Annotated in this window: 139 protein-coding genes (2 of these 139 running past the window's edge); 109 read left to right on the plus strand and 30 right to left on the minus strand. The window is 41.1% G+C overall.

Annotation, left to right across the window (positions count from 1 at the left end):
* From WC445_00905 to WC445_01160, 52 genes are all read left to right on the plus strand, one after another.
* On the plus strand, nt 1–913 hold the 3' portion of the coding sequence (locus WC445_00905) for a GspE/PulE family protein (protein ID MFA5128504.1). The gene continues 824 nt to the left of window position 1, outside the view; the window shows 913 of its 1,737 coding nt (coding positions 825–1,737); its start codon lies off the left edge, out of view; its stop codon occupies nt 911–913.
* Between the two features lie 30 nt (nt 914–943).
* The gene (locus WC445_00910) at nt 944–2,023 is read left to right on the plus strand and encodes a type II secretion system F family protein (protein ID MFA5128505.1); all 1,080 of its coding nucleotides are present in this window, start codon (nt 944–946) and stop codon (nt 2,021–2,023) included.
* Between the two features lie 172 nt (nt 2,024–2,195).
* The gene (locus tag WC445_00915) at nt 2,196–2,636 is read left to right on the plus strand and encodes a type II secretion system protein (GenBank protein ID MFA5128506.1); all 441 of its coding nucleotides are present in this window, start codon (nt 2,196–2,198) and stop codon (nt 2,634–2,636) included.
* 91 nt (nt 2,637–2,727) lie between these two features.
* Nucleotides 2,728–3,504 carry a prepilin peptidase gene (locus tag WC445_00920; protein MFA5128507.1) on the plus strand — a complete coding sequence of 259 codons (777 nt, stop codon included), beginning with the start codon at nt 2,728–2,730 and terminating at the stop codon, nt 3,502–3,504.
* A gap of 1 nt (nt 3,505) precedes the next feature.
* Nucleotides 3,506–4,021 carry a prepilin-type N-terminal cleavage/methylation domain-containing protein gene (locus WC445_00925; GenBank protein ID MFA5128508.1) on the plus strand — a complete coding sequence of 172 codons (516 nt, stop codon included), beginning with the start codon at nt 3,506–3,508 and terminating at the stop codon, nt 4,019–4,021.
* A 140-nt stretch (nt 4,022–4,161) separates the two neighbouring features.
* Nucleotides 4,162–4,779, plus strand: a complete 618-nt coding sequence (locus WC445_00930; GenBank protein ID MFA5128509.1) for a prepilin-type N-terminal cleavage/methylation domain-containing protein — start codon at nt 4,162–4,164, stop codon at nt 4,777–4,779.
* A gap of 9 nt (nt 4,780–4,788) precedes the next feature.
* Nucleotides 4,789–5,367 carry a prepilin-type N-terminal cleavage/methylation domain-containing protein gene (locus WC445_00935; protein ID MFA5128510.1) on the plus strand — a complete coding sequence of 193 codons (579 nt, stop codon included), beginning with the start codon at nt 4,789–4,791 and terminating at the stop codon, nt 5,365–5,367.
* Between the two features lie 13 nt (nt 5,368–5,380).
* The gene (locus WC445_00940; protein MFA5128511.1) at nt 5,381–6,268 is read left to right on the plus strand and encodes a hypothetical protein; all 888 of its coding nucleotides are present in this window, start codon (nt 5,381–5,383) and stop codon (nt 6,266–6,268) included.
* Nucleotides 6,269–6,270: 2 nt separating this feature from the next.
* Nucleotides 6,271–8,343 (plus strand): NAD-dependent DNA ligase LigA, encoded by a 2,073-nt coding sequence (gene ligA / locus WC445_00945; GenBank protein MFA5128512.1) that lies wholly within the window; start codon nt 6,271–6,273, stop codon nt 8,341–8,343.
* Between the two features lie 30 nt (nt 8,344–8,373).
* On the plus strand, nt 8,374–8,667 hold the full coding sequence (gatC, locus tag WC445_00950; GenBank protein ID MFA5128513.1) for an Asp-tRNA(Asn)/Glu-tRNA(Gln) amidotransferase subunit GatC: 294 nt from the start codon (nt 8,374–8,376) through the stop codon (nt 8,665–8,667).
* Nucleotides 8,668–8,694: 27 nt separating this feature from the next.
* A complete protein-coding gene (gatA, locus tag WC445_00955; GenBank protein ID MFA5128514.1) occupies nt 8,695–10,116 on the plus strand; it encodes an Asp-tRNA(Asn)/Glu-tRNA(Gln) amidotransferase subunit GatA in 1,422 nt (473 codons plus the stop codon).
* Nucleotides 10,117–10,122: 6 nt separating this feature from the next.
* On the plus strand, nt 10,123–10,716 hold the full coding sequence (locus tag WC445_00960) for a hypothetical protein (GenBank protein MFA5128515.1): 594 nt from the start codon (nt 10,123–10,125) through the stop codon (nt 10,714–10,716).
* A gap of 3 nt (nt 10,717–10,719) precedes the next feature.
* Nucleotides 10,720–11,175 carry a hypothetical protein gene (locus tag WC445_00965; GenBank protein MFA5128516.1) on the plus strand — a complete coding sequence of 152 codons (456 nt, stop codon included), beginning with the start codon at nt 10,720–10,722 and terminating at the stop codon, nt 11,173–11,175.
* Between the two features lie 27 nt (nt 11,176–11,202).
* On the plus strand, nt 11,203–12,033 hold the full coding sequence (locus WC445_00970; protein ID MFA5128517.1) for a carotenoid biosynthesis protein: 831 nt from the start codon (nt 11,203–11,205) through the stop codon (nt 12,031–12,033).
* A 218-nt stretch (nt 12,034–12,251) separates the two neighbouring features.
* Nucleotides 12,252–13,658, plus strand: coding sequence for a hypothetical protein (locus WC445_00975; protein MFA5128518.1), 1,407 nt, complete (start codon nt 12,252–12,254; stop codon nt 13,656–13,658).
* A 38-nt stretch (nt 13,659–13,696) separates the two neighbouring features.
* Nucleotides 13,697–15,817, plus strand: coding sequence for a type IV secretion system DNA-binding domain-containing protein (locus WC445_00980; protein ID MFA5128519.1), 2,121 nt, complete (start codon nt 13,697–13,699; stop codon nt 15,815–15,817).
* Between the two features lie 67 nt (nt 15,818–15,884).
* Entirely contained in the window at nt 15,885–16,430 is a 546-nt protein-coding gene (locus WC445_00985) for an epoxyqueuosine reductase QueH (GenBank protein ID MFA5128520.1), read from the plus strand.
* A gap of 60 nt (nt 16,431–16,490) precedes the next feature.
* On the plus strand, nt 16,491–16,796 hold the full coding sequence (locus WC445_00990; GenBank protein ID MFA5128521.1) for a hypothetical protein: 306 nt from the start codon (nt 16,491–16,493) through the stop codon (nt 16,794–16,796).
* Between the two features lie 68 nt (nt 16,797–16,864).
* Nucleotides 16,865–17,923 carry a tRNA 2-thiouridine(34) synthase MnmA gene (mnmA, locus tag WC445_00995; GenBank protein MFA5128522.1) on the plus strand — a complete coding sequence of 353 codons (1,059 nt, stop codon included), beginning with the start codon at nt 16,865–16,867 and terminating at the stop codon, nt 17,921–17,923.
* A 4-nt stretch (nt 17,924–17,927) separates the two neighbouring features.
* Nucleotides 17,928–19,877 (plus strand): alanine--tRNA ligase-related protein, encoded by a 1,950-nt coding sequence (locus tag WC445_01000; protein MFA5128523.1) that lies wholly within the window; start codon nt 17,928–17,930, stop codon nt 19,875–19,877.
* A 183-nt stretch (nt 19,878–20,060) separates the two neighbouring features.
* Nucleotides 20,061–20,285, plus strand: coding sequence for a translation initiation factor IF-1 (gene infA / locus WC445_01005; protein ID MFA5128524.1), 225 nt, complete (start codon nt 20,061–20,063; stop codon nt 20,283–20,285).
* Nucleotides 20,286–20,291: 6 nt separating this feature from the next.
* Nucleotides 20,292–20,405 carry a 50S ribosomal protein L36 gene (gene rpmJ, locus WC445_01010; protein MFA5128525.1) on the plus strand — a complete coding sequence of 38 codons (114 nt, stop codon included), beginning with the start codon at nt 20,292–20,294 and terminating at the stop codon, nt 20,403–20,405.
* Nucleotides 20,406–20,484: 79 nt separating this feature from the next.
* Nucleotides 20,485–20,877, plus strand: coding sequence for a 30S ribosomal protein S13 (gene rpsM / locus WC445_01015; protein MFA5128526.1), 393 nt, complete (start codon nt 20,485–20,487; stop codon nt 20,875–20,877).
* A gap of 30 nt (nt 20,878–20,907) precedes the next feature.
* Nucleotides 20,908–21,369 (plus strand): 30S ribosomal protein S11, encoded by a 462-nt coding sequence (gene rpsK, locus WC445_01020; protein MFA5128527.1) that lies wholly within the window; start codon nt 20,908–20,910, stop codon nt 21,367–21,369.
* Between the two features lie 8 nt (nt 21,370–21,377).
* A complete protein-coding gene (rpsD, locus tag WC445_01025; GenBank protein MFA5128528.1) occupies nt 21,378–22,007 on the plus strand; it encodes a 30S ribosomal protein S4 in 630 nt (209 codons plus the stop codon).
* Between the two features lie 27 nt (nt 22,008–22,034).
* A complete protein-coding gene (locus WC445_01030; GenBank protein MFA5128529.1) occupies nt 22,035–22,853 on the plus strand; it encodes a DNA-directed RNA polymerase subunit alpha in 819 nt (272 codons plus the stop codon).
* A 37-nt stretch (nt 22,854–22,890) separates the two neighbouring features.
* Nucleotides 22,891–23,241 (plus strand): 50S ribosomal protein L17, encoded by a 351-nt coding sequence (rplQ, locus tag WC445_01035; protein ID MFA5128530.1) that lies wholly within the window; start codon nt 22,891–22,893, stop codon nt 23,239–23,241.
* A 12-nt stretch (nt 23,242–23,253) separates the two neighbouring features.
* On the plus strand, nt 23,254–23,619 hold the full coding sequence (gene rplM, locus WC445_01040) for a 50S ribosomal protein L13 (GenBank protein MFA5128531.1): 366 nt from the start codon (nt 23,254–23,256) through the stop codon (nt 23,617–23,619).
* 105 nt (nt 23,620–23,724) lie between these two features.
* On the plus strand, nt 23,725–24,171 hold the full coding sequence (gene rpsI / locus WC445_01045) for a 30S ribosomal protein S9 (protein ID MFA5128532.1): 447 nt from the start codon (nt 23,725–23,727) through the stop codon (nt 24,169–24,171).
* Between the two features lie 211 nt (nt 24,172–24,382).
* Nucleotides 24,383–24,589 (plus strand): hypothetical protein, encoded by a 207-nt coding sequence (locus WC445_01050; protein MFA5128533.1) that lies wholly within the window; start codon nt 24,383–24,385, stop codon nt 24,587–24,589.
* Nucleotides 24,590–24,598: 9 nt separating this feature from the next.
* A complete protein-coding gene (locus WC445_01055; GenBank protein ID MFA5128534.1) occupies nt 24,599–24,901 on the plus strand; it encodes a VCBS domain-containing protein in 303 nt (100 codons plus the stop codon).
* A 50-nt stretch (nt 24,902–24,951) separates the two neighbouring features.
* Nucleotides 24,952–25,764 carry a hypothetical protein gene (locus tag WC445_01060; protein MFA5128535.1) on the plus strand — a complete coding sequence of 271 codons (813 nt, stop codon included), beginning with the start codon at nt 24,952–24,954 and terminating at the stop codon, nt 25,762–25,764.
* A 1-nt stretch (nt 25,765) separates the two neighbouring features.
* Nucleotides 25,766–26,044, plus strand: a complete 279-nt coding sequence (locus WC445_01065; protein ID MFA5128536.1) for a hypothetical protein — start codon at nt 25,766–25,768, stop codon at nt 26,042–26,044.
* 22 nt (nt 26,045–26,066) lie between these two features.
* Entirely contained in the window at nt 26,067–26,576 is a 510-nt protein-coding gene (locus tag WC445_01070) for a hypothetical protein (GenBank protein ID MFA5128537.1), read from the plus strand.
* A 4-nt stretch (nt 26,577–26,580) separates the two neighbouring features.
* Nucleotides 26,581–26,790, plus strand: coding sequence for a hypothetical protein (locus WC445_01075; GenBank protein MFA5128538.1), 210 nt, complete (start codon nt 26,581–26,583; stop codon nt 26,788–26,790).
* A 5-nt stretch (nt 26,791–26,795) separates the two neighbouring features.
* A complete protein-coding gene (locus WC445_01080; GenBank protein ID MFA5128539.1) occupies nt 26,796–27,212 on the plus strand; it encodes a hypothetical protein in 417 nt (138 codons plus the stop codon).
* A 22-nt stretch (nt 27,213–27,234) separates the two neighbouring features.
* Nucleotides 27,235–27,807: a 3'-5' exonuclease gene (locus WC445_01085; GenBank protein MFA5128540.1), complete on the plus strand. Its 573-nt coding sequence runs from the start codon at nt 27,235–27,237 to the stop codon at nt 27,805–27,807.
* A 206-nt stretch (nt 27,808–28,013) separates the two neighbouring features.
* Nucleotides 28,014–28,265 (plus strand): hypothetical protein, encoded by a 252-nt coding sequence (locus WC445_01090; protein ID MFA5128541.1) that lies wholly within the window; start codon nt 28,014–28,016, stop codon nt 28,263–28,265.
* A gap of 5 nt (nt 28,266–28,270) precedes the next feature.
* Nucleotides 28,271–28,522: a hypothetical protein gene (locus WC445_01095; GenBank protein MFA5128542.1), complete on the plus strand. Its 252-nt coding sequence runs from the start codon at nt 28,271–28,273 to the stop codon at nt 28,520–28,522.
* Between the two features lie 4 nt (nt 28,523–28,526).
* Complete coding sequence (locus tag WC445_01100; GenBank protein ID MFA5128543.1) at nt 28,527–28,667, plus strand: hypothetical protein; 141 nt, start codon at nt 28,527–28,529, stop codon at nt 28,665–28,667.
* A gap of 151 nt (nt 28,668–28,818) precedes the next feature.
* A complete protein-coding gene (locus WC445_01105; protein ID MFA5128544.1) occupies nt 28,819–29,250 on the plus strand; it encodes a hypothetical protein in 432 nt (143 codons plus the stop codon).
* 164 nt (nt 29,251–29,414) lie between these two features.
* A complete protein-coding gene (locus WC445_01110; protein ID MFA5128545.1) occupies nt 29,415–29,639 on the plus strand; it encodes a hypothetical protein in 225 nt (74 codons plus the stop codon).
* A 55-nt stretch (nt 29,640–29,694) separates the two neighbouring features.
* Nucleotides 29,695–29,853 carry a hypothetical protein gene (locus tag WC445_01115; protein MFA5128546.1) on the plus strand — a complete coding sequence of 53 codons (159 nt, stop codon included), beginning with the start codon at nt 29,695–29,697 and terminating at the stop codon, nt 29,851–29,853.
* Entirely contained in the window at nt 29,846–30,199 is a 354-nt protein-coding gene (locus WC445_01120) for a RusA family crossover junction endodeoxyribonuclease (protein MFA5128547.1), read from the plus strand. The genes WC445_01115 and WC445_01120 overlap by 8 nt, the downstream gene beginning before the upstream one ends.
* Entirely contained in the window at nt 30,180–30,458 is a 279-nt protein-coding gene (locus WC445_01125) for a hypothetical protein (GenBank protein MFA5128548.1), read from the plus strand. The genes WC445_01120 and WC445_01125 overlap by 20 nt, the downstream gene beginning before the upstream one ends.
* Nucleotides 30,427–31,650 carry a site-specific DNA-methyltransferase gene (locus WC445_01130; protein ID MFA5128549.1) on the plus strand — a complete coding sequence of 408 codons (1,224 nt, stop codon included), beginning with the start codon at nt 30,427–30,429 and terminating at the stop codon, nt 31,648–31,650. Before WC445_01125 ends, WC445_01130 begins: the two co-directional genes overlap by 32 nt.
* A gap of 32 nt (nt 31,651–31,682) precedes the next feature.
* Nucleotides 31,683–32,270: a hypothetical protein gene (locus tag WC445_01135; protein ID MFA5128550.1), complete on the plus strand. Its 588-nt coding sequence runs from the start codon at nt 31,683–31,685 to the stop codon at nt 32,268–32,270.
* A complete protein-coding gene (locus WC445_01140; protein ID MFA5128551.1) occupies nt 32,152–33,546 on the plus strand; it encodes a hypothetical protein in 1,395 nt (464 codons plus the stop codon). Before WC445_01135 ends, WC445_01140 begins: the two co-directional genes overlap by 119 nt.
* Complete coding sequence (locus WC445_01145) at nt 33,537–33,746, plus strand: hypothetical protein (protein MFA5128552.1); 210 nt, start codon at nt 33,537–33,539, stop codon at nt 33,744–33,746. The genes WC445_01140 and WC445_01145 overlap by 10 nt, the downstream gene beginning before the upstream one ends.
* A 174-nt stretch (nt 33,747–33,920) precedes the next feature.
* Nucleotides 33,921–36,065 carry a phage portal protein gene (locus WC445_01150; protein MFA5128553.1) on the plus strand — a complete coding sequence of 715 codons (2,145 nt, stop codon included), beginning with the start codon at nt 33,921–33,923 and terminating at the stop codon, nt 36,063–36,065.
* A gap of 15 nt (nt 36,066–36,080) precedes the next feature.
* Nucleotides 36,081–36,365, plus strand: a complete 285-nt coding sequence (locus WC445_01155) for a hypothetical protein (protein ID MFA5128554.1) — start codon at nt 36,081–36,083, stop codon at nt 36,363–36,365.
* Between the two features lie 25 nt (nt 36,366–36,390).
* A complete protein-coding gene (locus WC445_01160) occupies nt 36,391–37,833 on the plus strand; it encodes a hypothetical protein (protein MFA5128555.1) in 1,443 nt (480 codons plus the stop codon).
* Here WC445_01160 and WC445_01165 read toward each other — a convergent pair.
* Nucleotides 37,830–38,402 (minus strand): HNH endonuclease, encoded by a 573-nt coding sequence (locus WC445_01165; protein ID MFA5128556.1) that lies wholly within the window; start codon nt 38,400–38,402, stop codon nt 37,830–37,832. The genes WC445_01160 and WC445_01165 overlap by 4 nt on opposite strands.
* Before the next feature lie 87 nt (nt 38,403–38,489).
* Between WC445_01165 and WC445_01170 the strand changes: the two genes are divergently transcribed.
* From WC445_01170 to WC445_01245, 16 genes are all read left to right on the plus strand, one after another.
* Complete coding sequence (locus tag WC445_01170) at nt 38,490–38,699, plus strand: hypothetical protein (GenBank protein MFA5128557.1); 210 nt, start codon at nt 38,490–38,492, stop codon at nt 38,697–38,699.
* A 51-nt stretch (nt 38,700–38,750) separates the two neighbouring features.
* Nucleotides 38,751–38,933: a hypothetical protein gene (locus tag WC445_01175; protein ID MFA5128558.1), complete on the plus strand. Its 183-nt coding sequence runs from the start codon at nt 38,751–38,753 to the stop codon at nt 38,931–38,933.
* Nucleotide 38,934: 1 nt separating this feature from the next.
* Entirely contained in the window at nt 38,935–39,300 is a 366-nt protein-coding gene (locus WC445_01180; protein ID MFA5128559.1) for a hypothetical protein, read from the plus strand.
* Nucleotides 39,301–39,879: 579 nt separating this feature from the next.
* Nucleotides 39,880–40,245 carry a transglycosylase SLT domain-containing protein gene (locus WC445_01185; GenBank protein ID MFA5128560.1) on the plus strand — a complete coding sequence of 122 codons (366 nt, stop codon included), beginning with the start codon at nt 39,880–39,882 and terminating at the stop codon, nt 40,243–40,245.
* On the plus strand, nt 40,242–41,129 hold the full coding sequence (locus WC445_01190) for a hypothetical protein (protein ID MFA5128561.1): 888 nt from the start codon (nt 40,242–40,244) through the stop codon (nt 41,127–41,129). The genes WC445_01185 and WC445_01190 overlap by 4 nt, the downstream gene beginning before the upstream one ends.
* A 6-nt stretch (nt 41,130–41,135) precedes the next feature.
* Nucleotides 41,136–41,390 (plus strand): hypothetical protein, encoded by a 255-nt coding sequence (locus tag WC445_01195; protein ID MFA5128562.1) that lies wholly within the window; start codon nt 41,136–41,138, stop codon nt 41,388–41,390.
* A gap of 17 nt (nt 41,391–41,407) precedes the next feature.
* Nucleotides 41,408–42,691, plus strand: coding sequence for a hypothetical protein (locus WC445_01200; protein ID MFA5128563.1), 1,284 nt, complete (start codon nt 41,408–41,410; stop codon nt 42,689–42,691).
* Between the two features lie 25 nt (nt 42,692–42,716).
* Nucleotides 42,717–43,916: a phage major capsid protein gene (locus WC445_01205; protein ID MFA5128564.1), complete on the plus strand. Its 1,200-nt coding sequence runs from the start codon at nt 42,717–42,719 to the stop codon at nt 43,914–43,916.
* Nucleotides 43,917–43,994: 78 nt separating this feature from the next.
* Nucleotides 43,995–44,246: a hypothetical protein gene (locus tag WC445_01210; protein ID MFA5128565.1), complete on the plus strand. Its 252-nt coding sequence runs from the start codon at nt 43,995–43,997 to the stop codon at nt 44,244–44,246.
* A 12-nt stretch (nt 44,247–44,258) separates the two neighbouring features.
* Nucleotides 44,259–44,681, plus strand: a complete 423-nt coding sequence (locus WC445_01215; GenBank protein ID MFA5128566.1) for a hypothetical protein — start codon at nt 44,259–44,261, stop codon at nt 44,679–44,681.
* A gap of 114 nt (nt 44,682–44,795) precedes the next feature.
* On the plus strand, nt 44,796–45,425 hold the full coding sequence (locus WC445_01220; protein ID MFA5128567.1) for a phage head-tail connector protein: 630 nt from the start codon (nt 44,796–44,798) through the stop codon (nt 45,423–45,425).
* A gap of 3 nt (nt 45,426–45,428) precedes the next feature.
* Complete coding sequence (locus WC445_01225; protein MFA5128568.1) at nt 45,429–45,806, plus strand: NUMOD3 domain-containing DNA-binding protein; 378 nt, start codon at nt 45,429–45,431, stop codon at nt 45,804–45,806.
* On the plus strand, nt 45,799–46,170 hold the full coding sequence (locus tag WC445_01230) for an HK97 gp10 family phage protein (GenBank protein MFA5128569.1): 372 nt from the start codon (nt 45,799–45,801) through the stop codon (nt 46,168–46,170). Before WC445_01225 ends, WC445_01230 begins: the two co-directional genes overlap by 8 nt.
* A gap of 13 nt (nt 46,171–46,183) precedes the next feature.
* Complete coding sequence (locus WC445_01235; protein MFA5128570.1) at nt 46,184–46,615, plus strand: hypothetical protein; 432 nt, start codon at nt 46,184–46,186, stop codon at nt 46,613–46,615.
* 22 nt (nt 46,616–46,637) lie between these two features.
* The gene (locus tag WC445_01240) at nt 46,638–46,799 is read left to right on the plus strand and encodes a hypothetical protein (GenBank protein ID MFA5128571.1); all 162 of its coding nucleotides are present in this window, start codon (nt 46,638–46,640) and stop codon (nt 46,797–46,799) included.
* Between the two features lie 11 nt (nt 46,800–46,810).
* Nucleotides 46,811–47,785 carry a phage tail tube protein gene (locus WC445_01245; protein ID MFA5128572.1) on the plus strand — a complete coding sequence of 325 codons (975 nt, stop codon included), beginning with the start codon at nt 46,811–46,813 and terminating at the stop codon, nt 47,783–47,785.
* Nucleotides 47,786–47,836: 51 nt separating this feature from the next.
* Here WC445_01245 and WC445_01250 read toward each other — a convergent pair whose 3' ends face one another.
* Together WC445_01250 and WC445_01255 are read right to left on the minus strand one after the other, a co-directional pair.
* Nucleotides 47,837–48,043, minus strand: a complete 207-nt coding sequence (locus tag WC445_01250) for a YHYH domain-containing protein (protein ID MFA5128573.1) — start codon at nt 48,041–48,043, stop codon at nt 47,837–47,839.
* A 4-nt stretch (nt 48,044–48,047) separates the two neighbouring features.
* Nucleotides 48,048–48,263: a DUF350 domain-containing protein gene (locus WC445_01255; GenBank protein MFA5128574.1), complete on the minus strand. Its 216-nt coding sequence runs from the start codon at nt 48,261–48,263 to the stop codon at nt 48,048–48,050.
* Between the two features lie 31 nt (nt 48,264–48,294).
* Here WC445_01255 and WC445_01260 point away from each other — a divergent pair, with 31 nt between their 5' ends.
* Nucleotides 48,295–48,633, plus strand: coding sequence for a hypothetical protein (locus WC445_01260; protein ID MFA5128575.1), 339 nt, complete (start codon nt 48,295–48,297; stop codon nt 48,631–48,633).
* Nucleotides 48,634–48,686: 53 nt separating this feature from the next.
* Nucleotides 48,687–48,830 carry a hypothetical protein gene (locus WC445_01265; protein ID MFA5128576.1) on the plus strand — a complete coding sequence of 48 codons (144 nt, stop codon included), beginning with the start codon at nt 48,687–48,689 and terminating at the stop codon, nt 48,828–48,830.
* Here the strand turns inward: WC445_01265 and WC445_01270 are convergent.
* The gene (locus WC445_01270; protein MFA5128577.1) at nt 48,824–49,222 is read right to left on the minus strand and encodes a hypothetical protein; all 399 of its coding nucleotides are present in this window, start codon (nt 49,220–49,222) and stop codon (nt 48,824–48,826) included. The genes WC445_01265 and WC445_01270 overlap by 7 nt on opposite strands.
* Before the next feature lie 58 nt (nt 49,223–49,280).
* Between WC445_01270 and WC445_01275 the strand changes: the two genes are divergently transcribed.
* From WC445_01275 to WC445_01295, 5 genes are read left to right on the plus strand one after another with little or no spacing between them, the layout of a single operon-like run.
* Entirely contained in the window at nt 49,281–51,161 is a 1,881-nt protein-coding gene (locus tag WC445_01275) for a tape measure protein (GenBank protein ID MFA5128578.1), read from the plus strand.
* 6 nt (nt 51,162–51,167) lie between these two features.
* Nucleotides 51,168–52,658, plus strand: coding sequence for a hypothetical protein (locus WC445_01280; protein MFA5128579.1), 1,491 nt, complete (start codon nt 51,168–51,170; stop codon nt 52,656–52,658).
* 12 nt (nt 52,659–52,670) lie between these two features.
* Complete coding sequence (locus WC445_01285) at nt 52,671–53,126, plus strand: hypothetical protein (GenBank protein MFA5128580.1); 456 nt, start codon at nt 52,671–52,673, stop codon at nt 53,124–53,126.
* A 3-nt stretch (nt 53,127–53,129) separates the two neighbouring features.
* The gene (locus tag WC445_01290) at nt 53,130–53,330 is read left to right on the plus strand and encodes a hypothetical protein (GenBank protein MFA5128581.1); all 201 of its coding nucleotides are present in this window, start codon (nt 53,130–53,132) and stop codon (nt 53,328–53,330) included.
* A gap of 5 nt (nt 53,331–53,335) precedes the next feature.
* A complete protein-coding gene (locus tag WC445_01295; GenBank protein MFA5128582.1) occupies nt 53,336–54,133 on the plus strand; it encodes a hypothetical protein in 798 nt (265 codons plus the stop codon).
* Nucleotides 54,134–54,347: 214 nt separating this feature from the next.
* Here WC445_01295 and WC445_01300 read toward each other — a convergent pair whose 3' ends face one another.
* Entirely contained in the window at nt 54,348–54,620 is a 273-nt protein-coding gene (locus WC445_01300; protein ID MFA5128583.1) for a hypothetical protein, read from the minus strand.
* Nucleotides 54,621–54,932: 312 nt separating this feature from the next.
* The gene (locus WC445_01305) at nt 54,933–55,868 is read right to left on the minus strand and encodes a tyrosine-type recombinase/integrase (GenBank protein ID MFA5128584.1); all 936 of its coding nucleotides are present in this window, start codon (nt 55,866–55,868) and stop codon (nt 54,933–54,935) included.
* A 450-nt stretch (nt 55,869–56,318) separates the two neighbouring features.
* On the opposite strand from WC445_01305, the gene queA reads away from it, so the two are divergent.
* Both queA and WC445_01315 read left to right on the plus strand, forming a co-directional pair.
* Nucleotides 56,319–57,425 (plus strand): tRNA preQ1(34) S-adenosylmethionine ribosyltransferase-isomerase QueA, encoded by a 1,107-nt coding sequence (gene queA / locus WC445_01310; protein MFA5128585.1) that lies wholly within the window; start codon nt 56,319–56,321, stop codon nt 57,423–57,425.
* Between the two features lie 51 nt (nt 57,426–57,476).
* Entirely contained in the window at nt 57,477–57,680 is a 204-nt protein-coding gene (locus WC445_01315; protein ID MFA5128586.1) for a hypothetical protein, read from the plus strand.
* Nucleotides 57,681–57,994: 314 nt separating this feature from the next.
* On the opposite strand, the gene WC445_01320 is transcribed toward WC445_01315, so the two are convergent.
* Nucleotides 57,995–58,405: a hypothetical protein gene (locus tag WC445_01320; protein ID MFA5128587.1), complete on the minus strand. Its 411-nt coding sequence runs from the start codon at nt 58,403–58,405 to the stop codon at nt 57,995–57,997.
* Nucleotides 58,406–58,654: 249 nt separating this feature from the next.
* Between WC445_01320 and WC445_01325 the strand changes: the two genes are divergently transcribed.
* From WC445_01325 to WC445_01340, 4 genes are all read left to right on the plus strand, one after another.
* A complete protein-coding gene (locus WC445_01325) occupies nt 58,655–59,155 on the plus strand; it encodes a hypothetical protein (GenBank protein MFA5128588.1) in 501 nt (166 codons plus the stop codon).
* Nucleotides 59,156–59,240: 85 nt separating this feature from the next.
* Nucleotides 59,241–60,722 (plus strand): flippase, encoded by a 1,482-nt coding sequence (locus tag WC445_01330; GenBank protein MFA5128589.1) that lies wholly within the window; start codon nt 59,241–59,243, stop codon nt 60,720–60,722.
* Nucleotides 60,719–61,843, plus strand: coding sequence for a glycosyltransferase family 4 protein (locus tag WC445_01335; protein MFA5128590.1), 1,125 nt, complete (start codon nt 60,719–60,721; stop codon nt 61,841–61,843). The genes WC445_01330 and WC445_01335 overlap by 4 nt, the downstream gene beginning before the upstream one ends.
* A gap of 21 nt (nt 61,844–61,864) precedes the next feature.
* The gene (locus WC445_01340) at nt 61,865–62,173 is read left to right on the plus strand and encodes a hypothetical protein (GenBank protein ID MFA5128591.1); all 309 of its coding nucleotides are present in this window, start codon (nt 61,865–61,867) and stop codon (nt 62,171–62,173) included.
* 111 nt (nt 62,174–62,284) lie between these two features.
* Here the strand turns inward: WC445_01340 and panD are convergent, their stop codons facing one another.
* From panD to WC445_01375, 7 genes are read right to left on the minus strand one after another with little or no spacing between them, the layout of a single operon-like run.
* Nucleotides 62,285–62,626 carry an aspartate 1-decarboxylase gene (panD, locus tag WC445_01345; protein ID MFA5128592.1) on the minus strand — a complete coding sequence of 114 codons (342 nt, stop codon included), beginning with the start codon at nt 62,624–62,626 and terminating at the stop codon, nt 62,285–62,287.
* Between the two features lie 6 nt (nt 62,627–62,632).
* Nucleotides 62,633–63,589 (minus strand): calcium/sodium antiporter, encoded by a 957-nt coding sequence (locus WC445_01350; protein ID MFA5128593.1) that lies wholly within the window; start codon nt 63,587–63,589, stop codon nt 62,633–62,635.
* Between the two features lie 16 nt (nt 63,590–63,605).
* Nucleotides 63,606–64,553, minus strand: coding sequence for a hypothetical protein (locus tag WC445_01355; protein ID MFA5128594.1), 948 nt, complete (start codon nt 64,551–64,553; stop codon nt 63,606–63,608).
* Nucleotides 64,554–64,573: 20 nt separating this feature from the next.
* A complete protein-coding gene (locus WC445_01360; protein ID MFA5128595.1) occupies nt 64,574–65,518 on the minus strand; it encodes a hypothetical protein in 945 nt (314 codons plus the stop codon).
* Nucleotides 65,511–65,975, minus strand: coding sequence for a GNAT family N-acetyltransferase (locus WC445_01365; protein MFA5128596.1), 465 nt, complete (start codon nt 65,973–65,975; stop codon nt 65,511–65,513). The genes WC445_01360 and WC445_01365 overlap by 8 nt, the downstream gene beginning before the upstream one ends.
* A 1-nt stretch (nt 65,976) precedes the next feature.
* Nucleotides 65,977–66,348: a hypothetical protein gene (locus WC445_01370; GenBank protein MFA5128597.1), complete on the minus strand. Its 372-nt coding sequence runs from the start codon at nt 66,346–66,348 to the stop codon at nt 65,977–65,979.
* Between the two features lie 3 nt (nt 66,349–66,351).
* Nucleotides 66,352–66,639 (minus strand): hypothetical protein, encoded by a 288-nt coding sequence (locus tag WC445_01375; GenBank protein MFA5128598.1) that lies wholly within the window; start codon nt 66,637–66,639, stop codon nt 66,352–66,354.
* Between the two features lie 76 nt (nt 66,640–66,715).
* Here WC445_01375 and WC445_01380 point away from each other — a divergent pair, with 76 nt between their 5' ends.
* The 3 genes from WC445_01380 to WC445_01390 all read left to right on the plus strand — a co-directional run bounded on the left by WC445_01380 (nt 66,716) and on the right by WC445_01390 (nt 70,979).
* Nucleotides 66,716–69,628 carry an ATP-dependent DNA helicase gene (locus WC445_01380; GenBank protein ID MFA5128599.1) on the plus strand — a complete coding sequence of 971 codons (2,913 nt, stop codon included), beginning with the start codon at nt 66,716–66,718 and terminating at the stop codon, nt 69,626–69,628.
* 131 nt (nt 69,629–69,759) lie between these two features.
* Nucleotides 69,760–70,053, plus strand: a complete 294-nt coding sequence (locus WC445_01385) for a DUF721 domain-containing protein (protein MFA5128600.1) — start codon at nt 69,760–69,762, stop codon at nt 70,051–70,053.
* Nucleotides 70,054–70,310: 257 nt separating this feature from the next.
* The gene (locus WC445_01390; GenBank protein MFA5128601.1) at nt 70,311–70,979 is read left to right on the plus strand and encodes a hypothetical protein; all 669 of its coding nucleotides are present in this window, start codon (nt 70,311–70,313) and stop codon (nt 70,977–70,979) included.
* A 71-nt stretch (nt 70,980–71,050) separates the two neighbouring features.
* Here the strand turns inward: WC445_01390 and WC445_01395 are convergent, their stop codons facing one another.
* Complete coding sequence (locus tag WC445_01395; protein MFA5128602.1) at nt 71,051–71,626, minus strand: hypothetical protein; 576 nt, start codon at nt 71,624–71,626, stop codon at nt 71,051–71,053.
* A gap of 201 nt (nt 71,627–71,827) precedes the next feature.
* On the opposite strand from WC445_01395, the gene WC445_01400 reads away from it, so the two are divergent.
* The 7 genes from WC445_01400 (at nt 71,828) to greA (ending at nt 78,507) form a co-directional block, all read left to right on the plus strand.
* The gene (locus WC445_01400; protein ID MFA5128603.1) at nt 71,828–72,208 is read left to right on the plus strand and encodes a hypothetical protein; all 381 of its coding nucleotides are present in this window, start codon (nt 71,828–71,830) and stop codon (nt 72,206–72,208) included.
* 24 nt (nt 72,209–72,232) lie between these two features.
* On the plus strand, nt 72,233–73,489 hold the full coding sequence (locus WC445_01405) for an aminoacyl--tRNA ligase-related protein (protein ID MFA5128604.1): 1,257 nt from the start codon (nt 72,233–72,235) through the stop codon (nt 73,487–73,489).
* 3 nt (nt 73,490–73,492) lie between these two features.
* Nucleotides 73,493–74,548 (plus strand): rod shape-determining protein, encoded by a 1,056-nt coding sequence (locus tag WC445_01410; GenBank protein ID MFA5128605.1) that lies wholly within the window; start codon nt 73,493–73,495, stop codon nt 74,546–74,548.
* Nucleotides 74,549–74,666: 118 nt separating this feature from the next.
* A complete protein-coding gene (gene mreC, locus WC445_01415) occupies nt 74,667–75,410 on the plus strand; it encodes a rod shape-determining protein MreC (protein ID MFA5128606.1) in 744 nt (247 codons plus the stop codon).
* Nucleotides 75,411–75,413: 3 nt separating this feature from the next.
* On the plus strand, nt 75,414–75,971 hold the full coding sequence (gene mreD, locus WC445_01420) for a rod shape-determining protein MreD (protein ID MFA5128607.1): 558 nt from the start codon (nt 75,414–75,416) through the stop codon (nt 75,969–75,971).
* Nucleotides 75,972–75,977: 6 nt separating this feature from the next.
* Complete coding sequence (mrdA, locus tag WC445_01425) at nt 75,978–77,960, plus strand: penicillin-binding protein 2 (GenBank protein ID MFA5128608.1); 1,983 nt, start codon at nt 75,978–75,980, stop codon at nt 77,958–77,960.
* A gap of 82 nt (nt 77,961–78,042) precedes the next feature.
* Entirely contained in the window at nt 78,043–78,507 is a 465-nt protein-coding gene (gene greA / locus WC445_01430; protein ID MFA5128609.1) for a transcription elongation factor GreA, read from the plus strand.
* A 79-nt stretch (nt 78,508–78,586) separates the two neighbouring features.
* Here greA and WC445_01435 read toward each other — a convergent pair whose 3' ends face one another.
* Complete coding sequence (locus WC445_01435) at nt 78,587–78,931, minus strand: hypothetical protein (protein ID MFA5128610.1); 345 nt, start codon at nt 78,929–78,931, stop codon at nt 78,587–78,589.
* Nucleotides 78,932–78,987: 56 nt separating this feature from the next.
* On the opposite strand from WC445_01435, the gene lysS reads away from it, so the two are divergent.
* The 6 genes from lysS to WC445_01465 are packed head-to-tail and all read left to right on the plus strand — an operon-like array spanning nt 78,988 to nt 85,067.
* On the plus strand, nt 78,988–80,472 hold the full coding sequence (gene lysS, locus WC445_01440) for a lysine--tRNA ligase (protein ID MFA5128611.1): 1,485 nt from the start codon (nt 78,988–78,990) through the stop codon (nt 80,470–80,472).
* 3 nt (nt 80,473–80,475) lie between these two features.
* Complete coding sequence (locus tag WC445_01445) at nt 80,476–81,342, plus strand: HD domain-containing protein (GenBank protein MFA5128612.1); 867 nt, start codon at nt 80,476–80,478, stop codon at nt 81,340–81,342.
* Nucleotides 81,343–81,344: 2 nt separating this feature from the next.
* Complete coding sequence (locus tag WC445_01450; protein MFA5128613.1) at nt 81,345–81,758, plus strand: adenylyltransferase/cytidyltransferase family protein; 414 nt, start codon at nt 81,345–81,347, stop codon at nt 81,756–81,758.
* 5 nt (nt 81,759–81,763) lie between these two features.
* Complete coding sequence (serS, locus tag WC445_01455; protein MFA5128614.1) at nt 81,764–83,053, plus strand: serine--tRNA ligase; 1,290 nt, start codon at nt 81,764–81,766, stop codon at nt 83,051–83,053.
* 6 nt (nt 83,054–83,059) lie between these two features.
* Entirely contained in the window at nt 83,060–84,187 is a 1,128-nt protein-coding gene (gene alr, locus WC445_01460) for an alanine racemase (GenBank protein ID MFA5128615.1), read from the plus strand.
* Nucleotides 84,188–84,197: 10 nt separating this feature from the next.
* Nucleotides 84,198–85,067 carry a hypothetical protein gene (locus WC445_01465; protein MFA5128616.1) on the plus strand — a complete coding sequence of 290 codons (870 nt, stop codon included), beginning with the start codon at nt 84,198–84,200 and terminating at the stop codon, nt 85,065–85,067.
* A gap of 163 nt (nt 85,068–85,230) precedes the next feature.
* Here WC445_01465 and WC445_01470 read toward each other — a convergent pair whose 3' ends face one another.
* The 4 genes from WC445_01470 to thpR are packed head-to-tail and all read right to left on the minus strand — an operon-like array spanning nt 85,231 to nt 89,298.
* Nucleotides 85,231–86,487: a peptidoglycan DD-metalloendopeptidase family protein gene (locus WC445_01470; GenBank protein MFA5128617.1), complete on the minus strand. Its 1,257-nt coding sequence runs from the start codon at nt 86,485–86,487 to the stop codon at nt 85,231–85,233.
* A 22-nt stretch (nt 86,488–86,509) separates the two neighbouring features.
* The gene (gltX, locus tag WC445_01475) at nt 86,510–88,015 is read right to left on the minus strand and encodes a glutamate--tRNA ligase (protein MFA5128618.1); all 1,506 of its coding nucleotides are present in this window, start codon (nt 88,013–88,015) and stop codon (nt 86,510–86,512) included.
* Nucleotides 88,008–88,745 (minus strand): WecB/TagA/CpsF family glycosyltransferase, encoded by a 738-nt coding sequence (locus tag WC445_01480; protein MFA5128619.1) that lies wholly within the window; start codon nt 88,743–88,745, stop codon nt 88,008–88,010. The genes gltX and WC445_01480 overlap by 8 nt, the downstream gene beginning before the upstream one ends.
* 4 nt (nt 88,746–88,749) lie before the next feature.
* Nucleotides 88,750–89,298 (minus strand): RNA 2',3'-cyclic phosphodiesterase, encoded by a 549-nt coding sequence (gene thpR, locus WC445_01485; protein MFA5128620.1) that lies wholly within the window; start codon nt 89,296–89,298, stop codon nt 88,750–88,752.
* A 564-nt stretch (nt 89,299–89,862) separates the two neighbouring features.
* Here thpR and WC445_01490 point away from each other — a divergent pair.
* From WC445_01490 to clpB, 5 genes are all read left to right on the plus strand, one after another.
* On the plus strand, nt 89,863–90,084 hold the full coding sequence (locus WC445_01490; GenBank protein MFA5128621.1) for a hypothetical protein: 222 nt from the start codon (nt 89,863–89,865) through the stop codon (nt 90,082–90,084).
* A gap of 301 nt (nt 90,085–90,385) precedes the next feature.
* On the plus strand, nt 90,386–90,613 hold the full coding sequence (locus WC445_01495) for a hypothetical protein (protein MFA5128622.1): 228 nt from the start codon (nt 90,386–90,388) through the stop codon (nt 90,611–90,613).
* Between the two features lie 59 nt (nt 90,614–90,672).
* Nucleotides 90,673–91,698: an AmmeMemoRadiSam system radical SAM enzyme gene (gene amrS, locus WC445_01500; protein ID MFA5128623.1), complete on the plus strand. Its 1,026-nt coding sequence runs from the start codon at nt 90,673–90,675 to the stop codon at nt 91,696–91,698.
* 17 nt (nt 91,699–91,715) lie between these two features.
* A complete protein-coding gene (locus WC445_01505) occupies nt 91,716–91,982 on the plus strand; it encodes a hypothetical protein (GenBank protein ID MFA5128624.1) in 267 nt (88 codons plus the stop codon).
* A 148-nt stretch (nt 91,983–92,130) separates the two neighbouring features.
* Nucleotides 92,131–94,764 (plus strand): ATP-dependent chaperone ClpB, encoded by a 2,634-nt coding sequence (clpB, locus tag WC445_01510; protein MFA5128625.1) that lies wholly within the window; start codon nt 92,131–92,133, stop codon nt 94,762–94,764.
* Between the two features lie 403 nt (nt 94,765–95,167).
* Here clpB and WC445_01515 read toward each other — a convergent pair whose 3' ends face one another.
* Complete coding sequence (locus WC445_01515; protein ID MFA5128626.1) at nt 95,168–95,548, minus strand: hypothetical protein; 381 nt, start codon at nt 95,546–95,548, stop codon at nt 95,168–95,170.
* Between the two features lie 600 nt (nt 95,549–96,148).
* Between WC445_01515 and WC445_01520 the strand changes: the two genes are divergently transcribed.
* Genes WC445_01520 through fmt form a run of 6 tightly spaced genes read left to right on the plus strand, consistent with a single transcriptional unit; the run spans nt 96,149 to nt 102,264 of the window.
* Nucleotides 96,149–97,543: a hypothetical protein gene (locus tag WC445_01520; protein MFA5128627.1), complete on the plus strand. Its 1,395-nt coding sequence runs from the start codon at nt 96,149–96,151 to the stop codon at nt 97,541–97,543.
* A 19-nt stretch (nt 97,544–97,562) separates the two neighbouring features.
* Nucleotides 97,563–98,354: an AmmeMemoRadiSam system protein B gene (amrB, locus tag WC445_01525; GenBank protein ID MFA5128628.1), complete on the plus strand. Its 792-nt coding sequence runs from the start codon at nt 97,563–97,565 to the stop codon at nt 98,352–98,354.
* A gap of 1 nt (nt 98,355) precedes the next feature.
* Entirely contained in the window at nt 98,356–98,880 is a 525-nt protein-coding gene (gene amrA, locus WC445_01530; protein MFA5128629.1) for an AmmeMemoRadiSam system protein A, read from the plus strand.
* A 3-nt stretch (nt 98,881–98,883) separates the two neighbouring features.
* Complete coding sequence (priA, locus tag WC445_01535) at nt 98,884–100,827, plus strand: primosomal protein N' (protein ID MFA5128630.1); 1,944 nt, start codon at nt 98,884–98,886, stop codon at nt 100,825–100,827.
* Between the two features lie 9 nt (nt 100,828–100,836).
* Nucleotides 100,837–101,310, plus strand: coding sequence for a peptide deformylase (def, locus tag WC445_01540; protein MFA5128631.1), 474 nt, complete (start codon nt 100,837–100,839; stop codon nt 101,308–101,310).
* A 9-nt stretch (nt 101,311–101,319) separates the two neighbouring features.
* Nucleotides 101,320–102,264 carry a methionyl-tRNA formyltransferase gene (gene fmt / locus WC445_01545; GenBank protein MFA5128632.1) on the plus strand — a complete coding sequence of 315 codons (945 nt, stop codon included), beginning with the start codon at nt 101,320–101,322 and terminating at the stop codon, nt 102,262–102,264.
* 51 nt (nt 102,265–102,315) lie between these two features.
* Here fmt and WC445_01550 read toward each other — a convergent pair whose 3' ends face one another.
* The 3 genes from WC445_01550 to WC445_01560 form a co-directional block, all read right to left on the minus strand.
* Nucleotides 102,316–102,501, minus strand: a complete 186-nt coding sequence (locus tag WC445_01550) for a CxxC-x17-CxxC domain-containing protein (GenBank protein MFA5128633.1) — start codon at nt 102,499–102,501, stop codon at nt 102,316–102,318.
* Nucleotides 102,502–102,731: 230 nt separating this feature from the next.
* On the minus strand, nt 102,732–103,124 hold the full coding sequence (locus tag WC445_01555) for a hypothetical protein (GenBank protein ID MFA5128634.1): 393 nt from the start codon (nt 103,122–103,124) through the stop codon (nt 102,732–102,734).
* Between the two features lie 138 nt (nt 103,125–103,262).
* Nucleotides 103,263–104,693 (minus strand): O-antigen ligase family protein, encoded by a 1,431-nt coding sequence (locus WC445_01560; GenBank protein ID MFA5128635.1) that lies wholly within the window; start codon nt 104,691–104,693, stop codon nt 103,263–103,265.
* A gap of 81 nt (nt 104,694–104,774) precedes the next feature.
* Here WC445_01560 and WC445_01565 point away from each other — a divergent pair, with 81 nt between their 5' ends.
* Nucleotides 104,775–105,245: a hypothetical protein gene (locus WC445_01565; protein ID MFA5128636.1), complete on the plus strand. Its 471-nt coding sequence runs from the start codon at nt 104,775–104,777 to the stop codon at nt 105,243–105,245.
* Nucleotides 105,246–105,311: 66 nt separating this feature from the next.
* Here the strand turns inward: WC445_01565 and WC445_01570 are convergent, their stop codons facing one another.
* The 6 genes from WC445_01570 to atpD all read right to left on the minus strand — a co-directional run.
* Complete coding sequence (locus tag WC445_01570; protein ID MFA5128637.1) at nt 105,312–106,160, minus strand: glycosyltransferase family 2 protein; 849 nt, start codon at nt 106,158–106,160, stop codon at nt 105,312–105,314.
* A 1-nt stretch (nt 106,161) separates the two neighbouring features.
* The gene (locus WC445_01575; protein MFA5128638.1) at nt 106,162–106,863 is read right to left on the minus strand and encodes a glycosyltransferase family A protein; all 702 of its coding nucleotides are present in this window, start codon (nt 106,861–106,863) and stop codon (nt 106,162–106,164) included.
* A 106-nt stretch (nt 106,864–106,969) separates the two neighbouring features.
* The gene (locus WC445_01580) at nt 106,970–107,431 is read right to left on the minus strand and encodes a carbonic anhydrase (GenBank protein ID MFA5128639.1); all 462 of its coding nucleotides are present in this window, start codon (nt 107,429–107,431) and stop codon (nt 106,970–106,972) included.
* Nucleotides 107,432–107,523: 92 nt separating this feature from the next.
* On the minus strand, nt 107,524–107,958 hold the full coding sequence (locus tag WC445_01585; GenBank protein MFA5128640.1) for a carbonic anhydrase: 435 nt from the start codon (nt 107,956–107,958) through the stop codon (nt 107,524–107,526).
* Nucleotides 107,959–107,970: 12 nt separating this feature from the next.
* Nucleotides 107,971–108,417 carry a F0F1 ATP synthase subunit epsilon gene (locus tag WC445_01590; GenBank protein ID MFA5128641.1) on the minus strand — a complete coding sequence of 149 codons (447 nt, stop codon included), beginning with the start codon at nt 108,415–108,417 and terminating at the stop codon, nt 107,971–107,973.
* 17 nt (nt 108,418–108,434) lie between these two features.
* On the minus strand, nt 108,435–109,445 hold the 3' portion of the coding sequence (atpD, locus tag WC445_01595; protein ID MFA5128642.1) for a F0F1 ATP synthase subunit beta. Its footprint extends 360 nt past the window's final position; only the last 1,011 of its 1,371 coding nucleotides appear in the window; the start codon falls outside the window, past its right edge; it ends in the stop codon at nt 108,435–108,437.

Below are 109,445 nucleotides of genomic sequence, written 5' to 3' on the forward strand. Positions count from 1 at the left end.
GCCTTTGATGGACCAAGAAAAAGTTGTGATGAGGGTTTTGGAGACCGCAACAAAAGCCGCAACACTTGAAGATCTTGGATTTCGCGGGCGGGCGGTGGAAATTATCAGTCGGGAAATAAAAAGACCGCATGGACTTTTGCTTGTTACCGGTCCGACTGGCTCTGGTAAATCCACAACTCTTTACACGGCGCTTTCTATGGTAAATCGTGAAGGAATCAACCTTGTAACTTTAGAAGACCCGATAGAATATTATATTGGCGGAGTAAACCAGTCGCAAATTCGGCCGGAAATTGGATTTACTTTTGCCGCCGGACTTCGTTCTCTCTTGCGGCAGGATCCGAATATTATTATGGTCGGCGAAATTCGCGACAATGAGACAGCGGAACTTGCTATTCACGCGGCGCTTACTGGCCACTTAATTTTTTCCACCCTGCACACAAATGACGCCGCCGGAGCGATCCCGCGTTTGATTGATATGAAAGTAGAGCCGTTTTTATTATCATCAACCTTAAATGTAGTCGTCGCCCAGCGATTAGTTAGAAAAATTTGTTCTTTTTGTAAAGAAGAAGTTGCCATGCCCGTCGATGTTACAGAAAATATCAGAAACGAGCTGGTTTCCATGCCCAAGAAATTTTTGCCGTCAGGAGTTGATCTGGATTCTCCTTTCAAACTTTGGCACGGGGCAGGCTGCGCGCGTTGTAATAATGAAGGGTATATTGGTCGAGTCGTTATTTCTGAAGTTTTGGAGGTTACGGATAATTTAAAAAGAATTATCGCCGAGGGATTTAATATTAAAAATTTTAATGAGGAAAGAAAAAATCAGGGCATGGTCAGCATGAAACAAGATGGGTTTTTAAAAGTACTTGAAGGATTAACAACCGTAGAAGAAGTTTTGCGTGCGACACAAGAATAAAATAGAATTTAGGAAAATCTGCTTATGGCGATGGATACAAATCTAGATAAATATATTGCGAAAATACCTTTTTTAAACCGAGTCCCGGCTAAAGACTTGGTTATTTTTGCTCGTCAGCTTTCGGTTATGATTTCCGCCGACGTGCCAGTTGTTCAGGCTTTGAAAATTTTGATCCGGCAAACAGCTAACAAAAATTTACGAACTGTTGTGGCCAATCTCGCCGCTGATGTTGAGGGCGGCGCGAAACTTTCCATCGCCCTGGGACGGTACCCTCATATTTTTGACGATTTTTTTGTTAATATTATCCGTTCAGGTGAAACGACGGGAAAGCTAGACGAGGTTTTGGATTATTTGGCAACTCAACGGGAAAAAGATTATGATCTGCAAAGCAAAATAAAGGGCGCCATGATTTATCCAGCGTTTATTTTGTTTGGTTTGGTAGCGGTCGGCATTGTGATGATGATTTTCGTTATTCCTAAACTGACGGATATTTTAAAGGAAACGGGAGGGGTCCTACCTCTTTCTACGAGAATTTTAATTACAACTTCTGATGTGATGACAAATTATTGGTGGGCTCTGGCGGTCGTTGTTGTGGGTATTGTTTTAGGCGTGAGATATCTAATCAGTTTTCCTCTTGGCAGAAAATATTGGGATACGATGAAATTAAAGTTACCAATTTTCGGCCAATTATTTAAAAGAATTTACATAGTCCGTTTTACTCGCGGACTTTCAACGCTTCTTACTGGCGGAGTGGAAATTGTAGGAAGTTTGAAAATCGCCGGAGAGATTACTGGAAACGCGGTTTATAAAGAATTGATAACGGAAACCATGAAAGAGGTGGAGGACGGCAATCCAATTACGACGGTTTTTGCCAAAAGCAAAGATATCCCAATAATGGTTACTCAAATGCTGGGCATTGGAGAGCAAACCGGGAAAATTAGTGTTATTTTGGAAAGAATTACCGATTTTTATACGCGAGAGACGGAAAATATGGTTAGGAATTTAACCACGATTATGGAGCCGCTTATTATGCTTTTGATGGGGGTGGGCGTTGGCATTATGGTCGCGGCGGTAATTTTACCAATGTACAGTCTGGCGACGCAGTTTTAGTTGTGGAACTTAAAATTTGAAACTCGCAACTCGTTGACAGTTTATCAAGCCCAAAGTTCCATGTTTCAAGTTCCATGTTTCATGATTTTGTGTTATAATTTAATAATAATTTAATCCTAAAAAATCACAACTTAGAAGCTTAAAGTTGTGATGGACGAAAGGAGGTGGAAGAATGTTTAAAAATAAAAAAGGTTTTACCTTGATTGAATTGCTCGTAGTTATTGCCATTATCGGCTTGCTTTCAACCTTGGCGGTCGTCGCTTTGACTTCAGCTAGAACTAAAGCCAGAGATTCAAAGAGAGTTGCGGACATGAAACAGGTCCAAACAGCTATGGAATTGTATTACAGCGCTAACAACGCTTATCCTCTTTGTGCTGCCGGAACATTGGTTTCTGCTTGCGGAGTTTTGGCGCCTGATTATTTGCCCGGCGTTGCTAATTTGAAGGATCCGGGTGGAATTGCAGCGGCTTGCGCCGATCCAGCAGCAGCGAAGTGCAATTATTCTTTTGGCGCACCAGTAGCGGGCGAGTTTGAGGTCAATTTTTGGTTAGAGGGAGCGACAGGAGATTTAGCTGCAGGTGCTCATACGGTAACACCGGCTGGTCTCAAGTAAATTTAGTCTCAAAATTTTGAGAGATCAAAAAACTCCCGCGCGGGAGTTTTTTGTTTGGTTTTTGCTTATTTTTGTGGTATAATTTTTGAATATGGTGATTACAATAGTTTTTATTTTTGGCTTAATTTTGGGAAGTTTTCTAAATGTCGTAATTTGGCGGATGCATGCCGGAGAGTCGGTTTTAACCGGCCATTCCCATTGCCCAAAATGCCGCCATATTTTAGGTCCTTTTGAATTAATTCCGGTTTTAAGTTTTCTAATTCAGAAGGGGAGGTGTCGGCATTGCGGAAAATCAATTTCCTGGCAATATCCGCTCGTGGAACTTTCTACCGCGATTTTATTTTTGCTCGTTTATTTGCCGTACGATTTACGGTTTACAACCTATAATTTTTTTCTCTTAGCAAGAACATGGTTTATCATTGCTACTCTGATAGTAGTTTTTGTTTATGATTTAAAATATTATTTAATTTTGGATAAAATAATTTATCCCGCAGCGGCGGTTGTTATTATAACTTTGCCGTTAATTTATGGAGGAGAAATTTCTTGGTGGGGATTAGTTGGTCCGATTATCGCAGCAATTCTGGGCGGCGGATTTTTTCTTTTGCAGTATTTAATTTCAAAAGGTAAATGGATTGGCGGGGGAGATATAAAAATGGGAGCGTTGATGGGTTTGATTTTGGGAATTGGCGGGCTCGGCGTAGCTTTGTTTTTTGCGTATGTCGTCGGCGCGGTTATAGGGTTGATTTTAGTGGCCGGGAAAATTAAAACAATGAAAAGCCAAGTGCCATTTGGGACGTTTCTCGCCGCCGGAACTGTTTTCGCGATGTTTTTGGCTCGGCCAATTTTAAATTGGTATTTAAATTTTTAAAATGAGAAAAGGTTTTACGATAATTGAACTGCTTGTTTCTTTGGGAATTTTTATTGTTGTGACGACCATGGTCGTGACGAATTTTCGGGGAGGCAGTCGGAGTGATGAATTGAAAATCGCGGCGGAAACGATTGCTTCCAATTTGCGGCGGGTACAAAATATGGCTTTGGCCGGCGAACTTACAGACGGAGTAACACCTCCGGGAGGATATGGTATTTATTTTAATTTGGGAAGTTCGGACCGCTATATAATTTTTGCCGACAAAAATGGAAATCTCGCTTACGACATGAACGAAGCTTTGCCGGACGGGACAATTATTTTAGCTAAAAACATAAGTTTGAGCGGCGTTTTTCCCGCGGTCGCGTCAACAGTAATTTTTAAGCCGCCAAAGCCGACAATCTACATTAATGGAGGCACGGCCGATAATGTTATTACGGTGACGATCAAGCATGCGTTAAGCGGAAAGATTAAAAAGATTTTGGCTAATAGAATTTCGGGCAGAGTTGACGTAGAGTAAATAAAAGAGATTTGAGAATCGAGAATTGAGTTATGGGTTTTAATTTTCAAAATTTAAAAATTCGGCAATATCGTCTTTGGTTAAATCGTTTCCGCGCCAAAAATTTTAATCGGGAGATTGCTAAAATGCTTTATCCACTAATGAAATATATAAAATTTAATTTTCAATACTCAGCTCTCGGTTCTCAATCCGGCCAGAGTTTAGTGGAAATGATTGTTGCCATTGCCATAATTTTGACCGGTTTGGTGGGAGCTTTGTCGCTCACTATTTCCAACTTAAGCGGAGTGGACGAGGCGGGGACAAGGGTTGTAGCGTCAAATCTCGCGAGGGAGGGCGTTGAAGTTGTGCGTAATTTTCGCGATACAAATTGGCTCCAAAATTTAGATTGGGATACTGGACTTTTTTTAATAAATGATTTTACGGCGATCGCCGTTTTTAATCCGCTAACAAATAAATGGCACCTAAATTTTACTCCGAACACTGTGGCTGATCCGGCGGCGAAATTATACCGCGGGGCGGAGAACATATATTTGCAGGATGTAGTTCCGCCGGGTGGCACGGCGACTTTTTATTCGAGACTTTTGACTCTTGATCCAATTTGTTTTAATGCATTGACCCAAACAGAGAATATTACCGGGAATTCTTGCGGCGCGGGAGAAGAAAAAATTGGCATCAGGGTTAAGTCGGAAGTGATATGGAATTTATCTGGCCGTCCGCGAGACGTAACATTAGAAGACAGAATTTATAATTGGCGGTAATAAGGGAGTATGAATAAAAAAGGTTTTACACTCGTAGAAATGATGGTGGTGCTCGCGATTTTTTCCGTGGCAACGGTTGTCATTGTGGATATTTTTATGATGGCGGGCAAAGCGCAACGCCGGACTTTAGCGATAGAAAAAATTCAATCCGACGCGCGATATTCCATAGAAGCGATTTCTAAAGAAATAAAAATGGATATGATTGATTATGGTTGGGCGGGATACGTCGGCGGAATAACTTTGCCCGAAGATGCGCTTGCTCTTTTGGACGCGGACAACAATTCGATTATTTTTAAAAAAAGTGAGGATGATTGTCCTACGGGAACGACAAAATGTCTTGTGGTAAGTCTTGATGGCGGATTGACCTGGGCGAGCATTACTTCTGAAGGAAATAATGTGGAGGATTTAAAATTTTATATTGATCCGCCGGTTGATCCGTTTGTAATGAATGCGGGAAATACTTACGACTCGGATAATCAGCCGAGAGTTACTATTGTTCTTGCAACCAAAGGTATTGGCGGCCGGGCAGAGGAGCAGCAAACGATTTATTTGCAGACAACGGTGTCGAGTAGAATTTACCGCAGGTAATTCAAAATTAAAAATGCAAAAGTCAAAATTACAATTAAAAATTAAAAATTTCAAAAGTGAAGACGGCAATGTATTATTGTTAGCTCTATTAGTTATGGCCGGAATTATGACCGCCGGGCTAGGAATTGGCACGATTATTTTGAACGAAATAAAACAAGCGCGAAATATTGATTTTTCTACCGTAGCTTATTATGCGGCTGAAGCGGGAGTTGAGCAGGCTATTTATAAATTAAGAAAAGAAAACGCAGTTTTAAATTGTCCGGTTGGGGTGTGCGGCGCGAACGGGTTTTGTTCGGGTGGAGAAAAAGAAGCGTGTTTTTCGGCGACAGGAGATTTGAGCAATCAATCTTCCTGGACAAGAACGGCTATTAATAAAGAGTGGCAAATTTATGGCAAAATAGAGAAAGATAATTCAATGCAAATAGATCTTTTCGATCCAGAAAATGCCGTTGCCGCAGGAGTTGAATCCGTTAAAATTGAGTGGGTGCCGAACTGCGTCGCTCCGGATGTTTCCACCATTGAAGTCAGTTATGTTAGCTGGGATCCAGCGGTCGGATGGTTAGAAGAAACGGAACGAAAATTTAAATATACCGCATTTGAAAGTCCGGCAAAAATTAACGGTTTTACAAGTACTAAGGCATACCGGCTTAGAATTAAATCTTTTTTCTGCGATATCAGTAATGTTATAATTACGGCCTGGGGAGCAGATAACGCTGATCCTCCGCAGATAGAAATTCCCGCGAGGATTATTTTAAATTCAACTGGTAAATATAGCGTTGTGCGCCAGGCAATCAAAGTGACCATGCCCCGAAAATCTCCCATGTCCGGACTTTATGATTATGTCCTTTTCAGCGAGTGTTCGCTTGTAAAAGGAGGCGCGGCAGTTTGCCCGGTAGAATAAATATGACAAGGGAAGAAATAAAAAAGAGAATAGAGAAATTAAAAGCGGAAATTGATCATCACCGCTATCTTTATCATGTTCTAGATCGGCAAGAAATTTCCGATTCCGCCCTGGATTCACTAAAACATGAATTATATAAATTGGAGCAAGAATATCCGGAATTTATCACGATCGATTCGCCGACTCAGCGCGTTGGCGGCGAAGCATTGAAAGAGTTCAAAAAAGTTGTTCATGAAACTCCGATGCTTTCCATTGAAGATGTTTTTGAATTTAAAGAATTGGAAGCCTGGGAAGAGCGGATTAAAAAACTTCTGCCACATCAAAAATTTGATTATTATGCGGAAGTAAAAATGGACGGTTTGGCCGTGGCGTTGATTTATAAAAATGGGATTTTCGGCGTTGGGTCTACGCGCGGAGACGGGAAAATCGGAGAAGACGTAACGCAAAATTTGAAAACAATTGAGGCGATTCCATTGCGTTTGAATGAATCGTCGGAACGGGAAATTGAAAATTTTATAAAAAAATACGGCGAGGCGGTTGATAAGAAAAAGTTTTTGGAAAAAATAAAAAATTTTCCGGAAAAAATTGAAATTCGCGGAGAATGTTTTATGAATAAAAATGTTTTTGAAGAACTGAACCGCGAGCAAAAGAAGAAAGGGGAACCGCCCTTCGCAAATCCCAGGAACGCCGCGGCCGGAAGCATCCGTCAGTTGGATTCAAAAATTACCGCTTCGCGCAAATTAGATTTTTTTGGCTACGCGCTTATGACCGATTTTGGCCAAAAAACCCATGAAGTAGCGCATGAAATTTTAAAGTTACTTGGGGTAAAAGTAAATCCGGAAAATCTTTACGCGAAAAATCTCGCGGAAGTTGAGGAATTTCATAAATACTTAGCGAAAGTCAGAGGAAAATTAAATTATTGGATAGATGGTGAGGTGGTTATTATAAATAGTAATGAAGCTTTTGATAAATTGGGCGTGGTCGGTAAAACGCCACGCGGTATGGTTGCTTATAAATTCCCGCCGGAGCAGGCGACAACAATTGTCCGCGAGGTTGTCTGGCAGGTTGGCCGAACGGGTGCCATAACGCCGGTCGCGGTTATGGATCCGGTTTTTGTCGCCGGCACGACCGTGACACATTCAACTTTGCATAATTTGGACGAGATAGAAAGGTTAGGTTTAAAAATCGGCGATACGGTGATTATTGAAAAAGCTGGAGATGTAATTCCAAAAGTTGTCCAGGTTTTGCCAAATCTTCGGACAGGCAAAGAAAAGAAAATTATTCCGCCGGAATTTTGTCCGATGTGTGAAACAAAACTCATGCGGCGCGAGGGGGAAGTCGCGATTTATTGTCCTAATTCAAAGTGTTTTGCCCAGACGCTTCGTCAAACATCGCATTTTGTTTCTAAACGAGCTTTTAATATAGATGGTTTAGGTCCAAAAATTCTTGAAAAATTTTTAGAGGAAGGATTGATTCGCGACGCGGCGGATTTGTATGAACTTGAAACCGGAGATATTTTACCCCTAGAACGTTTCGCGGAAAAATCAGCAGATAATTTAATTGAAGCGATTGATAAAAGCAGAAAAATTCCGCTTAGTCGGCTTATCTACGCCCTTGGGATTCGTCATGTCGGAGAAGAGACTGCCGCGGATTTAGCGAATTATTTTGGTAGTTTGGAAAAATTACGCGAGGCGACGCCGGAAGATTTGGAAGGTGTGCCAAATGTCGGCGGCGTGATGGCGGAAAGTATTTTAGAATGGTTTCGGGATAAGAGTAATAAAGATCTTGTGGCGCGATTATTAAAAAATATTGCGGTCATAAAACCGCCGGCGACAAAAAAAACCTGGCAGGGTTTAAAATTCGTTTTGACCGGAACTTTGGAAAATTTGACGCGCGATCAGGCAAAAGAAAAAATTCAGACACTTGGCGGCGATGTGGCGGGTTCGGTGTCGAAGGAAACTGACTACGTCGTGGCTGGTAGCGAGCCAGGGTCAAAATACGACAAGGCCAAAAAGTTAGGCGTGAAAATTTTGGGCGAAAAAGAATTTTTGGAGATGCTCCGCAAGGCTGGTTAATTATGTTTTTAGGCGGTATAATAAGTAAATATGAAATTAACAAAACTTGAAGTTGAACACATCGCCACTTTGGCGCGATTGGAATTGACCGAAAAAGAAAAGGAAAAATTTGCCGAACAGTTGTCGGCGATTTTGGGATATTTTAAAGAGTTACAAAAAGTTGATTTGAAAAATGTTCTGCCAACGGCGCAGGTGACGGGATTGGAAAACGTTGCTCGGCCGGATGAAGTTAAAAAATGTGATGAAGAAAAAATGAAAAAATTAATTGTCGCCGCGCCGGAGAGGGTGGATAATTTGGTAAAAGTTAAAGCCGTGTTTGAGTAATGAATTATGAATTAGGAATTGTGAATTATGAAGTTGAATGAGTTAACAATTAAACAAGCCCACGACGGCTTGGTAAAGAAAAAATTTACATCAGCCGAATTGACTTCGGCCTGTTTGACGCAAATAAAAAAGTTGAACAAAAAATTAAACGCGTTTATTACTGTGATGGAGCGTGAGGCTTTGGAGCAAGCGGAAGCGGTTGATAAAAAAATCGCCAAGGGTGGGAAGATTGGAATTTTGGAAGGAATACCAATGGCGCTAAAAGATAATATTTTAGTAAAAGGTTTTCGCGCGACTTCGGGTTCAAAAATTTTAGAAAATTATGTTGCGTCCTACGATGCGACAGTGGTGGAAAAATTGAAGGTGGCCGGAGCAATAATTTTGGGAAAAACAAATATGGACGAATTTGCCATGGGCGCTTCAACCGAGACATCGTATTTTGGTCCGACAAAAAATCCGCATGACCCAACTCGTGTTCCGGGCGGATCGTCTGGCGGTTCGGCGGCGGCCGTGGCGGCAAATATGTGCATTTACGCGCTCGGTTCTGACACTGGCGGTTCAGTGCGCCAGCCGGCATCTTTTTGCGGTGTTACGGGTTTAAAGCCGACTTATGGGGCAGTTTCTCGTTATGGTTTGATGGCTATGGCTTCGAGTCTAGATCAAATCGGACCGATTACAAAAAGTGCGGAGGACGCGCAAGCGGTGTTTGAAGTAATAGCTGGCCATGATACGTTAGATTCTACTACGGTAGAAAAATCAAAAATAAAAAATCAAAAATCAAAATTACAATTTGAAATTAAAAATTTAAAAATAGGTATTCCGAAGGAATATTTTATTGGTGGAATAGATAATGGCGTTGAAAAAGTTGCACGAACATCTGTTGAAAAATTAAAAAATGCGGGCGCGAAAATAGTGGATGTCAGTTTGCCACACGCGGAATATGCCTTGGCTGTTTATTATTTAATTATGCCAGCCGAAGTTTCCGCCAATTTGGCGCGTTTTGATGGCGTGAGATATGGATACCAAACAAAAAAAGCAAAAACACTTTTGGATGTATATTTAAAAACTCGTGCTGAGGGTTTTGGTGATGAAGTTAAGCGCCGAATAATGCTTGGCACTTATGCCCTGTCGGCTGGCTATTATGATGCGTATTACTTGCAAGCGCAAAAAATGCGGACATTGATTCGCGAAGATTTTGAGAAAGTTTTTAAAGAAGTCGATTGTATTTTGACGCCGACAGCACCGACCACGGCCTTCAAGATTGGAGAAAAAATAGATGATCCGTTGACGATGTATCTGTCTGATGTTTTCACTGTTTCAGCGAACGTTGCCGGAGTGCCGGCAATTTCCGTGCCGTGTGGCGAGGTAAAAAAAATGCCGGTGGGTTTGCAGATTATGGGAAAATGGTTTGATGAAGAAACAATATTGGAATTAGCAAAATTAATTTAAAATACAATGAAAAAAATTAATGTTAAAAAAGGGAAGAAATCAACGAGTCAGACCGCGCTCACAAGATCAGTAAAAAATAAATTGACGGCAAGCCATACGCCGCGCGTTGCACCGAGCTGGTGGGAACACGAAGTTAAAGGAAAAAAGCCGCTTCGCGTTTGTTCCCGTTGCGGCGCGGTTTATTTTGATGAGCATTGGCACACTATTCCGAATTTTCTGAAACTATATAAAAAAATGTTGTCTCCAAAACCGGTTGCGAAAGAATTATGCGCCGAGTGCAAATGGATTATGGGCGGAAAAAATAAAACCGGATGGGAAGGGGAGTTAGTTTTGGAAAATTTAGTGCCTGAAGAAAAAAGTGAAATTGTAAATTTAGTGCGAAATGTCGGTAAGCGCGCCTTTCTCCGCGATCCCGAAGATCAGATTATAAAAATTGAAGACATGGGCCGCAAGGTGCGCGTCACAACCACGGAAAATCAACTGGCTGTTTCTATCGGTAAACAAGTCGCGAGCGCTTTTAAGGGTGGCCGCTTGGAAATAATCTGGTCGGATGAAGACGCGCCAGCGAGAGTTCGGTGGATAAGGAAAAATAAGAAATAAGATATGACCGTTGAAGTCGATCTCTACTCTTTAGTTAAATTTATCGGCGGGACGCTGGCCGCGATCGCTTTTATTTTTTTAATATACCGCGCGTACAAAGCTATTGCGGTATTTTTTAAAAGTAGGGAATATGATCTAGATAAGAGCGGCATAAAAAAACGTTGGCAGGAGATAGAAAAAATGCTCGATGGTCCCGGTGAAATGAATTATAAAATAGCCGTGATGGAAGCGGACAAAATGCTTGATTATGTTTTAAAATCAATGTCAATGGCTGGAAAAGATATGGGAGAGAGGATCCGATTCGCGAGTTTTAAATACAGCCGGCTAAGAAAAGTTTGGTGGGCGCATGTTTTACGAAATCAGCTTGTGCACGAAGCGACTTTTGTTTTGGATTATGGCATGGCCAAGAGAGCAATAAAAACATTTAGGCGCGCGCTCGAAGAATTGGGCGCGTTATAAATAAATTAGTAATTAAGAGTAAATTTTATGCAGTCAAAAAATTTAAATTTTTTTCTTGCTAATTTATTTTTTGCCGCGATTATAATTCTATATATTTTTATTTTGTGGAAAGGTCAGGATATTGGCGGATTTTTTCTGACGGCGTTTTTTACTTTATCGGTTTTTATTTTTACGCTTTGGCACGCCTTCAGGAAATTCGGCGCGAGAAACGCGATTCTCTTTCTTTTTTTAGTTTTATTTGTAAGTTTGGGAGCTGAGTTTATCGGCGCCAATTTGGCTAATAACTTTGAGGGGTATTACAAATATTCAGAATTTTTAGGATGGAAGTTTTTAAATATTCCGTTGCTTATAATTTTGATGTGGACGGCAATTATTTATCTTTCCTATCAGGTTTCGGAACACATTACCAATTTTCGATTTACGAAACAAACTCCGTTTTTACAAAAGTTTTGGGTTAGTTTCTGGTGCGCGCTTTTGACATCGCTTGTAGTTGTGGCTTGGGACTTTGCCCTTGAGCCGCTCGCGGTAGAGATGGGATGGTGGTCGTGGCTTCATCCCGGAGAATATTTCGGCGTGCCGATTAATAATTTTTTCGGCTGGATGACGATTTCTTTCTCCACAGTTTTTCTTTATAAAATTTTCTTTGAGAGAGAAAGGCCGGAAGAGGCGACCTTGTTTGATTACGCTCCAATTATCGGATATGCCATGATTTGTTTTTTCACCATTCTTACGGCTATAAATATCAATAAGCCCATCTTTGCCCTGATTGCTTTTACGGGAATGTTTCCCTTTGCCTGTATTATGGTTGTTAAATTCTTGGTTGGCCGGCTTAATTTTCCCGAACAATACAGGAAATAATCGTATAAAACATCTTACCGCCGGCGAACATAGCTGGCGGTTTTCATTTGCTGTTAACCTTGACGCCCTTTTGTGGTATAATAAATGTAGATAGCAATACGCGAAGCAAGATTAATTAATTACTCAATTACTATCAATTACTTAATTACAACGAGGTAATTGGTAATTAGGTAATTAAGTAATTATTGTTTTGGTTTTGTGTTATTTAAATTCAAGCGATGATCACTATTGATTTGAGTTATTTTGATACTTTAGCGACAATGTCGCCGCTTGCGATTATGTGGCGGCTTTTCGCCGACGGAGGGTGGGCAATAATCCTCTGGGTTTTTCTTTGGGGATCTTGGGAAATTTGGGTTAATTGGCGGCAAAATCTTTATGAGGCCAAACGCCGTTGGATATTTTTGGCGGTGGATATTCCCAAGGCCGTCTTGGATGAGCCTGGCCAATCGCCGCGTGCCGTAGAAAATATATTTGCTCATTTGGACGGTGCTCACGGCTCTGACACTCTTTGGGAAAAGTATTGGGAAGGCAAAACTCAGGATTGGTTTAGTTTGGAAATAGTGAGCATCGAAGGGTACATCCAATTTGTCATTCGCACTCGCGATAAATTTCGTGACCTAGTGGAAGCGGCGATTTACGCGCAATATCCCGACGCGGAAATTACGGAAGTTATTGATTACACCAAATGGGCGCCAAAGAAATTTCCCGATCCTGAGTGGGATTTATTTGGTACAGAGTGGATTAAAGTTAGAAAAGAAGATGCCTACCCGCTTCGGACATATCATGATTTCGAAGATCCGGCGACTAAAGAATTTAAAGATCCTCTGGCAGCCGTGCTTGAAACGATGTCTAAAATGGGAAAAGGTGAACATATCTGGTTCCAAATAATTGTGACGCCGATCAGTCAGAAAGAATGGACTACGAAAGGTGTAAATTTAGTTAAAAAGTTAATCGGCGCGAAAGTGGAAGCTAAACAAACTTGGGCGGATAAAGCTTTTGATTTGCCGCTTAAGGTGGCCGATACCGCGCTTAGTCAAATTTTAAGCAGCGCGGAAGAGGCACCTAAGAAAAAAGAAGAAAAAAAAGAAGCATCGCAAATGCAATATCTTTCTCCCGGAACAAAAACTTTAGTGGAAGCCATTGAGAAAAAAATTTCCAAGATTGGTTTGCAAACAAAGGTAAGGATGATTTATCTCGCTCGAAAAGAAGTTTTTAAAAAGTCCCGCGCTGCGCATCCAATGGTTGGGGCTATTAAACAATTTAATACGCTGGATGGTCAAAGCATAAAGCCTGAGTATAAAAAAGTTGGCACAGCCGCCCATTATATTTTGGTAAAGAAAAGAGTGGCTTGGAAAAAAGAAAAAATCATGAGGGCTTACAAGGGACGCAGCCCCTCGCGCGGGATTGGTAAGGGTTTTGTTTTAAATATTGAAGAATTGGCTACAATGTGGCATTTTCCGGCGTTTTGGATTAAAGCACCGCCAGTTAAGACCGTGGAGAGTAAGCGAGGCGTTCCGCCCATTAATTTGCCTTTTGAAGAGCCGTCTTACATGAAAGCAATCGCGGAAACAGCGGGTGAGGAAGAATTGGAAAAAGAAATTCCGCCAAACCTGCCCACGGCGTAGAGATCTAATGTGGAAAATATTAAGTATAAATACTCACAATGGAGGAAGTCGCATTGTTCGCTGAAACAAATTTTCGGGGGGAGCGGAAACGTTTCGGCATAAAAACCGACGATCGCCGTCGGCACATGTATATCATCGGTAAAACCGGCATGGGAAAAACTACCACGCTGGAGAATTTGATTATCTCCGATATCAGAGCGGGTCGCGGTGTGGGCGTGGTTGATCCACATGGCGACTTAGCGGAAAAAATTCTTGATTTCATCCCGGCGGATAGAATTAACGACGTGGTTTATTTTAATCCGGCTGACTTGGATTGGCCGATTGCTTTTAATATTTTGGAATCAATTGATCCAAGATATAAACACCTTGTCGCTTCCGGTATGATGGGAGTTTTCAAAAAAATCTGGCCGGATGTTTGGTCGGCCCGAATGGAATATATTTTGAATAATACAATTTTAGCGCTCTTGGATTGTCCGGGGTCCACGATGCTTGGCATCAACCGGATGTTGGCCGACAAGGATTATCGGAAAAAAGTTATTCTTAAATTGAAAGATCCGGTGGTTAAAGCTTTTTGGGTTGATGAATTTGCAAAATATAATGAAAGATTTGCCACTGAAGCGATCGCACCAATTCAGAATAAAGTTGGTCAGTTTTTATCGGCTTCAATCGTTAGAAATATTGTTGGCCAGGTGAAATCTACGATTGATATGCGCGAGATAATGGACAGCCAAAAGATTTTTATAATGAATTTAGCAAAAGGCCGGATAGGTGAAGACGCGAGCGCTCTTTTGGGAAATATGCTTGTTACAAGAATTCAGTTGGCAGCCATGGGGCGCGTTGATATTCCGGAACCTCAGAGAAAAGATTTTTATCTCTATGTCGACGAATTTCAAAATTTTGCCACGCTGAGTTTTGCCAATATTTTATCCGAGGCCAGAAAATATCGTTTGAATTTGATTTTAGCTCATCAATATATTGAACAGTTGGCCGAAGAAGTTGCCGCCGCTGTTTTTGGCAATGTCGGAACAATTGTTGCTTTTCGAATTGGCGCGGCTGATGCCGAGGTTTTGGAAAAGGAATTTTCACCAACCTTCACGTCTGAAGATTTGGTAAATCTGACTAAGTACGACACGTACATGAAATTGATGATCAATGGAGTATCATCAACGCCTTTTTCCGCTTCGGGTTTGCCGCCAGTTATGGGCCCGACTGATAATCGAGATAAAGTCATCCGCGTTTCCCGGGAACGTTATGCCAAGCCGAAGGAAATCGTTGAAGAAAAAATTATTCGCTGGAGCGGAATGCAGGTTATTGGCACTGAAGAAAAATCAGATGAAGAACTTGAAGCGGAGATTAAAAAGTCAATTGAAGAAAAAAAGAAAGAGGCAGAAGGTCTAAAAAGCGGAGTAGCGGAGGCGGGAGAAAAGAAAAAACCGGAAATGTCTCAAGTCGAACTTGAAGAACGTGCCATTACCGCTCGTGAAGCATTTTTGGAAAAATCAAAAGTTCAAGCGGTTGATTTCTTAAAAATTTTTGCTTCAGAACCAGAAGAAAGGGAAAAGATTATTGAAGAACAAGAAATAAAAAAGGAAGTGGCTGCTCCAACCGTGATTGTACGCCCGCCGAAAGTTGTGATTAAACCGACAGAACAAATTAATATAGATATACAAATAAAGGAACCGCAGCGGCATGAAAAGCCGGCAAGGGAAGAAAAAAGGGTGCCGGTTCAAAAACAAGAAAAAGCTGTCCCTCAAAAATCAGCGACAGAGGAAGATCTTCCGTCGCCCCTGAAGCTGGATGAGCCGGAGGAGAAAAAAATTGCATCTGTTTCGGAAAATCTCCCTACAGTTTCTTTGGATAAAAAATCAACTCCGGCTGTGATGCCCGCGCCTCCAGCTGTTTTGCCGATTAAAAAAGAAGAAAAGAAAAAAGAAGAGGATAGGGATAAAAAGACATTTGAAGAAAAATTTCCTTACGAAATAATTTGCTCGGCTTGCGGAAAACCGGATAGAGTTTCTTTTAACCCCGATCCGAATCGGCCAGTTTATTGTAAGGCCTGTCTCAAAATTGAAAAAGAAAAGGAAAGGCAGGCGAAGAAAAATAAAAATAGACAGAAACAAGTGCCACGAGCCGCAGGAACGGAGCCGAAGAGTTCATAATTTACAAAACATAAAAGAAAAACAAGCTCTTGAAAAGCTTGTTTTTATGTGGTAAAATTGGTTCGCTATGAATTTAACTAAACCTAAATTATTACTTCATATTTGTTGCGGCGTTTGCGGGGCATGGGTGCCTAAAAAGCTGTCCGCAGATTTTGACGTAACTTTATATTTTTTTAATCCAAATATTGCTCCGGAGGAAGAGTACAAAAAAAGATTGGCTGCGGCGTGGGAGGTAGCAAAAGAGGCACAAATAGAATTGGCTGAAGGGCAGTATCAGCCGCAGGAATGGCTGGCTTTAGTTCGTGGCCACGAGAGTGACCCGGAAGGCGGAGCACGATGTGAAATGTGTTTTAGTTTACGTCTCGGGGAAACCGTAAAACATGCCAAAGAAAATGGTTTTGAATATTTTGCTTCAACCTTGACCATTGGCCGGAATAAAAAAGCGGCGGTGATAAATCCGCTCGGGGAAAAATGGGCAAAACAATTTGGCCTGAAATTTTTGGCGGAAGATTTTAAAAAGGGCGGCGGGCAGGTAGAGACCGACAAAGAGTCGCGTCGCCTGCACTTATATCGGCAAAATTATTGTGGTTGTATTTTTTCAATAAAAAAATAAAAAAGAAAGAGTTGACAAAATTGTTTTTTTAATATATCCTCTCTCCAAGAGGAGGAGCAAATGTTGGACGACGGTGGAATAGACTGGGGTGATGATGTCCGCGAGGGGAGGATGGTTCGTTGGCGCGATCCGCGAAACGCGGAATTGTTCAACAGCGGTCCTGGACCATTCCGCGCGGTGAGAGTTAGAGAAGATGAAGCTGCTCCCGTTTGTACTTGCGGTGGTAATGGCGGTGGTTTGCTCGACGATGGGCACAGTTTTCATTGTGAAATTCGAGTGAAGCGGGTTGTGGCAACGTTCGTGACGGTCGTAATGAACGGACGGCATTGTTCTTTTGACGCAGATCTCTTCGAGGTCGAGAAGTGAGGACAGAAAGCGATGGTTAAAAGCCGTCGCTTGTTTTTTATCAAGAATTGTTGTAAAATTGGGTAATTATGGTTAAAAAGAATAAAAAAGTAATGGTGGCAATGTCAGGCGGGGTTGACTCCTCGGTCGCGGCCGCACTTTTGAAAAAGCAGGGCTATGATGTCGTTGGCGTCTTTATGCGTTTTTGGTCAGAGTCGTCCAGCGGCGCAGGGTCGGCGATGAATAAGTGTTGTTCGTTTGAAGCGTATTCCGACGCACGGCGCGTGGCGCAAAAATTAGGAATTCCGATTTATACGCTGAACATGAGGGTTCGATTTAAGAAGTCGGTGGTCGATTATTTTTTAAAAGAATATCAAGCCGGGCGGACGCCGAATCCTTGCGTGGAATGCAACAGGTTTATAAAATTCGGTGAACTATTAAAGAAAGCGCGGGCGATGGACCTGGATTATATTGCGACCGGCCATTACGCGCGAGTGTACGGAGCGAAATTATTAAAAGGAAAAGATTCAAAAAAAGATCAATCATATTTTTTGTATACTTTGACGCAAGATAAGTTAAAACAGGTTTTGTTTCCGGTAGGAAATTATAAAAAACCGAAAGTTCGCGAGATGGCAAAAAAGTTTGGTTTGCCGGTGCATTTGAAAAATGATAGTCAGGAAGTTTGTTTTGTCGGGGCGAGTTTGAAAAATTTTTTGAAAAAATATTTAAAAGTTAAAAGTGGAAAAATTATAGAATTGAAAAGTAAAAAAGTTTTGGGTAGACATGAAGGTTTGCCATTTTATACAACTGGCCAGAGAAGAGGACTCGCGCTTGGCGGTGGACCGTGGTATGTTGTGAAAATTGATGTAAGAAAAAATGTTTTGTATGTTAGTCGCGATCAAAAAAAGTTATTAACTAAAGAATTGACAGCCGGAAAAGTTAGTTGGATTTCCGGTGTGGCGCCGAAGTTGCCGATTCGCGCGAAAGTGAAAATCAGATATAAGCATAAAGAAGCGCCAGCCGCGATTCGAAAAATAAAAAATAATTATAAAATAATTTTTGATAAACCTCAGAGAGCCGTGACAGCCGGACAGTCAGCAGTTTTTTACAAAGGTGACGAAGTCCTCGGCGGAGGAGTTATAAAATAAAATTATGACAGCAAAAGAACTAAGAGAAAAATTTTTAGAGTTTTTTAAGGAACGCAGTCATGCCGTTCTTCCTTCGGCTTCTTTAATTCCGGAAAATGATCCGACCGTGCTTTTCACAACAGCTGGCATGCATCCGCTTGTCCCGTTTTTGCTTGGCGAAAAACATCCGGCCGGGAAGCGGTTAGCGAGCGTTCAAAAATGCATTCGTACTGGCGATATTGATGAAGTTGGCGACAATTGGCACAACACCTTTTTTGAAATGCTTGGCAACTGGTCGCTTGGAGATTATTTTAAAGAAGACGCGATTAAATGGAGCTGGGAATTTTTAACAGATAAAAAGTGGCTCGGTCTTGATCCGAGGAATTTAGCAGTTTCAGTTTTTGCCGGAGACGCTGACGCGCCGTTTGACGAAGAGGCATATAAAATTTGGCGTGAGTTGGATGTGAGTGAAGAAAGAATTGCCCGACTGCCAAAAGAGGATAACTGGTGGGGACCAGCCGGCACAGTCGGACCATGCGGACCAGACACGGAGATGTTTTTTTGGGCGGGGGAAGGCGAGGCGCCAAAAAAATTTGATCCTCAAAATAAAAATTGGGTGGAAATCTGGAATGATGTTTTCATGGAATTTACCAAGAGAATTAAACCGAATAAAATGGATGAGCATGATAAATTATTAGTCCAGGGAGAACCAATACCAGAGGATTTTTATGAATATGTAAAATCTGAACAAAAAAACATTGACACTGGCATGGGCCTTGAGCGGACGATCGGAGTTTTGAATGGTTATAAAAGTGTTTATGAAACAGAATTTTTCTCAGATCTTATTAAAAAAATTGAGGAAATCTCTGGTAAAAAGTATATTGACTGTCAACGGGAAATGAGAATTATCGCTGATCATGTTAAAGCGGCAGTGATGATCTTGGGCGATGATAAAGGAATTACCCCTTCTAAAACAGGGAGAGGTTATGTTGTAAGAAAATTAATTAGGAGAGCTATTAGAAATGGTTGGCTGGTAATGGATAAAGGTAACTGGAATATTTCAATTTTTGCGAAGATTGTTATCCAAAATTATGAGAAAGTTTATGAAGAATTGCGGAGGAATGAAAAATTTATAGTTGATAATTTAATCGAAGAAGAAGATAAATTTAATAAAACGTTAGAGAGGGGGTTAAGAGAACTCCATAAATTAGGTTATAATATTTCAGGGAAGGAAGGTTTTGATTTATATCAAAGTTACGGACTAACGGAAGAAATAATTTTAGATGAATTAAAATATCATTATTTTTATAGCGTTGATAATGAATTGCTGGTTGAGGCTGGTTGGGATTCAAAAAAAATCCAGGTTGAAAAAGAAAAAAATGAAGCCCTAATAAGGGGATTCGATAGTTTTAAAAAGAAGTTTAAGAAGGAATTTAATGAGGCTTTTAAAAAGCACCAAGAACTTTCGCGAACTGCTTCGGCTGGACAATTTAAAGGTGGTTTGGCAGATGCCGGCGTGGAGACGACTCGACTGCACACCGCGGCACATTTGATGCTCGCGGCTCTGCGGCAAGTTTTGGGCGATCATGTTCAGCAAAAGGGAAGTAACATCACTGCCGAGCGATTGCGCTTTGATTTTTTTCATCCACAAAAGGTAACGCCGGAAGAAATAAAAAAAGTGGAAGATATAGTTAATAATGAAATCAGCAAAAAAACACAGGTGCAAATGGAAGAGATGACAGTTGACGAAGCAAAGGCAGCGGGCGCGACCGGAGTTTTTGAACATAAATACGGCGATAAAGTTAAAGTTTATACAATCGGCGACCCCCGATCAGGTCGAGGGCAAGCTTTCAGTAAAGAAATTTGTGGCGGTCCGCATGTGGATAATACCGGAGAATTAGGTCATTTTAAGATTATAAGGGAAGAGGCTTCAAGTGCCGGAATTCGTCGAATTAAAGCGGTTTTGGAACAATAGGAGCTTTTATTTGACAGAAATACGAGTATTCTGTATAATATTACTTGACACCTTTTAAGGGGAATAATATAATAATTCCAGTAATAACGAAATCAAAATTTTAGGACTGGGGACTCGGAGGAGATTCCGGGTTCTGCGGTTTTTATTTTAGTTATCAAAGAGAAAATTAAGAAAGTTCACCTTATGGTGCAAGACACAAGTAAAGATTTTATTGAAGTAACTGGCACGGTAGAAGAACTTTTGCCGGCAGCTACTTTTAAAATCAAACTGGAGGACGGCCATGTTATTTTGGGCCATCTCTCCGGCAAGATGCGTTTAAATAAAATTAGATTGCTTCCCGGTGATAAAGTTAAAGTGGAAATGACGCCGTATGATTTGACTAAGGGGAGAGTGGTTTATAGATTTTAAAAAATTATGAAAGTCAGAGCTTCAGTCAAAAAAATTTGTCCGTCATGTAAAGTTATAAAACGCGGCAAGCGGATTTTTGTCATTTGTAAAACAGCTAAACATAAACAAAGACAAGGCTGACCGACGCGGTGCGTGTAAATTTGCTTGGGCTGTTATCACGCAACAAGTCGATAGAAATTAATTTAACAAGAATTTATTTATGGTAGTTAGAATCGCGGGTTTAGTTCTCCCACAAAACAAAAGAATAGAAATCGCATTAGGTTATTTATATGGTATTGGCCGATCTCAGGCGAATAAAATTTTGGCGGCCACAAAAATTAATCCCAACACAAGAACTAACGCCTTGACCGACGATGAGGTTAATAAATTAAGAGAATTTATTGAAAAGAATTATAAAGTTGAAGGTGATTTAAAAAGAGATGTTTTTAGCAATATTAAAAGATTAAAAGAAATTGGCGCGTATCGCGGAACACGGCATGCTCGGGGACTTCCGGCGCGCGGACAGAGAACAAAAACAAATTCCAGAACTGTTCGCGGTAATACCAGAAGAACAATGGGTAGTGGACGAAAAGCTGCGGGACAAAAAACCTAAAATAACTCAAAAGTCAAAATAAAATAATTTATGGCAGAAGAACAAATTGTAAAAACCGAAGCAGCCACAGAGGGCGAGAAAAAACCCGTAGAGAAAACCGGAGTCGCCCCAAAAGCAAAAGCTAAAAAGAAAAAAGTTGTAAGGCATGTGCCGAGTGGTCGAGCTTATATTCAGGCTACTTACAATAATACGATAGTTACTTTGACTGATCCGAATGGAAATGTTTTGGCATGGTCTTCGTCCGGACTTTGTGGTTTTAAAGGTCCTAAAAAGGCCACACCTTACGCGGCAGGCATTGTTGTGAAGAACGCGGCGGAAAAAGCCGCGGATTATGGTTTGCAAGAAGTGAATGTTTTAGTGAAGGGTGTCGGCTCTGGACGAGAAGCGGCAGTTCGCGCCTTAAATGCAAATGGATTAAATGTTTTATCAATTAAGGATATGACCCCGATTCCGCACAACGGTTGCCGGGCGCCAAAACCAAGGAGAGTTTAAACTGAAATATGGCAAGAAATTTAAAAGCTAGATGTGCGCAATGTCGCCGAGAGGGAGAAAAACTTTTTTTAAAAGGGGATCGTTGTAATTTGGCTAAATGCGCGATTGTCCGCAGAGGTTATCCGCCGGGCGTGCACGGTCCAAAAGGGAAAATTAGATTGACTGGCTATGGAACACAGCTTCGAGAAAAACAAAAAGCCAAACATATTTATGGAATTTTAGAAAGACAATTCAGAAATTATTTCGAAAAAGCTATAAAGAGAACCGGGGATACGAGCGAATTTTTACTCCAACTTCTGGAAATGCGCCTTGATAATACTGTTTATCGTCTTGGAATCAGCAAATCGCGCCAGGGAGCAAGGCAATTTGTCGGCCATGGGCTTTTAGCAGTAAATGGGAAAAAAGTTACGATTCCTTCATACCAGGTAAAAATTGGTGATGTAATTTCTATTAAAACAAGCGCCACGCCAAAAAAAGTTTTCCAAAATTTATCGCAGACACTTGCGAAGTATGAACCGCCGGCATGGCTTGCGCTTGATATTGTTAAAATGGAAGGAAAAGTTACAAGAAAGCCAAATAAAGACGACGTGAAGACGCAGTTTGATCTCAAAATGATTATTGAGTTTTATTCTCGTTAATAATTTAAACGAGTTTAGCAAATTCTTATGGAACCAATTATTTTACCGTCCAAAATCGAAATCAAAAAAGGAAAAAACAAAAACGAGGCGACTATTGTAGTTGAACCTTGCTATTACGGTTATGGAACGACTTTGGGCAATGCCATCCGGCGCGTGATACTTTCTTCCTTACCGGGAGCGGCGGCGACAGCCGTTAAAATAAAAGGCGTCCAGCATGAATTTTCCACAATTCCGCACGTGAAAGAAGATGTGGTGGAAGTTCTCCTGAATATTAAACAGTTGAGATTAAAAGTCTTTTCAACTGAACCGGTGCGTTTGGTTTTGAAAGCCAAGGGAGAAAAAGAAGCGACAGCCGCTGACATTTTAAAATCTTCTGACGTGGAAATCATAAATAAAGATTTACATATTGCCACTTTGACTAGTAAAAATGCTGATTTAGAAATGGAAATTTTTGTAAGCCAGGGGAGAGGATTTTTGCCGGTGGAAGCGCGGGAAAAAGAAAAATTAGAACTTGGGGCCATTGCCGTTGATTCAATTTTCGCTCCGATTAAGAATATTGGTTATAAAGTGGAAAATGTTCGTGTTGGTGATATAACAAATTATGATCGTTTGATTTTAGATATTGAAACTGACGGAACAATTACTCCGGAAGAAGCCCTAAAACAAAGCGTCCAGATTTTAATTGATCATTTCAATTTATTTTTAAACGGAACAGATTCAAAAGAGGAAATTTCAGAAAAAGTTAAGGACGAGGAAGGGGAAGAGGAAGTTGTTCAGGAAAAAGAGGAAGAAGCTCCGGCCGAAGATAAGGCGAAGAAAAAAAGAGGAAGACCAAAAAAAAGCTAAAAGTTAAAACTGCAAAGCGTAAAGTTAAAAGTCATTTATGAGACACAGAAAAAAGGGAAAAATTTTAGATAGAAAAGTTGGACCAAGAACCGCCTTACTCAGAGGATTGGCGGTAAGTTTGATTTTGTATGAAAAGATGCAAACTACTAAGGCTAAGGCAAAAACCGTAAAGCCGATTGTGGAAAGATTAATTACGCGCGGTAGAGAGAATACTTTGGCGGCCAGACGTTATTTATTGAAATATTTGTATAAAGAAGCGGCAGTTAAAAAAGTTCTTGAAGAAATTGGGCCGAGATATAAAGATAGAAAAGGCGGTTATACGAGAATTATAAATGTCGGTCGTCGGCAGGGAGATGGAGCGGAAATTGTTCAAATTGAATTAGTATAAATTTAACGGGATATGCCAAAAGCAATAATAAAAAGACAAATACATACAATTGACGCGGCGGGCGTGCCTCTCGGAAGATTGGCGACGCACGTTGCCATGCTTCTGCGTGGAAAAAATAAAACGACTTTTAGATTTGATGTTGATGGCGGGGATTTTGTTAATGTCCTTAATGCTACCAAGGTAAAATTTACCGGTAAAAAATTTACTGATAAAAAATATTTTTGGCATACTTTTTTTCCGGGCGGGGCGAAGCAGCCGACAATCGAACAGTTATTCAAGAAGAGCCCGCAAAAAGTTATTTGGAAAGCCGTATGGGGAATGTTACCTACAAATAGATCAAGAAAAAATATAATCAAAAGGTTAAAAATCAGCAAATAAAGTATGACTGCGGAAACAAAAAAACCTAAAAAAACAACAACCAAGGCTGTTAAACCGGTCGTGAAAAAAGTTGTCAAGAAGAAGATAGCCGAAGGAAAACCCAAAATGGAAGAAGAAAAAGAAGTGGTGGCGGTTCAAGAAAAAGTAACCGAAGATAAAAAATCGGGATATATTTATGCTATCGGCCGGCGCAAACAAGCTATTGCCACCGTGAAGCTTCATAAAAATGGTAAGGGGAAAATTACGGTAAACGGAAAATTATATACTGAATATTTTCCAACTGATGAAATGGAACAGATTGTCTCTGGACCATTGAAATCGGTCGGGCAGGCGGATAAAGTTGATATTGAAGCAAAATCTTTTAGTGGCGGTCTTCGCGGCCAGGCTGAGGCGGTTCGTTTAGGCATTTCCAGAGCTCTCGTTCAGTTGAATGTAAATTTTAAAAAGAATTTGCGCAAAGCAGGATACTTAACTCGCGACCCGAGAGTAAAAGAAAGAAAGAAACCGGGATTGAAAAAAGCGCGTCGAGCCCCGCAATGGCAAAAGAGATAGCGCCACGCGCCACAACCGCATAAATTTCCTATAAAATAGCGGAAATTAGCGAAACTACACACTCTATGAAGTGTGTAGTTTTTTGTTATGTTCTGCCGGTCTTGAAGGGAGGTTGTCCGCTGTGGATAACCACGAACTACACACTCGCTCTTCAAGCCGGGCAAAAAATAATAATTCTTAATCTCACACCAAGGTGTGAAGAAAGGAAACTATGGATCAGAAATTTGATCAAGCATTTGTGAATTACAATCTTGATTTGAAAGCGGCACGTATCCGGAATGGCACGGATCACGGCCCGGTATCCAACCTCAGCTACAAGTGTGTTGAGTGCGGAAAATTCGTGAGCGGCCGGGTGGTTGATTTTTACGATGGAGAGGTTGAGAGAGTCCGGTGCTACGAGTGCCAAAATAAAGAATAATTTTAAATTATGGAAAATCAAAAATCAGTTTATACGCAGTACGCCGAAGTGGACAAACAAATTAAAGATCTCCAAGAAAAACAAAAAATACTTCAGGTTGAGTGCTTAGTAGAAATGGAAAAAAGAAAAGCCACTCAAATAAAAACAGATCTCGGAATTTTCTCGGTAGCCGAAAGAAGAACCTGGACTTATAGCGCGGACTTGAAAAAAGAAGAAACAAACATCAAGGCCCTAAAAAAGGCGGAGGAAATTTCGGGCAAGGCGACGTGTGAAATTTCAAAGTCAATGAGATTTCTAAAAGCAAAAGAGTAAAAATTTATAAAAACTTTAATCTCACACCAAGGTGTGAAGAAAGGAAAAGTATGGCTGATACCATGAAGCCGGAAAATGAAAAAAGAGAACCGACACAAATTGTTAAAGCAGGAGAAAGTTTACCGCCGCAATTGATTGATCCGGCTAAGCAAGTTGAATTTGCCGGCCGCGCGGCCAAAGTTTTGATGGATATTATCAAAACAAAACCAAAAAAATTAGTTTTAAATGGTGAGCAATACATTGAGTTTGAGGATTGGCAGACTGTCGCGCGGTTCTACAACATGACGGTTGGCGTTGACTGGACAAGAGAGATTATGCGTGAAGGAAAAATCCACGGATTTGAAGCCAAGGCAAATGTCTACAATTCTGGCGGAACAATAATCTCGTCGGCCGAAGCATCTTGTTTAAGGGATGAACCAAAATGGAATACCCGATCAAAATACGAATATAAAAATGGTAAGAGAAATAAAGTTAGTGACGAATTGGTCCCAGAATTTCAGTTAAAAAGTATGGCACAGACGCGGGCCTCTGCCAAGGCGTTGCGCAACGTGCTGGCCTGGGTTGTAGTGCTGGCTGGGTTCAAGGCCACGCCGGCTGAAGAAATGGATGGTGTAGAGGGTTTTGAGAGCCGGGCCGCAGCGCCGCCCGCAGGGTCAGTTGCCAGACCGGCAGTAAGACCTCCGGTTGCACCGGTCGCAAAAGATACATCGGCCAATGTTCCGGGAATTCCTGAAGAAAAATTAATCTGCGCGATGACCGGTGTTAAAATCACTCAGGAAGAATATGCCTACAGCATGCGCAAATACGGAATGCCTTTAAGCCGGGCCGCGCAAAGAGAACAGCAGCAAGGAGGGGGAAATTAATATGGCAAATCCCATGGGAAAATTCGCGACTGGATGGAAAACAAATAAATTTAAAAGACTTGTCGGAGCAAAAAAGATGTTGAATGTCGCGGCTATAAATCTTAATTCTGTATCAAAAGAAATCGGACGCGCGATTAAGGACGAGGAGCATGGGAGTGAGGAATTAGTCAGAGCCTTGGATTACGCCGTAAAAATAGGACAGATAAGCGAAGAGGTTGGAATGGAACTTCTAAGTGACAAGCAGAAGGCGGATAAATTTCTTTCGACGGGGGAAGTCTAACTAACCACTAAACGCTTGTCTTATGGCTACGCGAAAAAGAATGTTAGCGCCAAACATTTGGCAGGACTCAGGGTTTGGCCTTCTCTCTCAGGTTGGCAAATTGCTTTGGATCGGATGTATCACTCAGGCTGATGATGAGGGACGATTGACTGGCAATCCGGTTGTCTTAAAAGGCATTCTGTTTCCTTTTGGCGATCCTGATTTGAATGATGTTTTTGACGGAGTAGAAGAACTGCGCCAAACGATGAAAAATTTTATTCTTTACGAGGTTGGCGGTGAATGTTTCATCCAGTTAAAAAATTGGAAAATACATCAAATTTTGAGAGCAGACAGAAAGGCCGATTCGACCTTTCCTGCGCCACCTCGGGAGGCATTGGTTGATAAACGGTTGTCGGGCGGTTGTCAGGTGGGGACACAAGTAAGTAAGGAAGTAAGTAAGCAAGGAAGCAATGACGCCGCAATAAAAATTTTAAACCATTGGCGGACCGAACTGGAGAGCAAGGGAATTCTTACTAAAAAAAAGTTAATTTAATTTTATGACAGAACAGGAATTGAGAAAAGATAAAAATTTAGTTCTTTGCAGTCATTGTGACACACCGGCAAGTTGGGATTTATCATGCGAAGCTGGATGGGTTGGCTGTGCGCCATGTATCACTGGAGAGGCGGCAAGTTTTGATCCGGGAGATTTAATTGCTGCCGACAAAGATTGTACTGATTCTTTTTTGGAAGAATTTAATAAAAAATAAACAAAATGACCCCCTCGGAAATTAGAGAAAATTTCCAACTCTACCAGTCCGGCAAGATCTCGCTTGCGGACTATACTCACCGAATCACGCCGGCCGGTAGAGTTATTGCGCCGGTTCCGCAAACTATGCAGATTCCATTTTTTGACGCCGCAAAAACTCAAAGAGCAAAACTACTCAATTTATTGCAAGATGGTTTGCCACATTCTACGCCGGAAATTATGCAAAAAGTTTATGGCAACGAGCATTGTGGCATCGCGCGAATCGGCGCGCGAATAAACGATCTTGTAAAAGAGGGTTATGTATTCGTTGACGAAAATGGGATTGAACTTAAAGAGAATCGGCGCGGTTGGGCTGACAAAAATGACAGATCGGTTTACTGGTATTGTCTTAAAGAATTTAGACAAAAATGGTATGCGAAATAATTTATAAATAATTAATTTTTCCATGAAAATAATTTATTTTGATACTGAAACGACCGGCCTCAATCCAGTGGTTAATGACATAATTCAATTTGCCGGAATAATTGAAATTGATGGTGAAGAAAAAGAAAGATTTGATTTTAAATTACAGCCATTCAGTTACGAAAATATAAATCAGTCCGCGATGTCTGTTCACGGAATTACCGCTGAGCAACTTAAAAATTTTGATTCTCCCGGAGAAGCCTATAATAAAATAATTTCTATTTTTGACAAATACATTGATAAATATGATAAAAACGATAAATTTATTGTTTGCGGGTATAACGTAAAATTTGATGTAGATTTTTTAAAAGAATTTTTTTCTAAAAATAAAAATAATTATTTATTTTCATATTTTGGGGTTGTTAAAGATCCATTGCCCGTTCTCGGATATTTGAAGAGCATTAATAAAATAGATTGCGAGAATTTAAAACTTGAATCAGTTTGTAAAATATTTGGAATAGAAATTTTTAATGCTCACAATGCCTTGGCTGATATTGATGCGACAAGATCGGTTATAAAAAAAGTTGATGAGATATTAAATTCGGTCAAACTTTAATCATTAAATAAAAATATTATGGCTGGTATGCCAAGTAAAGGGGAAATTACAATCACGAGTAAAAATGCCGCTAAAATTTTTGATGCTGCCAGAGAAAAAATAGACAATTTAGTGATTGGAAATGCGAAATGGATATGTCCGATTTTTTGGATGTATTGTCCGCGGTGTTTAAAAGTTCATGTCTTCAATAAAAAAACAAATAAAAAATGCAGAGATCAAATAATGAAAATTATATCGGCCCAACTGGCAAAGTAAAATGCCAAGAAATACAGCTCAAAGGCGGTGCCAAAGTGATTGTCAACTGGAGTAGTAAAACAAAATGCAAATGCGGCGCAGAATTTTGGTGGGCATGCACTAAAAATCACAAAATGATTCCGATTGTTTTGGTTGGTCATTGTGAATGGGCCGCACACTTCGCCGATTGTCCGCTTGCGGGTAAATTTAGAAAAAATAAATAAATTTTATGCCAAACACTAAAATCGCAGAGCCGATGGATATAAATAAACCGGAGGCAATGCCAGCCAAAATTTATGTCATTATTACAAGTGAAAAAGGAGAGGTTGTTTTTCCGAAAGGTCAGGGAGTTCAAATTATAAAGGGTTATTCACTTGAAGACGCTTTCGCCACTATTCGCAAGGAAAGGCCGGGTACACGAGACGTGACTTTTGTTGCATCACTTCTGCTTGATGATTTTCAAAAGAGTTTGGAGATTTAAAAATATGAAATGGTTTATTTGGGCAATTCTTAATTTAATACTTGGATCAATCTATGTAGGTTTGGAGCGCTACGGAATGGCGACATTTATGCTTGGGATATTTTTGTATGGAATGTTCATTTCTTTAATTGAGAGAGAAAAATAATTTTTAAAAATGCTTGGTTTTCTTCGTTCTTTATAACAAAAATTTAATCATACCTTTTTGTCTGTTTTTATCAGAAAGGAGTAAGGGCAAGCATCGTCCGTCAATAAATCATCTTTGAGAAAACAAAAGACGGGCAAGAAATTAAAATATTATGCCAATTAAAAATTATACCACGACCGTCCCGGCCAATCGAAGCATTGAAGAAATACAGAGCGCTTTAGTTAAACACGGTGCGTCCGGCGTGCTTTACGAATACGAAAAGGGGACCGGGAGGATCGCGGCATTGAAATTTAAACTTCAAATTGGAGAACAGGCGGTGGCATTTTCTCTGCCGGTCAGCTGGCGTCGTTTTCAGGCGGTGTTAGAGGAGCAGCAAGTTAAGCGCAGCAACGATGAGGATTATGTTTATCGCGTTTCTTGGAGAAATATCAGGGACTGGGTACTAGCGCAGCTCGCGCTTTATGAAACGGAGATGGTGGAATTGCCTCAAGTATTTTTACCATTCGCGACCGGAAAGGATGGTAGCACTCTTTATGACCGAGTGCTAAATCAAGGCTTTTTATTAACTGATGGTGAAAAATAATTTTATGAAAGAAAGAACAAAAGAGTTAGTAAATCTTCTAGCGATATGTATTTTCTGTATCGGAATTATAACATTTTTAATTATTGTGACAGTGAGATGTTGGAACATACCACTTATGGAAAGGACCGGGGTTTGTGCCATGCAGTTTATGTCACGTTAAATTTATGGATAAACCAAAAAAGTGTTGTGGGCTTGGAGAGTTTAAATGTCAAATTCCGATGCCAATTAAAGGACGAAGCCAAGACATTGATTTTTGTATAGCAGATATTGTTGCCGCCCTAAACGCCGCAAATATCATCACGATTGCCTCTTGTTGCGGACACAAAAAATTTGATGGAAATATTATTTTAGAGGACGGCAGAGAATTGATTATTAAAATTAAAAAATAAACCCACGAATAAACCCTGAGAGACAAATAGGCGGAAAGAATTAAAATTTTAGAGTATGAAGGAAAAATGTAATGGCTGCGGAAAAGAGGGTGGTGTGATCAAGCACTACATCATTGCCGACGATTTGGAAAATCCCCGCCCTTACCACCAGTCTTGTTTTAGAAATATGATTTGGCGCGCCTGGCAGAAATGGAAGGAGGCGAAGAATGATTAAAATTTTGATGGATAATATCCGGCCGCTTTCAGTTAATGAGGCATGGCAAGGCCGGAGGTTTAAAACAAAAAAGTATAAAAATTATGAGCGTGAGCTGCTGTACTCTTTGCCGGCCAGGGAGAAGATTCTGGGAACCGTGGGAGTGGATATTAAGTTTTATTTTAAAAATCCGAATTGCCGGGATGTAGACAATCCAATTAAGCCGCTGCTCGATATTCTGGACAAAAAAGGATATTTTGAAAATGACAAAAAAATTGTTTGTCTTCACGTGGAGAAAATAAAAAGTGAAATGGAAGGTTTTGAAGTTTGTATTTATCCGACTATTTATGTGTCAAAGCAAAATTAAAAAACTCCGGCAACTGTACAAGAGGGAGTTTCGGGAAAAACTTTTGAACGGCTGGGTACATCTGCCGAGCGCCATTTGGGAGCTGATAAAGCCGAAGCCAAAATGGATGCCGCAATTTTTGTGGGTTAAATTAATAAGATTAGTTTTAAAAATTGACGAAGTAGAAAATGGAAATAAAACAAATCAAAATCAAGGAACTCCTCCCGTCGGAATACAACCCCCGGATAATGCCGGACGACGAGATGAAAAAACTGATTAGATCGATTCAGGAATTTGGTTTTGTGGAGCCGGTAGTGGTAAACCAGCATCCGGGGAGGGAGAACATCATCATCGGCGGCCACCAGAGAGTTCTGGCTGCCAAAACGCTCGGCTACGAAGAGGTGCCGGTTGTTTTTGTCAGCCTTACGCCGGAGAAAGAAAAGTTGCTGAATCTCGCGCTGAACAGAATTTCCGGATCGTGGGAAGAAGAAAAGCTGGCCGCGCTTTTGTCCGAACTGGAAGAAGCAGACGTTGATTTATTTTTATCCGGTTTTAATTCGGCCGAGATAGACGAGCTGCTGAAAAATTTTCATGAGACAAAGGAAGAAGATTTTAATGCCGTAGAGGAATTGGAAAAAATTACCACACCGGAATCTAAGCCCGGGGAAATTTATGAGTTGGGCCGGCATAGATTGCTTTGCGGTGATAGTACGGAAATTCTGAATCTGAAAAAATTGATAGGAGAGAATATAATAGATTTGGTTTTTACTGATCCGCCGTTCAACGTCGGTTATAAATCAAGCGGCAAAAATCGGGACAAGTGGTCTGAAGCGTATGGAGATGATGATTACACGGACGAGGGCTTTGATGAATTTTGTATAAAAGTATTTGGAAATTTTAAGAAATTTTTAAAGGGTGGTGGTGCTTATTATGTTTGCTCGGGCTGGAGTTCCTGGGCATCTTTTTGGCAGGCGTTGAAGAAAAACAATTTGAAGCCAAAGGGATGTATTATCTGGGACAAGGGGCATGGCGGGATGGGATGGTCTGATTACTGGTACCAGCATGAATTAATCGCAGCCGGGCTGAAATTTGAGGCCACCGGCGACACAGAAAGTGAAGTCTATGAGATGGTGGTTTACGGCTTTGACGAAAAGGCAAAACATTATTTTGCCAAGAGGGGCGGCGCGCGGCTTACCGATGTTTGGCGTATTCCGCGAGATCCGAATAACAAGTATGAACATCCAACGCAAAAGCCGCTGAAATTAATTGAGAACGCGATTTATAACAGCTCGAGGATTGGTGACAAAGTTTTGGATATGTTTGGTGGTTCCGGATCAACTTTAATCGCGTGCGAGCGGACCGGGCGAACAGCTTTTTTAATTGAGCGTTCGCCTTTGTTTTGTGATGTTATTAGAAAAAGATATGAAAAATTCACCGGAGGAAGAGCAGTTAAAATTACCCCTACCGGATGAGGATAGTTGGGTCTTTGATTTAATAGAAAAATATGGAGGACAAGAATAAAAAAATGGATCAGAAACAAGGTTCCGCCTTTATGGCGTACTGGGGTTTGGGTGGAGATAGAAGTTTAGAACGGTTGTACCGAGAATGGACTAAATTACTACCGAATCTTAATCGGCCGCGGAGTATTACAACGCTGAAAAATTGGTCTTCTAAATTCAGATGGCAGGAGGAGATGGAAAAGATGGATGATGATGCTAACAAAAATCTCTTTGATGAAGCTAAGAATGTAGCGCGGGAAAGCAGGATTGATATTTTAAAGGTTTTTAGAGCCGTAGTTTTGAGATTTGCCACACAACTTAAAAATAACCCGGGCAAAGAAATTAACAGTTCTGACGTGGCAACTTTCTGGAAGATGGTAAGAGTGGAGATGGGATTACCGGCCGAACAAAGCAAAATGGAAATTAGTGAGGCAAAAACTCTTGATGACTTATTAAAAGAAGACGAAGAGGACTATGAGAACCAACAAAGAATTAATAGAGGGCCTGCTGAGAATTCAGAACAAAAAGCAGCAAAAAGTAAAATTCAAACTAAACGCAGTTCAGGCAAAATACGAAAAGGAACAAACAAATAGGGATCTGATTCTTAAGGCTCGTCAAGAAGGTTTTTCAAGTTATATTTTGGCGGATTATTTTATTGATTGTTTACGAGCTCCAACCTCTGCAGTGGTAATCTCTCATGAGTATGAAGCGACTCACAGACTTTTGGAAAAGGTAAAATATTATATTGGTAATCTTAAAGTTAAACCGGGAATTAAGTATGAAACAAAGCAGGAGATTACTTTTCCAAAACTGCCAAGTTCGTTTTATATAGGCACGGCCGGGCAGAGGTCTTTTGGCCGCGGCGACACAATTCACCGGGCACATCTTTCAGAGGTTGCTTTTTGGAATAATGCGCCAAATATTATTTCCGGCATAACAGAGGCAGTGCCACTTTCCGGAAAGATCAGGATTGAAAGTACTCCGTTCGGCCGCGGCAATTGGTTTTATGATGAATGCCAAAAAGCTAAGGCACACGAAAGTTCATACACATTTCATTTTTATCCTTGGTGGTTGAATCAGGAATATTCGGCCGAGTATTTGACTGAAGAAGACAGGGCAAATCTACCGCCAAAAATCGCAGAGCTCTTTTTAATACCGGATGCTGAATTTAAATTAACAGATGAAGAAAATGATTTGGTTTTAAAAAATAATTTAACCATAGGTCAAATAAAATGGCGGCGATATAAGGTTTGGGATCTGGGTGATCTTTTTGTGCAGGAATATCCGGAAGATGATGTCACTTGTTTTTTACAATCGGGCAGACCAGTCTTCCGGACCGTCAATATTTCTACTCAAGAACCATTGGTGGAAAAACATTTTTATCTTGGAGGATTGGACGGAGCGGAGGGCATTGAGAATGGAGACAGACATTGTTTTTCTTTAATTGATCCCTGGACTAAACCGGCAAAAACTGTTTTTGAAATTGTAAGTAATGAGCCAATTGAGATTTTTGATTTTAAAGTATCAGAAATTTGTAAAAAATATAGTGTAAAGTTGGGAGTGGAAAAAAATGGTATTGGAGTTGCGCATTGCCAGAAGTTAAGAGATTTGGGAGTTGATTTTGAAGAATGGGAGACAACCTCAGCAAGTCGTCCTTTGATGCTTGTTGAACTTGAGGAGGCGCTTCGTAAGGATGAATTGCGCGAATGTTATCTTGAGGCGAAAAATGAATTTTTGGACATGGTTTACGATGAAAAAAACCGGCCGACGCATACATCAGGAAAACATGATGATAGAGTTTTTTCCCGCGCCATCGCGTGGCAAATGCGCAAATCATTAATGGCTAACTGTGAAGTCAAATGGCTTTAGGTAACAAAACAAAAGTGATGAGGGAGATCCCGGCGGAGTGGGACAGACTGATCAAGTTTGCCGAGGCGTTGAAATTTGGTGAGGCAAAGGTTGTTTTTCAAAATGGCCGGCCGGTTCGGATTGACCACGCGATTCAGCAAATCAAAATTGATAATGAAAAAGATTTTGATGACGGACTTAAAACAATTCCGCTGATTTAATAAAGTTGTAATAATTTTGTGATAGAGTATTTGTGGATAAGTTTTCTTGCGCGGATTTTTTTAAAGTTGTATAGTTAAATTAACAATTTATTTTTCGGGCTGAGTTGATTACCAATAGGCTCGCAATCTAATCTGATTTTTAATCGGGTTCGGTTGCGAGCCTTTTTTGTTTATATGAAACTTTTAGATAAATTTTTAGATACCATCGGCTTGGTTAGGAAATCTTTTACCACGCCATCGGCCTTGATCGCCGGGATGACAGGGTGGCTCTCCGGCGGCGGCATCAGTAAAGACGTGTTGATGGATTCAGGAAGGAACTGGGTTTATACCTGCATGCGCGCGATTGCCGAAGAGGTTGGGAAAATTGAATTGCGGCTCATCTCGATTAAAAAAGATGGCACGGAAGAAGAAATTTTTGAACACGAGTTGCTGGATGTTATTTATAAGGCCAACAACTTCATGACAAAAAACGAACTCTTTGAGTTATTGTCAATGCACTGGGATTTGGCCGGTAATGCATATTGGTTTATGGAAGGAGTAAATAAGCCGGGAGATCTGCCGACCGCTTTTTATCCTCTGAACCCAAAATATTTAAAAATTAAAAAAGGCAAGTGGCCGGTTCTGATTGAAAAATACGCGTACAAGGAACCGGATCAGCAGGGCGCGGAGTATGATCCTTTTAAAATTTTACATTTTCGGTTGCCAAATCCAAACAATTTAGCCGAGGGGCTGGGAACGGTTGAGGCGATTGCTGAATGGGTTGATGTTGAAAATTTTGCGACAAAGTGGAATCGCTTGTGGTTTTGGAATGGCGCGCGGCCGGATCTCGCCCTGACAACTGAGAATAATCTGACCGCCGACCAGCAGGAAATTTTGCGTACTTCATTTGAATCGGTCTACAAAGGCGTTGAGAACGCGCACAAAGTGGCGATCATGCCCAAGGGGACCGACCTTAAAGACATCAGCAAATCGCACAAGGACATGGATTTTACCGAGTTGGACCGGGTGTATCGCGATAAGATTTTGGCCGGCTTCAGAGTGCCGCGCACAGCGCTCGGAATTACCGATGATGTTAACCGCGCGAACGCCGAAGTGACAAATTATGTTTTTGCTCTTCGCACAATCAAACCGCGCCTGCAGAGGATTGTTGATTATTTGAATGAATTTTTGGTGCCGCGATATGGCGAAAATATTTATTTAACTTTCAAAGACCCGGTGCCGGAGAATAGAGAGCTCGAGCTCGAGGAAAATAAAGCGGCTCTGGGTGGTCAACCTTACAAGAGTGTTAATGAAGTTAGAGAAAATGATGGACTACCGGCGATTGAAAACGGCGACGCGGTCAGCACTAATTTCTCGCTTGTGCCACTTGGCAAACCGATTGAGAAGGCACAGCCGAAAAAGATTCAAATAAAAAAACGGCCGGGTCAAAGAAAAAAAGATGAGATTTTATCGGGAGTAGCATCGGCCGCGGCCAAGATGGTGACAGCAGAAATCAAGGCGGTGGTGGAGAAAAAATCTTTTAAGAATGAAGATTTAAAAAATGATGATCTGTGGGGTGCGGCCTGGAAATTATTTATTGGAAGAGTGACGCCTTATGAAAAAGCGCTCAGGGAAGAGATTAAAAAATACAACGAAAAACAAAAAGAAAAAGTGTTGGCCGCCTTGTCCGGATTGGTTAAAGGAGTAAAGGCGATTAATCCAAAAGATTTATTGAACGTGAAAGATGAGATTGGAGCGTTCATTAAACTTGCCACGCCAGTTTTGTTTGAATTATTTGGAAAAGAAGGCGAAGCGGCGCTGGCTTTAATCGGCGCGGATCAGGCCTTTGATTTCACTTCTCAAAAGGTCAAAGAAAAATTAAATGCGGCAATTAATCTCTTGGCCGAAAGCTATAACGAAACGACGCTTGATTTGCTTAAAACAAAATTGAGTGAGGGGCTGGATGCCGGTGAGGGGCTGGATCAGCTAAAAGACAGAGTCTCAACGATCTACGAATTCAGCGATGAATACCGGGCGGCGAGAGTAGCGCAAACGGAAACATTCAGGACCGGGAACGCGGCCACGCGCGAGGCGTGGAAACAATCCGGTGTGGTTAAAACCTTGAAATGGTACACGGCCGAGGATGAGCAAGTTTGTGAATTCTGCGGGCCGATGCACGACAAGACGGTCGGCGTAGAGGAAAAATGGTTTGACAGGGGAGAGGAAATCACCGGCGCGGATGGTGGGAAATTGAATGTTGATTATGTTGATATTGAAAATCCGCCGTTGCACGCCAACTGCCGCTGTTACATTCGTCCCGAGGAAATTTCAATTGAATAATTAATTTAAAAATTTATGTACCAAAAAAGCACACTTTACAACAAAACATTGACGCTCGCGGACACGGAGTATTCCCAAGCGCTGCCGACTGACACGAGAAAAGTTTTAATTAGTGAACGATCAGGCGGGGCTGATTTGAAACTGGCTTATGTTTCAGGGGAATCAGGTACAAAATTTATTACCATTCGGGCCGGGAGTTCTAAATATCTTGAGGGAGTTTATTTGAGCGGGGTTACTCTCTATATGCAGAGCCCGACGGCCGGCGCGGTGATTGAGATTGAGGTTTGGCAGGATCAATAAAATTTTAAAAATAATTTTATAAGCTATGCAAAAACTTTTCAATTCAAAGTGGTTTAAAAGAATATCCATTGGCATTTTAGCCGTGGCTATTTTAATAATTCCACTCATTACGGCCGCGCAGATGGGCGGAGGTATCAGCGTGCCAAATTTCTTTAAGAGAGTAGGCAACGCCATAAACCCGACAAACTCCTCCTGGACTCTCGGTTCTTCCGGCACACCTCTTGCCAACGGCTACTTCACGGCGCTCACCGCGGGCACGCTTACAATCTCTTCCACTGTCTCCGGCGACTTATCAGTGGGGGGCGTGATTAAGGCAAGTGCCGGCACCGCCGCCGCACCTTCCATAACTTTTACGGCCAATCCTGATACCGGATTTTATTATAGTGCCGATACTATGGGCGTTGTTATAAACGGAACAATCGTTGGCAGTTTTACCGGATCAGGAGTACGAGCGACACAATTTATGAATACGGCGGCAGCTCACGTGTCCATTTTGGGCATGAACGCCGACGGAGCTACGGCTTATGCAACAAAAATTGGAAGCAATACGGCATTGACAACCGTCGGAGCAAAAATAGTTGGATTTTATAATGATGGATTTGTAACCGAAAAAGCGTACATTGATAAAGACGGCAATATGTATTTAGGCGGTGGGGCGATGATTGCCTTAACTTCAAATACTGCGGCTTATTTCGCTGGAAACATAAGCAATGGTGCTTCTGCTATCGGAGTACAAATTGGAAATATAAACGCACTAAGCACGGCTGGAGCTAAGATTGTAAGTTTTTACTCTGATAACAGAACAACTGAAAAAGCTTATGTAGATTATCTCGGTTCTTTCAATGCCGGTGCAGGGACTGCTTTATTGCCTGCTTACTCGTTTGTTGCTGACCCGAATACTGGTATCTATTCGTATGGCGCTGACCAGATTGGATTTACTACAAACGGAGTTGCAAGAGCTTCATTAGACCAAACTGCTTTCTGGAATAGTACCTTTTATTCATTTGGTGCGGCGACCATTACAATGAAGGGTCAAGTTGCGGATGGAGCAAGTGCTGTTGGGGTTACTCTCGGTTCTTATGTATCCCAGACAACGGCAGGCGGAAAACTGTTATCTGTCGTAAACAACACGACGGAAAAGGCCTTTATAGACAAAGACGGCGCTTTCGGCTCGGTTCTCGGCGCGGCGACTATCGCGAACGCCGCTACTACTTTTGCGGCGCAAGGCAATGTAATGACCGTTACCGGCGATGCTGGCGGAAATACCGTGGCGACAATTACGGCGGGCGTGGTCGGACAACGGCTCACGATGAAATTTGTTGACGCTTTGGTAACAATTACTGATACGGACGCGGCCACCGCGAACACAGTCAATTTAAGTGCGGCGTTTACTTCCACGGCGAACGACACGATGACGATTGTTTTTGACGGAAATAAATGGTTTGAAGTTTCTAGAGCGATTAATTAATGTTTCAATCTTGGATTATGGAATTTGCGATGTTCGGCGCGAGACATTAATTGTAGATTTTCAAGCCGATTATCAAGTTTATTTCCATTATTATGGTGGACAATTTCCGAAGTAATGAGTTTTCTTTTTAGATGTTTTTCCATGATAAGCCGATGTTCGCTGACCCGTTTTCCTTTAATAGAAAAAACCTTATATCCTTTCACAAGAAATCCACTTCCATCATTAATTAATTTTAGGGGATCACCGTGTCGTAAAAATCTATGATAATGCATTGCACAAAATCCATGAGAGCCACCCTTATAAGTATCAGAAATATTATTGCAATTTTCTATAATACATTTTTTGGGTATAGAGTGGAATTTACGGAGACAAGACATAGAGCAAAATTGTGTTTTTCGTTGTTCAGAATGAAAAGTAATATGGCAAAATTTACATTCTTTATCTGGAACTTTATGATGAAGAAGTTTTATTGGATCACCATATCTTCTCCAACGAGTGTAATGCATTAGACAAAAATCTTTGATAATTCTCGTCGTGTTGTGGCAATTCTTGATTGAGCAATGTTTCATAAAATTAAATAATTATTAATTATTTAATCATATCATAATTGCTATGAAATAACAAGAAGTGTCAATTAAATCTTAACTTTCAAAAAAATGGACTCATCAAAAAAATCAATTCTCGTTGGATTTTCGTTGGGCATTATGGCCGCAATTTTGGGTTTTGGAATTTACTTTTTTATAGGATTGCGGACGCTCACAATTCAAAATGTTTCAGCCACAAATTATATTGTCAGTTTCTTGGCCAGTAAATATCCTGATTTTGGCCAGGCGCCGCAAGCGCAACCTACGCAACCGCAAGAGTAATCTGGGCAAAATAAATACAAACTGGGTAAATAATAATTAATTTAAAAAAGTATGGACTACATCAAAAAACTTCTTAAATCAAAAACTGTCTGGGCTGGCATTGTCGCGGTCGTCACCGGCTTCGGGCTTTTTATGACCGGCGAGCAAGAACTTTCAGAATTTCTTTTTGGAGCGAGTGGCGTTCTTTCAATTATCTTGCGCTCGATGACTAATCAGCCGATTGAAAATAAATAGTATGGAAAATAAAGCAAAACAAATCGCTCTTGGCTTAGCACTGCTCGGCACTATGGTCGGCGGGGTTTTTACTTGGAACGAAGGAACGAGGCCTGAGCCGTTATCTTTTGAAGAGCAGGAAACACTACACAAAATATGGAATTACGAAATTGAAAAAGCGGGTGGGACGATCACACTGGAAAATACCACAGCAGATAATATCATCGTGAAAATTAACGAACGATTGTCCGACCCCTCTAAAGTGGAAACAAAAGATGTAAAACTGGACGGCGAAGAAGCGTTGACCGCTACGGAATACGAAACTTTAAAAGCTGGGTTGATGGATAAGGCCGAACAGAAGACAGCGATTGGCGAACTTTTACAATAACAACCAAAGGCGGCAGATAGAAAGAGAGGACGGAAATGATGGTCTATGAGGTGTTCAAGTGTCCGCAGTGCAAGTGTGTCCATTCGTGCAAGTGGGGCGAGCAGATGAGCCGCTGTGCTACTTGCCCGCCCTCGGCGCAAGCGTCGTGTTCTATGCACGAAACGGCGACGAGGGTGTGGACTTATTGCGAAGACTGCAAGGGAGGTGACGGAAAGAAGGCAAGGCGATGAATATCCGCTACTGGGTTCGATCAAACTTGCGGTGTCCGCATTGCGACCGGAATCTCACGGAAATACTACTGGAAGATGATCCTCTCAATTACTACTGGTGTCAGCCGTGTCGCAAACTTTTTCGGCTTTCAAGAAATCCGAAGAAGTTGCTCTCGCTCGCACCGCCGAAGGAATGAGCAAACTCTGCCGCCATTCCTTTAATTCTTAAAAGAAAACTTATGAACAAAATTAAATGGTTAATCGTTAGTGTCGTTTTTTAGTCGGGATTTTTATTCAGGGGTTTGCCTGGAAGAATTACGAAACTTTTGACAAGGACTGGATACACAAAGGCGGCGTTGCTCACAGGGAATTGAAGGTTGAAATTACAGCCGAGCCACAGAAAAACGAAACAGGGAGGGAGCAGATAGTGTTGGCGAATGGGAATTCCGAAATCAAAGATTATATCCGAAGTTTGTGGGGTGATGAAACAGAGAGGGCGTTTGAAATAGTGAATTGTGAGAGTGGCTGGAAAACAGCAATTATCTCGCGGACAAATGATGTTGGGTTGTTTCAAATAAACCTCGCGGCTCACTGGGCGCAAATACCAGGGGAAGACAGAGCGGAAAAGATTTTATGGCTTCAGAATTGGCGTAATAATGTTGAATTCGCCTATATGCTCTGGGCGGATCAGGGGTGGAGGCCGTGGGTATGCTCAAGAATTAAAAACTATTTATGATCCACTTTAATACTTACATACCGGAAAGAATCAAAAAGGGAAACGCCATTTATGAAATGATTTTTGGCGCAGGTGTGAAAACAGAGTCCTTTGACTGGTTAAAATATTTGCCGGATCGCGAGCGGCAGTGGTGGTTGCCTTTTTGTGTAGCGTTCAGCCGCCTGGACTGCGCCGAAGCGGTGGCGAGAAAAGCCGGAAAGACGCTTGATTTTTCAGATAGACGGCTCGCGGTTGAAAGCGGAACGAGTAAAAGAGGCAATACTCTTGATGCCGTCTCTGATTGTTTTCGTAAGAACGGCGTGGACAAAGAAGAAGATACTCCTTTAACAGCAAAGATGATAGCCGACGGCTGGAACGCCTGGGAAGCGATTAACAAGTTGCCTCGGGCCGGTGAAAGATATTTTGGCGGGTCGCACTCTTGGGTATTAAGCAAGGCCGCGATGATAGACGCGCTTGATCATTCGCCGCTTCAAATCGCGGTCGGAGAGACGGACGCAAACTGGGAACGGGACGGCGAGGTTCAAAATCCGACAAAGATTGACTATTATCACGCCGTGGTTCTTTATTTCATTGACGCGGACGGAAGATACTATGTTCGAGATACGATTGGAAAAGAATTTAAAATATTAAATAAAAATTATCCAATCGGCTGGTGTAAGTCCTTTCGCGACTTACCCGAAAATTGGAAAGACGCTATGAATACTTTTGTAAAAATTATAAAAGACAAGAATTCCCCATCTGTTGGCTTTTGGATGCCGGCCATAAACGAGAGCGCTCTTGAAACTCTGGCGCTTGGATTTAACAAACCGATTGAAAAGAAAAGCGACGGCGCGATTGATTGGGATAAAACGATTGAGGGCGAATTGGAATTAAAAAATAATTAAATAAAAATGCCAGACGAAAATTTACAACTTTGCGAGCGCATAAAAGGTGTTGAAGTTGAAGTTAAGGGAGTAAAAGAGGATATTTCTGAAATTAAAACTAATCATCTCTTCCACATCAACGCAAACATTTCTAAAATTTTTGACAAGATTGAGGATCTATCGACGAAGAGTAATTCTAAGCCTAGCTGGGCAGTGGCAATAATTTTGACTCTGTTGTCATCACTCGTGGTTGGATTAAGTGTTCTGCTTTTTAAACAATAATTTTTAATTTATAAAATATGAAAACTCACAAAATTTTTACAGAGGAACTCAAAGCAAAATTGCTCGGATTTTTGCAGTCGGAAAAAACAAAAGAAGCTTTAGAAAAAATTAAAGATTCAAATGAAAGTGGAAACTTTCAGGGGATGGTTATTTCTACGGAACATGATGATCGTCAGGGTGAAAAGGTTTTGCAAAATGGGATGGATTCTTCTTTCTATATGTTAAATCCGGTCGTGACTAACGGTCATAAATACGACGGAATTGAAAATATAATTGGCTTAACAACCCGACTCTACTCGGGAGAAGTGGAAGGTATTAAGGCTACCCTTGCCGATGGTAAGTGGGCACCCACGGAAGAAGGGCAACTGGCACGGAAGTTATGGGATGGAGGATTTCTCAACGCGGCTTCAGTGGGATTTATTGTGAAAGAGTTTGATCCATCAAATTCTAAAATAATCGCAAAATGGGAACTTCTTGAATGGGCGGGTTGCGTGGTTCCGTGTAATGGGAAGGCTACGCGTAAAAAATGGTTACTAGATATGGGTTTAAATGAGGATGATTTACGCTCTAAGGGTTTTACGGTTGTTGAAGAAAAGGAAGAGCCAAAAGAAGGTGACATCTGTACGATGGAAGATGGCACGGAAGGTGAAATGCAAGCGGACGGCGACGGAAAATTAGTCTGCATGGCAAAAAAGGCTGTTAAAACCGAAAAGCCAGCGGAGGCTAAGGGTGAAGTATCCGATCAACTAGATGAAGAAGCAAAACGAAAAATAAAATGCGACAACTTAAGGGCGATGGATAATATTTTATACGCTTTCTGGGATGTCTATCTTGATGAGAAAACGGAGCCAATGCAGTTTGGGCCGTTGCTGAAAGAAGTTATCCAACTCCTGGCCGCTCTGGTGCCGGCCGACGCGGTGCAGGCGAGCGCCGTGGCCGAACGAGTTAAAACTATCGCGGAGAAAACGATTGAAGATATTTTGATCAAGAGAGGAATTGATGTTTTGAAAGAAAAATCGGGCAAGGTGTTATCGGAAAAAAATCGCACTTTGATTTCGTCCAGCGTATCAACAATGGAACAATCTATCGCCGCCTTGAAGGAGTTGCTTACCGCAACCGAGCCCCAGGGTGACGAGGGTAAATCCGTGAAATCGGATGACCCGAATAAAAGGTCGAGCGACGCAGGATCTGACTCTGAGGAAATATTAAATCAATATTTCTTCGTAAAACAGGTTTTGCGTTCAGTCAGTACAGCCGTGAGCGATGCTCTCGGCAAAACAAAATTAAAAATAAAAAAATAGTTTAAATAATTAATCATAAAATATTATGTTAGAAAAAGAACAGATGGAAAAGATGCTCGCCGAGATTGAATCCAAATTCAAGACTGTGGTTGACGCATCCATGGAAGAAAAACTCAAGTCCGTCGTCGGACCTCTCGTGGCCCAGGAGACCAAGAGTATTGTGGAAAAAATGCGCGTTGAGCGGGCGCTCTTTGGTCATGACAGATCCGGATTGGATGAAGAGCAAAAAAAGAAATTTGTTGAAAGTGTTAAAGCCATTGCTCTTGGCCGCACTAAAGCCAATGAGGCTCTTATTCCGGAACAAGACAGCCGCGGCGGTTATTTAATGCCGAAAGAAGTTGCGAATGCCATCGTGCGCATTGCCGCTTCAGTCGGTTTAGTACTGTCTCAGGCCGCAAAATGGGAGATGAAAGGGGATGAGTTGGAAATTCCCAACTACACTGGTTCGTTCCTCGAGGGTGAATATCTTGGCGTGGACGCTGAGGGCGTGGTTACCGCTCTTAGTTTTGGTACAGCCAAATTAATCACCAAAACTTGGCAGTTAGTTTTCGCGGTTAACAAAGTTCTCTTGGCTGAAGCCAGTGTTAACTTGGCCGATTGGCTCCTTGCCTTGGCTGCTGAATCCCTGGCCAACATGGTTGATAAGCAGGCCTTCGTCGGGACCGGCAATCCATTCGTCGGTTTGCTCTACAACGACGACGTGGCCGTGAAAACTCTTGCCAGCGGCAAAGATACGTTCGCAGAGTTTAACGTGGTTGAAGATTCTTCTGCCATGATTGGTGATATTGAGGAATCAGTACTTGATGGAGCCGCGTTCTACATGAACCGCACCGTTTGGGCAAGTCTCCGCGTGCAAAAAGATGGAGTAGGTAAATATCTCCTGGATCACGCCGGTGCGCCGACTGACGCAATCTTGAAATACAATCCGACCGGTGGCGGAGTGAAACCGGCCGGCGAGATTCTTGGTTTCCCGGTCTTCACTTGCAGACATTTGCCGTTGCTTTCTGCCACTGCCGTCTCCACTAAGTTCTTGGTGTTTGGCAACTTCAAGGCGATGGCTTACGGCGACAAGGGTGAAATGGAAATGGAAGAACACAAGTCAGGTTCATTCGGCGGCAAAGAAATTGCTCGTTCTTACCAGCGTGCTTTGGTGATGAATCATCGCCATGCTTTGGTGACGGCGCTTCCAGCCGCGTTCGAAGTGGCTAAGACTGCTGCCAGCTAGACCTAAGAAAGGATAATTAAGTTTTTCCGTCCCTCGGGTCGTTCACTCGGCCCGGGGGACGCGGAGTGAGGATTATTTATGAAATATAAAGTGCTAAAACCAATCGCATGGAGCGGCAGGAGAGAAAAGGGCGAGATTGTAGAAATGCCGGAGGAAGAAGCGAAGAATATCGGCGCGGAATTTTTGGCGCCGGTCGAGGACGAAATAGACAAACCTTCTGCTTCCAAAGAGGGAGCGCCGGAGTCCGAATCCGTGACAACGGACGAAGAAAAGGTCGAGGACGAGGCGAGCCGTCCGGCTCAGAAGAAAAAAGGAAAAAATAAGAAATAAAAAATTACTTTTATGCGCAGCGTATACGATGGAGTAAGAGCATTGGCCGCGGTGCGGCCGGTCGCGGCGGATGCCGCGGCTACAGCCATTGCCATTGATACCCTCGGGTATAACTCGGCAATGTTCGTAGTTCATAACGGCGCGGCTACCGGGACACCGACTAGCTACACCGTTGACGGCAAGGTGCAGGAATGCGCCACGTCCGGCGGTTCCTACGTCGATGTTTCAGGTGCGGCGATCACTCAAATTGTCGCCGATAATAAGACCGCTCAGATTCGCGTTGAAGGTTTGGGAACAAGCCGTCTTCGTTATCTGAAACTTCTTATCACCCCGGCCATGACCGGCGGCACAACGCCGAAAGCGTTGATCTCAGGCACGGCTCTTTTGGGCCGCGCTTACAAAAATCCGGTTGGCAACAGCGCGACCGGTGCCTAGAATATCAGTTTGATTTCTGATTACTCCTTCCACTTCCGCTTTTAGTGAAGTTTGGGAAATAAAGTACCAAAATAAACTTAAGCAGAGGAGGGAGGAGAAATGAGCAATTAAATTATGGCAACCATTGCCCACGCAATTACAACTTTAGACAGGGTAAAAAGTCGCATAAACATCGCGACCGCGGTTACTACCCATGACACTGTTTTAGAAGGGCTGATAGCCGCGATGACCGACTGGATTGAAAATTTTTGTGATAGAAGATTTAAAGAGACGGCGTATTCAAACGAAGTTTATGACGGCGGAAATTTAGATGGCCTCAGAAAAAAGTGGCTTATTTTAAAAAACTGTCCGGTGATTGGAAGCTTAACGGCATTTTCATACATGGCCGGAGTTCCGTCCACGCCATACTGGACCGCTTTTTTGAGGGACGACTATGATTTGAACGGCGACTCAGGGATCATCAAACTTTTTAGCGTTTTGCCGAATGGATTTAGAAATATCAGGGTAAGCTATACCGCCGGATATAAAATTGATTTTACCGCGCCGACAGATCCGACTAAGCACACCTTGCCATTTGATTTATCCAACGTGGCTGAGCGATTAGTGATCAAGGAATTCAAAAGGCGGGAATCGGTTGGCAAGGCGCAGGAATCGCTTGGAGATTCTTCGATGACGTGGCGCGATGGTTTGGAAAAAGAGGATCTGGAAGTTTTGGAAAGATACAAGCGAACAATTTTTGTATGATTTATGCCAAAAGGAATTTATAAAAGAAGCGAAGAACAAAAAAGAAAAATGAGTGTGACCCATAAAAAAATAGGCACACCATGGTTGATAGGTAAAAAATTATCAGAAAAAACTAAACAAAAAATGAAGTATAGTCATAAAGGATCAAAAAATTATTTGTGGAAAGGTGATTTAGTTGGCTATCGTGCGTTACATCGTTGGGTACAAACATGGAAGGGAAAGGCTGATCATTGTGAAGCGTGCGGAGACGACAAAAAATACCGCAACCCAAGACATTATCAGTGGGCAAACGTAGATCATAAATACCGCAGAGTTTTAGAAGATTATATTTCATTCTGTGTAAAGTGCCATAAAAAATTTGATTCTAAAAAATGTGATTGAGTTGGAAATCAAAAATTTAGATAAATTGCAAGATTCATTAAAAAAATATCCGGTGATTGCCGAGAGGTGGCTTCAGAGAGCGATTGAGGCAAGCATCGCTGAAATTCAAAAAAATGCGACAAGAGGGGTGTTGCCCTGGCGGACTGGCAGATTAGCCCAAAGCTTTGGTGAAGGCATCAGGTTGGGCAGATTATGGGGCAAAATAGGGCCTACCGTGAACTATGCCATCTTCGTCCACGAGGGTACGCGCCGGGGAATAAAGCCAAACCGATTCATGAACAGGATCGCGGAAAAAGCCAGCCCGGCAATTCAAAAACATTTTTCATTGGCCTTGGATAAAATTGTTGAAGAGGTCGCCGGTTAAACAAAATAAATTTATGTCTTTAGTAGCAACTTTCACTAAAGTTTTAGACAAATTAACCGGACTAGTTCCGGCGACTTTGAAAGAAGTTTATGACTGCAAAATAGATCCTCTGGGTGCGGAATTTGGGAGCTATCCGGTGGCGCAACTTCTTGAATCGCAAAATGAAGCTGATTATTTTACCAATAAAGAAAATATTAGTGTATTTGCTTACGAAATATTTATTTTTGTGGAAGCAGAAAATCAAGGATTGAGCAGTGCTCACAGTTTACTTAGAAGTACGGTAGACACCATAATCAATGCTTTTGATTCAGATTTTACTCTTGGCGGCGTAGCGGACGCGGGAGTAGAGGCGGCCTTTGCCGGTTTTTCAAATTTTAGTCGCCGGGGCGGAAAGATGGCGGTAGCGACCATTACTCTAAAATGTCACAAAACAAAAGTAGTGTAATTAAAATTTAATATCTAAATTTATGATCAAAGCAGCAAAAAACAAAATGATTGATGGAGAAGAAAATAAAACCGCGCCGGTCGAGGAAGGGGAAGAATATTTTTTCCCGGATTACGGAGTGACGGTTCGAGCAGCCTCCCGGGAGGAAGCCGAGAAAAAAGCCAAGGAGTTATCTAATAAATAATTTAATTTTATATGGGAAAAATTTTAGGGCGCAGAATAAGTTTGGGCATCGCAAAAGAGGCGGTGCGCGGCACGGCCGAGACCGCTGCCACTTTCTACCTTCCACTTTTGTCTAAATCTTATGACGAGAAGATTGAGCAAGTGGTTGATGAATCATCAATCGCCGTGATTGAGGATTCGGTTGACGCAAAAATTGTTAAAAAATTTGCGGGCGGAGATTTTGAATGCAACATCGGAGACAAATCATTCGGACTGTTATTGCTTTCTCTTTTGGGTACGGTCACGTCGGTCGTAAAAGAAACTACGGCTTACAATCACACATACGCTTTCGCTCAAACAGCGCAACATCAGGCTCTGACGATGTTTTTGGATGATCCGAACGTTCAGGATTACAAATACCCGCTTGGGATGGTTGAATCGTTGGAAATAAACTTAGAGACCGGCAAGTTTGCCACGTTTAAAATCGGAGTGAGATCCAAAAAGGGCGCGACAGCAACCTTGACACCGAGCTATACGGCCGAGAATAATTTTTTGGCGCAGCACGCGGTATTTAAAATCGCGACTAATCTTGCCGGACTCACCGCGGCGAGTGCCATCAGCATTAAAAAAATAACCCTCAAATTCAGCCCGAAACTTGAAGATGATGTTGTCTTGGGAAGTGTTGAACCGGCTGATTTTAATAACACAGAATTTTCAGTTGATGGTTCCGTTGAATTAACTTACGACGACGCGACTTTCATCACAGCCTTGACCGGCGACACGGCAAAGGCCATGAGGTTGGACATGATCAACACTGATGTCACAATCGGCGCTACTTCAAATCCGGAATTAAAGATTGACCTAGCCAAGGTTAAGTTTCAAGAAGTGGCGAGAAAAATGGACAACAAGAGCATCATTACCCAGACCCTGAAATTTAAAGCGTTTTATTCCATGACTGATTCGCAGTTGCTCTCCATTGTGCTCACAAATTTACAGACGGCCTACTAATAAAACAAAAGCCCCGCTCTTTTGCGGAGCGGGGCGACGGTTCCTTGAAAGTTATTTAGCTGATCGCTTTGCGTAATGTTTTGTTTCAGTTTTGACTTTAGTCGCATGGCAATGATATTCAGAATCAGACAAACCCCACTCAGAGCAATTCGTGCGGCAGACGTGACATCCATTTTTGTCGGTTCGGCCCGGGTGAGCAGAAACAACAGATGGAATCATCAAGGAAATGATTGTAAAAAAGATAATTAGATTTTTCATAGATTTATGAAATGGCGAAGCCAATGACTATGGCCACGGCGAGAATCACGGAAACCATGATGAGCGCCACGCCCAAATTGCCCTTTTTAATCTCTTCCCACTCATCGATCGGATTAATAACAGAAAAGATTTTAAGGACAACCGGCAGAATAATCGCCATAGAAATTCCGCCCGCGAGCGCCCAACCAATCATGATGAGATACTCCTTAAAAATTGGCATACGGATTTAAATTAATAATTAAAATAAATTTATGGCAGACAGAGAAACTAAGACAATCACCACTCCGGCCGGCCACGAAGTTGTTTTGAAAGAATGGGTCAACGGTAAAGAGATCCAGCAAATTGAAAATTTAATTTACAAAAATTTTGACATTCAGGGAGCGCGGGAAAATCCGAATTTTAAATTAAACACTTCTTTTCTTACCGAGCAGACAAACAAAACTTTGGAATTGGTTGTGGTTTCTATAGACGGAAAGACAGAAAATATTTTGGAAGAAATCTTGGCCCTGAAAGTGAAGGATTACAAATTCATCGTCACCGAGGCGAACAAAGTTATTGAGGGACTGGATGAGGAAAAAAAAACCGCATAGAAGAATCCTACCGGTATTTATTGAAGGTGGGGGAGGCGGAAGTTGAAAAAGAAATGTCAATCATCATGGTTTGTGACCGGATGAAATGGACTTATGAGGAATATTTAGAGCAGCCAAAATGGTTCATTGATACTTTGAGAATAAAATGGAATTGTGAAGCGGAAAGAGAGCAAGAGATGAATAAAAAAAATTATTGAGTTAATAATTTTGTGCAATCCAAAACAGTTAATTGATTTGGATCTCTCTGCACTTTTTCAAGACACTCATTATTCTTGTTCACTCCATCATTATATCTCTTGGTGTCATTACAAACATTACATTCTAACGGATATTTATAATTATTCTCTAAAAATAATCTACCACATTCTCCTCCAATACAATCAATTCCATCAGGCATTTTTGCACAATCATTGAATTCTTTATCAAATTTATCCTGATAAGCCTGAACCTCGGCAATGCATTTCTCATATTCTGCCTTAATCGGAGATAATTCTTTTTTCAAATCATTTACCGTTTTGATGCCATTAGAACAGCCCGAAATTAATCCAACACTAATTAAAGCCAATAAAATAATTAAGATTTTTTTCATAGGTTTATCAAAATTAGTTAGGTATCTAGAGAATATCATACCAAAATAATCTGTCAATATGGCTGAGACAACCCTATCCATCGTAATAAACGCAGTAAATAATGCTCAAAAGGCTTTTAATGATGCTTCAGCTGGATTAGAAAAAATTCAAAAAAATTTAAAACCGGCGACGGATGCAAGTAAAAAGTTTGCTCTTGGTTTGGGTGTTGTTGCTACTGCGCTGAGTACTTTTGGTATTTTATCCCTTAAAAGTGCAGGGAATATGGAGCAGACAAAAATTGCATTTGAGACAATGCTTGGGTCGGCCGATAAAGCCAAAAAGCTGTATAGCGACCTCGTAGCATTTGCAGCCAAGACACCATTCACCTTAACGGGTTTAGAAACAGCTTCAAAGCAATTGTTGGCCTATGGGTTTACGCAAGAAGAGCTTTTGCCGAACTTAAAAGCCCTCGGCGACATCGCATCGGGTGTTGGAATGGATAAATTGCCAAATCTTATCCTTGCATTCGGGCAGGTCCGCGCTGCAACAAAGCTTACGGGGATGGAACTCCGACAATTCACAGAGGCAGGTGTGCCATTGCTCGGAATGCTTGCGGAGCAAATGGGAGAACCAGTCTCCAGAATTCAGGAAATGGTTCATGATGGTTTGATCGGTTTTCCTGCCGTTGAACAAGCACTCAAATCGTTAAGTGGTGAAGGCGGTCGCTTTAATAATCTTATGGAAAAACAATCAAAATCGCTTGGTGGGATGTGGAGCAATTTACAAGATGCATGGGAACAATTTCTCCGTGGACAAGGCGCAAAACTTCTTGAGTGGGGAAAAAAATTAGTTGAAATGATAACAGACATTGTACAAAATAGTTTGCCACAATGGATCGCCGGAATTGAGAACGTAATAAAATTTTTTCAGGAGCATAAAGTTGCGATTTATATTGTGGCGGGCGCAATAATTGGTGCGCTTGTACCGGCAATTATTTCGGTGGCAATCGCTTTTGGAATAGCTGCAATCGCACTGGCACCGTGGCTCATAGGCGGAGCAATTATTGGAGCACTCGTGGCTGGGATTGTTTGGATTGTTCAAAATTGGGAATTAATTAAATCTAAAGTGGTTGAAATTTGGAATGCAATCGCCGGATTTTTAAGTGGAATTTGGGGAACTATAACTGGAGCCATCACAACTGCGTGGAATGCCATAGGTAGTTTTTTCAATGAAATTTGGGAGGTTATTAAAAATATTTTTAATTTTGCCATTACTTTTATTACTGGTTTAGTGATTGTGATTTTTAAGGCAATGGGAATTGATATTGTCGCTGTTTTTGAAGGAATAAAATTATTTTTTCAAAATGTTTGGAATGAAATTATGATTATTTTTAACACGGTAATTTCGACTATCCAAAATATTTGGAACACTGTATGGACGGCAATAAAAAATTTTATAATGCCAATCTGGGATGGGATTAAAAATAGTATACAAGCCGCATGGAAGTGGATAGTAAATGAATTTAAAGAAAAAACTAAGCCAATTGCTGAGGCATGGGAGACTTTATGGAAAGGGCTGGGCGACACAGTATCCATGGTTTGGGAAACTGTAAAAAATACAATAAAATCAAGCATTAATTGGATTCTTGAAGGAATTAATAAAGTAATTAATGCAATAAATAGCGTTGCAAAAGTTGGTGGTAAAGCGCTTGGTATTGAGGCCGTACAAATTCCAAATATCCCACTCTTGGCCTCTGGCGGAATTGTCAGTCGGCCGACTCTAGCCATGATCGGCGAGGCCGGGCCGGAAGCGGTGGTGCCTTTGTCGCGCGGATTCGCGGGCGCGGGAGCGGGCGGGATAACGATCAACATCAACGGCGGGACTTATCTTTCAGAAGAGGCGGCGCTCGATATAGCTAACACCGTTGCTAATGTCCTTAAATTACAACTCCGAACTTAATATACTATGGCTATTTTGGTCAGGGTAAACAACATAGATAAAACCGACCAAATCGATTGGTCTTCTTTTTCCAAAACAGAAGTTTTGACCAATCAAGTTGATACCCTGGAATTTAAAATTAAAAATTACGGAACAAAAATTTATAAACCCGAGTTGCTTGACACGATAGAGGTTTGGGATGGAAGCACAAAAATTTTTGGTGGATCAGTCATCGGCATTGAAGAAGAAAACAAAGGCAGGGTATTTCACAGAAAAGTAAAATGTAAAGATTGGACACATATTTTTGACCGAAAAGTTGTTATTGAATCTTATGAGAGCCAGACGGTCAACGCGATCATCGCGGATATTCTCACCACTTATTGCCCGGGCTTCACCGCGACAAACGTCAGTTGTTCTTTGACAGTAGATTTCATCGCTTTCAATTATGAGCAGCCTTCAAAATGTCTCCAGCAGCTGGCAGAGCTGTTTAATTATGACTGGTACATTGATTATGCCAAAGATATTCATTTTTTCAGCAAGGAAACAAATTTGGCGCCGTTTGATTTGGATGATACGAGCGGAAAATTTGTTTGCAAATCGTTGAAACTAAACCGGAAGGCCGAGCAGATGAGAAATGTCATCTACGTCCGAGGCGGGGAGTATAAGGGCAGTAGCTATTTTGAAGAGCAGGAAGCGGACGGTGACAAGACGGTTTATACTTTTGGCTACAAATACGCAAGTGTAGTTGTTAAAGTCAATGGAGTGACACAAACGCTCGGTATAGATTTTATTCACGACCCGGCATCATACGATTGTCTTTATAATTTTAATGAGAAGGCAATTAAATTCAGATCAGACAACAAACCCACGGCCGCTCAGATTGTGAAAATTGAAGGGTTACCCTACATTCCGGTCATCGTAAAAATTCAAGAAAATGCCTCGGTGACGCTGTACGGAGAATATGAGTTTAAGATTATTGATAATTCCATTGACAGCAAAGAAGGCGCGCGGCAGAGAGCGAAGGCCGAGCTCTACGCGTATGCAGGACAAATTTCAGAAGGCAGTTTTAGGAGCTATGAATCCGGCTTAAAAGTCGGCCAGAAAATTCATTTGAATTCGGCAGTGTGGGGTTATGATGAATGGTTCACTATCAATCGCATTACGTCCAGAGTGCGCAAGCCGGATACCGGAGAAATGGAACACACTTGTTCTTTAGTCACGACGCGAACGATGGGCATGATTGAAATTTTGCAGAAATTGTTGACCGCGGAAGACAAAAAAATTGAAATTAAAAAGGATGAGGTTTTGGATAAAATTGAAACAGTCCAGGAGGAAGTTTCAATCACGGAGCAGATTACTAAATACGCAAATATCAGCATAACAGAGGCGGTTAGCATCAGCGAGAATGTCCGGCGAGATCCATTTACAATCCAGTGGGTTTTTGGACCATACACTCCAATCGATGAGAATGATCCAAAACGGCCGTTCGCGTTTGATCGATGTTCATACTTTAATTAATTTATACTTAATATGTTTAACCATCAAATTAAAGATCCGGTATCAGTGACCGAAAACGTCACTTGCACTATCAGAGACGCTAAAACTGGAAAAATAAAACGAACCTACAAAATAAAAAATACCGTGCAGCTGGCCGGCCGGGCAGTTGAAGCCAGGCGTTTGGCCAATAACACAACTTATACAGGGATTATAAATTATGGTATTCTCTGCACCGGCGGAACACCCGCGGAATATTTTAGGAAAGTGGTGGCGTCGGCGACTTACGACGATGCGACGGCCAAGGCCTATGTTTCATGGTTTTTTACGGCCGCGGAAGTTGTCGGGACTTTTACACAATGGAGAAACTGTATTGATGGTGCGGCCGGGGCGGGAACTGGGCAGGAATGGACGAGGGTTAATGTTTCCTGGGTTAAAAGTGCTCTCGAATCACTTACTGTGGATTGTATTTATACTTTTAATGCAGTTTAATTTATGCCAAAAATTCTAAAAATTGAAATTGAAGTAGACGACAAAATTGACGCCTACCGAGCCGTCAGTATTTTAGCGCAGGAGTACAAAATTACTTTTGCTTCTTGGAACGGAGAAAACTGGGTCTTTGCCAAACCGGAACAGGCCAAATATTTTTTAAATCATCAATATCTTGATGAGACCGGAAAAGAAATTAAATTATAATTTTTATGTCAGAGCCAACAAAATCATTTGCCGCCGGTGAATATCCAATCTTAGTGACAGACATAAATGCTAATTTTATTGAGGCCTTAAACGACTATCGTGATTTTACGCTTGGCGAAACCGTCGCCGTTAATAACGCACTCTATTTAAAAGCCAGTGATGGCAAGGCGTATAAATGCGATGCTGATTTTGGTGATGAGCGAATTTTGAATTTTATCGGGTTTGCCAAAGAGGTGGGGAATGCAGATGACGTGAAAAAAGTGCAAACGAGCGGGAAGGTAACCGGATTATCGGGTTTAACAGTTGGAGCGCTTTATTATCTTTCAGCAACGGCAGGCGCGATCTCCGCCACGGCAGGGGCGTACGCCAAACAAGTTGGCATTGCCGTATCCGCTACGGCTCTTTTAATCAAGCAGGAAGATTTGACTGCGGCTAGGAAACTGGGGATTGCCACAAAAGATTTATCAGCGGCCAGCGGGGATCAGACAATCGCTCACGGACTTGGAAGAATACCAAAATATATCAGACTTACGGTTGTTTATAATCAATCGGTTGTAGCCGGAAGAGCCGAGGGTTGCTACAACGGCGTAACGCAAGAGTGTGTTGTTTTAGTTCACGATTATTCCGGTAATTCGTACATCGCAGAAAATCCGGCTGGGAAAATTGCCAAAGCGTACGGTGTTGCCTTGGCTAACTATCAAACCGCCGTTGCTACTTTTGACGCCACAAACATCACTTTGGCGTGGACAAAAACCAACTCTCCAACCGGCACGGCGTATATTCTTTGGGAGGCATACGCTTAAATTTTTGGCATAAATTTTTCCGCCACTTTTTCAATCTACCAAACCGTGGTATAATTTAGAAACAAGATTTGAGTTGTGGATAACTCTAAAAAAGACCTTTATGCTTGTCGGGGCCTTGACAGAAAAAAAATACTTTGGTAAAATTGTGCATACCGATATTTTGTGTTTTGAGTAAAACGAAACGGCCCCCATTTTAGTGAGGGCCGTTAAGTGTTTAGCCGGCGGTGGAATCAGCAGTTTGCTCTGCTGGTTCTTTTTTTACATAACGCTTTTTGGCGTCAACATAAAAACAGAACGCACGCTTGCCATGGTCTTTCGCATAAATGCGAACGCCATTGCGAAGCGTTATCCACGGACGGCAAATCATTGCCATACTCGTGTTTGTTATCCGGCGCTTAAACATGACCGGTTTGCCGTACCCCGGATTTAATTTAAGATAGATAACAAAACCACCGGGCGCAGACGCCCCGCCGTTTCTGTTTTTCACATTTGCGGCGAGTGTTCATAGCACTCCACAAACCCGAAGGTCTGGCGGAGCGACCACGCTCGATGGTTTATCTCTTTTATGGCGATTGAGATAATCCTGCGCCTCGTCTATGAAACGAGAATAAATTGTTTAACCAACTAATTTTAGATTAACACAACCCCTAAAAAAGCGCAAGGCCTATCAAGACCCTGGGAAGAAAATCGCTCTTAAAATCATAACCACTCCCGCGGCAATTACAAACCATGCAAGAAGATCAAGAAAGCTGCGGCTGTCGCGCGTAAGTCGTGGCATATTCTTTAATTTTACCGCACCCTAAATTTTTATCAAGAGTCCTTGCCGGAGATTTGATGAACCATAAATTTTATGGTACTCCCGCTCGATGTCTTTGTCTTCGGGATGAATGTAAATCTGGGTTGAGCGGATACTCGCATGGCCTAAGATTTTTTGTAAATATACCAAGTTAATATTATTCTTTGATCCCAGCGTGGCGAATCCGTGCCGGCAGGAGTGAGGAGTAATTTTTTTATCTATGCCACATTTCGTGCGTAGCCGACGAAAGAGGCGCTGGACCGCGCAAGGGCTGATTCTGTTTCCATAATTATTGGCATCAAGCGCGATGAAAAGTGCTCCGGCTTCCACGTGCTCCCGCTCGAGCATTTTCTGCCGCACGTCGAGCCATCTATACAAAACATCGTTTGTCATCTCATCCCAGAAAATCTGACGTCTGTGATTTTTTCTTTTGAACGTTTTGATCTCAGTCATTTTTTTATTAAGGTTTATGTCGTCAGCATTGATGCTTAAAAGTTCGCCAATCCGCACGCCGGTCGCAAAGAGTAAAGAGACGATTGTTTTGTCGCGCAGATCCCTGGGGAAAAACTCGTCGAAATAATTTATCATTCTTAAAAATTCATCGGGCGTTAAACATTCGTGAGATTTAACGTCGTATCTGTTCGGGATCGGGATCAGCCCTTCGGCATAGGGAACGAGGCCTTGCTGATGGAGCCAGTGCCAGAGGGAGCGCGTGGCCGTGATGTAGTGATAGCGCGTGCCACTATGCAGCCCCCGGTTTTCAAGCCACAAAAGAAAATTGGCAAAATCAGAGACGGTCAATTTTAAAATTTCTTTTCTCGTCAGGTCGAGCCAAATCTCAAGCTGGCGCAGCGCCCAAAAATACGATGAGACGGTCGCTCCCGAATGGCCGGCGCGGAGCCACACTAAGAATTGACTGATGATTTCTTTGTTGACCATAGTTTTTGTTTTTGTTATTATTTAATTAAAGAACATTCAACTTTACAATAGGCAAGGAATTTGTCAAATAGTTTAGTTGATTTTTGGTTGATATTGACTTTTAAAATTCAATTTATTATAATAAATTTATATGAGAAAAAGTGCTTTACACAAAGCGATTATTTTCCTTTATTTTTGCGAAGGATACACGATCACGGAGATTCACCGCGAGTTGAAAAAAATATCAAAACAGGCCGTCCATAAAGTTGTTAAAAATCGGTTGACGGAATTAAAATAGATTGTGGATAACTTGTGATTTGACAGATCTTTGATGTAGGTGTAAAGTTGAAAAAGAAATTGACAATTGAAGTCCGGAAGTTAAAAAGAGTGTGTAGTGCACCGCAGTGGCAAAAGAGATAAAGAGCATTTTCATGTTATAATAAAAGGGACGTTAATTCGTCCTTTTTTCGTATGAAATTATCTGAATTTGATTTTAATCTTCCGAAAAATTTAATCGCCCAAAAACCTGTTTCACCACGCGATGCCTGTCGGCTTATGGTTTTAGATCGTGAAAAAAAATCCATTAAACACGACTGTTTTTGTAATCTCGGGAAATATTTTCAGCCGGGCGATCTCTTAGTTTTAAATAATTCAAAAGTTTTGCCAGCGAGGTTGATCGGGAAAAAGGAAACAGGCGGTAGAGTCGAGATTTTATTATTAAAAAATCTTAAAGCCACTCTGTGGCAATGTCTTGTGGGTTTTGTTCCGGTTACTAAGCAGATTGGGCTGAAAATAAAATTTAGTAAAAAATTATTTGGTGAAATTATAAAGCGGGCGGGGGACACTGCCGTGATTAAATTTAATTTAGGCGGTGCGAAATTAATGGAACAAATTTTAAAGATAGGCCAGCCGCCCACGCCGCCATACATAAAAGTTAAAAGTGAAAAGTCAAAAGTGAAAAGTTGTTATCAAACGGTATACGCCGAGAAAATGGGTTCTGCGGCAGCTCCGACGGCAGGTATGCATTTTACGAAGTCATTGATGAATAAACTGAAGAAGATGGGCGTAGAGATTCAGTATGTTACGCTCCACGTCGGGCTTGGTACTTTTCAACCGGTAAAAGAGGAAGATATTACCAAGCACAAAATTCACAGCGAATATTTTGAATTGGATAAAAAAACCGCCGAGCGGTTAAACAATGCCAAGCGCGCCGGTCGGCGGATTATTGCTTGCGGGACAACTACAGCGCGGGTTTTGGAAAGCTGTTCTAAATTATTCCCTGAGTCCTTCGACGCGGCTCAGGATAAACTCCGCGTAGCGGTGGAGTCGAGGGGCGGCCTTCGACAGGCTCAGACCATAATAAAACCGCAAACCGGTGAGACAAATATTTTTATTTACCCCGGATATAAATTTAAATTTGTTGACGCCTTGATAACTAACTTTCACGTGCCCAAATCAACTTTGATAATGCTCGTTGCGGCTTTCGCCGGGAAAAAGTTTGTTGACCGCGCATATAAAATTGCTATAAAGAAAAAATACAGATTTTACTCCTTCGGCGATGCAATGCTGATTTTGTAAATTGACTAAAAAATAAAAATAGGTTTAAATGTAAGCAGAAGGAGGGCGCTGATGGTCGAAAAAAACGAAGAATGTCCACGGGGCGAGAAGCAGCAACTGGTCGCGGAAAATATGCCCGAAGGATGGCGGTCCAGCACCAGGAAGGTGATGGTGGTCGTGGTTCCACTGAAACCGTCGCCGTTTGTCGTGCCCGAAGAAAGCTACGACTTCTCGCTCCCGCTTTTCGGAGGAACGATTCCGCACCGCGGGAGCTGACAGTTTTTTTGTGCCATCACTGGCGCTGAGATGGAATTTGTCTCGCGCCTTTTTTATAAAATTAACCTTGACAAATTATTTTTTTCTGTTAATCTAAAATTAGAACCTTAGGACAAAATTTCCCCATCAACAAAAAGAAGGGAGAGATTTTCATGCGCCAGGAAACGACAGGAGCTCATTGTCTGGAGACTCGTTCCGATAACGGAGGTTCAAGGAAGAGAAGGGAGCTCATGGAAAAACGCCGCGTCTTACGCTTGCTGACCATCCCGGAAATCAAGCGAAAGCTTTTGCTGCGTAAGGCGTATAGGAGTCTTTCACGCTGGCAGCGCTTCATGCACGACATGGGTTTGGCCGAATTCCTTCTTAAAGATGGAGAGATTCACCCAGAGTATCGCATAAACTGGGTTAGTGTCGTTGTTTGGGTTTTTACGCTTTGTCTTGCTGCGTTTTACATCTTCAGGATGCTTTTGTAGCAAGGCGGAGAGGCCTAACCAACTCGAAGACACAACTACCGACGCGGCTATTTTTGCGTCGGTTTTTTTATTGATTTTTTTCATCCATCGTGGTAAAGTAGGTTGATTTCCTAAAGGAGGAAGGGAATGCGAAAACAGGAACCGCCTCTCGGCGATACGAGTGAATGTGCTCGCCTGACTAAGGCAGAACTCGTCAATTTGGGTGTTGTACTTTCCGCCTTGCGCTCTTTTCGGGGTGACCGGCGGCAGCATATCGCCTATGTTACCATGCCAATCACCGGCGGCCGGCGCCTGTACGACACTTTGAAAAAGCACGGCGCAAAAAGTGCTACTGAACTTGCGGTCAAGATCGGGGACGAGGCGTTTTACGGACTTGTGGTAAGGCCCAACATTGAAGACGGGGTTGCTCTAGCTGATCGCCTCGGCAGCAGCAAGTCTCTGCTCTTTATCGCGCCTTCGGTTTTCGAAGCCAGGTGTTGGCAATGGTCGCAGGATGCCTACATGTCACTCTGGTATCGCGTTCTGGGCGAAATGGCTGGAGCGCACTACCTCGCGGATGGCTGGGAATACTGCGTCGGCGGCGTGAAAGAAGTAATGTTTTCTATGGCCATGCAGTGGCGTATCTTCAGGCGTTACAATATCCATGAGATGGCGAGAGCCTGGGGCCTGCAGAATTTCCTTCCCGGCATGAGCGCCAAAGAGGAAATGGCCGGGTTGGAGCGTATGTGGAGTATCCGCCTTTACGACGAGCGGGGCAAGGAACTTCGCATCGATCAAATTTTGGTAATGGTCGTTCGCGCAATCAAGGAGCTATCAAGAAACGGCTTGCCATACGAGGATCTGCTTGATCCCGCCTGGAACTTGAAAGCGATGCCAATCTTGTCGCCGATGCTTGGGGGCGGTTACGGAACTGTGCCGGCTATAACGAGTGTTTACCAAGAGGCGAGAGAAGAATTAGAAGTACTCCTTACCGCTCACAATCGTGGAGGGAAAAAGCGGTAATAGCGGAGGAGTTGCGACGCGGATAACGGTTCGCGTCGTTTTTATTGATTTTTTCTCTAAATCGCGGTAAAATTGGATAATGCTTATGCCTCAAGAATCAGAAAAAATCGCGAGAAATACTATCTATTTAACTATTGCCACGGTCGGACAAAAAGTCCTGGCTTTTTTGTATTTTATTTTAATTGCCCGCTTAGCCGGAGTTGAGGGCACGGGAAAATATTTTTTTGTTGTTTCTTTTACTACGATTTTTTCTATTTTTGTTGATCTTGGCCTTTCCTCAGTTTTGATTCGCGAGACGGCGAAGAAGAGAGAAATGGCGGGAAAATATTTGGGAAATATTTTGGGAGCAAAAGTTGTTTTAGGTGTGCTCGCATATCTCGCGGTTGTTTTTGTGATTAATATCATAGATTATCCGGCGGCGACCAAATTGATGGTTTATCTTTCCGGGATTGTGATGCTTTTGGATTCTTTCAACGTAACTTTTTACGCAGTTTTCCGTGGCCATCAAAATTTGCGATATGAATCAGTTGGCGTGGTTGTGAGTGAAATTTTGATAATCATCTTTGGCGGCGTAAGTTTAATTCTTCACGCGCCGTTATATTTTTTACTGCTTGCCCTAATGTCGGGCAGTCTTTTTAATTTTTTCTTTTCTTCAATTTTACTTTGGAAAAAAACCGACATCCGGCCGCGTTTGATGATGGACAAAAGTATTTTAATATCACTTTTTAAAATTGCTTATCCTTTTGCGCTCGCGGGAATTTTTGTAAAAGTTTATTCTTATCTTGATTCAGTTTTGCTTTCAAAAATGGTGGGGGACATCGCGGTCGGGTTTTGGAGTGTGGCTTATAAACTTACTTACGCCTTTCAGTTTATTCCCATGGCTTTTGCCGCGGCCGTATTTCCAGCGATGAGCGCATATTATGTTTCTGATAAAACTATGCTCCGGAAAACTTTTGAGCGCGTACTTTTTTATCTAGCAATTTTGGCTCTGCCAATTGCTTTTGGTATTTTTTCTTTGGCCGAACCTTTAGTTTTAAAAATTTACGGTGCTTCCTATATTCCGTCGATTTTACCGCTGCAGGTTGCTATTTTTGCCGTGGTTTTTATATTTTTAAATTATCCGGTCAGCTCGCTTTTAAATGCCACAGATCGCCAGATGGCCAATACTACCATTTTGGGCATTTCCATGTTCGTAAATGTCGTTTTAAACGTAATTTTGATACCGAGGTTCTCGTATCTCGGAGCGGCAATTTCCACGGTGATATCCCATACATTACTTTTTATTCTGGGATTAATTTTTGTCGGACGAGTGGTGGATTACAATAAAAAATTCATTTTTGGCGCTCTTTTTAAAATTGTTATTTCCGCCGGAGCGATGAGCGCGGTTATAATTTATTTGCGGCCGTATGTTTATTGGATATTTTTAGTTCCGGTCGGGGCGGCGATTTATTTTTGCTTATTATTTTTGCTTCGCGGGATGGAGTGGCGCGATGTAAAAAATATTTTTAAAGCCTTGAAAAAGGAAGAGGCCATGGATATGATTGATGGGAGAAGCGAGAAAATATGAAAAAATTATTAATCGCAACAATTGAATTTCCGCCGCAAAGGGGCGGGATCGCGAATTATTTGGCTGGGGTGGCCGGAGCGTTGCCGGCTGATAAGGTCGCGGTTTTAGCGCCGCGACAGAAGGGCGAAGAAAATTTTGATAATCATGAGCCGTATAAAATTTACCGCAAAAAATTATTTGTGAATTTTTTATGGCCAAAATGGCTGCCGCTCGTTTGGCATTTATGGCGCGTGGCGCGGCGGGAAAAAATAGAAGTAATTTTAGTCAGCCAAGTTTTACCGGTTGGAACGGTCGCGATGATTGTGAAGAAAATTTTTAAGATTCCGTATTTTATTTCCTGTCATGGCATGGATATTTTGACAGCCGCCGGAAATCCGCGGAAGAAAAAGTTGATGAACAAAATTTTAGAACAGGCGAGTGGTGTCGTAGCAAATAGTGAATTCACAAAAAAAGAGTTAGTAAAACTAGCCGTGCCGGAAAATAAAATCATTATTATTTATCCTTGTCCGGGGAGGATGTCCGGTATTGCACCGGAAAGAATTTCTGAAATAAAAAATCGGCTGGGGTTGGCCGATAAAAAAATAATTCTCACGGTTGGGCGGCTCGTGGCGCGCAAAGGGCAAAATAAGGTAATTGAGGCGATGACAGAGATTTTAAAACATGTGCCAAACGCTATTTATGTAATTGTCGGTGATGGGCTGGAAAGCGAAAAACTAAAAATTCAGAGTGAAAAATTAAAATTAGAAAATAATATTTTATTTACCGGAGAGATTTCCGAAGAAAAAAAATTGGCCTTTTATCAATTGTGCGATGTGTTTATAATGACGCCGCGGCAGATTGGGGCGGATGTAGAAGGTTTTGGCACAGTGTATCTTGAAGCAAACCAATTTGGTAAACCGGTCGTAGCCGGAGGAAGCGGCGGCGTGGGTGAGGCGGTGGCGGACGGTGTGACGGGATTAGTTGTGGATCCGGAAAATATAACTCAAATTGCCGAAGCAGTGATTAAAATATTAACTGATGAAAATTTAGCAAAAAAAATGGGTGAAGAGGGGAGAGAAAGAGTGGAAAAAGAATTTGAGTGGGAAATTCAGACGGAAAAGTTGAAAAAATTTTTAGATTGACATATTAAAATATAAGTGATAATGTGCTCACAGAAAGGAGGGCAAGCAATGTCTTGTCATCACGAGGATTTAGGTCTCGAGGAACTGGAGCAGGTGGAACGAGCGGCGGTGGCGGCTGGGCTGACGGCTGAGCGGGCTGCGGCGGTCACCAGGGATATCAGGCCAGCGCGGGAATTGGCCAAAGAGACCATTGTTCGGTTGGAGCCGCGGCACATCAGCGGTTTCCAGACGCTCATCGCGATTTTGGAAACGGCTTTGCAAGAAGCGCGTGCCAAGCAGTGGATCAACGAGCCTCGCGACGAGCCGCAAGCATCTCGGACAGAATCGTGAGTCGTGTCTATCCGACTACGCATGGTCACTGGCGAACCTTTGGGAACGCCAGTTTTTATACAAAAAAATCTCTTCATTACGGAGAGTTTTTACGTTTGCGCCAATTTACATTTACAAATATCTTACAAATTTATTTTTTCTATCCACTAAAATATTTTTTTGCTTTATTGGTTTGCCAGTTAATTCAAAACCCATGATGATTATTTCCTCCCCAGTTTTGATGAGATGAGCCGCCGCGCCATTCATGCAAATTACGCCGGAATCGCGTTCGCCGGCAATGATATAAGTTTCAAGCCGCGCTCCGGAAGTATTACTGACAACCAAAACTTTTTCGCCTGGCCAAAAGCCGGCTTTTTTAATTAAAATATTATCAATAGTAATACTTCCGATATAATTTAAATTCGCTTCAGTCACAATCGCTTTATGAATTTTTGAACGTAAAACCCACCGCATATTTATTTAACCCTTTATAACAAGGAAAGTGACGTACGAGATATATGTAATTAAAAAGAATATCCCTTGCCATCTTTCCAGGATGTGTTTTTTACCAATAAACATAAAAATAAACAGAGCAAAGCTGGCCATAATTACCATTCCAATATCCATGTTCATGTCTGTCTTAAAGGGGAGTGGCCTGATAATTGAACTTATTCCCAAAATCCAAAAAATATTAAAAATGTTTGAACCAACCACATTGCCGACAGCGATATCAGCTTGTTTTTTATAAGCAGCTATCGCAGAGGTAGCAAGTTCCGGAAGCGATGTGCCGATTGCAACAACGGTTAAACCAATCAAAGATTCGCTAATATCTAAAGTTGTCGCTATTTTAACCGCGCCGTCAACAATCCATTTGCCGCCAAAAAATAAACCAGCCAGACCGGCTATAATAAAAAGAGTCGATTTAGTGTTGCTAAATTGTTTGATATCTTCATTTGCCTCATAGCCGCCGTCTCTGGACATGCCAAAAGTATAATATATAAAAATAGTAAAGAAAGATAATAAAACCAATCCGTCAATACGAGTTAACGCAGAAAAAATTTTTTTATCAATTAAGGCGTCGTTAGCTAAAAAACCAACTACCAATACAGCCAAAAGGGACAATGGGATCTCTTTCCATGTTGTATTTTTCTTAACCGCTAAGGGAAAAATAATGGCTGATATTCCTAAAATCAGAAAGATATTAGAAATATTACTACCCAGAATATTACCGATAGCCAGTTCAGTGTTACCTTTGGCGCTGGCGATTATATTTACAATTAATTCCGGCGCGGAAGTGCCAAAAGCGACTATTGTAAGACCGATAACCAGACTGGATATTTTAAATTTTTTAGCCAAAGATGAGGCGCCATCCACCAAGAGGTCTGCGCCCTTGATCAAAAAAATAAATCCCAAGACAAAGAGAATGTAAGTTAGCATTAATCTTTATTAATTTTTAAGATGCCAAATAAACAAGGAATATCAGCTGGCTTGATAAAAATAGAAAATAAATACAAAGCAGGAAAATTCCTTCGCTGCGGCTAAACTCCTTTTTCGTTTTGTAAAAAACTAACAGACTAAGAAAAAGAACAAACAAGAAAAAGAGCAGCATATAGTAACCCAGATTTATTTCAGTTGATAAAGTTTTAATAACTGAAAAAATACCAATGATTAAAATATTTGCCATAGCCGATCCGACCAAGTTACTGATAGATAGTTCCTTTATGTTTTTGCGCCATGATTGAATGGTTACGATAATTTCTGGTAAATTAGTACCGATTGAAAAAAGAACCAGTCCAATAATAAAACCAGGAATATCAAAATTATTCAACAGAATCGCGGTGAGGCGAACGATAAGATTGGAAAATACAATTATCAAAATAAGTCCGAGGAGGACAAGAAATAAATCCTTCAAAATTTTACCATTTCTGATAAATTCAAAATGTATTGGGTTTGAATTTTTATGTTTTTTATATAAATAATAAAGCAGAGAAAAATAAGCAGCAACGAGGATTATTCCGTCGATAAAACCAATTTTTCCATCTAAACCGAAAAGTACGGGCAGAATAAGGTAAATTAAAATTGGCAAAAAATTTATTACTCGTCCGTCAGTTTCTATTTTTCGGTTTAGAATTAAACTGATGCCCAAAATAAGACCGAAGAGAACCATCAGACCGCCCAACAAATTTCCCAGAGAAATTTCCTGGACATTGTTTATAAGAGTATTAATACCAATCGCCAGCTCGGGCAGTGAGGTAAAAACTCCGAGTAAAAGACCTAAAAAGAAAATTTTTATTCCAAGTTTTTTTCCGATCTTTTTTATGCTATCAATGGTCAGTTCTGCCGCTTTGCCGAGGAGATAAAATAGGATTAAGATTAAAGTAAAAATACCTAAATTGACCATAGTTTATTTTGATTAGTTTTTTAACGATAGCTGCTTTTATTAGCGACGTAAATGTCTGCTTCGAGCATTTGGTCGTTTTTATAATAATGATGAATAAAGTAAACATTTCCCGCGGCGTCAATCGTGGCTTCGCCGGCGAGCGGTGAAAACGTTTGCACAGGTTTGGTCCACTCACCATCAATTTTTTTTGATCGCCATAACCCATAATCCTTAGAAATCCATAATTCATCTTCGTTGGGAGAAAGAGCTGGCCAACCCTCATCGCGTTCGGTATTCACGGCGCTAACATTTTTCGGTTCCTGCCAGGCGCCATCAATCTTTTTTGAAACCCAAATATCCAACCCGCCTTCGCCGCCCGCGCGGTCGGAATGAAAATAAACTTCATTGCCATCAGAAGTAAAATGTAGTTCACCAACTTTATATTCTTCTGGAAAATTCGCGAGTTTCCAATTTTGCCATTTATCATTTTTAAATTCCGCGGTAAACCAATTGATGCCGTCGTACCCCTCGCGCACAGAACAAAAATACATTATATCGTTTTGCACAAATTCGCAGCCGTCGCTACCGGCGCTGCCAGGTTTGGATAAAAGTACGCGTTCGGGATTAAGCCATTCGTCGCCAGATTTTTTCGTGACATAAATTCCCGTCACATTATCAGTAATTTGTTTTTCAACAGGAATTTTGACATCAGGCGTAAAGAAAAAATAAAGTGTTTGGCCGTCTGGTAAAATAAAAGGGGAGTCCTCGCCGCCAGCAGTATTAACTGGCGCAGGCAGAGGAACTGGATTTCCGTATTCAGCAGAAAGTGATTTTGGCGGCGAAACATCTGTCGCCGGCGTAATTTTTACCGCGTCGGTTGGGATTTTACTTTCTCGGGATGGTGGTTCTGTTGGCGCCTGTCCGCATCCGGCGCCAAGGGCGGCAATACTGATTATTACGGAATAAAGTGATAAAAATTTATTCATTTTGGGGTTTTTCGTATTTGTATTTAAATTTATCAAATTCGTTTTCGTACGCTTCGTCGCTTACTTTTTTAAAACCGGCGCGTTCGTGAGAAACAATTGACGGTCGGTTTTTCCTATCGATTGTGGCTATCAATGTGTTCAGATCTTCTTTGCCCATCAGTGCCTCGTAAAATTTGGGTACCAGTCCTTTGCCGCGGTATTTTTGGTCAATGACAATATGGGTGATATTCTGTTCATCCTCGGTATCATAAACGCCGACAATGCCAAGTTTTTCTCCGCCTTCGCCAATAACAGTGTGATACTTCTGGTTTTTGCAATTTTCCTGGCCAAGCGCGATCCAGCCATCCTTGCCTTCGAGATTTTTAAAATATTCCATATCAAAATCGGCAAGTCCCTCGACTTTAATTTCTTTTTCTTGCGTTTCGGGCGTGGGTCCGCCCATTTCCGGATTAGCCATATTATTTATTTTTAAGAAATGATTTAACTTTAGCGAGCAGCAGGGGATAGGTTTTTTTGATTTGTGGCGCGGATAAGACCTCTTTGATTGACACTACGGTTCCTTTCGGAATGATGACGTTTTCAGGAAATTGGTCGCGGGTAAAATCAATTTCTTTTCCGTTTGGCAGACGGTTCCAAAAATGGGAAACAAACGGCAGTTTTTTGATAACGGCGTAAAGTATTTTTCCGCCGAGGAACGTGTGTGCCACTGCGGCGGTTACTCGGCATTGACCAGTGGCGGGATTTTTGGGATCAAACTTCTTGGTCCAGGAAGTTTCCGCGCTCCAGGTTGCCCGAAATGCACTCCTGAGATTTTTTATGTTTATTTTCATTTTTTATTTTTCTACATCGGCGGGTTCAAATTCAATGATGTGGTAAGGATCGTCGGGCAGTTGGGACGGTTCATTAGCTCCATATTTTTCCAGAACCTCCGCTTTATAATCCCAACCCGGCCCCGGCCCCTTTTCTGGAGTTGAATGAGAATAATATTGTCTAATAGTATATCCACTGTCGCGTGAAACCGCGCGGTAAATTTTTCCGTCAAACATCACAAGGTCTCCCGCTCTAATTTCGTCCCGCCCGAATTCCTTAATCGGCATAGATCCTTTTTCCAATTCGTTCATATTTTTGGCTTAATTGCGATTTTTATGTTATGATTTCTTAAAGAATTTTAGCAAAAATCAGGCAAAAAAGCAATTTATGGACGACTTATTAAAGGATTTAAATCAAGCGCAGAGAGAGGCCGTGGCGCATGATACTGGTCCGCTTTTGATTGTGGCTGGCGCGGGGACGGGAAAGACAACAGTCATCACAAGGCGGCTGGCTTTTTTGATTTTAGAAAAAAAAATCAAGCCGGACGAAATTTTGGCTCTGACTTTTACGGAAAAAGCGGCCGGGGAAATGGAAGAGCGCGCCGACCAACTTTTGCCATACGGTTATGTTGATCTTTGGATTTCCACATTTCACTCTTTTTGCGAGCGAATTTTGAAAGAACACGCGATTGATATTGGTTTGCCTGGGGATTTTAAACTTTTAAATCAAACTGAGCAGTGGTTGCTTGTCCGGCAAAATTTAGAGAGATTTAATTTGGATTATTATCGGCCGCTCGGTAATCCGACAAAATTTATTCATTCGCTCCTGAAACATTTCAGCCGAGCGAAGGATGAAGAAATTTGGCCGGAAACATATCTGGATTACGCGGAGAATTTAAAATTAAACAAAGACAGCACGATTATTGAAGATAAAGATCGGCTGCTTGAAGTGGCGAGTGCGTACCACACTTACGATCAATTACTTTTAGAAAATAACGCCCTGGATTTTGGCGATTTGATAAATTATACTTTAAAACTTTTTCGTACCCGGCCGGCGATTTTAGAAAAATACCGGCAAAAGTTTAAGTATATTTTGGTTGATGAGTTTCAGGACACAAACTGGGCGCAGTATGAGCTTATAAAAATGCTCGCTCTGCCCAAGAATAATTTAACGGTTGTCGGCGACGACGATCAATCAATATATAAATTTCGTGGCGCGTCGATTTCCAACATCATGCAGTTTAAAAATGATTTTTCGGAATGCCGCGAAATTATTATCACGGATAATTATCGCACTAAACAAAATATTTTGGATTTGGCATATAAATTCATAAAGCAAAACGACCCAAACCGGCTGGAAGCGAAATTAGGAATTGTAAAAAAACTTTCGGCAAAAAGAGATGGTGAGGGAATTGTTGAGCACTTGCATTGTAAAACCGCCGACCAAGAAGCACGGACCGTGGCCGAGAAAATTTTGGAATTGAAAAAAATTGACACGGCAATTAGCTATCAGGACTTTGCGATTTTGGTCCGCGCAAATAATCAGGCGGAAATGTTCATGGGCGTTCTGGATCAGTACGGCATTCCATATCATTTTTTAGCTTCGAGCGGGCTTTATTCCAAGCCAGTAATTTTGGACATTATTGCATATCTCAAAACTTTGGACAATTATCATGAGTCAACAGCTCTATACCGCGTTTTAAATATGCCGTTTGTAGATTTAGTTTATGACGATCTTCTCGCTATGAATTTTTCAGTGAAGAAAAAGAACTGGTCGCTCTACGAAGCGATGAAACACGCGGCGGCGGTCGGCGTCTCTGGTGATGGTCTTAGAAAAATTAATAAAATTTTAGGATTTATTGAGCGGCACACAGCAATTGCTCGCGAGTGGGGAGTGAGTAAAGTTGTTTTTAAATTTTTAGAAGATTTTCAATATCTTACTAATTTGACAAAACGCGCTGAGAAAGGGGATTCGCATGCGGCGGAAGACATCGGCTATATTAATAATTTTTTAAAAAAGATAGAAGAATTTGAAAGAGCAAATCCCGATAAGTCAATTAAAAATTTTATGGCTGAGCTTGATATGGCTCTTGAATCCGGAGAAGAAGGATCGCTTGCGGGAAGTTTTGATGAAGGACCGGACACGGTGAAAATCTTGACGGTGCATGGCGCAAAAGGTTTGGAATTTAAATATGTTTTTATTGTGAATTTAGTAGATTTGCGTTTTCCCTCAACCGACCGAAAAGAACCGATTGAAATGCCAACCGCGCTCGTTAAAGAAATTTTGCCGCAAGGCGACATTCATCTTGAAGAAGAGCGCAGGCTTTTTTATGTGGCAATGACCCGGGCGCGCGATGGATTATTTTTAACTTCAGCTTTGGATTATGGCGGACAGAGAAAAAAGAAATTATCACGCTTTTTGGTTGAACTCGGGTTTATTACACCAGAAGTGATTTCTCCGACCGGCCAGGTTTATTTTGATGAGGAAGCAGCGGCTGCGCCGAGTGAAAAAGGTATAAAAAAATTATGGTTGCCAAGTAAATTTAGTTTTACTCAACTCAAGGCGTTTGAAACCTGCCCATTACAATATAAATTCGCTCATGTTTTAGTCGTGCCGACGCGGGGAAAATTTAATTTCAGTTTTGGGAAAACCATGCACAGCACTTTGCAGAAATTTTTTGATCAGATCTCAAAAAAAGAAAATAATAAACAGGCCGACCTTTTTGGGCAAAGTATAGCGATGGGAACGGCGCCATCGGTTGAGGAACTTTTAAAAATTTATGAAGAAACCTGGATTAATGATTGGTACGAAAGCAAAAGCCACGAAGAAGAGTATAAAAAACGTGGGAGAAGTATGCTTCGTGAATTTTATAAAAAACACGAAGGCAATTGGCCCAAAACAAAATATCTGGAAAATGGTTTTAATCTAAAAATTGGGGATTATACAGTGCGCGGAGCAATAGATAGAGTGGACGTTGTCCCGGGTGGTGTGGAAATTATTGATTATAAAACCGGCAGCGTGCCGAAAGATGAAAAATTTTTAGATAAAGACCAGCTCCTAATCTATCAGGCGGCGGCATCCGAAGTGCTTGGCGAAAAACCAATAATGCTCAGTTATTATTATTTGGAAGCTAATGAAAAGATGTCTTTTCTTGGCACAGATAAGGAAGTCCAGGAAATTAAGGAAAAAATCGTGGAGACAATTCAAGAAATAAAAAAGAGCGAGTTTTCTCCCAAGCCAAGTTTATTCACTTGTAAAAATTGTGATTTTAAAGATATTTGCGAACACCGGATAATTTGAAGACCAAAACCCAAAGCTCAAATGTCAAATCAAATCCAAAATCCAAAACCCAAAACAATTTTTAGTCATTTGAACTTTAGTCATTGATTTGAAATTTGGATTTTGACATTTGGATTTGGAAATATATTTTTATGTTCACTCCATTAAAAAACATCCTAGAAAAAAATATCCGCCAATCCGGTATTTCTCACCAAGTTTTGGCCGCTCAGGCAATTGAAAAATTCAACCAAATTTTGGTAGAGATTTTTGGGCCGGGAGTGGGGCGGCGGGCGAGAGCGATGTATTTACGCGGAAAAATTTTAACTGTCGGTTGTCTGTCGTCGGTTGTAACACAAGAGATTTATTTAAAGCGTGGAAAAATTATGAAAGAATTGAATCGACGGCTCGGCAGGGAAGTAGTGGCTGATTTAAAATTTAAGATGTGAGGGGTCCGCTCCATACGAAGTAGAGGTTGTTGGATTTTTTAACAATACTTAGTCCCCCGATAATCGTTGCTCCTTCGAGTTTTCGAATTTACCGAAACTTCGTATGGGGTTGACAAAAAGAAAAAAATATGTTAAGATTTATTAAGGTACATAAAGTACCAAAAGGTATTTTTTAAACTAAAATTAACATTAATTGTCACGCCGGTTTGGTCTTCGCCTAGACGATTTTCAAACCAAAATGTGACTTAAATAAATTTATGGGAGAAACAATGAGATTTGCTCCTCCTGAGATGGAATCTGGCGAGAGAGCTGATCTAGAAGCGAAACTTGATCAATTAAGAGGTGAATCAGAAAAAGCAGTGGAGAAGATAAGAAAAGCCGAAAGTCCAGAGGAAACATTAGCTGCTATTTTAAAAATGGAAGAGTTTAGAGTGCAAGCCGCTCCTCTTGAAGCGGACTTAAGAAAGATAAGAGTGTTAGAGCAAACCGAAGGAATTGAGGCTGGTTTGAAGGGTGAGGCTCTTAAAATGGCAGAGCAAAGAACTGAAAATGCGGAAGCTGTTAGGGCCATTGAAGAAAAAATTGAAAAGCGTTCAGCTGAACTTAAAGAAGCTGAAGCAACTTTGAAAGGTGGGAGCGGTGTAGAAATTTTAGATGCCCTCACGGCAGTTGATAGGATCCAGGCAGAGTTAAGGGAACTTGAAGTCTCTGCCAAAAGGTTAGCTATTGATAATTTAGCTTTAGCTAGCGATCTTCATACCCTTAAAGAGCAGGGGATCACAGAAGAAGAAATACCCTTTACTGCTGCAGAAAGTGAATGGTTTAAAAGCGGAAAAAAGAGATCAGATCTCTGGGAAATGGGGGTAGCAGAAAGGGAAAGGAGAATTGATGAACTGGAAGAAGAATTTTTTGCAAAAGCTGCTTAAACTCAAAAAATTAAAAAGAGAGACCCTGGTACGACCGGGGTCTCTTTGTTTCTGTCCTCCTTGTTGGGTAATTACGCTGCCGCCTCCTTTTCCGGGAAGAAGATGGAAGCGTTGTCTCCGGGAAGGAAGCCCCTTGACTTGTCTCCAAGCCAAAGGGTGACGCGCGCGACGTTCTGCGCGCGATTGTCTTTCCAGACGATTCTCTTGGCGTAGGAGTGCTCATCGAACTCGGAAACCGGAGAAAGCGGCAGGATGTACTTCTGGCCGAAGATCCTGACTTTCTTCAGTCCGTCCGTGACACACTCGATCCCGAGGTTCTGGCCTTGTGGAAAAACGACCACCCGCAAGTCGCGGAAGATACTCTCGTCTTGGGTGCTTGTCAAAACCAAAACGAGGCTGTAATGGCGCTCGAAGACGTAGAGCGCTAGGTATTCCGTTTCTTGGAGCCAGGTCTCATGCGTCGGCTCAGGTTCGAGGAATTCGATATCATCAACCGCCCTCGTGTACGGAGCGACGCAGGTTGCCGTGTGTCGCTTCTTGTTGCCCCTTCTGTCGCGCAAGGCGCGGATACAGACGGCAAGCGAAGAGACGAGCCAGGCGAAGAAAGTCGTGATCCCAGCCCAGATTCCGAGAAAGAACCGCTTCATCGTACACCTCCTTTACGATGGAAGGTGCGAGGCGAAATTGGCGTTGGCTAAAAGCAGAATCGCCCAGCCATACAAGCCACGCTTCGCAGCTGTTTACTTTATATTATATTACGGGATTTGTCAAGGGTAAATGAGGTTTGCTGGTTTATTCTTAATTTGCTATACTTTTACTAGAATTTAACGAGGCAGATTTAAGGCTTTATGACCCTAAGGCAATATTTGATTTTAATGACAATCAGCGCCATTTTTTGTTGGATAATTTGGGGGTTTGTTCTTTACTCTGTTGATCCGACAACGGCTGGCATCCTGGGTTTTGTCTTTTTTTATTTAAGTTTATTTCTGTCCGTAGTTGGAACTATGTCAGTTTTAGGATTAATTTTACGGATGAAATTTGGCAAAGAAGATTTAGTTTTTAAAATAGTGACAACTTCTTTCAGGCAGGCGACCTTGCTTGGCTTTTTGACGATCGGCGGGTTGATTTTAAAAAGTCAGAGGATTTTAACATGGTGGAATATAGTTTTTTTAGTTTTAGCTTTGATTATCATGGAATTTTTCTTTATATCTTATGAGAAAAAAAGATAATTAATCAATAAGATTTTTATAAAAATGTTACAATCTAAACTTTTTTACAAAGCAACAAAAGAAATTTCAGAAGAAGAAAAAAGCGTTAACGCGCAACTGTTAGTGCGCGCGGGTTTTGTTGATAAATTAATGGCTGGAGTTTATACCTATTTACCTTTTGGTCTGCGGGTTTTGAATAAGATTAAAAAAGTCATTCGCGAAGAAATAAACGCTATCGGCGGCCAGGAAATTTTGATGCCGGCCTTAACGCCAAAAGAAAATTGGATAACTACTGGACGTTGGGACACGATTGATGTTTTATTTAAATTGGAAGGTTCTGGCGGGAAAGAATACGCGCTTGGTTCAACTCACGAAGAAATTGTAACACCGCTTGTTAAAAAAATAGTGAATTCATATAAAGATTTGCCCGTTACCGTTTATCAGATTCAGGATAAATTCCGCGATGAGCCTCGGGCGAAATCCGGACTTTTGCGCGGGCGGGAATTTTCCATGAAAGATCTTTATAGTTTTCACGCGGATGAAGCAGATTTGGATGCTTATTATGAAAAAGCCAAAGAGGCGTATCTAGAAATTTTTCGTCGGTTGGGCTTGGATGCGATTGTTGTTGAGGCGTCGGGCGGAACTTTTTCAAAATATTCGCACGAGTTTCAAGTTTTGACGGAAAGCGGAGAAGATGTAATTTTTTATTGTGAAAAATGCCGCTATGCGCAAAACAAGGAAATTGCCGAATATAAAGCTGGCGATAAATGCCCAAAGTGCGGCGGAAAAATATTGGAGGGAAAAGCGATTGAGGTGGGAAATATTTTTAAATTAAAAACAAAATTTTCTGAAGCTTTTGATTTAAATTTTTTAGATAAAGAGGGAAAGAAAAAATTGGCCGTGATGGGTTGCTATGGAATCGGGCCGAGCCGTGTGATGGGAGCGATTGCGGAAGTGAGTCATGACGAAAAAGGAATTATTTGGCCGCCTGAAGCCGCGCCGTTTGATGTGCATCTAGTCGCGCTTTTTGGCAAAGATGAAGGGAAAAATAAGAAAATCAAAAATGAATCAGAAAAGCTTTTGGAATCTTTACAAAAAGCCTGTTTTGAAGTATTATATGATGACCGAGAAGAGGCCAGTTCGGGCGTTAAATTAGCAGAAAGTGATTTGTTTGGCATTCCGTTTCGCCTTGTAATCAGTGAAAAAACATTGGATAAAAGCAGCGTGGAAGTTAAGAAAAGAAGTGAGCAGGAGGTGGAATTAGTGAAATTAAATAAAGTTGAAAAATTTTTGAAAAAATAAAATATGTTTAATAATTTACTGGGTCGATTTTCAAGAGATCTGGGAATTGATCTTGGCACAGCCAATACAAAAGTATTTGTAAAAGACAAGGGTATTGTAATCAACGAACCCTCGGTTGTTGCTATAAATAATAAAACCGGACAGATTTTGGCGATCGGTGAAGATGCCAAAAAAATGCTTGGAAAAACTCCGCCGCATATTATCGCTTCCCGGCCGATAGTTGACGGTATTATTTCAGATTTTGAAGTGACGGAAAAAATGTTGAAATATTTTATTGATAAAGTTCACCAGGAAGGTTTTACAATTTTACCAAGACCCAGGGTTGCTATCGGAATTCCCCTTGACATTACTGAAGTTGAAAGAAAAGCCGTGGAAGACGCGGCGTTATCGGCCGGCGCCCGCGAAGTCTTTTTGATTGAAAAAGCAATGGCGGCGGCGATCGGAGCGAGGCTGCCCATTTCTGATGCGGTTGGCAATATAATTATTGATATAGGGGAAGGGACTACGGAAATTGCCGTCATCGCGCTTTCAGGAGTTGTCACCTGGAAAACTTTGCGCGTGGCCGGAGAAGAGATGAATAAAAGTATTATTCAGTACGCCCGCGACGTTTTCAACTTACTTTTGGGAGAAAAAATCGCGGAAGATATAAAAATAAAAATCGGCTCGGCTTCAGAAATTAAAGAGCCTCTCACAATGGAAATGCGTGGCAGAGATCTCCTAACCGGTCTTCCGAAATCAGTGACAGTAAATGATGTTCAAATTCGCGAGGCGCTTGGTCGTTCCGTAAAACAAATTATTGATGGGGTTAAAGCGACTCTTGAAGTAACGCCGCCAGAACTTTTGGCAGATATTTTTGAAAGAGGAATGGTTTTAACGGGCGGGGGAGCGTTGCTTCGAGGAATTGATCAAGCAATAACAAAGGCCACAGAAATTCCCGTTAGAGTTGCCGATGACCCCTTGACCGCGACCGTTCGAGGAACCGGATTGCTTTTGGAAAATATTCCGTTACTTAAAGAAATTGCTGTTCCATCAACTCAAGAAGAAGAAAAGAGAAGATAGATTGGTTATTAAAAAATCCAAATGTTAAAATCCAAAATAAAAAATTTGGATTTTAAGTTTATTTATGCGCCTTAATGTTTCAAAGCCAGTTCTAATAATATTGCTAGTTTTTTTTCTTATGATGATTTTCCATTATAGCGGAATTATTTTTCCCGTGGAAAATTTTGCCATTAGAATTTTAAGTCCGGTGGGCGGGGGATTTTATAATTTTGGCCAAAAAATTCAGTCATTTTTTAAGCCGGAGATATCTGCCACCGATTATGAAAAATTATTAGCGGAGAGAGATCAATTAATCGCCGAAAAAGCGGAATTGTTGACGCTCCAAAGAGAAAATGAAGAGCTTAGGTCATCTTTAAATTTTCAAAAAGAGAAACCATACGATTCCTTAATGGCAAATGTTATCGGTCGCGATCCAAATTTTTCTAATTATTTTATTTTAAATAAAGGGTCAAAGGACGGCGTTCTCGTTAATTTGCCAGTTGTTTCTCCGGAAGGAATATTGGTTGGAAAAATTTTAAAAGTTGAAGACAAACTTTCCATAATGCTGATCCCAACCGATACTAATTTTCAAACAGCCGCCGCGATTTTAGGCGAAACCAAAAACAGCACAAGCGGTCTGGTGCATGGGGAGAAGGGGTTGGGCATTAAAATGGAGTTTATCCCTCAGGAAGAAGAAATTTCTCGCGATGATATTGTGGTAACTTCCGGCTTGGAACTTAATATGCCGAAGGGTTTGGTAATCGGCCGGATAGCCGAGGCTAAAAGAGAATCAAGGGATATTTTTGGAGAAGCGACAATTAGTCCGCTCGCGGTTTATGAAAATTTGGACGCGGTTATGGTTCTTCTCCCCTCCAAAGAATAAATTATGAAAAAATTTGAACGTTTTAGGCATTTATTAAAAATTATTGGTAAAGCTGCGGCGATAAGTTTATTAGTTTTGTTTCAAGCCAGTTTTATTGCTGCCCTGCCTTGGCCGTTTAATTATTTTAATTTTGTTCTCTCGGTTTTAATTTTTATCGCAGTAATTTTTAACTTTCGTCAAGCCCTTTGGTTTGCCCTTTTTTCAGGTTTAATTCTTGACATTTTTTCTTTTTCTGGTTTTGGAACAATGGCGGCAATATTAATTTTGAACGCGATAATCATAAATTTTCTTTTTAGAAATTTTTTTACCAATCGTTCATTGTATTCTCTAATTATAATAGGGCTTATAGGTAACGGAATTTATATTTTGTCGTTATTAATTTTTAATTTTTTATTTTTTATTTTTGGGGCGGCGGATAATCTTGAGAAGTTTTTTAGTCGAGAAAACATTTTTGGGCTCGGTTGGCAAGTAGTTTTTGGAGTTTTATTTTTAGCTATTTTATTTTTATTATTTAATTTTTTAAGTAAAAAGTTAAAATCGGTTTTTCTTGACGCGGGGTAAAAAATAATGAATATTTTTAAAAAAAATAATTTACGATCTAACGATCCCTTCGCCATCCACGAAATTCCCGAGAGAGATTTTCGTTTGAATGAGGATAGAAATTTAGATTGGGTTGAAGAAAGTTTCGAGGTTGGTAGTTCGGTTGAAATAGAAGCGGATAAAAGCGGGAATGGGCGAGGAATTAGAAAAGAATTTTTGGGGTTAGCTCTGAATCAAAAGAGACTAGCCGTTTTTTTAATTTTTATTTTTGGAATTCTTGGGATTTTATTTGGCAGAACCGCGTATCTCCAGATTGTTAGAGGTGCGCATTACAGGCAAATAGCGGAAGGTAATCGCATTAGAACAATTTACACGGCTGCTGAACGAGGAATTATTTATGATTGCAACTCAACAGTGCTTGTAAAAAACGTGCCTACCTTTTCGCTTTATTTAATTCCAACAGATTTTCCGAAAGATAATGAGGCGAGAACTGGTGCCATAGAAAATTTAGCAAACGTGATAAAAATTCAGCCGAAAGAGATAGAAGAAAAATTAGGGGGAGCATCTTCATATTCGTATTCACCGATAATGCTTCGAGAAAATATTGAGTATGAAGAAGCCATCCGTCTTAAAATAGAAAGTTCATTTCTGTCGGGCATTGATTTGAAATTAGAAAGTCGCCGCGAATATTTAAATGGAGAAAATTTTGCCACAGAAAGTTTGTCTCATATTTTAGGTTATGTTGGCAAGGTTAATCAGGATGACCTTGAGAAATACGATGATTACAATTCAACTGATTTTATAGGGAAAACCGGGTTGGAATTATTTTATGAAAATTTACTTCGTGGCCAAAATGGCAAAAGACAAGTGGAAGTTGACGCTTTGGGAAAAGAAAAAAGCGTGATCGCCAAGGAAGATCCGGTGCGCGGTAAAAATATTACGTTAACTCTTGACATTGAAGTGCAGAAAAAGATGGAGGAAATAATAGAAAAACATCTCGCCGCCACAAAAAAATCTCGGGCTGCGGCGATAGTGATCGATCCCCAAAACGGAAAAATATTATCAATGGTAAGTTTGCCAGCCTTTGATAACAATCTTTTTGCCAAAGGTATTTCTTCAAAAGATTATGAGGCGCTTATTAATAATCCAAATCATCCATTTCTTAACCGCGCAGTTATGGGCGAGTATCCGTCCGGCTCAACAATAAAACCGGTTATCGCTGCAGCGGCGTTAGAAGAGGGGATTATTAATAAAAACACATCATTTTTAAGCACGGGCGGACTTCGGATTAGCAGTTGGTTTTTTCCGGATTGGTTGGGCGGCGGACATGGCCTGACAAATGTTACAAAAGCTATTGCCGATTCGGTTAATACTTTCTTCTATATTATCGGCGGCGGTTACGACAAGTTTGAAGGATTGGGCGTGGCGAGAATTGTGGAATACGCCAAACTTTTCGGTTTTGGGGAAAGTTTGGGAATAGATTTGCCGAATGAATCGGAAGGATTTTTGCCAAGCGAAGAATGGAAAGAAAAAACAAAAGGAGAGCAGTGGTATATTGGCGATACATATCATTTAGCTATCGGTCAGGGCGACCTTTTGGTTACACCACTCCAGATCGCCGCCTCTACAACTGTTTTCGCGAATGGCGGCGCGCTTTATCGCCCGCATTTTCTGGAGGCAATTGAAACAGAGAAAGTTCCTGCGGAAAATTATTTGATTAGGGAAAATTTTATCAGTAAAGAAAATATTGAGATAGTTCGCGGGGGAATGAGACAAACGGTTACTTCCGGCAGTGCGAAAAAAATGCTTGATTTGCCCGTGACTTCTGCCGGCAAAACGGGTACGGCGCAATGGAGCACGACAAAATCTCCGCATGCCTGGTTTACAGCTTTTGCCCCTTTCAATAATCCGGAAATTTCCGTTACCGTGCTTGTCGAGGAAGGGGAAGAGGGGAGCAGAGTTGCGCTTGATATTGCCCGGGAATTTATGATGTGGTATTTTACGAAATGATTTGCCGCGGTCTGTTGCTAAGATTTTTAAACTCTATTATACTTAACAGCATATTGTGTATAACTTTTAAAAAGGTTTATCTATGCAGGATCAAAAAGTTTACGTGTCAAAAGAAGGTTTGGAAAAATTTAAGCAGGAATTAGACGATTTAGTGAACGTGAAAAGGAAAGAAATCATTGAGCGCATTGAAAGAGCAAAAGAACTTGGCGATTTGTCCGAGAACGCCGAGTACGCGGCGGCGAAAGACGAGCAGGCGTTTACTGAGGGTAGAATTCTTGAACTTCAAGACATGGTTGCCCGCGCGGAAATTATAAACGGTTCGGGAAAAGTTGATTTGGTCCGCGTAGGATCAAAAGTAAAAGTGAAAAGCGACGGCACGGAAACGGAATATGAAATTGTTGGGGTGGCCGAGGCAGATCCAGTGGCCGGAAAAATTTCTAATGAATCACCACTTGGTAGGTCATTTTTGGGTCGGAAAATTGGGGATAAGGTTCAAATTCAGATACCAAAAGGGACGGTTACATATACGATTTTGGAAATCAGGTAAATAAATAGAAAAATGTAACAAAAAAACGCCGGCGTTTCCATTCCATGGAATCGCCGGTTTTTTCGTTATTCCTTCTCCATTATCCCGAAGGAGTAGGCGGTGGTTGTGTAGGCATGAAGATTACGATGGTTTCTTTGCCTTGCTTGGTCAACTGGAGTCGGTAGCCCTGCTTTTGATAGCTGACAATACCATCGACTAGCCTAATCAGGTTTCTGATTGTTTCGCTGGTGGTCGGTGTGTGAAGTGCTTCCCTTAGAGCCTGAAGCATTTGCCAGTCAACATCGTTAAATTCTAATGTCGTTTTTCCTGGTTTCCTCCTCGCCACCTTACATTCCTCCCCCTCACCTTTCGCGGTTACCCGAAAGGTGAAGTCTCTAATGTTAGAATAGTATCTAGGTGTTGTCAAGAGTTCCCTTTTTGACATTATTCTAAAATTAAGATAAAATTAATACAATAAATTGTTTAAAATTACTTTAAAATATGGAAAAATCAACCGACGAACGGCTAGCCAGATTAGAAAAATTAAAAGAAATTAGGGCGCAAAAAGTTAATCCCTATCCTTCGGCCGCCAAGCGGAGCCATTTGGTGCGCCAAGTTTTGGAAAATTTTGATAAATTTAGTGTTGGGAAAAAGACGATTTCGCTAGCTGGCCGGTTGAAAAGTGTTCGGTTACACGGCGGATCAGCTTTTGCCAATTTGGAAGACGAAAGCGGAACAATCCAGCTATTTTTCCGGGAGGATCATTTTGGCGCCAAGCAGTATAAATTTTTTAAAGAATTAATTGATTTAGGTGATTTTGTTCGGGTTAAGGGCACGCTTTTTACTACAAAAACTGGAGAAAAAACTTTGGAAGTGGAAGCGCTGAAACTTTTGACGAAAACTTTGGCGCCTAGCCCTGAAAAATGGCATGGACTTTCTGATGTGGAAATTCGTTATCGCCAACGGTATTTGGATTTGATTGCCAACCCCAGCGTTCGGGAAATTTTTAAAAAGAGAAGTTTGATCGTCAAGGCAATTCGAGATTTTTTAGAAAAGGACGGCTTTATGGAAGTGGAAACGCCGATATTACAGCCGATTCCCGGCGGAGCCACAGCCAGGCCATTTATTACGCACCACAATGCCCTGGATTCAGATTTTTATTTGCGTATTGCCCCGGAGCTTTATCTGAAGCGGCTCATCGTCGGCGGATTTGAAGGAGTTTACGAAATAGCGCGGTGTTTCCGAAATGAAGGCATCGACTGGTCGCACAATCCCGAATTTACCCAAGTCGAGCTTTACCGCGCTTACGCCGACTATAATGACCTGATGAAAATGATGGAAAAGTTTTTTGTTTACCTAATGAAAAAAACAAACGGCGGAGAAATGAAAACGGTTTATGAAAAAAATACGATTGATTTCACGCCGCCCTACGAGCGAATTACTTTCCGGGATATTATAAAAAAATTTAGTGATTTTGACATTGAAAAGTACCCCGACCGTGACACTATGGCCAAAGTAGTTTCGGATTGGCCAGCCTTTAATAATTTAGAAGTTTTACCCTCAGACGATCGAGGAAAAATAATGGATGAAATTTTTAAAAAAGTTGTCCGGCCGAAAATCGTAAATCCTATTTTTGTTATCAATCATCCAATTGAACTTTCGCCGCTCGCCAAAAAAGTTCCCGAAGATTCGCGCTACGTGGAAAGATTTCAGTTGCTTGTTGGCGGGATGGAATTGGTTAATGCATTTTCAGAATTAAATGATCCGCAAGATCAGCGAAAAAGATTTGTCGCTCAGCAGCAAATGCGCATAGCCGGAGACGAAGAGGCCATGCGGATTGACGAAGATTTTATTACCGCCTTGGAGCACGGTATGCCACCGACCGCGGGACTTGGTATGGGAATTGACCGCCTGACCGCACTGCTTACAAATTCACATAATATTAAAGAAGTAATTTTATTTCCGACTCTGAAACCCGGAAAATAATTTATGATCGAAGAAGAAATATTAAAAGAAATCGCGGCAAGGGAGCATTTTGTTATAAGCCAATTTGAACGAGTTGGTTTAGATATTCGGCGATATCCAGAATTATTTGATAGATTAAAGCAACTCCATGGTCCAGAGTCAAAACACTTTGAGGACGCCGTGCAGATGGTGGAAATAATTGAAGAAATTTGGGAAGAGTTGGACAAACAGCTACCTTTTAAATTGGAGAAAGAAAAGATGATTTTGGCTACACTTTTACACGATGTCGGAAAATCCGGACCCAAGGAGGCGACCTCTGAAGAACAAAAATTGATTGTTACTCTTTTTGATCCAACTCATTATGAACGAATCGTGGCGGCTGGAAAAAATGTGGCAGAAGAAACTATTCTTCGCGCTCTTCGCGATTCTGATTTGGAGGATGGAGCGCAACGTAAGATTGCAAAATATCTAAATAGTTTGGGCATAGATATTTCAAGTGAAAAAATGATTGATTTCTGGCGTCGGCATGCTGATTGGACTTATGATATCTTGAAAGATTTAGAGGGTGAAAAAATTGATGATCGGTTGGCCGTGATGGCCGCGTCGCATCATATTTTAGACGGGAAAAATCCAGCGGGGATTAATTTAGAACAAATTCCCGAAGAAGCCAGAACAATTGAAATAATTGAAACTTACGAAGTTTTAACTATTGTTGATAAATTTCAAGCTTTTATAAAAAGAAGCGGGCTTGACCATGCTGCAGCAATAAAAATTTTACGGAGTATAATTATAAATCAGAAATTTCCCAAGCGGGTGGAGGAAAGTTATCTTGCAATTCTCACAGTTATAGAAAATTCAAAAGATAAATTACAAGCTAAATTGAAGAAGTAATTATGGCCAAGCCGAAAAAAAAAGTAATGGTCTTTGGCACTTTTGCAGTTTTGCATCCCGGCCATCTTTATTTTTTTCGCGAGGCAAAAAAGCGCGGCGATAAATTAACTGTTGTCGTGGCGCGCGATCTAACGGTTAAAAAAGTGAAGGGTTTTTCGCCAAAATTAGACGAGCAGGCGCGGCAAGAAATGGTAGATGCTATAAAACTTGTTAATGTGGCAGTGCTTGGCGATAAAATTGATTGGTATAAAATAATTTTAAAATATAAACCGGAAATAATTTGTCTCGGCTACGATCAGGTAGCGCCAAAAAATTTTAGAGAAGAGTTGCGGAGGAGGGGAGTGGACGCGAAAATTTTCAGGTTAAAATCTTATAAACCAAAAAAATATAAATCTTCTAAAATTTTGAATAAATAAAATTTATGATGGATATAAAATTTATCCGAGAAAAGAAAGAATTAATGAAAGAAGTAGCAAAAAATAAAAATAGCAAAGTTGATATTGATAAATTACTCGCGGTTGACGAAAAACGGTGTAATTTAATTTCTGAAGTAGAAAAATTAAAAGCGGATTTAAACAAACGATCAAAAACAAAACCTAGCCCAGAAGAGATTGCGGCCTTGAAAGAATTGAGTGGAAAAATTAAAAAAATGGATGAGGAGTTGGTCGCGGTGGAAAAAGAATATCACGACTTAATGCTTCTTGTGCCAAATATTTATTCTGCGGACACGCCGGTCGGACCGGACAATACTGCAAACCGCGAAGTAACGCGCTGGGGTAAACCGACAAAATTTGATTTTACCCCGAAAGACCATATTACGCTTGGTAAAGAGCTTAATTTAATCGATCTTGAGGCTGGCGCTAAAACCTCGGGTTATCGCGGCTATTACCTTAAAAATGAGGCCGTATTGCTTCATTTTGCCCTTTTATGGCACGCTATTAATAAAATGCGGAAAAAGGGTTTCGAGTTGATATTAACCCCGACACTGCTTCGGGAATTCGCGCTTTTGGGTAGCGGCCATTTTCCAGAAGGAAAGGATGAAATTTATCAGATTGGAAATCCAGGACGCTTGGCCGACGGCAGTACAAAGGAGGAAATTTTTTTGGCGGGTACTTCCGAGCCGGGGCTTCTCGCGTATTTTTCTGACAAAGTTTTTGAAGAAAAAGATTTGCCAGTGAAAGTTTGTGGATTTTCTCCCTGCTATCGTTCGGAAATCGGCAGTTATGGCAAGGATACAAAAGGCCTTTACCGAATTCATGAATTTATGAAAGTTGAGCAGGTAATTTTATGTAAAAATAATTTGGAAGAATCGCTTGAGTGGCTAGAAAAATTGCGAGGCATTGCAGAAGAGATTTTGCAGGATTTGAAATTGCCGTATCGCGTGATTCAACTTTCCACTGGCGATATGGGGACGGGAAAATACAAGATGTATGATTTGGAAACTTATATGCCGTCCATGACTTCAAGGAATTTTTACGGTGAAACACATTCTGACTCAAACCTGACCGACTGGCAGACGAGAAGGCTGAATATAAAATATAAAACTAAAGAAGGGAAAACTGAATTTGCATACGCCCTGAATAATACGGTTATTGCATCGCCAAGAATTTTGATTGCCATTTTGGAAAATTATCAGCAAAAAGACGGCAGCATAAAAATTCCAAAAGTTTTGCAGAAATATTGCGGAGTGAAAGTTATCAAGAAAAAATAATTATCTATGAAAACATGGATTGAAATTAGCCGAGAGGCTCTGAATTATAATTTGTCCCAATTTAAAAAATTGGTTGGCGATAGCGTAAAAATAATGGGTGTGGTAAAAGCCAATGCTTACGGCCATGGCTTAACTGAAGTGGCTGGCATTATTTCCGATAAAGTTAATTGGTTCGGCGTAGATTCAATCTCTGAAGCATTGAAATTGCGGCAGGCCGCCATTAAAAAGCCAATTTTAGTTTTGGGTTATACCGAGTTGGCCGACCTGAAAGAGGCAGTAAAAAATAGTGTAAGTTTAACGGTTTACAATAGAGAGACAATTGAAAGGCTTGGTAAAATTCCAATCCATAATCCAAATTTAAATCCAAAAATTCACATCAAAATTGAAACCGGAACCTCAAGACAAGGCGTTTTGGAAAATGAAATTTTAGATTTTGTAAAATTTGTAAAACAATATCCTTCAATTGAAATTCAAGGACTTTCCACCCATTACGCCAATATTGAAGACACGACTGATTCAAGTTTTGCCATGGAACAGCTGTCAGCTTTTACTCGCATGGCGGAAATTTTAAAAAAAGAAGGTGTGACGCCGCTCCGGCATACAGCGTGTTCTGCTGCCACGATTTTATTTCCGGAAACTCATTTTGAAATGGTGCGGCTTGGCATTAGTATGTATGGGTTTTGGTCTTCAAAAGAAACAAAGGCCGTGGCAAAAACCAAAAATTTAGAATTGGATTTAAAGCCGGCCTTAACTTGGAAAACAATTGTTGCGCAAATAAAAAATTTGCCCTCTGGTACGCCAATTGGTTATGGTTTGAGTGAACGCACGGGCCGTGATTCAAAAATTGCCATTTTGCCGATCGGCTATTACGACGGCTACGATCGCAAACTCGGAAGTGTGGGGAATGCTTTAATTCGCGGCAAACGTTGCAAAGTTTTGGGAAGAGTTTGCATGAATATGATTATTGTTGACGCGACTGATTTAGAAAAAATTGAGTTGGAAGATGAAGTAGTTTTACTCGGCCGGCAGGGGAGAGAGGAAATAACCACGGAAGATTTAGCGGGCAAAATTGGAACAATTAATTATGAAGTTGTGACAAGAATTAATCCTAATATTTTGCGACACATAGTATAATTTATAGAATATGGGGAGGATAAAAGATTATCATAAAAAGAGTTACCGGAACCCTTTTTTTGGTGGGGCCAAAAGGGGAGGCGGTTTCCGCAAGCACTTTGGCCGGCGGCGTAGCTGGCGCACAAAGCTGTTTGCATTTTTATTTTTTATTTTATTTTTTGGTTTAGTCTATTTTATTTTTTTCTCGCCGTATTTTAGCATAAAAGAAGTTGAAATATTTGGTTTGGAAAAAATTAATTATGATGAGGCGCGTGCAGTAGTTGATAACCAGGTTCAAGGCCGGAGATTTTTTATTTTTAGTCAAGATAATATTTTTATTTTTGACGAAAAATTACTTCAGGAAACGTTAGATGATAAATATTCGCTCAAATTTTTAAAAGTGGATAAAAGTTTACCTGGAATTATCAAGATATCCTTCGAAGAAAAAAAACCAGCTATGATTTGGAAAACGGCGGAGAAATTTTATTTAGTTGATTGGGACGGCGCAATAATTCGCGAAATTACGGATCCGGAGGTATCAGAGTACCTGGGAAATCAGGGAGGGGCAAAAATGGCGCGAGTTTTTGATGGCAGCAATGATTCAGTGGCAACTAAAAGTAAAATTTTAACAGCCGGGGTAGTTCATACTATAACTGACCTACAAAACAATTTGCCGCGCGCCACAGGGCTTAATATTGTAAATTTTGTAATGGATAATCACAATGAGTCTACAATAAAAATTTTAACTGGCGAGGGTTGGGTATCCTACTTTTCGCTTAAAAACGATTTAAACGCGCAGATTTTAAAACTTAATGCATTTATGGGAGAAAGGAATGTAGAAGAAAGAAAAAGATTAGAATATGTTGATTTAAGGTTTGAAGATAGGGTTTATTTCAAGTAGTAGCTACAAGATATTCTCGGATAAAGCTATCACAGCGTCGTATAAGGTGCATTGTGCGACGCATACCATATTATAAACTACCACCTCCCTGTCAATTAAAGATCAGTTTTACGACAACAAAAAACCACGCCCAATTGGCGTGGTTTTAAAATATTTATTTTTTTTACGGAAGATAATCTAGCGGATTAACCGGAATGCCGTCAAGACGCGTTTCAAAATGTAAATGTGGTCCCGTGGTAAAAGGTCCAGCTCCCGGCGTGCCAGGCATACCGCCGGAAAGGCCAATAACCTGCCCCCTGATCACATATGTGTCTTCCTGAACACTAATTTTTGAAACATGTCCGTAAACAGTAGAAATTCCGTTAGCGTGGATTAACATAATATAACTATATCCCTTTTGTCCCCCATTTTTGACCTTGCCAACGTAACCTGGGGCAGCAGCCTTAATTTGCGTGCCCTGATAAGCACGAATATCAATTCCGGAATGTTCAAAAATATATCGATAAGGATAATCTGAATCGTGAAAGGTCGCAGTGATTCCCCTACTCGGATCAACTGGCCAGGAAAGAATAACTGAGCCGGATTGTCCATTAGAAAAAGATTTATCGCTTTCTTCCAATCGTTGCCGGATTGATTTTTCGAGTGAAGTAATTTCTGAGTTTATTTGTTCTTCTTCGTATTTTGATTGTAATAGCCAATTTTGAAACTGTTTTTCGGAAGCGGCTGTTCTATCAAGCAATACCTCCTTATTCATTATTTGTTCTTCAAGCGAACTTTGCATCTTTACCATTTCATTTTTTGAATTTTCTGCCTCATTTTTTTTATTCTCCAATTGTTTCTTTTGCTCTTCCAATGATGTCTTTAATTCCTGAATTTGATTTAAGGATTTTTGCAAATCAGCCTGCAGATTTTCAACATATTTCATCTGATTAAAGACTTCGGAAAAATATTGGTTGGTCGCGAGTACTTCAAGATAACCTTTTTGGTCATTCTTGTAAATCAATCGCAGGAATTCGGATATCCTATCTTTATTTAAGGTAATTTGATTTTCTTTTTCCTGAATTTGCGTTTCTAGATTTCTTATTTCCAAAGTTATTGTTTCTATCTTTTTTTCCGTAGCTTCAATGTCTATTTTAATTTTAGCTATTTTATTAGATAGAATAGCGAGTTCAGTTGAAAGACTAACGGATTTACGTTGGGCTTCTTCAATTTGTCTTTTATAGCTTTCTGATTTTTTTTGTAAAGCTTCAATCTCCTTCTTTTTTGCGTCTATTTCTCTATCTAAGTTAGAAATTTCTTGTACAAGTCCATTGGCAGGGGTGTTTTCGGCTTTTGCAGTATGAATTAAAGAAAAATTAAAAGGAACAATCAAACAGATTGCCGTTATAATAATCACTATTTTCCCGATTTTTTGTACCATAATTTAATTATAGCACATTTTTTTAGGTCAGTAAATTTTTCGCTGCGGCGATTCTTTGCAAAGTTTTTTCTTTTCCCAAAATTTCAGCTACTTCAAAGGGCGGTGGAGAAGCTTTTAATCCGGTTAGAGCTACGCGAAGAGGCCACAGGGTCTCCCCCATTCCAAGATTTTTTTCGACAATTACTTTTTTGATATTTTCTTCCAAAAAACTTTTTATAAAATTTTCCGAGGAAGTTTTTTCTAGAAATTTTTCAATTTCGGATAAATGTTCCGCAACTTCTGCTGCCGTCATTTTTTTCCAAAATAAAAGCTCCTTGTCAAAAGCAAGATCTTTTTTAAAGAAAAAGGAGACGAGTCCCGGGAGATCACTTAATCTAACAAGTCTTTCCTGTTCCAGGGCAAGTATTTTTTTCAATTGATCAAAAATCAATGGCTCGCCGGTATTCGCGACCTTCCACTCCGTATCCCCCACTTTATTAATTAAATTTGCGTTTTCAAGATACGGAATACATTTTTCCGTTAATTCAGATAAATCCATTTTACGGATATAGTTGGCATTCAGCCAATTCAGTTTTTCAATATTAAAAATTGCCGCGGCTTTATTCATGTTGGATATAGAAAAATTTTTTGCTAATTCTTCTTTAGTAAAAAATTCTTGGTCGGTTTTGGGATTCCAGCCCAAAAAGGCCATAAAATTAATTAGAGCTTCCGGAAGGTAGCCCATAGCGCGATAATCTGCAATAGCCGTGGCGCCGTGGCGCTTGGATAATTTTGTCCGATCCGGTGCAAGAGTGAGTGGGATATGGGCATAGCCTAGTTTTTTGAAACCTAGGGCTTCAATTATGGCGATTTGTTTTGGCGTGTTGGAAATATGATCTTCGCCGCGGATAACATGGCTGATGTTCATTGTGTGGTCGTCAACGACTACCGCAAAATTGTAAAGTGGAGTTTCTAAATTTTTTGCGATTGTGATGTCGCCGATTAATTTTGTATCAAACTCCAGAACACCTTTTATTAAATCATTAAAAATAATTTTTTTAGACGGCATTCTAAATCGGATAATTGGTTTTCGACCTTCGTCAAGAAATTTTTTTATTTCCACTTCGCTCAAATTTGCGCAGCGTCCAGAATAAACCGGTGGCTCTCCCCTCTTTGTCATCGCCTCGCGCTCAGTTTCCAATTCCTCTTCGGTACAAAAACAATAATAAGCCTTATTTTCATTTAATAATTGCTGTAAATATTTTTTATAAGTTTCCAGGCGTTCACTTTGCCGATATGGTCCAAAGTCTCCGTCGACGTCCGGCCCTTCATCATAATCAATTCCGAGCCAATGCAGACTTTCAATAATTTCTTTGGTAAATTTTTCATCAGATCGTTCTAAATCAGTATCTTCAATGCGTAAAACAAATTTTCCGCCCTGGTTTTTGGCGAACAAATAGTTAAAAAGCGCGGTTCTCGCTGTGCCAATATGTAAATATCCCGTCGGTGACGGGGCGATACGAACTCTAATTTCTTCTTTTTTAGGCATATTTTTTACCATTTTTAATTACTTTCCAGCTGAATTTTATCGTTGCGGTTAAAATTCTTTTCCAGCGCCAGGGCTGCATAAAAAGTCGCCAGAGCCATTCTAATCCAATTTTTCTCATCCATTTCGGCGCGCGTTTTATTTTGCCGGCAATAAAATCAAATGCTCCTCCGACGCCCATCGCGATTTTTATTGAGGAAATATTTTCTAAATTTTTTGCAATCCACTTTTCCTGCTTTCCCGCACCAAACGCCACAAATAAGATGTCGGGTTTTGCAAAATTTATTACTTGATTGTTTACGGTTAATTTTTGATCAGTAATTATGCCGCCGCTTTCCGCTCCAGCCATCCGCAACCCGGGAAATTTTTCCTTTAGTTTTTCCGCAGCTCTCTTGGCAATCCCCTCTCCTCCACCCAAAAGATAGATTGAATAATTTTTTTGTTCAGCAAGGCGGCAAAGATCTACCATTAGATCAACACCGTGAATTTTTTCCGGGAGTGGTCGCTTTAAATATCGTGAGGCAAAAATCAATCCCACACCGTCCGGCACGGCTAAATCTGCGCGGTTTATAATTCCTAGAAATTCTTTGTCACTTTGTGCGGCCACCACTATTTCCGGATTGGGTGTGACAATATAATGTTGCCGGTCGTCGGATAAAAACTTTTCTACTTTATCGAGAACATCAGCTTTATTCAAATTATCTATTTGAACTCCTAAAATGTTTACTTTCACAAATTTATTTCAAGGGAAAAGATTTAAGAACAGAGTAAACCGACCCGTCAGAAGTAAGTTCACTTTCCATAAGTTCAACACTTTTTACAGGAAAAGTCATGGACGGAATTTTTACGCTGGCGATTTTACATCTGGACCAGTCCTTAATTCTGCCCAGAGTTAGATGTCCCTGCCACGGACGCGTATCAACTTTATGGCCAAGATTTTCGAGCATTACTTCAAGTTTACCAATCAAATCATGGAGAGTTTCCGTATCTTCTACCGCAGTAAAAAACACCCGTGGTTCTCGTTCATTCGGAAAACAACCAGAAGTTCCAATATTTAATTTAAAAGATTCAATACGTTTAGTTATTTCTTCAATCCCCTCTTCCACCAGAGCAATTTGCTTTTCGCTTAGATCACCGAAGAAATGCAATGTTAGATGAAGATTTTCTGGTTCAACCCACTTTATCCCGTAATCAGGATTTAATTTTTTCAATTCTTCAATAATAGGGTCGAATTTTTTCTTTATGTCGTCTGGCAGATTTATGGCGATAAAAGTGCGTTTAGTCATAAATTTTCCGAAATTATTAGTGTTAAAATTATAGCATTTTTTTGTTTTTAAGGCAAACTTTATGCGTTGACTAAAATTCAATTTTTTGGTAAATTTTAGGCAGTGAGGCGGAAGCCGGGGTCTCCGGGTAGTTGGGATTTTCTCCGTGGCTCGGAGGAGAGAGGAGAGTAAAATAATGGCAGCGGGAAATTCTCGAGTAAGGTATGGTTCAGGTCATTCGACAAGAGAAATGCCCGTTCTTCCGGATTGCCGACGGGGCCATGTCTGTATTTCTTCGTCTCGTGGAGCGGGCCATTGTGGCCACTGTGATACGGATTTCATCTGTCCTTCATGCAAACATAATGGCATGAAGACCAAGGATTGCGAACCGCCTGCCTTCATCCTGCAGTGTCCCCGATGTCAACACGAAGAACGGATTCACTGGGTTGAGTTTGACATCCAGTGTCCCCGATGCGGATGTAAAAACGCTTCCGGGACATATTCGAGGTTGCTGGAACCGATCATTCAATGCCCGGACTGCGGACCGAGTAGGGGGGGTGTCGGTCGTGCAGAAAAGGAGGGGAAATGAGCAAACTGCCTGGAAGGCAAGAAGAGGGAAAAATTCCATCCTGGTTTTTGGACGGTCAAGGCCAGATTGGTTGCACGGCAATCGGAGGCAATCCTCCGTCGACTCTTCTGCACATACCCCCTGTTTTAGAGGGTGTGGATGTGGAACAAGCCTGGTGGCCAAAAAATGGGCTGGGAGGCGATTATGAGTTGCTTCCCTGGCTGACGCGCCCAATTTGAACAAAAGAAGGGGAAGACAAGGTGGCAAGAAAATCTGGACGTCGTAAGAACATCTTCAGTGGTCTTGGAATCTCTCCTGAACAAGAAGCTGCGCTCAGAAGAAGGGCGCCGCCGCTTTCGGAGAGACGGTGGCTCGAGATACAACTGCTCATTGCGCGGGATGCGTTGGCCGACAGTTTTCCCCTGGAACCGATTTTTGTCGTTCCGCCAATCGTGGGACGCGAAGAGCGCAAGCCGCGAAGATCGATTCTGATCGACAACTTCTCCGGAGTAGAAAGGCTTCGCTAGGGAGAAGAACTACGTGAGTGAAGACGCTAATTTAAAAGAGCGCGAAGAAGCTTTGCGCCAACGACTTGTTACCTGGGCAGCACTTACTCCGGAGGAACGTCTGGATGCGAGGGTAAAAAGACTTCGTTTGTGGAAGCGACTCGAGGAAGAAGCCACCGGTGTCTGCAGTCGCGAAGCTGGTCTGCCCGGTGACTGGGATATTCCTTGCCGACCCGACGTGGAGTTTAAGGAGGTGGATTAGCCGACGCGAAAGAGGAAGCGTCGGTTTTTTTATTATCTGATTTTTGCTATAATTAAAGTATGAAAGAGGCTTTATTTTACAAAAAATTATCCAAAAATCGCGTCCAGTGCCAGGCGTGTAGTCATTACTGTAAAATCGCGCCAGGCAATCGCGGGATTTGTGGCGTTCGGGAAAATCAGGACGGCAAACTTTATTCTTTGGTTTACGGAAAAATTGTCGCCAAAAATGTTGATCCAATTGAGAAAAAACCACTTTTTCATTTTTTACCGGGAACAAAAAGTTTATCGATTGCTACGGTCGGCTGCAATTTCAGATGTCTCTATTGTCAGAACGCAGACATTGCCCAGATGCCGAAAGAAAGCGTTTTATTCCGAGAAGGCAACGTCCCAGGAATTGATCTGACGCCAAAAAATATTGTGAACGAGGCATTATTGATCGGCGCGCCGAGTATAGCTTATACTTATACCGAACCGACGATTTTTATTGAGTTTGCTCTGGAAACAATGAAGCTGGCGCGCCAGAAAAATTTAAAAAATATCTGGGTGACAAACGGTTACGCGAGCAAAGAAGTTTTAAAAGAAGTAATCCCCTATCTTGACGCGGCCAATATTGATATAAAAGGTTTTACTGAAGAATTTTATAATAAAATTTGCGGCGCGAAGTTGCAGCCGGTTTTGGAAGCCGCAAAAATGATGAAGCGCGGCGGTGTTTGGGTAGAAATTACAACGCTTGTTGTGCCCGAGCAAAATGATACGAAAGAACATTTTGAAAGTATCGCTAAATTTATTGCTAAAAATTTGGGAAAAGAAACTCCGTGGCATATCTCTAAATTTTTTCCAACTTACAAATTAAAAAACTTGCCACCCACTCCCCAATCATCTTTGATTGAAGCCAGAGAGTTTGGAAAAAAATTCGGTTTGCGCTATATTTATTTAGGTAATGTGCCGCTCGCGGAAGGCGAAACAACTATTTGCCCAAAGTGCGGCGTTAAAATGATTGAACGTTCTGGTTATGAAATTGTCCGCTACGACAAAGACGGTAAATGCGCGAATTGTGGTGAAAATTTAAATTTAATTTTAAAATAATTTTTAACTTTAAAATTATGGCCGAACAAATAAGCGGAATTGAACGGGTGCAAGAATTGCGTTCAAGATTAGAAATTTTTTGGAGGAACGTTTTAGGGGAATATTTTGAACAACACCATGAGTATCCCCCGTTTGTGGATCGGGGAAAAGTTGGTGAATTTATTCAATTGGTTAGTAATAGGGATTCTCAATTTAGACAAAGCGTGGAGCAATTTAGGCCGATTCAAAGTGAAGTAGAAAAAGTAGCCATGGAAGTATATCGCGATCTCATAAAAGCAAAGTAGAAAAAATCGTCCACGTCGAACTAAAGTCCCGCTTATTTCTGTGGGATTTTAGTTATAGTTGACAAGATTTTTGGTTGAGTTAAAATATAATTAGCACTCTAAACTTAAGACTGCTAATTTTTAAACATTTAAATATTGATTATAAAATATGCCAATGCTCCCGCAAAATTTTACCACTAAATCTCAGGAAGCCCTGCAGGCGGCCCAGGGTTTGGTTTTTGAATATAACCATCAATATTTGGATCCTCTTCACGTTTTTTCAGCTCTTTTGGACCAGGAGGGCGGGATTGTTGGTTCGCTTCTTCAAAAACTGGGGATTAATATAGTTGATTTAAAACAAAGAATTTTAACAGAGTTTCAAAAATTACCAAAGCACGCCGGTCGGAGGCAAGGAGGTATGGCGCAAATGAATGTTGGGCAGGAAATGGTTCAAGTTTTTTATGCCGTGGAAAAAGAAGCCAAAAAAATGAAAGATGAATATATTAGCACTGAACATATGCTTTTGGGATTAGTAAGCGTGAAAAGCCGGGCTAGTGAAATTTTATCTGCGGCGGGCGTAACCTACGACGGAGCGCTTAAGGTTCTCGCTGAAGTTCGCGGTACGCAGAAAGTTGATTCACCGGAACCGGAAGCAAAATACCAAGTTTTGGAAAAATATACGATTAATCTTACAGAATTAGCTCGTCAGAAAAAACTTGATCCGGTCATAGGCCGCGATGAAGAAATCCGTCGCGTGATGCAAGTGCTTTCGCGCCGGACAAAAAATAATCCGGTTTTAATCGGCGAGGCTGGTACGGGAAAAACCGCGATTGTCGAAGGTTTAGCGCAGCGAATCGTGGCCGGCGATGTGCCAGAAAGTTTAAAAGATAAAGAGTTGGTTTCCTTGGATTTGGGTTCACTTTTGGCTGGGACAAAATTTCGCGGTGAATTTGAAGACCGATTGAAGGCTGTAATTAAAGAAGTAAAACAAGCCAGCGGAAAAATAATTTTATTTATTGACGAATTGCATACAATCGTTGGGGCGGGCGCGCTTGAGGGAGCGATGGACGCTTCTAATATGTTAAAACCGGCTCTGGCTCGCGGTGAATTGCATACGATTGGCGCGACAACCATCAAGGAATATCATAAGTACGTGGAAAAAGACGCGGCCCTGGAACGGCGTTTCCAGCCAGTCTTTGTCGGCGAACCGTCGGTAGAAGATACGATTGCTATCTTGCGTGGCATCAAAGAAAAATATGAGGTTCATCACGGCGTAAAAATTACCGATGCGGCGATTATCGCGGCGGCAACTCTTTCGCATCGCTATATTTCAGACCGTTTTCTACCCGACAAAGCAGTGGACTTAATTGATGAAGCAACATCCGCACTCAGAATGGAAATTGATTCTATGCCGACCGAGCTGGATCAGCTGAAAAGAAAAATGATGAAATTGGAAATTGAGCGGCAAGCTTTGATGAAAGAAAAAAATGAAGACGTAAAAGATGAACTTAAAAAATTAACTAAAGAATTAGCCGAAACGCAGGAAAAATCAAAAGAATTAGAGATCGGCTGGCGTTATGAAAAAGATTTGATTAGCCAAATTAGAAAAGCGCAAAAACAAATTGATTATTTAAAACAACAAGCTGATATTGCCGAGCGAAAAAGCGAATTAGAAAAAGTCGCCGAGATTCGTTATGGCAAAATTCCGGAATTAGAAAAAGAAATCAAGACTTTGGAAAAAAAATTAAAAAAAGCGCCAGCAGACAAAAGAATTTTGCGCGAAGAGGTTACTGACGAAGATATCGCGAAAGTTGTTTCCCGTTGGACCGGCGTTCCGGTTTCAAAAATGCTTCAAGGTGAGGTGGAAAAATTGGCACACGCCGAGGACGAATTGAGCAAAAGAGTTATCGGTCAGAAAGACGCGATAAAAACTATTGCTAATGCGTTGCGTCGTTCACGGGCCGGAATTTCTGAAGAGAAAAAACCGATTGGCTCATTCATTTTTGTCGGCCCGACCGGCGTTGGTAAAACTGAACTTTCAAAAGCTTTGGCGGAATTTATGTTTAATGATGAAAACGCGCTTGTCAGGGTTGATATGTCAGAATATATGGAAAAACATTCCGTGGCGCGGCTCGTTGGCTCCCCTCCCGGTTACGTCGGCTATGATGAAGGCGGACAATTAACCGAAGCTATTCGCCGCCGGCCGTATTCTGTCGTTCTTTTTGATGAAATTGAAAAAGCCCATCCCGAAGTCTTTAATATTTTGCTTCAGATTTTAGACGATGGGCGTTTGACTGACGGTCGCGGCCGCACCGTGAATTTTAAAAATACGATTATTATCATGACCTCAAATCTTGGTAATCAGGTTATTCGAGATTTTTCTATTGGTTTTCAAGATGGAGAAAATCGTGAAATAAGCCGCGACAGCGAAATGCGCAGTAAGATTATGGACATTCTTCGAGAGACGTTTAAGTTGGAATTTTTAAACCGTATTGATGAGATTGTGATCTTCAAGAGTTTGGGAAAAACGGAAATCGGAAAAATTATTGAATTGCAGTTAGTCGAAGTTCAAAAACGGCTTAATGCTAAAAAAATAAAATTGGATATTGCCGATACAGTTAAAAAGATGCTCGCGGAAAAAGGCTTTGATCCGATTTTTGGAGCCCGTCCATTGAAACGTGTTATTCAAAATCAGATTTTAGACGAGCTGGCGCTGCAGATTATTGAGGGAAAAATAAAAGACGGAGATAAGGTGGAGATTGACCTAGGTAAAGAGAAAAAAATTACATTTGCAATAAAATAAAAGTATTTAAAAATTACGGCCGAAAAAGCCGTGGTTTTTTTATAAAAAAAGACCCGACTCGGAAGATATTTCAGTCTCTTCACGAGTCGGGGTGACTCCAGTCTGGGAGTCAGCAGGGTCTAAACGCGATGGGTTCGCGCCGCCAGCCGAAACCGTCCGTCATCTTCTCGCTTCTCCCCCCTTCGCGAAGCGCGCCGTCCTGTGGTGCACCACAAAAGGCAATCGCAACCGGCGGTGGGGACGAAAAGAGCCGTGCCAGGTTTCGCGTGACGAAGTGCGCGAACAGTCCAGCACTTAGCATGCCGGACCTCCTCCGTTCCCTCGGATTTGGGTCAGTGTTAGGTTCCCGCCATTCTTCTTTCTTCGCCCGGGTTTCAGCGCGACGGCTGACGCTGTCCCGGGCTTATGCAGCGAGCGAGCACTCTCCCAAGATCACCTTGGTGAAGACCGCGTCGGACGTGCCTCGGGTTCCAGCTGTTGGCTGGTTCCCGTGCGCACCAAAAGTGCCAAGGAAGATGTCGGGCAAGGGTTCGAGCCAGAGATCCGGAACGAGCGTCACAGCGACCGCGACGCCAATCATCGGACCGAGGAAATCCACCATCACCGCTCTCCTTTCGCGAATCGCCTTCTCTCCCCTACGTTCCTTATCTTGCCCCAAACCCACATGATTCCGGAGAGGAATGAGAAAAAGCACAGGAAGTATGGCCACAGCAAGATCACGATAATGATGAGGGAGACGTCTGACAGATTGGACTTCAATTCCTTCCGGAGTTGCTTCCAACATACCACGACTACTAGGGCCGCGACGATCCCGACGATCCAGATTGTGGTTGCCACGTTACTTCCCTCTCTATTTCTACGCGGGCAAAATGCCTCGCGTTAAGGTTTTAACCTTTTGATTAGATTAAGACAGGATTAATTTTCTGTCAAGAGATAATTTATAAATAAAAAGAGCCGACCCAAGGTTTGACAACCTATGGATCGGCGGATGACGAGAGTTGGCGTCCTCGAAGTAGTACCGTCAGGTTGACGGTCGCTGAGTAGCGTCAAGGTGTTTGACTACACCGAGGACAGAAGCCTGGTGGCGCCGGTGGGGTCCGGTCAGGTCGACGTGGACGTCGGGGAAGCGAACATGTGATTTCCGCTGTCGCGCGAACGCGCGAACGGACCGTACCTGATTCCCATCTGATCCTCCTTCTTCCGTAGGGGGGTTGCCTTTCACCGTGGAAGACTTCCCCACCCCATGATGTCAATATATTAACACAAGATTGTGTTGTTGTCAAGAGGAAAATGTGGTAAAATAGAATCAGCAGTCATTTTGAATTATGGTTTTTGTTTTTAACTTAGCCATAATTCCCGATTCATAATTCATGACTAAAAACCCATGAAAAATATTAAATTTAGAAAATTCATAAGTTTTGTTGCCCTTATTTCTATCTTTCTGCCCAATCTTGCTTTTGCCGAATTTAATCCAAACTATATTATTTCCGATCAGGAATTAACTGATCAAAATTCAATGTCTTTGACACAGGTTCAAAAGTTTCTGGAAGATAAGGGCAGTTCTCTCGCCCATTACGCGACAATTGATACTGACGGCCTTGGCCGGACTGCCTCGGAAATTATCTGGCGAGTGGCCCAAAGTTATAAAATCAGCCCAAAGGTTTTGCTTGTTACCTTACAAAAAGAACAAAGTTTAGTTACGACCGCTGTTCCAACACAAAAACAACTTGATTGGGCAACGGGCTACGGTATTTGTGATTCTTGTTCCATGTCCGACCCTACTCTTCAAAAATACAAAGGTTTTGCCACTCAAGTTGATTACGCAGCCGGCTGGAAAAGATGGTTTTTAGATAATGCCTTGACCCTCTCCTGGGTAAAACTTCCCGGCGTAACTTATTTAATTGATACTTACAAAATTACTCCGAGTAATTTGGCCACGGCGGCTTTTTACACTTATACTCCGCACTATCATGGAAATTATAATTTTTGGAAACTTTGGCAGGATTGGTTTGGAAAATTTTTCCCTGATGGAACAGTTTTAAAAGAAGCTGATGGAACTGGTATTTGGTTGCTTCAACGCGGACTAAAACGCCAATTTTCCAGTTACTCCGCTTTTATTTCCCGTTATTCTCCGGATAAACTAATTACCGTGTCAAAAAGCGAATTGGAAAATTATGAAACAGGCACGCCAATAAAGTTCCCTGATTATTCTCTTCTCCGCTCACCCGCCGGCACGGTTTATCTTTTAGTCGGCGATACGCGACGCGGCTTTTCTTCAAACGAAGTTTTCCGGACAATCGGATTTAATCCTGATGAGGTCATGGACGCGACATGGGAAGATTTAAACGCCTACATTGAAAACGATCCAATCACTATGCAAAGCGTTTACCCGACAGGCGCGCTTTTGCAGGATAAAACTTCGGGCGGAGTTTACTATGTGGAAAACGGAATAAAAAAGCCTCTTTGGGCAAAACAATTTTTAACTTTATATTTTGCGAATAAAAAAATCACGGTTGTCTCTCCTGATGAATTAAAGAAATATCCGACGGGCGAACCGGTAAGATTCAAGGATGGCGAACTGGTTCTTGGAGAAAGTGCCCCAACAGTTTATTTTATTTCAAATGGTGAACGACGGCCGATTCCCACAGAACAAGTTTTTAACGGTCTTGGATTTAAATGGACGAATATTATAAAAACCACGGATAAAATTTTATCCCTGCATCCGCTCGGTTCGACAATTTACCTTGGCGGCGCAGTAGAGACAACGGTCAACAATTAAAATTAATAATTAGAAAATTATGCTGACTTTCGCGGCAATTACTCCTCATCCTCCAATTTTAATTCCTACAATCGGCCGAGAAAATACAAAAATAATTAAAAAAACCGCCGAAGCAATGGAAGAGTTGGAGAAAAAACTTTTCGAAGCCAAGCCTGATATCATAATTGTTATTTCTCCCCACGGCGTGCTTTTGCCGGACGCTTTTTCAATTAATTTAAATCCTGAATACGTGAGTAATTTGGAAGAATTTGGTGATTTTTCTACTAAAATCAAATTTAAAACAAACACAGCTTTGGCTTTTCGTATCAAGGAATTGATGGAAGATAAAAATATTCCCCTAACTTTAACGAGCAACGTATTTTTGGATCATGGTGTAGTTGTTCCTCTTTATTTTTTGACAAAAAGGCTTTCGAAAGTTTCTATTTTACCTATCAGCTACTCATTGCTTGATTTTAAAACAAATTTTAATTTTGGAGATATTCTAAAGGAAATAATTTTAAATGAAGATAAAAAAATCGCGGTCATCGCATCAGGAGATCTTTCTCATTGTCTTACTAAAGACGCGCCAGCAGGATATTCGCCGCGAGGTAAAGAATTTGATGATAAATTGATTGAGCTTATCACTAATAAAAATACTGCGGGAATTTTAAAATTAGATACCGATCTAGTAGAAAAAGCCGGTGAGTGCGGTCTGCGCTCCATTTTAATTCTTCTTGGATTGCTTGAAAGAATAAATTACACGCCAGAAATTTTATCATACGAGGGTCCATTTGGGGTTGGCTATCTCGTCGCCAATTTTAAACTTGAATAAAATGAATGCTCATGTAAAACTGGCCAAGGATACAATTGAAGCTTATCTTAAAACAGGAAAAATCCCTCCCCTGCCCGATAATTTGCCAAAAAATTTTTTGACTTCCCGGGCGGGGGTTTTTGTAAGTATATATAATGGCGATGATTTACGCGGCTGTATCGGAACATATCTTCCGACAGAGCAAAGCCTTGCGGAAGAAATTATCCAAAATTCACTTTCCGCAGCGACTAGCGATTATCGCTTTAAACCGATTACGGAGAAAGAATTACCAGATTTTTCTTATTCAGTCTATATTTTAAGCGAGCCGCGAAAAATAAAAAATTTGAAGGAGCTTAATCCAAAAAAATACGGCATTTTAATTAAATCGGAAACGGGAAAATCAGGACTCCTTTTACCGGATTTGGAAGGAATTAATACCGTAGAAGAACAGCTATCAGCTGTTTGTAGCAAATGCGGTGTAGATTTATCAAAAGAAAAAATCACCATTTTTAAATTTAGCGCTACAAAATACGATTCAAATAATTAAACTATGTTTGTTGAAGTTATTCCCCTGGCTCGTCTACCTAAAAACCTTTCTTCTTTCGATTATGAAGTCCCTCAAAATCTTGAGGGACAAATTAAAATTGGCCAGATCGCGAAAATTCCTTTTCGCGGCAAAAAAATCAGCGGAATTATTATCGCTATAAAAAATCAACCGGCTGAAATTAAGGCCGCCATTAGGCCGATTTTAAAAATCATTGATTTTGAGGAAAATTTAGATAAAAAATATTTGGAACTTCTGCGTTGGCTTGCCGATTATTATCTCGTTTCCTCCGCCCTTGTTTTAAAAACTCTTCTTCCCTCTCCGCCGCAGAAAATAAGTAATTTTAAAATTATTCCACGGCCGACACCTTCACCCCCAAGTGTCTCCAAAGTGGATTTAGAAGAAATTAAAAAAATCGTTAAGAAAATAATTTCTTCTAAAAAACATCATTTTCTTTTTCACTATAAAAATAATAGAAATAAAGTTGCGGTATTTTTAAAGTGTGCGGAAAAAATAGTTTCGGAAGGCCATGGCGTTCTTATTCTTCTTCCTCAAATAAGTGATGTTTTAGAAATTTTTTCCTATTTTTCCAGCTTATTTTCCGGAAAAATTTCTCTCCTCCACGGAGAACTATCTAAAACGGAGTATTGGCAAGAGTGGCAAAAAATAAAACGGAGAGAAACCAGAATTGCGATCGGCACAAGATCCGCGTTTTTTGTCCCCTTTAAAAATCTTGGGCTGGTTATTATTGATAATGAAGAAGCGCCAGATTTTAAGCAGTCAGATCAAAATCCTCACTACGACGCAAGAGATGCTGCGATGAAGCTATCAGAAATCACTGGCGCAAAAATAATTTTTGCAAGCCAAGCGCCGCGACCTGAAACATATTTTGAATCGCAAAATAATCCAGATTTTGATTATCTCCCTCCGGAAATCCCCTCCCCTCCCGTTTCTGATCTTATTGACATGAATAATGAAATAAAAAATAAAAATTTTTCTTCTTTAAGCGGAAAAATAAAAGAAAAAATATCCGAAACTCTTTCCAAAAAACAAAAAGTTATTTTACTCCTAAATCGCCGCGGGGCGGGAACCGCGATTATTTGCCGCGATTGCGATCATATTTTTAAATGTAAAACATGCGAAACCTCGCTCATTTGCCACGATGAAGGATGTAATTTACCCAGCAGATTTGTTTGCCACAATTGCGGGGCGGAAGAATCAGCGCAACTTGTTTGCCCAAAATGTCGGGGCAGTAATATTAAATATCTTGGCGTAGGAACGCAAACCGTAGAAAAAGAAATTAAAAATTTATTTCCCAAAGAAAATATTTTAAGAATTGATAAAGACGCAAAATCTCTGAATCAAAATTTTCCCTCAGACGCAGAGATTTTTATTGGCACTCAATTCTTTATTAAAAACTATTTAGCGCGGGTTAAAAATATTGGATTGATCGGTGTCATTTCAGCGGATACACTAATTTATCGACCAGACTTTCGCTCCGGGGAGAAAATTTTTTCTTGGCTGACAGGTATTATTAATTTTTCCCGCAGTATAAAAAGTCCCCTTATAATTCAAACTTTTTTTCCAAATAATTTTGTTATTCAAAGCGCTATTGGGGAAAGTCCAGAATCTTTTTATCTTGAAGAGTTGGATAATCGTCAAGTATTGAGTTATCCGCCATTTGGTAAAATGATCAAATTGACTTATGGTAATACTGAAGAAAAAAAATGTTTTGATGAGTCGGATAAAATTTTTAAATTATTGAAAAATAGTTTAGAGGGAAAGGCGGATATTTTTTTTGAGTCCAAACCAAAAAGAGAAAAAAGAAAATTTTTTTCGAAAATTATTATTAAATTTTCTAAAGACTACGAACCAGTGATAAAAAATGTTATTATAAAAAATATCCCTGATTCCTGGACTATTGACATTGACCCGGAAAATATACTATAATATTTTATTATGATTTTACCTATTATCACAACTCCAAATCCAATTCTTCGTCAACACGCGAAAGAAATAAATCCAGAAGAAATCAAAAGCGAGGCTATTCAAAAATTGATTTCCGATATGAAAGAAACCGTAAGGCCAGCTGGCGGGATTGGTTTAGCCGCTCCGCAAGTTGGAATTTCAATGAGATTAATTGTGGTTGTTACGCAAGAAAAAGTAATGGCTTTAATCAATCCGGAAATTATTAATTTTTCTTGGCGAAAAGAAGCTGCCGAGGAAGGTTGTCTTTCTGTTCCGGGAAAATGGGGTCCGGTAAAAAGATCAAAAATTATTAAAGTTAAGGCGTTCGATGAAAACGGCAAATCTATAAAATTTAAGGCTAAAGATCTTTTTGCCCGCGTTATTCAGCATGAAGTTGACCATTTAAACGGCGTACTCTTTATTGATCGGGCGAAAAAAGTTATTGAAGAAGCGCCGAAAATTTAGATTAAAATTATGAATTATAAAATATTATTTGCCGGTAGTGGGGAATTTGCCGCCGATATTTTAAACAGATTAGCCGATTCAGAATTTCGTCCAATTACTATAATTACTCAACCAGATAAACCAGTTGGTCGAAAAAAAACTCTCTCCCCTTCCCCGGTAAAAATTGAAGCACAAAAATTAGATCTTGAAATTTACGATCCAAGGAGTTTAAAAAATTTTGAAGCCGAAAAAACAATTAAAGATTTGAAACCGGACTTATTGATTGTTGCTGATTATGGAAAGATAATTCCTAAAAATATTTTGGATATCCCAAAATTTGGCGCTCTAAATATTCACCCCTCCCTTTTGCCTCGCCATCGCGGCGCGGCGCCGATACAGTATACGATTTTAGAAGGCGATAAAAAAACAAGTGTTACAATAATTTTAATGGATGAACAAGTTGATCATGGGCCGATTGTAGCAATATCAGATTTGGACTTTGAAATTTCAAATTTAACACATACTGAATTATCGAAAAAATTATCAAAATTAGGTGGCGATTTATTGATAAAAATATTGCCTAAATGGTTTAGCGGCGAAATTAAGCCAATACCGCAAGATGAATCGCGGGCAACTTTCACAAAAATTTTAACGCGTGAAGACGGAAAAATTGACTGGCAAAAATCAGCAGAAGAAATTGAGAGACAAATAAGAGCGCTCGAGGGGTGGCCGGGAACTTGGTGTGTATGGCCGGAGGAAAATAAAAAATTGAAAATTTTACGCGCGGAAATTTTTGAAAATGATCCGACTGGCGGAGTCGGACAAGTTTCACTTTCTTCTGGCGGAGAAATAATAGTCACTACGGGTAAGGGAACCTTAAAAATAAATGAGCTGCAGTTGGAAGGAAAAAATAAAGCAACAGGCCAAGAATTTTTGCGGGGTTATTCTAAAATCATCAGCGCTACTTTAATATAAATTTATATAATACAAAACCAGTCGAATTAACGGCTGGTTTTGTATTTATCCTTATCTTGCAAAATTAGCTCTTCGCTTTTTGTTGCATTCAAAGCAATAAATTGGTCGATCAGCGGCTGGCTTAAAAGGAAGCTCGGTGATCGGGGCGCCACAGTCAGCGCATTTGAGGTTCATGTCAGCGACATTGAACATCTGGCGCGGAGGTCTGGGGCCAAAGCCTTGATTGTTGAAGGCCATAAGTTACTTGAAGTCTCGGTCATTTTAACTTATGACCTTTTGATATTATCTCAAGGATCTATCGTTAAAATTGTCCTACTCTTCTGCTCGCTCCCGTCTAAACGAGAGCTTATTTAATTATGTTTACATTATACACTATTCTATGAATTTGTCAAGATAAAAAGAAGTGGCGTCAACTTGCGTTAACGCCACTAAGAGAAATGATTTTGTAGTTCGGGTGAGGATTTGGGCTAGCCCCTCCATGAAACGTCGGTCAGGGGCACGCTGACCTCTACCTGGCGTTGCGGCCAGCCGTTCTCCGGACCGATCCTCCTGGCCGTCTCGCCCATCGTCTGGACGAATCGGCGAAGCGCGGAGTCGCTCCGACCCTCCCTCGTTTCGAAGGGAGGCGCGAGGTGCTCCAGAAGATCGGGCGAGAAGCCAATCGTGATCTGGAGCGGATCCTTGATGCCGTGTTCCTGGCTCGCAGGGATCGAGCTGTCGGGCATCACCGTGATGTCTTCCGGTTTCAATTTCAACCCGAAGTTGAAACGGCGGCATGCTTCGCGGAGCATCCGCTCGAGCCGTCCACAGCTGAACTCGTGGCTTCCTCCTCCTTTGACCAAAAATTTCACTTTGCCCATCTCTTGTCTTTCTCCTTCCCTTTCCCCCTACTGCCGCCCTATGCAGCAAACTCGATTATATTTTATACTTAATTGATATTTTGTCAAGATTAAAAACCTCCGCTTTCACGGGGGTTTTTGTCAAAACTTTTGTCCCGGTTATTTTTTTAACTTTTGAATAAATATATCACAAAAAATTATATATCCAATTCCCAAAGGATGGTTCAAATATGGACTAAAAAAATTTGTGGCTAAAAGGGCGGCTAATCCGGCCAAAAACCCGAATGCTATAAATACCCCAGAACGCCCCAAACCCCAGCCAGAACGCCAAATTTTAGCGATAAAAAGAAGATAAACAACTAGTCCGGCCAAGCCAATTTTAAGCATTATATCCAAATATCCCCATTCAAAAGCGTAGGTTGTAAAAATCCCCCCTGGATTAACCTGAACCGCGCGAGGATCACTGCTTTTGTAAGTGACTGTTGTCCCAAACCCTGAACCAATAATTGGATGTTTTATAATTGCTTGTCCAAGCGGTGGCAAAAGATCCCAACGGCTCCGGACCGCGGCTTCGTCTAAATCGGTCAGGCGGTCGCTAAACATTGAAGCAAAAGAAATTCTTCCCGGCTCGGGAAATGGAAATTGCGCGGTCGCGAAAGTCGCGGACAAAGAAATTACTAAAATGGCGAGGCCGGCTAAACCAATTTTTACAATTTTTCCCAAAGAAAATTTTTGAATAATTAAAATTATCAAAAGTGCGAGAAGTCCGACCGCGAGCCCAACCCAAAAACTTCGAGAAAAACTGATCAAAACCGAAGTCAATGATCCAATCGCCAATAACCAATATCTCTTGTCCTTTTTGTTTTGCCAAATTAAGAAAGCGGAAAAAATAAAAAACCCAATCAGTAAATAAATCTGCGACTGGAAAAATATTCGGTAAAAACCGCTTGGCATTAATGTAACTTCTCCGATTAAAAATTGCCGGAGCCAACGATAGATCGGAAGAACTGCGACTTCAAAACCATGAGAAAAAATGTAAAGGAAGAAAAAAGTTTTGATAATAATAACCGTAACGGCGGCGGTGAAAATTTGTAAAACATTTTCAATTTGTTCGCGCGATTTTATAACATCAACGAGCGGGAAAATAATGCCAAAATAAAGCCAGCCATTAAAATCAAAAAATAAATTTTGGAAAGAGTTGCCGCGAATTAATCCCCAAATAAATCCCCAGATAATAAATGCAAACAATATCCAATACCATTTATTTAGCGAAAATTTAAAATCCCGTTTTTCAATTCTTCTATATACCCAAACTGCCATCACAATTAAAAATAAGGCAATGCGCAGAGAGACCGAAGTTCCGCCTAAATCAAAATAAAATAAATATCCTTTTGAACCAATAAACAATTCTGCTAATAGGATATAAATTCCATATTCCAATTTTTCCAAAGTTAAAACTAAAGTCAGGCCAAGAATAACAAAAAATGATACTTTATTAAAGAGCGGGAAAAAATACGCGACAAAAGACAAAATTAACGCGAAAGAAACGAAGAGCAGCGAGGTTTTAAAATATTTTCCGAATAAGTTCATATCTTGACAATTTATATTTTTATTGATAGATTGTAGTGTAGCCTGAACAATCTCGTTTAGGCCAGAAGGAGGGTATAAGGGATGAATTCCCGACTCGAAAGACTCAAGGTGACGATCGCGAAGTGCGAGAAGATCGAGGAGATTTTCGCCAAGCATCGCGTTCGCGGAACGGAGCCCACCCACTACGACGACGTGATCGCCGGCTTCGACACTCCGGCGCGAAGCGGCTTTCTCTTGAGGTGGGATCTCGTGGTTAAGGGTTCGGCCGGCCACAGAGAAAACCTCCTGGGGCGAGAACCGACCTGCATCGAGATTTCTCTCTCGGGCGGGGAACGGGGTGACCGGCTGATCATCCTCTCCTACCTCCCGGAGACCCGCGGCTGGACGATCGAAGGATCGACCGATATCGGTCTGGACGGGATTCCAGCCATTCGCAACCTGGCCGCCGACTGCAGGCTTTCGGCCGGCGAGGAGCGCCAGATCGGTGAGGACGAAGCGATGAAGATCATCGCCACGCTCGCCGTTTTCTATAAGAGCCAGCCCGTGGGCTAGACCTCGACGGACGGAGGAACGAACTACCGCCGACTAAAAAGCGAAAGCTAATTAGTCGGCGTTTTTTTATTTTTTAAAACTTTGTGCAGACCAAGCAAGGATCAAGCTTAACGGTCGGAGAATCTGAATTGCAAGCCACTCCCCTTTTGTGCCGTGCTTTTTAAAATAATAAGATAAACTTCGGTTAAAATCTTTTTGTTTTTTAATACCCATGGCTTGTTTAAAACTTTGCCCAAAATGATGAATAATTTTCGCCTCTGGAGTATATAAAATTTTAAAATCCGCCTCTTTCGCGCGTTTACAAAAATCAACTTCCTCAAACCAAATCCAAAAATTTTCATCAAGCATCCCGATTTTATTTATCACTTCTCGGCGAATCAGCATAAACGCGCCCATTACCTGATCAGCTTCTTGTATTTTTTCATAATCAAAATCCTGAACTAAATATTTATACATCGTTTTGGAGTGTGGCAGGAGATGGTGAATTTTTAATAAAATGAAAATTTGCGAGGCCAAGTCTGGAAAAGCGCGAACTGACGGTTGAAGCGACAAATCTGGATTTAATAATTTACAGCCGCCGATGCCGCACTCGGGATGAGTGTCCATAAATTGAACCATCTTGCCTAATGCGTTATCCAGAATTTCCGTATCCGGATTTAAAAGTAAAATATACCGACCACGAGATTTTTTTATTGCTAAATTATTTCCTTTGGCAAAACCCAAATTTTCCGCGCTCGCTGTTAAATCAACTTGGGGAAATTTTTCTCTTACCATTTCTACACTTCCATCGCCTGAATTGTTATCCACGACAAAAACTTCAAAAGTAATATCTTTTGTTTGTTCAAAAATTGATTTCAAACATTTTTCTAGCAAATCCTTGACTTTCCAATTTACGATAATGATTGACAAGTCCATATTATAAATGATGTTTTGCTTTGATAATTTTCAAAGCGGCACTGTATTTTTTTATCGCCTTTGGCGCCCAACCAATTTTTTCCCAAGGAATTTTATACATAAAACTTGGCAGCCAAGAAGAAATTCCGGTTCGGCGAGGTTTTACAGTAAATAAAAATTCGGGCACCCAAATACCAACGTGTCCTTGCTCAGCCATCGTTAGCCACAAATCCCAATCCTGAAATTTTTTTAAACTTTCATCCCAGCCGGGAAAGTGTTCGCGACGAATAAGTGTTGTAGAAGTAATATAATTCATTTTCTTAAGCGCCTCGCCATCAAACTCATGAAGACCAAATTTTTTTCTGCCCCACATAAAAGATGAATAGGCAAAAGATGCTTCGGGATGATTTAAAAGCGCGTCTAACATTTTTTGAAGCATTTCCGGTTTGGCGTCAATATCGGCATCAGCAAAAATTATAAACTGGCTGGTTGATTCCCTAAATCCCCTATTTCTTGCTGCCGGCGCGCCAAGATTTTTTTGGTTAATAATTTTTATTCGGTCTTTATATTTTTCCAAAACTTCAGCCGTGTTATCCGTTGAACCATCATTAACTACAATAATTTCAAAATCTTTGAATGTTTGGTTAAACAATGATAAAAGACACGCTTCAATCGTGTCTCCGTGCTGGTAGGTTGGGATTATTACGCTTATTTTTGGGAACATATTTTTATAATTATAAAGGTTTTTGCTTTAAAAAACAAGATAAAAAGATCCACCAGGGCACAGCCAGTAGTGGATCAGATGGAAAATATTCGGTTGTACTGCTCGGCTACCTCACGGGTTGGAATTGGATCTTGCCCTCATCCCCGGTTCTGCTCACGATCTCCATGTAGTAGAGTTCGATCTCGAGCCTGGGGCAACGCCGTTGCAGCGTATCTCGCGCGGCTCGCATATCGTCCTCATGGGCCGCTCTCTCCGCTTCAAGGCTCGGGAACGCCTCCGAACCGCCCCAGGCCTTGCAGTCGCGATGGGCGATCAAGATGACCCGCGTAGCTTGGTGGTGATGGTCAGAGACCCTACTGAACGCACCCAGGAAAACGTTCCTTGTTTCTCGATCGGTGTAGACCCTCGGCCCAGAAGGAAAAGTGTAGGGCGTGTAGAATAGAATGCCCAGCTCGTGCCTCAAGAAATCCTGGTGCTGCTGGACAAACCGATAGTCCAGACAGAAGACGGCTACTACCGGGACTCTCAGTTTGAGATCAACCAGGTACAACTTACTTGCTTCTCTCATCTTCCCTCCTCCTTAACTCCTCCCCCTGTTTATTTTTTCAAAAAATTTAAAAAAATAAACCGAGAGACGTTATCTTTCGGCAAAGAATATTTTTACTCAACTGGATTAAATTCTATGTTTTCACCAATAATTTCCGCGTAAAACATACTGACCGAAATTTTTGGGAATTGCTCAAGCAAAATATCTCGGACAGTTTGTAAATCTTTTATTTGCGTTGCTTCTTCAGTCGCCAGATCCGGAAAAGCTACTGATCCACCGTAAGCGCCGCAATCGCGATGGGCAATTAAAATAATTTTTTCAATATGGTGCAAATTAATTGACACATTTTTGAGCGCTTCAAGAAAAACGTTACGCGTTGGTTCGCTGACTAAGGCTTTTGGTCCGCCCGGAAAAACATATTGATCAAATTCTTCAAAGCCAAGTTCGCGCGAAATAAATTGTTCATGCTGAGTTCGAAATCTTGGATCAAGACAATAGATCGCGGCTACTGGAACATGATGAAAATTTTTAAAAGGATATTGTTGCATAATATAAATAAATTATTCTTCAACTTTAATGCTCGGCGCGGTGCGTGCCCGGCTTCTTTTTCTCGCGACCTTAAGACGCGCCAATTCGCGTTCAAGACTAGCCGCTGCATCAGCGTATTTTTCCGCATCAACATGTTTTTCTTCAAGAACTTTTTGCGCTCGCTCTCTGGCTTTTTCAATTTCTACTTCCACAAGTTCTTCCGCCTTTTCCGCGGTATCGGCCAAAATCAAAACTTTATCTCCAGTAACTTCAATAAATCCGCCAGAACAAGACATGGCGATTTCCTCTTTATCTTTTTTGGCAACAATCTCTCCTGGACGAAGCATGGCAATCAAGGGAATGTGATTTGGCAAAATCGTAATCTCTCCTTCCGCCGTAGGAATAGTTATTTGATCAACTTCATCTTTTAAGACAACTCTTTCGGGAGTAATGATTTCAAATTTTAATTTGGAGGCCATGTCAATTTTTTTAATTATTACGCCGTAACTTCCTCAATTCCGCCCTTCATATAGAAAGATTGTTCTGGTTTGTCGTCGTGTTTGCCTTCTAAAATTTCTTTGAAACTGCGAATAGTATCTTTAAGCGAAACATATTTACCTGGCGTACCAGTAAAAGTTTCCGCTACAGAGAATGGCTGAGACAAGAATTTTTGAATTTTTCTTGCTCGCGACACGGTCAATTTATCTTCTTCAGATAGTTCTTCCATACCCAAAATAGCAATAATATCTTGTAAATCTTTGTAGCGTTGCAAAACCTTTTGTACTTGGCGGGCGACATTATAATGTTCTTCGCCGACAATTTTTGGATCCAAAATCGTGGAAGTGGAATCTAGCGGATCCACGGCCGGATAAATACCGAGTTCAGTCAAAGCGCGATTAAGCACTACAGTTGAATCAAGATGGGCAAAAGTATTCGCTGGCGCCGGATCAGTTAAATCATCGGCTGGAACGTATACGGCTTGCACGGAAGTCACGGAACCAAGATTCGTGGAAGTAATTCTTTCTTGAAGTTCACCCATTTCCGTGGCCAAAGTTGGCTGATAACCTACGGCCGAGGGAATGCGGCCGAGGAGCGCCGACACTTCCGAGCCGGCTTGCGTGAAACGGAAAATATTATCAATAAAAAGGAGTACGTCTTGTTTTTCTTCATCACGAAAATATTCAGCCATAGAAAGTGCGGACAAAGCTACGCGTTGACGAGATCCCGGAGGTTCATTCATTTGTCCAAATACCATGGCGAGTTTGTCTAAAACGCCCGAATCCTTCATTTCGTGATAAAGATCATTTCCTTCACGAGTTCGCTCGCCTACTCCAGCAAATACGGAAACACCGCCGTGCGCCTTAGCAATATTATTAATAAGTTCCTGAATAACCACGGTTTTTCCCACACCGGCTCCGCCAAACAATCCGACTTTACCACCTTTTAGAATCGGACAAATGAGGTCAATAACTTTAATTCCGGTTTCTAAAATTTCAGTTTTGGTTGA

The organism is Patescibacteria group bacterium (assembly GCA_041650995.1).
In the GTDB taxonomy this organism is placed as follows: domain Bacteria; phylum Patescibacteriota; class Patescibacteriia; order XYB2-FULL-38-15; family XYB2-FULL-38-15; genus JAHIRI01.

Excerpts from the sequence above, each read along its gene's own strand:
- WC445_00910 (MFA5128505.1), top strand. The coding sequence starts at position 944 with ATGGATACAAATCTAGATAAATATATTGCGAAAATACCTTTTTTAAAC.
- WC445_00915 (MFA5128506.1), top strand. The coding sequence starts at position 2,196 with ATGTTTAAAAATAAAAAAGGTTTTACCTTGATTGAATTGCTCGTAGTT.
- WC445_00920 (MFA5128507.1), top strand. The coding sequence starts at position 2,728 with ATGGTGATTACAATAGTTTTTATTTTTGGCTTAATTTTGGGAAGTTTT.
- WC445_00925 (MFA5128508.1), top strand. The coding sequence starts at position 3,506 with ATGAGAAAAGGTTTTACGATAATTGAACTGCTTGTTTCTTTGGGAATT.
- WC445_00930 (MFA5128509.1), top strand. The coding sequence starts at position 4,162 with ATGAAATATATAAAATTTAATTTTCAATACTCAGCTCTCGGTTCTCAA.
- WC445_00935 (MFA5128510.1), top strand. The coding sequence starts at position 4,789 with ATGAATAAAAAAGGTTTTACACTCGTAGAAATGATGGTGGTGCTCGCG.
- WC445_00940 (MFA5128511.1), top strand. The coding sequence starts at position 5,381 with ATGCAAAAGTCAAAATTACAATTAAAAATTAAAAATTTCAAAAGTGAA.
- ligA (MFA5128512.1), top strand. The coding sequence starts at position 6,271 with ATGACAAGGGAAGAAATAAAAAAGAGAATAGAGAAATTAAAAGCGGAA.
- gatC (MFA5128513.1), top strand. The coding sequence starts at position 8,374 with ATGAAATTAACAAAACTTGAAGTTGAACACATCGCCACTTTGGCGCGA.
- gatA (MFA5128514.1), top strand. The coding sequence starts at position 8,695 with ATGAAGTTGAATGAGTTAACAATTAAACAAGCCCACGACGGCTTGGTA.
- WC445_00960 (MFA5128515.1), top strand. The coding sequence starts at position 10,123 with ATGAAAAAAATTAATGTTAAAAAAGGGAAGAAATCAACGAGTCAGACC.
- WC445_00965 (MFA5128516.1), top strand. The coding sequence starts at position 10,720 with ATGACCGTTGAAGTCGATCTCTACTCTTTAGTTAAATTTATCGGCGGG.
- WC445_00970 (MFA5128517.1), top strand. The coding sequence starts at position 11,203 with ATGCAGTCAAAAAATTTAAATTTTTTTCTTGCTAATTTATTTTTTGCC.
- WC445_00975 (MFA5128518.1), top strand. The coding sequence starts at position 12,252 with ATGATCACTATTGATTTGAGTTATTTTGATACTTTAGCGACAATGTCG.
- WC445_00980 (MFA5128519.1), top strand. The coding sequence starts at position 13,697 with ATGGAGGAAGTCGCATTGTTCGCTGAAACAAATTTTCGGGGGGAGCGG.
- WC445_00985 (MFA5128520.1), top strand. The coding sequence starts at position 15,885 with ATGAATTTAACTAAACCTAAATTATTACTTCATATTTGTTGCGGCGTT.
- WC445_00990 (MFA5128521.1), top strand. The coding sequence starts at position 16,491 with ATGTTGGACGACGGTGGAATAGACTGGGGTGATGATGTCCGCGAGGGG.
- mnmA (MFA5128522.1), top strand. The coding sequence starts at position 16,865 with ATGGTTAAAAAGAATAAAAAAGTAATGGTGGCAATGTCAGGCGGGGTT.
- WC445_01000 (MFA5128523.1), top strand. The coding sequence starts at position 17,928 with ATGACAGCAAAAGAACTAAGAGAAAAATTTTTAGAGTTTTTTAAGGAA.
- infA (MFA5128524.1), top strand. The coding sequence starts at position 20,061 with ATGGTGCAAGACACAAGTAAAGATTTTATTGAAGTAACTGGCACGGTA.
- rpmJ (MFA5128525.1), top strand. The coding sequence starts at position 20,292 with ATGAAAGTCAGAGCTTCAGTCAAAAAAATTTGTCCGTCATGTAAAGTT.
- rpsM (MFA5128526.1), top strand. The coding sequence starts at position 20,485 with ATGGTAGTTAGAATCGCGGGTTTAGTTCTCCCACAAAACAAAAGAATA.
- rpsK (MFA5128527.1), top strand. The coding sequence starts at position 20,908 with ATGGCAGAAGAACAAATTGTAAAAACCGAAGCAGCCACAGAGGGCGAG.
- rpsD (MFA5128528.1), top strand. The coding sequence starts at position 21,378 with ATGGCAAGAAATTTAAAAGCTAGATGTGCGCAATGTCGCCGAGAGGGA.
- WC445_01030 (MFA5128529.1), top strand. The coding sequence starts at position 22,035 with ATGGAACCAATTATTTTACCGTCCAAAATCGAAATCAAAAAAGGAAAA.
- rplQ (MFA5128530.1), top strand. The coding sequence starts at position 22,891 with ATGAGACACAGAAAAAAGGGAAAAATTTTAGATAGAAAAGTTGGACCA.
- rplM (MFA5128531.1), top strand. The coding sequence starts at position 23,254 with ATGCCAAAAGCAATAATAAAAAGACAAATACATACAATTGACGCGGCG.
- rpsI (MFA5128532.1), top strand. The coding sequence starts at position 23,725 with ATGGAAGAAGAAAAAGAAGTGGTGGCGGTTCAAGAAAAAGTAACCGAA.
- WC445_01050 (MFA5128533.1), top strand. The coding sequence starts at position 24,383 with ATGGATCAGAAATTTGATCAAGCATTTGTGAATTACAATCTTGATTTG.
- WC445_01055 (MFA5128534.1), top strand. The coding sequence starts at position 24,599 with ATGGAAAATCAAAAATCAGTTTATACGCAGTACGCCGAAGTGGACAAA.
- WC445_01060 (MFA5128535.1), top strand. The coding sequence starts at position 24,952 with ATGGCTGATACCATGAAGCCGGAAAATGAAAAAAGAGAACCGACACAA.
- WC445_01065 (MFA5128536.1), top strand. The coding sequence starts at position 25,766 with ATGGCAAATCCCATGGGAAAATTCGCGACTGGATGGAAAACAAATAAA.
- WC445_01070 (MFA5128537.1), top strand. The coding sequence starts at position 26,067 with ATGGCTACGCGAAAAAGAATGTTAGCGCCAAACATTTGGCAGGACTCA.
- WC445_01075 (MFA5128538.1), top strand. The coding sequence starts at position 26,581 with ATGACAGAACAGGAATTGAGAAAAGATAAAAATTTAGTTCTTTGCAGT.
- WC445_01080 (MFA5128539.1), top strand. The coding sequence starts at position 26,796 with ATGACCCCCTCGGAAATTAGAGAAAATTTCCAACTCTACCAGTCCGGC.
- WC445_01085 (MFA5128540.1), top strand. The coding sequence starts at position 27,235 with ATGAAAATAATTTATTTTGATACTGAAACGACCGGCCTCAATCCAGTG.
- WC445_01090 (MFA5128541.1), top strand. The coding sequence starts at position 28,014 with ATGCAGAGATCAAATAATGAAAATTATATCGGCCCAACTGGCAAAGTA.
- WC445_01095 (MFA5128542.1), top strand. The coding sequence starts at position 28,271 with ATGCCAAACACTAAAATCGCAGAGCCGATGGATATAAATAAACCGGAG.
- WC445_01100 (MFA5128543.1), top strand. The coding sequence starts at position 28,527 with ATGAAATGGTTTATTTGGGCAATTCTTAATTTAATACTTGGATCAATC.
- WC445_01105 (MFA5128544.1), top strand. The coding sequence starts at position 28,819 with ATGCCAATTAAAAATTATACCACGACCGTCCCGGCCAATCGAAGCATT.
- WC445_01110 (MFA5128545.1), top strand. The coding sequence starts at position 29,415 with ATGGATAAACCAAAAAAGTGTTGTGGGCTTGGAGAGTTTAAATGTCAA.
- WC445_01115 (MFA5128546.1), top strand. The coding sequence starts at position 29,695 with ATGAAGGAAAAATGTAATGGCTGCGGAAAAGAGGGTGGTGTGATCAAG.
- WC445_01120 (MFA5128547.1), top strand. The coding sequence starts at position 29,846 with ATGATTAAAATTTTGATGGATAATATCCGGCCGCTTTCAGTTAATGAG.
- WC445_01125 (MFA5128548.1), top strand. The coding sequence starts at position 30,180 with ATGTGTCAAAGCAAAATTAAAAAACTCCGGCAACTGTACAAGAGGGAG.
- WC445_01130 (MFA5128549.1), top strand. The coding sequence starts at position 30,427 with ATGCCGGACGACGAGATGAAAAAACTGATTAGATCGATTCAGGAATTT.
- WC445_01135 (MFA5128550.1), top strand. The coding sequence starts at position 31,683 with ATGGAGGACAAGAATAAAAAAATGGATCAGAAACAAGGTTCCGCCTTT.
- WC445_01140 (MFA5128551.1), top strand. The coding sequence starts at position 32,152 with ATGAGAACCAACAAAGAATTAATAGAGGGCCTGCTGAGAATTCAGAAC.
- WC445_01145 (MFA5128552.1), top strand. The coding sequence starts at position 33,537 with ATGGCTTTAGGTAACAAAACAAAAGTGATGAGGGAGATCCCGGCGGAG.
- WC445_01150 (MFA5128553.1), top strand. The coding sequence starts at position 33,921 with ATGAAACTTTTAGATAAATTTTTAGATACCATCGGCTTGGTTAGGAAA.
- WC445_01155 (MFA5128554.1), top strand. The coding sequence starts at position 36,081 with ATGTACCAAAAAAGCACACTTTACAACAAAACATTGACGCTCGCGGAC.
- WC445_01160 (MFA5128555.1), top strand. The coding sequence starts at position 36,391 with ATGCAAAAACTTTTCAATTCAAAGTGGTTTAAAAGAATATCCATTGGC.
- WC445_01165 (MFA5128556.1), bottom strand. The coding sequence starts at position 38,402 with ATGAAACATTGCTCAATCAAGAATTGCCACAACACGACGAGAATTATC.
- WC445_01170 (MFA5128557.1), top strand. The coding sequence starts at position 38,490 with ATGGACTCATCAAAAAAATCAATTCTCGTTGGATTTTCGTTGGGCATT.
- WC445_01175 (MFA5128558.1), top strand. The coding sequence starts at position 38,751 with ATGGACTACATCAAAAAACTTCTTAAATCAAAAACTGTCTGGGCTGGC.
- WC445_01180 (MFA5128559.1), top strand. The coding sequence starts at position 38,935 with ATGGAAAATAAAGCAAAACAAATCGCTCTTGGCTTAGCACTGCTCGGC.
- WC445_01190 (MFA5128561.1), top strand. The coding sequence starts at position 40,242 with ATGATCCACTTTAATACTTACATACCGGAAAGAATCAAAAAGGGAAAC.
- WC445_01195 (MFA5128562.1), top strand. The coding sequence starts at position 41,136 with ATGCCAGACGAAAATTTACAACTTTGCGAGCGCATAAAAGGTGTTGAA.
- WC445_01200 (MFA5128563.1), top strand. The coding sequence starts at position 41,408 with ATGAAAACTCACAAAATTTTTACAGAGGAACTCAAAGCAAAATTGCTC.
- WC445_01205 (MFA5128564.1), top strand. The coding sequence starts at position 42,717 with ATGTTAGAAAAAGAACAGATGGAAAAGATGCTCGCCGAGATTGAATCC.
- WC445_01210 (MFA5128565.1), top strand. The coding sequence starts at position 43,995 with ATGAAATATAAAGTGCTAAAACCAATCGCATGGAGCGGCAGGAGAGAA.
- WC445_01215 (MFA5128566.1), top strand. The coding sequence starts at position 44,259 with ATGCGCAGCGTATACGATGGAGTAAGAGCATTGGCCGCGGTGCGGCCG.
- WC445_01220 (MFA5128567.1), top strand. The coding sequence starts at position 44,796 with ATGGCAACCATTGCCCACGCAATTACAACTTTAGACAGGGTAAAAAGT.
- WC445_01225 (MFA5128568.1), top strand. The coding sequence starts at position 45,429 with ATGCCAAAAGGAATTTATAAAAGAAGCGAAGAACAAAAAAGAAAAATG.
- WC445_01235 (MFA5128570.1), top strand. The coding sequence starts at position 46,184 with ATGTCTTTAGTAGCAACTTTCACTAAAGTTTTAGACAAATTAACCGGA.
- WC445_01240 (MFA5128571.1), top strand. The coding sequence starts at position 46,638 with ATGATCAAAGCAGCAAAAAACAAAATGATTGATGGAGAAGAAAATAAA.
- WC445_01245 (MFA5128572.1), top strand. The coding sequence starts at position 46,811 with ATGGGAAAAATTTTAGGGCGCAGAATAAGTTTGGGCATCGCAAAAGAG.
- WC445_01250 (MFA5128573.1), bottom strand. The coding sequence starts at position 48,043 with ATGAAAAATCTAATTATCTTTTTTACAATCATTTCCTTGATGATTCCA.
- WC445_01255 (MFA5128574.1), bottom strand. The coding sequence starts at position 48,263 with ATGCCAATTTTTAAGGAGTATCTCATCATGATTGGTTGGGCGCTCGCG.
- WC445_01260 (MFA5128575.1), top strand. The coding sequence starts at position 48,295 with ATGGCAGACAGAGAAACTAAGACAATCACCACTCCGGCCGGCCACGAA.
- WC445_01265 (MFA5128576.1), top strand. The coding sequence starts at position 48,687 with ATGTCAATCATCATGGTTTGTGACCGGATGAAATGGACTTATGAGGAA.
- WC445_01270 (MFA5128577.1), bottom strand. The coding sequence starts at position 49,222 with ATGAAAAAAATCTTAATTATTTTATTGGCTTTAATTAGTGTTGGATTA.
- WC445_01275 (MFA5128578.1), top strand. The coding sequence starts at position 49,281 with ATGGCTGAGACAACCCTATCCATCGTAATAAACGCAGTAAATAATGCT.
- WC445_01280 (MFA5128579.1), top strand. The coding sequence starts at position 51,168 with ATGGCTATTTTGGTCAGGGTAAACAACATAGATAAAACCGACCAAATC.
- WC445_01285 (MFA5128580.1), top strand. The coding sequence starts at position 52,671 with ATGTTTAACCATCAAATTAAAGATCCGGTATCAGTGACCGAAAACGTC.
- WC445_01290 (MFA5128581.1), top strand. The coding sequence starts at position 53,130 with ATGCCAAAAATTCTAAAAATTGAAATTGAAGTAGACGACAAAATTGAC.
- WC445_01295 (MFA5128582.1), top strand. The coding sequence starts at position 53,336 with ATGTCAGAGCCAACAAAATCATTTGCCGCCGGTGAATATCCAATCTTA.
- WC445_01305 (MFA5128584.1), bottom strand. The coding sequence starts at position 55,868 with ATGGTCAACAAAGAAATCATCAGTCAATTCTTAGTGTGGCTCCGCGCC.
- queA (MFA5128585.1), top strand. The coding sequence starts at position 56,319 with ATGAAATTATCTGAATTTGATTTTAATCTTCCGAAAAATTTAATCGCC.
- WC445_01315 (MFA5128586.1), top strand. The coding sequence starts at position 57,477 with ATGGTCGAAAAAAACGAAGAATGTCCACGGGGCGAGAAGCAGCAACTG.
- WC445_01320 (MFA5128587.1), bottom strand. The coding sequence starts at position 58,405 with ATGCTGCCGCCGGTCACCCCGAAAAGAGCGCAAGGCGGAAAGTACAAC.
- WC445_01325 (MFA5128588.1), top strand. The coding sequence starts at position 58,655 with ATGTCACTCTGGTATCGCGTTCTGGGCGAAATGGCTGGAGCGCACTAC.
- WC445_01330 (MFA5128589.1), top strand. The coding sequence starts at position 59,241 with ATGCCTCAAGAATCAGAAAAAATCGCGAGAAATACTATCTATTTAACT.
- WC445_01335 (MFA5128590.1), top strand. The coding sequence starts at position 60,719 with ATGAAAAAATTATTAATCGCAACAATTGAATTTCCGCCGCAAAGGGGC.
- WC445_01340 (MFA5128591.1), top strand. The coding sequence starts at position 61,865 with ATGTGCTCACAGAAAGGAGGGCAAGCAATGTCTTGTCATCACGAGGAT.
- panD (MFA5128592.1), bottom strand. The coding sequence starts at position 62,626 with ATGCGGTGGGTTTTACGTTCAAAAATTCATAAAGCGATTGTGACTGAA.
- WC445_01350 (MFA5128593.1), bottom strand. The coding sequence starts at position 63,589 with ATGCTAACTTACATTCTCTTTGTCTTGGGATTTATTTTTTTGATCAAG.
- WC445_01355 (MFA5128594.1), bottom strand. The coding sequence starts at position 64,553 with ATGGTCAATTTAGGTATTTTTACTTTAATCTTAATCCTATTTTATCTC.
- WC445_01360 (MFA5128595.1), bottom strand. The coding sequence starts at position 65,518 with ATGAATAAATTTTTATCACTTTATTCCGTAATAATCAGTATTGCCGCC.
- WC445_01365 (MFA5128596.1), bottom strand. The coding sequence starts at position 65,975 with ATGGCTAATCCGGAAATGGGCGGACCCACGCCCGAAACGCAAGAAAAA.
- WC445_01370 (MFA5128597.1), bottom strand. The coding sequence starts at position 66,348 with ATGAAAATAAACATAAAAAATCTCAGGAGTGCATTTCGGGCAACCTGG.
- WC445_01375 (MFA5128598.1), bottom strand. The coding sequence starts at position 66,639 with ATGAACGAATTGGAAAAAGGATCTATGCCGATTAAGGAATTCGGGCGG.
- WC445_01380 (MFA5128599.1), top strand. The coding sequence starts at position 66,716 with ATGGACGACTTATTAAAGGATTTAAATCAAGCGCAGAGAGAGGCCGTG.
- WC445_01385 (MFA5128600.1), top strand. The coding sequence starts at position 69,760 with ATGTTCACTCCATTAAAAAACATCCTAGAAAAAAATATCCGCCAATCC.
- WC445_01390 (MFA5128601.1), top strand. The coding sequence starts at position 70,311 with ATGGGAGAAACAATGAGATTTGCTCCTCCTGAGATGGAATCTGGCGAG.
- WC445_01395 (MFA5128602.1), bottom strand. The coding sequence starts at position 71,626 with ATGAAGCGGTTCTTTCTCGGAATCTGGGCTGGGATCACGACTTTCTTC.
- WC445_01400 (MFA5128603.1), top strand. The coding sequence starts at position 71,828 with ATGACCCTAAGGCAATATTTGATTTTAATGACAATCAGCGCCATTTTT.
- WC445_01405 (MFA5128604.1), top strand. The coding sequence starts at position 72,233 with ATGTTACAATCTAAACTTTTTTACAAAGCAACAAAAGAAATTTCAGAA.
- WC445_01410 (MFA5128605.1), top strand. The coding sequence starts at position 73,493 with ATGTTTAATAATTTACTGGGTCGATTTTCAAGAGATCTGGGAATTGAT.
- mreC (MFA5128606.1), top strand. The coding sequence starts at position 74,667 with ATGATGATTTTCCATTATAGCGGAATTATTTTTCCCGTGGAAAATTTT.
- mreD (MFA5128607.1), top strand. The coding sequence starts at position 75,414 with ATGAAAAAATTTGAACGTTTTAGGCATTTATTAAAAATTATTGGTAAA.
- mrdA (MFA5128608.1), top strand. The coding sequence starts at position 75,978 with ATGAATATTTTTAAAAAAAATAATTTACGATCTAACGATCCCTTCGCC.
- greA (MFA5128609.1), top strand. The coding sequence starts at position 78,043 with ATGCAGGATCAAAAAGTTTACGTGTCAAAAGAAGGTTTGGAAAAATTT.
- WC445_01435 (MFA5128610.1), bottom strand. The coding sequence starts at position 78,931 with ATGTCAAAAAGGGAACTCTTGACAACACCTAGATACTATTCTAACATT.
- lysS (MFA5128611.1), top strand. The coding sequence starts at position 78,988 with ATGGAAAAATCAACCGACGAACGGCTAGCCAGATTAGAAAAATTAAAA.
- WC445_01445 (MFA5128612.1), top strand. The coding sequence starts at position 80,476 with ATGATCGAAGAAGAAATATTAAAAGAAATCGCGGCAAGGGAGCATTTT.
- WC445_01450 (MFA5128613.1), top strand. The coding sequence starts at position 81,345 with ATGGCCAAGCCGAAAAAAAAAGTAATGGTCTTTGGCACTTTTGCAGTT.
- serS (MFA5128614.1), top strand. The coding sequence starts at position 81,764 with ATGATGGATATAAAATTTATCCGAGAAAAGAAAGAATTAATGAAAGAA.
- alr (MFA5128615.1), top strand. The coding sequence starts at position 83,060 with ATGAAAACATGGATTGAAATTAGCCGAGAGGCTCTGAATTATAATTTG.
- WC445_01465 (MFA5128616.1), top strand. The coding sequence starts at position 84,198 with ATGGGGAGGATAAAAGATTATCATAAAAAGAGTTACCGGAACCCTTTT.
- WC445_01470 (MFA5128617.1), bottom strand. The coding sequence starts at position 86,487 with ATGGTACAAAAAATCGGGAAAATAGTGATTATTATAACGGCAATCTGT.
- gltX (MFA5128618.1), bottom strand. The coding sequence starts at position 88,015 with ATGCCTAAAAAAGAAGAAATTAGAGTTCGTATCGCCCCGTCACCGACG.
- thpR (MFA5128620.1), bottom strand. The coding sequence starts at position 89,298 with ATGACTAAACGCACTTTTATCGCCATAAATCTGCCAGACGACATAAAG.
- WC445_01490 (MFA5128621.1), top strand. The coding sequence starts at position 89,863 with ATGAGCAAACTGCCTGGAAGGCAAGAAGAGGGAAAAATTCCATCCTGG.
- amrS (MFA5128623.1), top strand. The coding sequence starts at position 90,673 with ATGAAAGAGGCTTTATTTTACAAAAAATTATCCAAAAATCGCGTCCAG.
- WC445_01505 (MFA5128624.1), top strand. The coding sequence starts at position 91,716 with ATGGCCGAACAAATAAGCGGAATTGAACGGGTGCAAGAATTGCGTTCA.
- clpB (MFA5128625.1), top strand. The coding sequence starts at position 92,131 with ATGCCAATGCTCCCGCAAAATTTTACCACTAAATCTCAGGAAGCCCTG.
- WC445_01515 (MFA5128626.1), bottom strand. The coding sequence starts at position 95,548 with ATGTTGGAAGCAACTCCGGAAGGAATTGAAGTCCAATCTGTCAGACGT.
- WC445_01520 (MFA5128627.1), top strand. The coding sequence starts at position 96,149 with ATGAAAAATATTAAATTTAGAAAATTCATAAGTTTTGTTGCCCTTATT.
- amrB (MFA5128628.1), top strand. The coding sequence starts at position 97,563 with ATGCTGACTTTCGCGGCAATTACTCCTCATCCTCCAATTTTAATTCCT.
- amrA (MFA5128629.1), top strand. The coding sequence starts at position 98,356 with ATGAATGCTCATGTAAAACTGGCCAAGGATACAATTGAAGCTTATCTT.
- priA (MFA5128630.1), top strand. The coding sequence starts at position 98,884 with ATGTTTGTTGAAGTTATTCCCCTGGCTCGTCTACCTAAAAACCTTTCT.
- def (MFA5128631.1), top strand. The coding sequence starts at position 100,837 with ATGATTTTACCTATTATCACAACTCCAAATCCAATTCTTCGTCAACAC.
- fmt (MFA5128632.1), top strand. The coding sequence starts at position 101,320 with ATGAATTATAAAATATTATTTGCCGGTAGTGGGGAATTTGCCGCCGAT.
- WC445_01550 (MFA5128633.1), bottom strand. The coding sequence starts at position 102,501 with ATGGCCTTCAACAATCAAGGCTTTGGCCCCAGACCTCCGCGCCAGATG.
- WC445_01555 (MFA5128634.1), bottom strand. The coding sequence starts at position 103,124 with ATGGGCAAAGTGAAATTTTTGGTCAAAGGAGGAGGAAGCCACGAGTTC.
- WC445_01560 (MFA5128635.1), bottom strand. The coding sequence starts at position 104,693 with ATGAACTTATTCGGAAAATATTTTAAAACCTCGCTGCTCTTCGTTTCT.
- WC445_01565 (MFA5128636.1), top strand. The coding sequence starts at position 104,775 with ATGAATTCCCGACTCGAAAGACTCAAGGTGACGATCGCGAAGTGCGAG.
- WC445_01570 (MFA5128637.1), bottom strand. The coding sequence starts at position 106,160 with ATGGACTTGTCAATCATTATCGTAAATTGGAAAGTCAAGGATTTGCTA.
- WC445_01575 (MFA5128638.1), bottom strand. The coding sequence starts at position 106,863 with ATGTTCCCAAAAATAAGCGTAATAATCCCAACCTACCAGCACGGAGAC.
- WC445_01580 (MFA5128639.1), bottom strand. The coding sequence starts at position 107,431 with ATGAGAGAAGCAAGTAAGTTGTACCTGGTTGATCTCAAACTGAGAGTC.
- WC445_01585 (MFA5128640.1), bottom strand. The coding sequence starts at position 107,958 with ATGCAACAATATCCTTTTAAAAATTTTCATCATGTTCCAGTAGCCGCG.
- WC445_01590 (MFA5128641.1), bottom strand. The coding sequence starts at position 108,417 with ATGGCCTCCAAATTAAAATTTGAAATCATTACTCCCGAAAGAGTTGTC.